Genomic DNA, 112477 nt, shown 5'->3' on the forward strand with positions numbered 1-112477 from the left:
CGCGCCGTTATCCCGGATGATCTTTTCCACGTTCAGCGCCGTTTCCACGTTTTTCGGGTACGGCATTCCATGGGAAATGATGGTGGACTCCAGCGCCACGACCGGTCTGTTGTTTTCAAGCGCGTCTTTGACCTCCGGGGACACGGTTAAATATTGTTCAAGCGATTTCATTTGAATGAACTCCTTTTCTTATGATCTGGAATCAATGTGCGTTTTTTGTTCTTCCTGACTCCCCATCCGGTCCAAAAGGGCAGTCTCGTTCAAATCCGGGCTGACGGTCTGCGGGCTTTCGATACAGATGGCCGCGGCCGCCTGGCCCGCCCTGCCGCATTCGCGCAGCGAAAGCCCCCGCATCCAGCCCCAGGCCGCGGCGGCCATAAAGCTGTCGCCGACGCCCGTGCCGTTGACCGGTTTGGAAGGAGCGCATGGCAATTTGAAGCGTTCGCCGCGGTCCGCGCAGTAGACCCCGTCCTCTCCCAGCGAAAGAAACACCCGTTCCAGCCCCGTTTCGAGAAGGGCGGCGGCCGCCTGTTCCATCGACCGTTCATCCTCGATTTTTATTCCGCTGAGCAGCTCCGCTTCCAGCCGGTTCGGCTTGAGCGTGTGAATACGTCCGAGCAGGCCTGTGAGCTTGCCGGCCTTGGCAGCGGACACCGGGTCGCAGAAAATTGGGCAATGGACGTTTTCAGCGAGCCAGCGCACCGTCTCCGCAGTCAGGTTGGTATCCATGACGCACAGGGCGGCATTCTCGATCAGGTCCATCTTGGTCTTCAGGAATTCCGGCGTCAAGTGTTCATAAATCTGCATGTCGTTGACGGCCAACTCCATCTCTCCCTTCTCATCGGTCAAATAGAGATAGGTGGAGGTCGCCCCGCCCGGAACCGTCAGCGATCCCGAAAGATCGAGCCCCGCCCTGCGGCAGCCGTCCGCGATCTGCGCCGCATACGCGTCGTCGCCGAGCGCGGTGACGAGCTTCACCCCGGCTCCGAGCTGAGACAGACTGACCGCGATATTCCTGCCGACTCCGCCCGAGGACAGGATGACGCGGCCGGGATTGGAGTCCCGCCTGACCAGCGGCCGGAACGGCGTTCCGCCGATGTCGATGTTCGCCCCGCCGACCACAACGGCGTAAGGCTCCTGCTGAAGAATATAGCCCTTGCCGCGGATCAGCCCTTTTTTCATCAGGTTGGAAATGTGGACCGCAACGGAAGATCTTGTGATCCCGGCTTTTTGAGCCAGTTCCTGCTGTGAGATCAGCGGATTGCCTTCGATCCAGCGAAAGATCTGGCGCTCCCGTTCCGTCATTCTTTGCCCGCCTCCTTAACATATGCTTATGTCCATAATCTTATGTTTATATTACCAGGCGGCTGGCCTTCTGTCAAGTGCGGCACAAATGAATCAGACGCCGGGAACATTTAAAAAAACAGGACATATGTCCTTTTATTATGCCTTGAATCCGTTATAATAAGGATAGGCCACAAATTCATCCGGAATTCGGGGTGAAGCTCTATGGATCTTGCCGAATATCTAGCTTCGGAAAGCGACTCCTTACGGGCAAAACTTTCGCCGATCATGGATTCCTTTCCCGGCGGAGCGCCCGTATCTCCCGTTTCCCTCGATTCGGGAGACGCCCTGATCCGCGAGGGGGACCTCTGCGAAAGGGTTTCCCTTCTGCTGTGCGGCCGTGTTTCGGTGATCATCAGCCGCCCCCGCTTTTCCAGCTATACGGTGACGGATTTCAGGCCGTTCGAATTTTTTGGGGAATACGAGCTGCTCGCCGGAAGAAACCGCTACCTTGCGGAAGTGCGGGCCGTCTCCCCCTGCCGGTTTCTCACCTTTTCTTCTCAGGCTTATCTGCAGTGGGTGAAAAACGACCCGGAATTCTTTTTCGGCAGGGTCCGCAGCATTCTGGGAACTCTGCTGGACCAAACGGTCAACGAAAGGGCCCGGCATTTTCTGGATGCTTCCGGCCGGGTGATTCAGGTTCTGCTGCGCGCCTACGACACGAGAAGAGAGCCGCTGGAAGACGTCAGGCTGGACCTGACGCGCGCGGAAATCGCGGAGCGGACCGGCTGCAGCGTCCGCACCGTCAACCGGGTCGTCCGCGGCCTCGCGCAAAAGGGCTTTCTCTCTGTGACCCACGGCAAAATCAGGCTGAACGCCGCCCGGCGTCAGGCGCTTTTCAAAGAGTTTGACTCCCATTTGTGAAATTCATAAACGATAAGAAGACCGATTGTAATCCGGCAATACTGAATGGAGGAATCGCAATGTTCGACTCGGAGAATACCTACAAAACACTGACATCCCGCGAACTGACCCACGAGCAAAAGCTGATGGGGCTGGCAAAATGCGCGGAAAACGCGCTGGATGCGCTGAACATCCCTCCGCGGACAAAGCATTACTTTGAAACCGGCGCGATCAACGATTTGTTTGAAGGTGGCGCCCCCTACCGTCCGCGCTATATCCTGCCCGACTACGGGCGCTTCGTGCGTCAGGGCAGCGAATTTTTAAAGCTGGACCCGCCGAAGACGCTGGATGAGCTGCTCTTTTCGCTGATGATTCTTTACCGCCACGTCCCGTCCATCACCAACTTTCCGGTTTATCTCGGCAGCCTCGACAGGCTGATCGGCCCGTTCCTCGAGGGACATCCCGACGAGGAGGTCTGTGAGAAGCTCCGCCTGTTCCTCACCTATCTGGACCGGACGATCACGGATTCGTTTTGTCACGCGAACCTGGGACCGGAGGAGTCGCGCGCCGGACACCTGATTCTGAAAGTGGAGCGGGAACTCCAGAACACCGTCCCAAACCTGACGATCAAATATGATCCTTCCGTCACCCCCGATCCTTTTATGGAAGAGGCAATCCAATGCTCGCTCCGGTGTTCCAACCCCGCCGTTTGCAACGACCCGGCGAACCGCGCCCCGTTTGGGGAACGCTACGGCGTAGCGAGCTGCTACAACATCCTGCCGGTCTGCGGCGGCGCCTACACGCTGACCCGCGTCACGCTGACCGAGCTGGTGAAGGAGGCCGAAAGCGAGGAGCATTTTCTGAACACGCTGCTGCCGGAGTGCCTCCGCCTGATCGCGGATTACATGAACGAGCGCATCCGTTTCATCGTGGAGCAGTCCGGATTCTTCGAATCCAACTTTCTGGTGCGCGAGGGTCTGATCTCGAAGGACCGTTTTCTGCCGATGTTCGGCGTGACGGGAATGGCGGAATGCGTCAACACGCTGATGAAGGAAAAAGGCAAGATCTATGGGCGGGACAAGGAAGCCGACGACCTCGCGAAAAGGATCATGGACCGAATCCGGGAGCTTGTGGACGGCTATGAAGCGGCTTATTCCCCGCTGACCGGCGGAAAATTCCTGCTGCACGCGCAGGTCGGGCTCGACAGCGACCTCGGCATCACCTCCGGCGTGCGCATCGCGATCGGCGACGAGCCGGATTCTTTCGCGGATCACCTGCGCCACTGCGCGCGGTTCCACCGCTACTTCCCCGCCGGCGTCGGCGACATCTTCCCGATCGCGGACAATGTGAAACAGAACCCCGCCGCGCTTCTCGACGTCGTCAAGGGCGCGTTTTCGCTCGGCGTCCAGTATATGAGCTTTTACTCCGCCAGCACGGACCTGGTCCGCATCACCGGATACCTGGTCAAACGCAGCGAGATGGAAAAATACCGCAGCCATCAGGCCGTGCTTCAGAACACCACGCAGCTTGGTTCCGCGAGCTACGCGACCAACCATCTGGAAAAGCGAAAGGTGCGCATGGCATGACAAAGGCGCCCGTCAACAGGATCATCCCGTTCAGCACGGTGGACGGTCCCGGCAGCCGGACCTCCGTTTTCCTGCAGGGCTGCAATATCGCCTGCGGCTACTGCCACAACCCGGAAACGCAGCGCCTCTGCAATTCCTGCGGGGCATGCGTTCCGAAATGTCCCGCCGGGGCGCTCTCCCTGCGGGACAGCCGCATTATCTGGGACCCATCAAAATGCGTTTCCTGCGACACCTGCATCGCGGTCTGCCCAAACCGCGCGTCCCCGAAAGTCCGTGAAATGGATGCGGGGCAGGTCATGGCGGAGGTGGAAAAAAATATTCCGTTCATCCGCGGCGTCACGGTTTCCGGCGGGGAGTGCATGCTGTACCCGCAGTTCCTGACCGAATTCTGCACGCTGGCCAAAGGGCGCGGCCTTTCCTGCCTGCTGGACAGCAACGGCACGGCCGCCTTTTCCGATTTTCCGGAACTGATGAAAGTCTGCGACGGCGTCATGCTGGACGTCAAGTCCTGGTCGCCGGAGATTTTCCACAGTCTGACGGGCGGGGACAATGCCGCCGTCAAAGAAAATCTGCGGTTTCTTTCAAGCCTCGGAAAGCTGGAAGAGGTCCGCATCGTCTGCCTCGACGGGCATGTGGACACCGAAGCCGCGATCCGCGGCATTGCCGAAATGTTCGGGCCGGAAACTATCCACACCCGCCTCGTCCTGATTCCGTTTCGGCCGTTCGGCGTGAAGGGAAAATACGCTTCCCTCTCCTCCCCCTCCCCGCAGCGGATGCAAAATCTGCGCGAGCTGGCAGTCGGCGCCGGATTTAAATCAATCACAGTAAAATAGGGATTAAAACCTTCTGCAAAATAAATAAAAACATTGACATGCGCATTCCGATGATGTACAATATGTTCAGTTGAAACCGTTTTCAAATTTTATTTTCGGTTTCAGGCAGCTGAAAGAAGAAAGCTTTGGTGGTTTTTTTGGTCCATATCGGTGATGTCGCAAAATTGGCCGGTGTTTCTTCCGCCACCGTGTCGCGCGTGATCAACGGCACGGCAAAGGTTTCCGAAGAAAAAGCGCGCCGCGTGCGGAAGGCGATTGCTGAAACGGGTTTCAATCCCAATGAGATCGCGCGTTCCCTCTACAAAAAATCCTCCCGCATGATCGGGTATATCGTGCCGAGCATTCTCAATCTCTTCCTCAGTGAGATCGGCCGCGCGATCGAGGATGAAGCGTTCCGAAACGGCTATAAGCTCATCCTTTGCAACACGGACCAGAATCCGGAAAAGGAAGCCGCTTACATTAAAATGCTTTCCTCCATGAACGCGGACGGCATCATCATCACCGCGAACAACGAACATCTGGAAGAAGAACTGGAAAACTGCCGGCTGCCCGTTGTTGTGCTGGACAAAAGCGCGGGGGCGGGCTACACCGCCTCCGTTCAGTCCGATAACTACGGGGGCGGCAGGATTTCCACCGAGCACCTGGTCCGGTGCGGATGCCGGAAAATCGTGCTGATGCGCGGTCCCCAGCAATATTCCAGCAGTCAGCAGCGTTTTCTTGGCTATGTGGACGCATGCAACGAGCATGGAATTCAGCCGCTTTTCGTCGACAGCGGCTTCGATTACGCAGAAGGGCGGAGTTCGGCACGGGAGCTGTTCCGCCGCTTTCCCGACGCGGAGGGCGTCCTCGCCGTCAGCGACATGGCCGCGTTTTCCCTGTTCAAACTATTGCGCGAGCAGGGCCGCAGCGTTCCGGAAGACGTGATGATCGTCGGCTACGACGGTGTGGAACTGAGCGAACTGATGACGCCTGCCTTGACCACCGTGGCCCAGCCCATCGAGGCGATCGGGCGCAGGGCGGTGAGCCTGATTCTGGAACAGGTGGAAAACGGCCGTATCGAGCAGCGGGAGAACATTCTCCCCGTCGCGCTGAAGATACGCGAAACGACCAAACAACTTTGACAAAGGAAGCGGCTTATGGGTAAAAGAATTTTTTTGATCGTACTGGACAGTGTCGGCATCGGGGCGGAACCGGACGCCGCGGAATACGGGGACGAGGGCAGCAATACGCTCGCGGCCTGCGCGAAGAGCGCCGACTTTGCCATGCCGAACATGCAGCGGCTGGGACTCTTCAATATCGACGGGGTCGCCTGCCGTCCCGGCGCGGAGAAACCGCAGGGCGCGTTCGCCCGCCTCCGTGAAATTTCCAAGGGCAAGGACACGACCATCGGCCACTGGGAAATTGCCGGAATCGATTCTCCAAAGCCGCTGCCGACTTATCCGAACGGTTTTCCTCCGGAGGTGATCCGGGCATTCGAGCAGGGGACCGGCCGCCGTTCGCTTTGCAACAAGCCTTATTCGGGCACCGACGTCATCCGCGACTACGGGAAAGAGCACGTCGAAACCGGCGCGCTGATCGTCTATACGTCGGCGGACAGCGTGTTTCAGATCGCCGCGCACGAGTCGGTCGTCCCGCTGGAAGAATTGTACCGGGACTGTAAAATCGCGCGCGGAATTCTCACGGGGAAGCACGGCGTCGGCCGCGTGATCGCCCGTCCGTTCGTCGGGGAATATCCCAATTTTACGCGCACCTCGAACCGCCACGACTTCTCCATTGAGCCGCCGAACACGACCATGCTCGACCAGCTTTCGAAAAACGGCCGCGACGTGATCGCGGTCGGCAAAATCAACGATATTTTCGCCGGAAAAGGGATTGGCGAGGCAATTCGGACAAAAGATAACCCTGACGGCATTGAGAGGACGATCGAACTGACGGGCCGCGATTTTGAAGGCCTGTGCTTTGTCAATCTGGTGGATTTCGACATGCTTTACGGCCACCGCAACGACGTGGAAGGCTACGCGAAGGCCCTGTCCTGTTTTGACCGGAAACTGCCGGAAATTCTGGCGGGCCTTCGCCCTGACGATCTTCTGATGATTACCGCCGACCACGGCTGCGATCCGTCCACCCCCAGCACCGACCACTCGCGGGAGTACATCCCCTGGGTCGTCTGCGGAAAGCCGGTCCGCGCAGGGGCAAATCTCGGCACGCTGCCGACGTTCGCGGATATCGGCTCGACCGTCCTCGATTATTTCGGGATCAAATCCGAGATCACGGGGACATCAAGGCTTGACAGAATTCTTGGATAAATTGACCGGATCCCGGGGCCGTTACGCGTCCCGGCGGAAACAGGAGGAGAATCATGCAAAACACACCGACGCCGCATAACGGCGCGAAGGCCGGGGAGATTGCAAAGACGGTGCTGATGCCCGGCGACCCGCTCCGCGCGAAATATATCGCGGAGCATTATCTTGAAAATTCAAAATGCTTTAACACCGTGCGCAATATGCTGGGCTACACCGGCACCCGGAATGGAAAATCCATCTCCGTCATGGGCGGAGGAATGGGAATGCCGTCCGTCGGAATCTACACCTATGAACTTTTCCATTTCTATGACGTGGACAACATCATCCGGGTCGGCTCCGCCGGCGGGATCGCGGACGGCGTCCATGTGAAAGACATCGTCGCCGCGATGGGAGCTTGCACGGATTCCAATTACGCCGCCCAGTACCGGCTGCCGGGCACGTTCGCGCCGACCGCGGACTACGGCCTTCTGTCCCGCGCGGTTTCCGGAGCGGAGAAACTCGGCATCAGCGTGAAAGTCGGCAACGTTCTGTCAAGCGACGTCTTTTACGGGGACGACGAGAACGCGCTGAAATCCTGGAGAAAGATGGGCGTTCTCGCGGTCGAGATGGAAGCCGCCGCCCTTTATATGAATGCGGTCAGAGCCGGAAAGCACGCTTTATGCCTCCTTACCATCTCCGACTGTCCCTTCACCGGCGAGTCTCTTTCGGCGGCGGAGCGGGAAACGGGATTTACGCAGATGATGGAGCTTGCGCTGTCCCTCGCTTCATTTTAGTCATTTTTCGCGCCGATTTTCCTAAAAAAGTAAGTGATTTCTTATGCTACCGCCGCAAAATCTTGTGTTGTGCCGACAAAAAGAGTAATATCACTACTTGTGATATTCAAATATATCAAACACATTAGGAGGAATTTAAATGAAAAAGTTGGCAGCATTTCTGCTCGCGGCCCTGATGGCCGTTTCCGCGACGGCCTGCGGCTCGGGGGCGGCGTCCAGCAGCGAAGCGTCCAGCCAAGCGGCTTCCGGCGCGGGAAGCTCATCTGAGGCAGCCGCGAAAGAGTACAAAGTCCTGATGGTCACGGATACCGGCGGGGTCAACGACCAGTCCTTCAACCAGCTTTCCTGGGAAGGCCTGCAACAGCTCGCGAAAGATGTCCCCGGCGTAAAGCCCAATTACTCCGAGTCCAAGCAGGAATCCGATTACGGGACCAACCTTGACAAGGCCGCGGACGACGGCAACCAGCTGATCTGGGGCGTCGGCTTCGCGATGGCTGACGCGCTTGAAAACGCGGCCAAGCAGAATCCGGACATCAGCTACGCCATCATCGACAACGCCTACACCGAGGTCCCGTCCAATGTCACCTGCGTTGTGTTCCGCGCGCAGGAGCCCTCCTTCCTGGTCGGCTACATCGCGGGCAAGACCACAAAAGCCAACAAGGTCGGCTTTGTCGGCGGACAGAAGAGCGACGTCATCGACCAGTTTGAGTACGGCTACAAGGCCGGCGTGGAATATGCCGCGCACGAGCTGAACAAAAAGATTGAAGTCGTCTCGCAGTACGCGGAAAGCTTCGTCGACTCCGCAAAGGGCAAGGCCATCGCGAAATCCATGTACTCCGGCGGCTGCGACATCGTTTTCCATGCCGCGGGCAACGTCGGCGTGGGCGTGATCGAAGCGGCGAAGGAAGCGAACAAGTACGCCATCGGCGTGGATAAGGACCAGGCTTTCCTGGCCCCCAGCAATGTTCTGACTTCCGCCATGAAGCGCGTTGACAAAGCGGTCGAGCAGGTTTCCAAAGACGCGATCAACGGCACGGCAATCGGCGGCAAGACCTACAGCCTGGGCCTGACGGAAGACGGCGTCGGCATTCCGGAAGAGCACAAGCTGATGGGTGACGACACCTACAATGCGACCATCGCGCTGGAGCAGAAGATCAAGGACAAAACCATCGTGCCTCCGGCCAGCAAAGATGATTACGATGCATTCGTCAAAGCGCTGAAATAATCTCACAGACCCGGTTATCCTTTCCTTGCGGACGGGGCGTTCTTTTTGGGCGCCCCGTTCCTTGTGGGAATGAAGAATGGAAAGCAAGGGGGTTCCTGCCATGGAAGTCAGCACGGAATATGCGGTGCAGATGCACGGCATCACCAAACTGTTCGGCTCCTTTTGTGCCCTTGACCATGTGGATTTGGACGTAAAAAAAGGCTCCATCCACGCTGTTTTGGGAGAAAACGGCGCCGGAAAAAGCACGCTGATGAACATCCTGTACGGTCTGTATCAGGCCGATTCGGGTGAAATTTACTTAAACGGCGAAAAGGCGGCGATCAAAAATCCAAACGCCGCGATCGAGCATGGGATCGGCATGGTGCACCAGCACTTTATGCTGGTCGACAATTTTACCGTAACGCAGAATATTATCCTCGGCAACGAGGTCACCGGCAAATTTGGAATCTTAGATATGAAAAAGGCGCGCGGGGAAATTCTCAACATCGTGAAAAAATACGGGCTGGAAGTCGACCCGGACTCCAAAATCGAGGATATCTCCGTGGGGATGCAGCAGCGTGTTGAAATTTTAAAGGCTCTGTACCGCGGGGCGGACCTGCTCATCCTCGACGAGCCGACCGCGGTGCTGACTCCCCAGGAAATCGAAGAGCTGATCGGGATCATGCGCAGCCTGATCAGCGACGGGAAAACCATCATCATTATCACGCACAAGCTCAAGGAAATCAAAGCCTCCTCCAATGTCTGCACGATCATCCGGCGCGGGCACAAGATCGACACGGTTCCGGTCGCGGAAGTGGACGAGGAACAGTTGGCCACCATGATGGTCGGGCACGCCGTCAAGCTCGTCGTCGACAAAACGCCCGCCAAGCCGGGGGACACCATTTTTGAAATCGACCATCTGACGGTCAAAAACGAGCGCGGGCTGGAAGCGGTGCGCGATCTTTCCCTGAAAGTCCGGCGCGGCGAAATTCTGGGAATCGCCGGAATCGACGGCAACGGCCAGAAGGAGCTGGTGGAGGCGATCACCTGCCTGACCCGCGCGGAAAGCGGCACGATCACGATCGGCGGGGCCGAGATCCAGAATACGACGCCGCGGAACGTGATCGACCACAGGGTCTCCACGGTCCACGAGGACCGCCAGAGGCGCGGGCTCGTCCTCCCCTTTACAGTGGCGGAAAACACGGTGATCGAAAAATACCGCACCCCGGAGTTCAGCAGACACGGAAAAATCGACCGCTCCAGAATGGCCGCATACACCCGGCAGTTGATCGAGGATTACGACATCCGCCCGGCGGGCTGTGAAAACCAGCCGGTGCGCGGCTTGTCCGGCGGCAACCAGCAGAAGGTCATCATCGCGCGGGAAATTTCCAACGAGCCGGACCTGCTCATCGCGGTCCAGCCGACGCGCGGGCTGGACGTCGGCGCGGTCGAGTACGTGCATAAAATGCTGGTGCGGGAGCGCGACGCGGGCAGGGCGGTCCTTCTGATCTCCCTGGAGCTGGACGAGGTCATGAACGTCGCGGACACGATCGGCGTCATCTACGCGGGAAGCATCGTCGCTTCCTTCCCGCAGGGACAAGTGGACGAAAACACCATCGGACTTTTAATGGCGGGAGGCAGGATGAATGAAACTGGCAGCGAAAATACTTAAAAAACCGATCGCCTCGACGCTGATCGCCGTTCTGTTCGGATTTATCGTCGCCGCGGTCGTTCTGGCCGTCGCGGGCTACAATCCATGGCAGTCGTTCGGCGCTCTGTTTCAGGGAATCTTTGCAAGGCCGAAATACATTTCCAATGTCGTCATCAAGGCGACGCCGATCATTCTGACCGGCCTTTCCGTCGCGTTCGCCTTTCAGACCGGGCTGTTCAACATCGGCGCGGAGGGCCAGTACATCGCGGGAGCGTTGGCGGCCGTGCTGGTCGGCGTCAAGCTGGACCTTCCCGCTGTTCTTCAGGTCCCGGCGGTGGTGCTCGCCGGAGTGTTCGGCGGCACATTGTTCGGCTGGATCGTCGGATATTTAAAGGCAAAATTCGGCATTCATGAGGTCATCACCAGCATCATGCTGAACTGGATCGGCCTGTACCTTTCCAATTTTGTCGTTGCCTTAAAAGCATACCACATGCCGAACTCCACCAGCACCTACCCGGTCAATGAATCCAGCTACACCATGCTGCTGCCGAACTGGAAGACCTCCAAAGCCGGAATGGCGGCGCTGAAGCCGCACGAGTGGCTGTACGAGGTCATGCTGAAAACCGACGTGAATTTCGGGTTCCTGGCCGCAATTCTGATGGCCGCGCTGATCTGGTACCTGCTGTACCGTTCCACAAAGGGGTACGAGCTCCGCGCGGTCGGCTTCAACCGGGACGCCGCGGAATTCGCCGGGATCAACGTCAGCCGCAATATCACCGACGCGATGGTGATCGCCGGCGCCCTGGCGGGCCTGGCGGGCGCTCTGGCCATCACCGGAACGGCGCCGCACAAAATCTCCACGCTCGCGGCATTTGAGAACAACGGCTTCAACGGGCTTTCTGTGGCGCTGATCGCGGGGTCGTCCCCCGTCGGATGCGTCTTTGCCGGGCTGCTGTTCGGCGGTCTGCTGTACGGCGGGCAGAGCGTTCAGCAGGACGTGGGCGCGCCGACGGAAATCATCAACATCATGATCGGAACGATCGTATTTTTCGTCGCGCTGACCAAAGTGGTCCCCGTGCTTGCGGAAAAGCTGGAAAAGAGAGGTGCCGGACATGTTCAGTAAGCTGCTTCTGCTCATCGGCATTACCCTGATGTACTCCACCCCGCTGGTGTTCGGCGCGCTCGGCGGCGTGATTTCGGAACGCTCGGGCGTCGTCAACATCGGAATCGAAGGCATGATGACCATGGGCGCGTTCACCGGCGCCTCCGTCAGCTATTTCACCGGCAATCCCTGGCTCGGTTTTCTGGCGGCTGGCATCGCGGGCGCAATGGTCGCCCTGCTGCACGCGATCGCCTCGGTGACGTTCAACGCGGACCAGACGATCTCCGGCATCGCGATCAACCTGATCGGCCCGGGCTTTGCCCTGTTCTTCTGCCGCCTCCTGTTCAAGGACGCCACCATGACTCCTCCGGTGACGACGCTTCCGCGGCTGTTCGGGGAAGACGCCTTTGCGGGAACACCGGCCGCGAATCTGAATGTGGACGTCACGGTGGTATTCGGGCTGGCCGCCACCCTTTTTATCTGGTTTTTCCTCTATAAGACCAAGTGGGGCCTTCGCATCCGCTCCGTCGGCGAACATCCGGCGGCCTCCGACACTCTGGGCATCAGCGTCAGCCGGACACGCTATACCTGCGTTCTCACTTCCGGCGTCCTGTCCGGATTCGGCGGCGCATCGATGACCCTCGCGATCATTTCCCAGTTCAATCCGACCGCGATCAGCGGCCAGGGATTCATCGCCCTCGCGGCCGTCATTTTCGGGAAATGGACCCCGTACGGGGCCTACGGAGCCTGCCTGCTGTTCGGCCTCGCCCAGGCGCTCACCGTGGTTCTGGGCGGCAGCGACAGCGGGGTGGCGATTCCAAGCCAGATTCTTGCCATGCTGCCCTACATTCTCACCATCGTGGTGCTGATCCTGTTTGTCGGGCGCTCCGTCGCGCCGAAAGCGGACGGCCTGCCCTACGAAAAGGGTCAGAGATAAGCTCAGAGAAAGCGCACGGATATTGAGCGAACGCTTAATAGAATTGAAATGGGCGGGAGATCCCGTCCGCCCGAATTTTTCAGGCACGGAGAAAGGAGCCTTCATGGACGAAAAGGAACTGGTACGGGCCGCGATGGAAGCGCGGGAAAAAGCCTATGTCCCCTATTCGGGTTTTGCCGTCGGCGCGGCGCTGCTGACAAAAAGCGGGAAGGTCTACCGCGGCTGCAACATTGAGAACGCGGCGTACACCCCCTCCAACTGCGCGGAACGGACCGCGTTTTTCAAGGCGGTCAGCGAAGGGGAATCCGAATTCGCGGCAATTGCCGTTGTGGGCGGAAAGGCCGGGGAGCCCCTCGCCGACTACTGCCCTCCCTGCGGCGTCTGCCGTCAGGTCATGATGGAATTCTGCGGTCCGGACGAATTTCAGATTATTCTCGCCAAATCGCCGGAAGACCGGAAGGTTTTTTCCCTGCGGGAGCTGCTGCCGCTCGGCTTCGGCAAAAAGGACCTGGAAAAGGAGGATATCAGTCGTGAGAATGTATGACGTTATTTCCAAAAAGCGCGACGGCGGAGAACTGTCCCAGACGGAAATCCAGTTCTTCATCGACGGCTACGTGAAAGGGGAAATTCCGGATTACCAGGCTTCCGCGCTGATGATGGCGATCTATTTCAAGGGCATGACGGCGCGGGAGACCGCCGACCTGACCCTGTGCATGGCGCGCTCCGGAGAGATGGTGGACCTGTCCTCCATCGACGGGGTCAAGGTCGACAAGCACAGCACCGGAGGCGTCGGCGACAAGACAACGCTCATCATCGCGCCGATCGTCGCGTCCCTCGGCGTGCGCGTCGCCAAAATGAGCGGGCGCGGCCTCGGCCACACCGGCGGCACGGTGGACAAGATGGAATCCATCCCCGGCATGAAAACCTCCCTGGACCGCGAAACCTTCTTCGACATCGTGCGGAAGGTCGGCGTCAGCGTTATCGGGCAGTCCGGCAATCTGGTCCCGGCGGACAAAAAGCTGTACGCTTTACGCGACGTGACCGCCACCATTGAGAGCATTCCGCTGATCGCTTCGAGCATCATGAGCAAAAAGATCGCCGCCGGCTCCGACTGTATCCTGCTGGACGTCAAAACCGGCAGCGGCGCGTTCATGAAAACCGTGGACGATTCCATCCGTCTGGCCGAGGCGATGGTGTCCATCGGCGAGCACGTCGGCCGACGGACCGTCGCGCTGATCACGGACATGGACCGCCCGCTCGGCAGCGCGATCGGCAACAGCCTCGAAATCCGCGAGGTCTGTGAAACGCTGAAGGGCCGCGGCCCGCAGGACCTGACGGCCATCTGCGTGGAGCTGGCGGCAAACATGCTGTTTTTGGCGGGCCGCGGGGAGCTTCCTATCTGCCGGGAGCTGGCGAAGAAACAGATCTCAAACGGCGCGGCGTTCCAAAAGCTCCGCGAGATGGTCGCCGCGCAGGGCGGGGACGTCTCCGTCCTCGACGACAACTCCAAATTCGCGCAGGCCGCCGTCCGGCATGAAATCACGTCCGGCGAAGACGGTTTCATCCGGGCGATGAACACGGAGGAATGCGGCATCGCCTCGGTCGAGCTTGGCGCGGGGCGTGAAAAAAAGGAAGACCCGATCGACTTCAGCGCCGGAATCGTCCTGCGTAAAAAGGTCGGCGACCGGGTCGGCGCCGGAGAGCCGATCGCGGAATTCCATACCTCCTCCGAGCAAAAATGCCGGGAGGCGGAACGCCTGTTCCGGGACGCGGTGAAGATCGGCGCGGAGCCGCCGGAATCGATTCCGCTGGTGCACGCCCGCGTGACGAAGGACGGCGTGGAAAAATATTAAAAGAAGGGACCGCGAAGGCGGAGAGAGAGGATGGTGGTGACATCCGGCCCCGCCCGGGCGGCCCCGCAAGGCACAAAAAAACGCCGTATACGGATTTTTCATCCATATACAACGCCACAAACACACCCGGACAATCCCCATTTCCCCTCTGTACAAAACGACAAAGCGGAGTTATAATAGAGGACGCAGTGTGCTGATGATTCAGTTGCGTATGGAGGTCTTTTCTCCGTACGCAGGGGGCGGGTGCTCGTTACACCTTCCCCTGCGCTGCACTTTTTGTGCCTTACAACCAAATTATACCTCTTTGTGACGCAAAGTCAAGATAAATTCCCGATTTCTCTCTTGCTTTCACAGTAAATTTTCCGGCCGGCGCGGCGGGCAGAATTGTCATTTGATTTTGCGGCCGCGCGGCTTTTTTATTTTGTGTTCTTTTTTTGAAGTGTTTCTGCGCGCCGGATCGTTTGATAGACAGAGACGAAAGGGATGGTGATGCGTATTAACGAGCAGCAGTTTGAACGCGCCGTAACGCAGTATCAGGCCCTCGTCTTCAGCATCTGCCTGACCATGACAAAAAACTATTTTGACGCGGAGGATCTGGCGCAGGACACCTTTGTGTCCGCCTACCGCGGCTGGAACGGCTTCGACGGGAAAAACCCGAAGGGCTGGCTGACCGCCATCGCCGTCAACAAATGCCGGGACCACCTGAAAAGCCCGGCGAGGAAGAACCTGCCGCTGGCCGCCGAGGACGCCGCCCTGCTCCTCGACCCGGACGGCACGCCGGAGGAACAGGCGGAGGACCGGATGTCCCTGAGCCATGTGCGCCGATTGTGCCGCCGTCTGCGGGAGCCCTACCGGAGCGTGGCGGAAAGCTATTTCTGCGGGGAGAAAAAGCTCTCCGAACTGGCGCGGGAAACCGGGCAGAACATAAGGACTCTGGAAACGCGGCTCTACCGCGCGAAAAAATTACTGAAAGCCCTGTGGGAGGAGGAAGAAGGATGAACGGACTGTTTACGCCGGACGGACACATTTCAGAATCGACCCTGCGCGAGTTTGTCGAAGGATCGCTGGACGCGGCCGCGATGCTCGCGGTCGCGGAACACGCGGCGGACTGCGGGCCCTGCGCCGAACGCCTTGCGCGGGCGGTGGAAAAGAGCGGACCGGCGGTCCCGCCCGCCGGATTTACCGAGGAGGTCCGGCGGCGGCTTCCCCGCGGGCAGTCGCGCACGGAGCTTTTCCTTTATTCCGCCCGGGTCGCTCTCGCGGCCTGCGCCGCGCTGTTCCTCATCTTTTCCGGCACGCTCCGGACGCTCGCCGGCCAGAAGGACTCTAGCCTGCGCATCGGCGCTCCCGGCTTTTCCGCCGTGGAGCAGATCAGCACCCGCCTGAACGGCTTTTCACAACAACTACTTCACTGGGAGGTTTTTCATCATGCCGAAGAAAAGAAGTAAGGTCTGGACCGTCCTTTTTTCCCTGCTGCCCGGCGCGGGGCACATGTTCATGGGATTCATGAAGCGGGGCCTTTCCCTGATGTCCCTGTTTTTTTTCATCATCTTCCTGTCGTCGTGGCTCGGCATCGGACCGCTGCTCTATATTATCCCGGTGCTGTGGTTCTATTCCTTTTTCGAGTGCATCAACCTGACCTGCGCCGACGACCAGGAATTCGCCAGGATGGAGGACCGGTACCTGTTCCATCTGGACAGCCTGACCGGACTGAGCGAGCATTTTTCCACACGGACCGGCTTTTACGCCGGAATCCTCCTGCTCTTTTTCGGGCTTTACCTGATCGCCGCCAAGCTGCTTTCCCAGTTCCGGTTCGGGCTTCTTCCGCAGGCCGTCAGGTATTTCGAAGGCATCCTCTCCGTCTTCCCCCAGGTGCTTGTGGGAGTCGTCATCATCCTGATCGGCATCCGGCTGATCAAAGGGAAACGGGAGGAGTTGGAGCGGCATGATTAAGAACAGAAGAGTCGGCACGCTGTCCGCGGGCGTTTCCATGGTCGTCTTCGGCATCCTGTTCCTTCTGCGGCTGTTCGTCCCGGCCGTGACGCTCCGCCTGATCGTCTCGCTCTGGCCTTTGGTCCTTGTGTTCCTCGGGATCGAGACCCTGCTGGCCTACGCCATGAACCGGGAGGAAAAAATGCGGTACGACGCGGGTTCCGTCGTCCTCATCGTCGCGCTTGCTTTTTTCACCGTCTGCATGGCCGCGGCCCAGATTGCCGCGGAGCACTCCGGCTTTCTGAATTTTCCATAAGCCGGCGGGACCAAAGACCAAGGCTTGAGAAAAAAGCCTCGCTTTCGGGAAATTTTTCAGGAATAATTTCCCTTGAAAATGCCGCGGCGGTATTGTATGATAAATGACATGGTAAATAAATACTTGCGTCCGCCGCGCAGAGCACAGAACCCCGATGCCGTCAGACCGGGAAGTTTCGCAAATTCTTCACAGCCGAACGACACGCGGGTTCTTTGCGAAAGGGCGCTTTCATTCGTTTGAAAGCGCCCTTCTTTCAGGTTCCCCTGTATCTGCATGGTTTCCGGTCAAAAATCAAAGCTTTATGGGGGATAACCCGATGGAATACCGCATCGTTCTAAGAGTCAAAGTCCGGGAAAACAGCTGGATCAGGATTGGAGAGGAACATCGGATCCTGTGGGAAATCCGCGGTTTGATTGAAGCTTCCAGCGGATGCACCATGCTGAACCAGGTGGGAATCGGGTCGGCCGCTTCCCTGGTCCCGCTGTTCGAAAAGGGGATTTGGGAACTGACGCAATCGGCGAATTCCTACTTATCCTACGAAGCGCTCTGCGGTATGGGAACCATTCGGGACACGCTGGAATTTTACCGGAATCTGCTCAAAGACTGCAAGGGACATCCCTATGCCGAACTTTACGGTGAAGTTGTCGCCTGAGCCGCTTCCGGACCGTTTGAATTCCCGTCCCGCCGCCGACCGGGATCGACGGATCTTTCCACAGATGCAAAGGGCCGCGGGAACGCTGGATCTTCCAGCGTTCCCGCGGCTCCTTGTTTCACCGGTTTCCAAAGCCAGGGACCCCGAGGCCGGTTCCTCAGGCCTTGCCCGCGGAACCGGACAGTTCGATGATCTTTTTAATATCTTCGGTCAGGGCGTCGTTTGCGGCCTGAGAGATTTTCCACGAATGGCCCTGATGATCCATATGGTCCATCGCATTGCGAAAATGCTCAAGATATTTGTAACGGATTTCCGTGCCGAAATTGATCTTCCCCACTCCAAGCCGGATGGCGGCCTTGACGATATCCGTGCTCATCCCGGTGCAGCCGTGCAGCACAAGGGGAAGGTCCGTGAATTTGCGGACCTTTTCCAAAACGTCCAGCTTAATGTCGGGTTTACCCCGGTAGTAGCCGTGTGCGTTTCCGATTCCGATGGCCAGGGTATCCGGACTGCAAAGGCTCAGGAACTCTCTCACTTCTTCCGGATTCGCGATATTCTTATTCTCCAGAACGACGCCGTTGTCCAGCCTTTGCAGTTCGCCGATTTCGGCCTCCACAGGGATCCCTCTGGGATGGGCATAATCGATCACCTGTCTGGTCAGCGAAGCATTTTCCTGAATCGGTTTCTGCGAGCCGTCGATCATCACGCTTGTAAATTTCAGATCGACCGCCATTTTGCAGATCTCAAAACTGTTGCCGTGATCCAGATGGACGGAAACCGGAACGGAGACTTTATCCGCGCACCATTTGCAGACATTGACGAACCAGTCGTGGCCGGAGTAAGCGCCGGTTGAAACATAGTGCGCCAGGATCATCGGGGACTTCATCTCTTCGGCGGCACGGCAGCACGCCCAGATAATGTCGTAGTTTCCCCCCTGCGTATTAATGGCCGGAATCGCGTACCCGCTGCGGGACGCCTTTTTTATTTCCTCCAAATTTGTTGTAAGCATATGTTAAATTCCTTTCTGCGCTTCATTCAAAAGATCCCTTGGACCGAGAAACTTCTTATTGTCCGTTCTCTGCGGGCACGATGTTTTTCGGGGCAATATCTGCAAATCAGCCCTTGACCGCGCCCGCGACAAGGCCGCTGACCATATATTTCTGGAAGAAGAAGAACAAAATGATCATGGGAAGCATGGAAACGATGGAGATCGAATTGATCAGGGACCAGTCGAAAGACAGCTCGCCCAGGTAACGCAGCGCCACGCCGGCCGAAAGAGTCCGCAGGCTGTCCGTCTGGATCAGGGTAATGGCATGCAGATAATCGTCCCAGGTCATCAGGAACGCATAAAGGCCGGAAGCCAGCATCCCCGGCTTCACCAGCGGAGTGACGATCCTCGTCAGGATCTGGAACCTCCCCGCCCCGTCGATTCTCGCGGCTTCCTCAATGGCAATGGGGACGCTGTCGAAAAAGCTGCTCATCAGAATCACGGTGAACGGAATCTGAGCGGCAATCAGCGCAAGGGTCAGTCCAAAGAGCGTGTTGATCAGGTGGATTTTCCCCAGAAGATCGTACAGGGAGATCATCCGGCTGATCACGGGGAACATCTGGGAGGTCAGCAGAGCGGCGACCAGCCATTTGTTCCATTTAAAATGGAACCGGGAAAGGGCATACCCGGCGAGAATTGCAAAAACCGTCGTCACAAGCGCCGTAATGAAAGAAACGACAAAGTTGTTCTTGTAATAGACAAAAAACGCATTGTCCTTTGTAAAAAGATTGACATAGCTCGCAAGGCTCGCCTTTTCAGGCAGAAAAGTAGGCGGAAATCGATAGGACTCCATGTTTGTTTTCAGCGATGTGAGAAACACCCACAAGATCGGGAAGAGCAGAAATAATAAAATAATTACCAGAACCACATCGCGGAGCACTTTGCCTGTTACGGATAATTTCATCGTGCCGTCACCCCTTAATCCACATCGCTGGAACCCATAAATTTATTGTAGAAGAAAACAACGATCATCATCAGGAACATCCAAACCGTTGTGACCGCGGCACCGGAACCGAAATTGTTGGAGACAAACGCTTCCCGGTAACTGAGGATGGCAAGGGTCGTGGTTGCGTCCTGCGGGCCGCCGCCCGTCATGGTCCATACCAGCGGGAACTGCTTGAAATTTTCGATGATCGCCATCGTGAGCGTGATTTTGACGACGCTCTTCATGGAGGGAAAGACAACGGAGAAAAAACGCCGGGCGCCGCTGGCCCCGTCAACCGTCGCCGCTTCCAGCATGTCGCTCGGAACGTTCTGCAGTCCGGCAAGCAGCAGCAGGGTCGTCAGCGGGATCTGCTTCCAAAGGGCGGCGACCACCACGCCCCAAAGCGCCGTGGAGGGGTTGTTCAGAATGGCGAAATCGTTGATGCCCATCAGAGAAACAAAGTATTTGAGAAGCCCGTACTGAGGCTGATAAATCCACATCCAAACCAGGGCGGAAATCACGGTCGGCACCACCCAGGGAATCATCATAACGCTTCGCAGGAACCGGCTGCCGCGGATACTGGAGTTCAGGATCAGCGCAAGGCTCATTCCCAGAACAAACTGGAAAATGACAACAACGGCGACAAACGAAAATGTAGTGATAATGGAAGGGACCAGTTTATTGTTCTGAAAAAGGCGGATGTAGTTTTGAAAATTGTTCCAGGTTCCGGGTTTTCCGGAAATGATGTTGCTGACCTTGAACGTCAGCAGACTTTTATAAACGGAATCGACAACCGGAAAAAGGATGAAAACGATTGTCATCAACATGGCGGGCGCCGACAAAGTCAGCGAGAAAGCGATATCCGCCGTATTCGCCGGCAGCCTCCGGCTCGCGGATTTGTTTTTCATCATCACACACTCCGTTTCCACACTGTCAGCAGAAAAAACCGCCGCATCCACGCTCTGTATTTGGCGGATACGGCGGGATCTGCTTCTTAGGGTATATCAGGTTTCGTTATGCCCGCGGTTTCCTTATTGCTGAAGGATCTTCTGAGCGGCGGATTTGAAGCCGGGATAAGCAGAGTCAAAGGTCTTTTTTCCGACCGTAAGGCCCTGGGCAAAGGTGCAGAGCTCCAGATTCAAATCGTTCAGTGCCGGAACAAACGTGGTAGGCTGCACGCAGTCAAGGCTGCCGAGGGCACCCTTGAGAACGGGGCTGTCTTTGATCGCCTGCATATCCTTCATGGAAGTGTACGCGGGATAGGCGAGGTTCACTTTGGACATGAAGTCGCCCAGCGTATCGGCATTGATCAGCTCTTTGATCAGGATCGCGGACGCTTTCTTGCGCGCGTCTCCGTTATCCATCAGGAACAGGCAATGCGAACTGACGACGCTCTCACCCTTGCCGGAGCCTCCCGAAAGCGGGGCCGCGGTGGCCGTGAAGTCGGCCGCGTTGGAATTGATCGACTGAATCCCGCTGTAGCCCCACGACTGATCGTAGTACATGGCCAGCTGTCCAAGGGCAAACAGGTTGCGCAGGTCCTTCAGCTTGGCATTCTGAGGATTGTATTTTTTCTCATCCAGCGTTTTCAGCATGCTGAACGCGTCTTTAAAAGCCGCATTGTCGGTGGCCAGCGTTCCGTCGTCATTCAGGACGCGTCCGCCGAAATTGTACACCATCGAGGTCAGGGAAGCGCCGGAAATCGCCACGGATGCGGTCGTCTGGCCGAAAGCATAAACCGTATTGCCGTCCTTCGTTTTCAGCTTCGAGAGCTTTTCCGCCATTTTCAGCATCTCGTCATAGGTCTTCGGGGGAGTGTCCGGGTCCAGGCCGGCCTGCTTGAACAGGTCCTTGTTGTAGAACAGGACGAACGGAGTCATGTACAGCGGCAGCGCGTACAGATCGCCGTCGATCATATGCGCCTTTGCAACGCCCGGCAGGACATCGGCGACCATCTGATCCCCGACAATGTTCTTCACCGGCACCGCAAGTCCGGACTCTTCCACGGTCGGCGTCCAGGACGTCTCGCCAAGAAAAATATCCACCTTGTCCCCGCCGCCCGCCATATTGATGACGGTATTCAGAATCTGGTCATAGGGCGCAGTGACATATTCCAGTGTAATATTGGGGTGTTTCGTTTCAAAATCGGACTTGAATTTTTCCCAGAAATCCTTTGTGCCGTTTTCAAGCACCATATGATTCGCAAATTTGATCGTTACCTTTTCCGTGGGCTCTTCCATTGACGACGAACCGCCGCCCGCTGCAGACGAAGCCGGGGCCGAAGAAGAAGGAGCGCCACCGCATGCGGCCGTGCCGAGCAGGATCGCTGCAGACAGCAAAGATGCGATGAGTTTTTTCATTCGTATTCCTCCCATAAAAATAATTCAGGACCATTCGCGATATACACCCCGCAGTCTATCTAATACGGCCAAGCCGGATCATAAACACGTGTGTACATCCTGTGTTTTTTATTATATGCGAACGATAGGTCATTGTCAATAATATTTTTATAAATATTTAAAAAAATATGTTGCGATTGAGCTTTGGTTTTCCCGCTGTTATTCCGCCCTGTCTTCACCCTGAGCAAAAATATTTGACGAAGGACATTTTATAATTTATAATCGAGTAAAAGTACATACGTGATTACAAAAGAAAGCCGAGGTGCCTTTTTTGGTCACAATAGAAAACGAATTCTACCGGGTCGAAGTGAACCCTTTGGGGTCTGAACTGTGGTCCGTCGTCGAAAAATCTTCGGGGCACGAATTCCTATGGCAGGGAAAAGAGGAAAAAGAGAGCGTCTGGCCGCGCCGCGCCCCGATCCTGTTCCCTGTGTGCGGAAGGCTCAGGGGCGGCGCCGCAAGGATCGACGGCAAAAGGTATTCCATCCCGATGCACGGCTTTGCGCGCGATTACGAACATCAGGTTTCAGATCTGAAAAAGGACCGTGTTACATTCTGTTTCTCAGACAGCCCGGAAACGAAAATCATGTATCCGTTTTCCTTCACTTTGTACACCAGCTACATTCTGGAGGGAAAAATTCTTCGGTGCCGATATGAAGTAGAAAATCACGGCGGTGCCGGCATGCCTTTTTCCATCGGCTACCACACCGGATACCGTTTGCCTCTTTCGGATCACTCGAATGCCCGCGACTGCACGCTGGTTTTTGAAAAAGAAGAGACAATTCCCCGACTTCCGCAGGAGGATGGCTTCCTTACGGGAAAAACGGAGCCTTTTCTTCAGAACGAGCGCAATGTCGGTCTGTTTGCTTCCTGTTTTCCCGGCACGTGCATTCTGGAGAATTTCCGTTCGCGGTCCCTCGAGCTTCAGGACCGCAGGGCCGGAAAATCAATTCAGGTCGGAATTGCAGGTTTCCCCTATCTCGCGATCTGGATCAGCCATGAGGCAAGGCCCTTCGTCTGCATCGAGCCCTGGTACGGAATCCCGGATGAAAAGGAAGCGGAAGGGGATTTCCGCCGCAAGAAGGGGATCGTCGCACTCGACGGCGGTAAAACTTTTTCCTGTGAACAGACGATCGAGATAAAAGGATAGAAGGGGCCTCTTTGGTATGGAGAAAAAATTAGTCACCAGAAAAGACGTCGCGGAATATGCCGGCGTAACGGAAACGATCGTTTCCTATGTCATGAACAACAACCGTTACGTCGCGAAGGAGAAGCGGGAGCGCGTACTGGACGCGATGCGAAAGCTGCATTACGTGCCCAACACGATGGCCCGCGGGCTGAAAGGAAAGCGCAGCAACCACATCCTTTTTATCGCGGACAGCATCGCAAATGAGCATTTCGGAAGAATTGTAGAGGAAATGGATCAGTTTGCCTATGACAAAGGCTACCTGATTTCGCTGATGAGGGACCGCAACGACATGGATTTCGTTACTCATATCATCAGCCGGCAGATCGACGGAGTGGTCATCAGCTCCGTCAGTTTCGGCGAGGAATACATCGCGCGGTTTATGGATTACGGCGTCCATGTGGTCCTGCTGGGGAACCGGGATTACTCCGATGTGGACCCGCGCGCCGGAATCGTTCATATCGGAATGAAGAACGGCATGGAGAATGTCGTCAAGCTGATGGTGAAAAAGGGCCGCACGAAAATCGCCTATATCGACCGCACCAGCACCCGGAATCATTTCAGCACCATGCGCGACCTGCGTTACCGCGGTTTTCGCCTTCAAATGGAAAAAAGCGGTCTCCCCTTCGATGAAGCGGAGCAGTTTTTCACCGGTTTTGCGACAAGGGAAGCCCTGGCGGACGGAATCGAACAAAAACTGAAAAGCGGATTGAAACTTGACGCCATGGTCTGCAGAAACGACTATATGGCGGCGGTTGCGATGGAAGCGGTCAAACGCTGCGGCCTCAGGATTCCGGACGATATCGCCATTATGGGGTTTGACAATTCCGAATTCAGCCAGTTTCTTCAGCCCAAACTTTCAACCGTGCAAATCAACCGGAAAGAAATCGCCCGCTGCATCATTACAATGCTGGACGACATGATCGCGGGCAAGGATACCGCCGGCAAAATGGTGGAAACCACCTTGATCGAACGGGAGACCACATGATGATTGAAAATTTCTTTCAAGCCGCAGCCCTCAATTCACAAAAAAATACGGTTCTTTGTGCAAATGCTATTGACATTGACGGTAAAACGGGGGTAAAATGAGTCGAAAGAATCGCTCATGCAGTTTGGTATGGGCGAGTTTTTTCAGCGAATGTACATTCGTATGTATATCAGGAAAGGACAGCATGCACATGAAGACCACACTGAACGTTGGATTTATCACAACCGTTTCCGGCAGATGGCCCCGCGAAACACCGCAAAAGAGGATGGAACGTTACGGAGCGTTTTTAAACGAAAAGCTTTCACAGGTCAACCTGATTACTTTCGACACGCTGATTGACTCCACGGAGCGGATCGACACCGCGATCGACACGCTCAGAGCAAAGGGCGCGGACCTGGTGATTATGCTGTACGGAGCCTTCACCGGGGACGACGTGTGCACGGGAATCGCGGACAGCCTGAACGTGCCGCTGATCCTCTGGGCACCCCGGGAACCGGAGCTTGGCGGAGGGCGCCTGCTGTCCAACGCGCTGGTCGCGCTGACCATGAACAGCGCCTCCATGCATCGGCTGGGACATACCTGCTATCCGGTTTACGGCAATCTGGAGGAACCGGAGGCAGTCTCCAGGGTGCTCTCCGTTGTCAACGCCTATGCCGTGGTCAAAAAGATGCGCCACACGGTTCTGGGATTGTTCGGTTACCGCCCTACCGCTTTTTACAATTCCGCTTTTGATGAAGGGCTGATCCGCCGGACTTTCGGCATCCGGATGGAAGAAACCGATTTGAAAACCGTCTTCGATGAAATGGAAAAAACGGACCCGAAAGAGCTGGAGAAAGACCAGCAGCTGGTTCGCGATACTTTCTCCATGGTCGATACTCTCCCGCAGGAATATAAGGAAAATCATTCCAAGCTTTACCTGGCTCTGAAAAATCTGGTTCAGCGGGAGGGTTACGACTACTGCGCGATTAAATGCTGGCCGGAAATGGGGAATCTGAAAACGACCCCCTGCGCGGTCCTCGGGCGTCTTGCCGACGCAAATATCAACATTGCCTGCGAAGGCGACGTCGACGCCGCCCTTTCCATGATCGCGCAGAACGGCATTACGGGACACGCGAATTTTATCACCGACATGATCGATCTGCACGAGAAGGAAAACACTTTGACTTTCTGGCATTGCGGCAACGCCGCGCCGTCGCTTCACCATCCCGGCTACCCGACAAAAATGGGCGACCATCCTTTGGCGGGACAGGGAACCGCATTCTATACGGCTCTGAAAGAAGGCCCTGTCACCATCTCAAGATTCTGCAACATCGACGGTGCCTACAAGCTGTTCCTGATTCGCGGAACCGCGTCAAAGACGGACCTTTACACGCCGGGCTGCATGATCAACGTTGTCCCCGACGCACCGGTCAGCCGGATCATGGAAGCGATCCTGAAAAACGGAGTTCCGCACCATTACAGCATTGTGTGGGACGACGTCGCGGATATTATGACACAGGTTGCGGAAATTCTTGGAATCGAAGTTATAAAATATTAAATACCGTAAGGAAGACAGGGGCGGCCCCCCTGTCTTCCTTACGGTTAACCCGGTTTCCTTTTCAGTTCATGCTCGCATGGAAGAACCTGATTGTTATATCGTTCAATCTTGCCGTTCAGACGTTCCAGCGTTTCCTGCATTTCCGTGATTCTTTGAATCAACCGGTCCCGTTGATCCACCAGCAATGCCTTTCGGGCCGCCATTGTTTTGTCTCCCTGTTGAAACAGCCTGACGTATTCAATCAGAACCTCAATCGGCAGTCCCGCATTGCGCATGCATTTTATAAACTCGATCCACCTGCAATCCTCTTCCAGGTAATCGCGGATTCCGCCCGCCGTGCGGTTCACGCTGGGAATGAGTCCGACCCGTTCGTAGTAACGAAGAGTATCGGGAGTTAAACTGCATCTTTTGCTAACTTCAGCGATTGTCATCGGACGCCTCCAATCAGTCAATCCATTGAAAAAACGCTAGCGGACAAAATTGGTAGCTATGTGCTCCTCCTGTTTAGGAAATGGGATCCCGGCTTTGATCCCCGCTTCCTTGCATTTCAAAAACCAGGCTATATTTCTGCCCAGAATACGCATGACTTGAAGCCCTTCCAAATCCTTCTTTACGTCGTCCGGTGAAATCCCATGCACCATATTCCAATAGCGCGACGAAATGACCGGCATTTCAGATATGGTAAGATACTTATTGAGCTGTTCAAACGCGGCGGTCGTTCCCGCGCGCCTGGCGGAAACGACGCAGGCGGCCGGTTTCAGATAGAAAACATTCTGGCCGGAACTTGCATTGGAATAGAAGACCCGATCCAAAAACGACGTGATTGCCCCGCTGGCCGCCGCGTAATGTACAGGGGATCCGAACACGAAGCCGTCAGCGTCTTTCGCAAGCGCCACAAATTCGTTGACACAATCGTCAAATACGCACGTTCCGTATTTCTGACAGTGCCCGCACGCGATACAGCCCGATACGGGCTTCGTGCCGATCTGAAAAATTTCGGTTGTTATGTGTTCTTCGTTCAGGGTTTTCGCGACTTCCGCAAGAGCGGTATAGGTGCAGCCCTTCGCGTGAGGGCTGCCGTTTACCAATAGAACTTTCATCGCATTGCCATCCCTTTCTTTCAGTTTATGTCTCTTTTCTCATCCGAAGCGGATCCCGGCATGAGAGGGGACCGCGTTCCGCCCGGCCCGCGGGCAAAATCCGGCGCGGCGGCGGGAAGCATCCCGAAAGGACCGAATCATTGCCGATGCTCAAAGGTTTCCGCCACAAGCTCAAGCAGGGTGGGAATCGGCAGATGCTGCGGACACTGCTTTTCGCATTGCCCGCATTTGACGCATTCGGACGCTTTCCCATAGGTCTGCGCGTAATTGCCGTAATAAACGCTCTGAACGGAAAAACCTCGGATTTTCGATCTTTTCTCCGCGTTATACAGGTCAAAATATTTTGGGATCGCGATCTTTTGGGGACACCCGGCCACGCAATACCCGCAGGCGGTGCACGGAATGGCGATGGAAGCGCAAATAATATCGACGGCCCGGCCCACAATGCCGAATTCTTCCTCCGTCATCGGCACAAAATTCTGCATGTAGCCGGTGTTGTCAAGAAGCTGCTCCATATTGCTCATCCCGCTGAGAACGACTATAACGCCGTCGTGGCTCGCGGCAAACCGGATCGCCCAGGAAGGGACGGAACGGTCCGGCGCGCAATCCCTGAAAAGCTTTACAGCCTCTTCCGGAATATTGGCCAGCGTGCCGCCCTTGACCGGCTCCATGACGATCAGATCCTTCTTATGCTTTCTCACTACTTCATAGCATTTGCGCGACTGGACGCTCTCGCTGTTCCAGTCCAGGTAGTTGAGCTGGATCTGCACCACGTCGACTTCGGGGTGGGCGGTCAATATCTCGTCGAGCAGACCGGCATTGTCATGGTAGGAAAAACCTATTTTCCGTACTTTCCCCTCCTGTTTCTTTTTCTGGATAAACGCGAAACTGTCAAGTTTCTGCGCGATGGCGTAATGGTTTACATTGAGATTGTGAAGCAGGTAATAATCGAAATACTCCACGCCGCACTTTTCAAGCTGCTCATTGAAAATGCGCTCCATATCCTCTTTCGTTTTCAGGAACATCGTTGGCATCTTCGAGGTCAGCGTGAAACTGCCGCGGGGATGCCTTTTCACAAGCGCTTCCCGGGCGGCAATTTCGCTTTGAAAATTGTGGTACATGTAAGCAGTGTCAAAATAGGTAAAGCCTCTTTCAAGAAACGCGTCCACCATCCGCTTCATCTCATCCAGGTCGACGCTTGCCTGATCGTTCTTGTTTTTCAGCGGCAGACGCATCAGACCGAATCCCAATTTTTTCATTCCAAGCCCTCTTTCCCGTTTTAACTTCCAAGCTCATTTTGAATGATTCCGGCCGCTTGCAAAAGCCGTTTAAGGACAGTGTAGCATCTGGAGTTCACTCCAAGTCAAGAGCTTTTCTGCATTTTATTTCCGGAAGCCCGTAAAAGAGAAGCCTTCCCCACGGAAAGGAACCGACGCACGTTATTCTGCTCAACTTCTATTCTTTCATTACATTACAAATATCATTCAAGCGAGAAAAAGGATCTGCTGACCAGCCTTCGTCTAACAGCGGTCCCTGATACGGCAAAGAAAAAGAATCAGTTTATCCGCAATTGAAAGCGCGAACGATTTTGGCCGTAAGGCACGGGCCGCCGGTCAGCGCTTCCATGCCGGCGCGGTTTTTCACTTTGAAAGACTGCCGCTGATTTCGTCCAGATTGGCCTTCATGCGGTCGAGGTAGGTCATGCCGTCCTCGCTGCTCTCGATCGTGTAGATCTGCTCGACTTCGGCGCCGACCTGGTCGGCCAGCGTCTGTGACACGGCGGGGCTGACCATATCTTCCACAAAGATCGTTTTCACATGGTTGTCTTTGCAGTAATCCACCAGCTCCGCCAGTTTCTTCGCGCTGGGCTCGCCTTCCGCGAAAACGTCTTCCACGCTGTTCTGGCTCAGGCCGAAATCCCGGCACAAATAAGCGAAAGCGGCGTGGCCGGTGACAAAGCTCTTGGTCTGGTCCGACCGAAATTTCTGATTGTACTCCGAGTAAAGGCTTTCAAGCTGCGAGATAAAATCGTTGCAGTTCTGATCGAAATAAGCCTTGTCGGTGGGGTCCGCCTTCGCCAGCGCGTCCCGGATGTTTTTCGCCTCGACTTCCGCGCCTTTCAGGCTGATCCACAGATGCGGATCGTATTGGCCGTGCTCCTTGATCTCATCCGGGTCCGTATTCTGGATCGGAGTTGCGCCTTTTGAAGCTTCGACCGCAATCAGATTTTTGTTGTCTGCGGCTTCGACCGCCTTTTCAGCCCACGATTCCATCCCAAAGCCGTTGTAGACAAAAACCTGCGCCGTGCTCAGCCCGGCGATATCCTGCGCTTTCGGCTCAAAGTCATGCGGCTCCGTGCCGTCCGGGATGATGGTTGAGATTTTCACTCTGTCTTTTCCGACGGCCTCCGTGAATTCCTTCATGGCGTCGAATGTCACGGACACCTGGATTTTCTCACTGCCGCTTGACGTTTCGCTGCCCCCCGAGCTCTCTTTCGGCTGCCCGCCGCCGCATGCGGAAAAAAGCAGGAGCGAAACCATGCAAAGCGCAAACGGAATCATTTTCTTTCTCATTTTTTCATCCTCCGTCTAAATTCTACTTGCAAATGATTTGCATTTGCGTTTATAATATAAGTCAGCACCATTTCATTTGTCAAGATTTTTTTGGAAGGGAAATTGAGATTCGCATGATTCAGGCAAATCATCTGTATTTTTCCTATACGGGCTCTCCCCCCTACGTTCTCGACGGAATCGATCTGACCATCCGGGACGGCGAATATATTTCCGTCATGGGGGAAAACGGATGCGGCAAAAGCACCTTCATCCGATTGATCCTGGGATTTCTCAAGCCGACGAAAGGATCCGTTTCTTCCAGCGCGAAAAGGATCGGCTATGTCCCGCAGAAAAGCGATTTTGTCAATTCCGGCTTTCCGATCACGGTGGGCGAGCTGTTGAATTCCTACCGCAGGCTTTTGAAAATCAAAAAGAAAGGCACGGTGGATCAGGCCCTCGGCCTTGTGGGAATGAGCCCGTACCGAAACGCGCTGATCGGAGCGCTTTCGGGCGGGCAGCAGCAGAAGGTCCTGCTTGCGCGGGCCCTCATGGGGAACCCGGATCTGCTGATCCTGGACGAACCCTCGACGGGGGTAGACCTTCAGGGCCAAAAGGAAATCTACGGCTTTCTGAGCCGCCTGAACCGGAACAGAGGCATCACCATCGTGTCCGTCGAACACAACCTGGACGCGGCCGTGGCCAATTCCACCCGGATCTATCATCTGGCCGGCGGAAAGGGGCACTCCTGCACGCCGGAAAAATACGCGTCCGAATTTTTGAGATCACGGGAAAGGAATTCATAAGATGCTGCAGTACGCCTTCATGAAAAATGCCTTGTTCGTTTCTTTCTTTATTTCCATTCTTTGCCCGAGCATCGGGATTTTCCTGGTGCTGCGGCGCTATTCCATGATCGGAGACACGCTCTCCCACTCCTCTCTGGCCGGCATCGCGCTCGGGCTGCTGCTGGGCCGCAGCCCATTGATCGGCGCATTCCTCTTTACTTCCTTCTGCGGCGCGCTCATTGAATTCCTCCGCAGGTATTTCAAAAAACACACCGACCTGATCCTCACCATCGTGCTTGCGCTCAGCGTCGGAACGGCGATCACCATTATCAGTTCCGGAAAAGCCCACGCCAATGTGGACTCTTTCCTGTTCGGGAGCGTTCTGACCGTGACGAAGTCGGACCTTGTCACTGTTTTCGCGCTCAGCATGATCTCCGTCGTCACGATTTTTCTCCTGTATGATCAGATGATCTATATCGCCTACGACGAGGAGGCGGCGAAAGTCGCCGGCGTCAGAGTCCAGCTGATCAATTACATCTTCTCGATCCTGGTCGCGGCCGCCATCGCCGTTTCCATCCGCATCGTGGGCGTCCTCGTTCTGAGTTCCATGATCGCCCTCCCGGTCGCGACGGCGCTGCAGCTTGGGAAAGGATTCCGGACCACGCTGTTCTGTTCGATCCTGTTCAGCATGACGGACGTCCTTCTGGGGCTGTTCCTGTCCTACTATCTCAATGTGGCGCCGGGCGGATTTTCCGCTCTCCTTTCCGTCGCCGTCCTCATGATCGTGATCTTGGTGAAAAAGCTGTCGGCCGCCGGAAAACAGACTGCGGTCCGGCCGCGCACCCGGACAGGGCGAGGTTGACAATCCGCCTGATTCCGACTAAGATAAGCTCAAAATCATTGCCCCGCGGAGGAACTTTTTTATGGATACGCAGATAGGCATCATCTCCGGCTTTCTCGGCGCCGGAAAGACGACGCTGATCCGGAAGCTGCTGAAAGAGGCGCTGTCGGACGAAAAGATCGTCCTGATCGAGAACGAATTCGGAGAAATCGGCATTGACGGAACCATTTTGAAGCAGTCGGGAATCCGTGTGCGGGAGATCAATTCCGGCTGCATCTGCTGCACGCTGGCCGGGGACTTTCACGCGGCGCTGAAGGACGTGGTCCGGAAGTACCGCCCGGAGCGGATCCTGATCGAGCCGTCCGGCGTCGGCAAGCTGTCCGACATTCTTCCGGTCTGCCGCAAAACCGCGCTGCGGGAACAGGGACGGATCGACCTGTGCGTCACGGTCGTGGACGCCCAGAAATACAGGATGTACGCAAAAAATTTTTCCGAATTTTTTCTCGACCAGATCGACCACGCGGAAACGATCCTTTTCAGCCGCACGCAGAACGCCGATCCGGAAGAGCTGAGCGATATCGCGAGGGAAATAAAAGGCCGCAACGAAAGAGCGGCGGTCATCACAACCCCCTGGGACCAGCTCAGCGGCGCGGAAATCCTCTCCGTCGCCGAAAAGGGAGCAAAGGCACTGATCAGCCGGGAGGATTTCGAGTCCGCCGAAGAGGAACACCATCACCACCATCACGACGCGGACGAAGCGTTTCAGGTGTGGAGCAGGGAAACGCCGAAGGTCTTCGACCGGGACAGGCTGCGCGAGGCGATGAAAAAGCTGCCTCAATGCGGCGAAGTGCTGCGGGCGAAAGGAATCCTGCCCGTCCGGGACGGCCGCTGGGTTCAGTTCGATTACGTCCCGGAGGAATCCGGATTTCAGGAAGCAAAGCCGGAATTCACCGGACGGCTCTGCGTCATCGGGAAAGGACTGGACCGGCGCGGGCTGGCCGCGCTGTTTCAGGTGGACCCATGACGAGGATCGAAGTGGTCTGCGGATTCCTGGGGAGCGGAAAGACAACGCTGCTCCAGCATGTCCTGGAACAGGACTATATGGGGAGCTACCGCCGCATCCTGATTCTCCAATGCGAGGACGGGGCGGCGGGATTCGACGCTTCCCGGATGAAAAACGGGGACGTGCTTCTGGACCAGTTGGAGAGCCCTTCCAAAATCTGCGCGGAACTGTTCTTCAAAATCCGGTCGGAGCTCCATCCGGACCTGATCCTGATCGAATACAACGGGACCTGGCCGATGGAGCGGCTGCTGAGCGTCCGGATGCCGAAGGGCTACCGCATCGACCGGATCCTGTTCTGCGCGGACGCCTCCACGTTCGGCTCCTATTGGAAAAACGCGGGGAGCCTGATGCTCAGCCAGCTCGGCAACGCGGACGCGGTGTGCGCGAACCGCGGCTCCGGGCCGGAATCGCCGCTGCGGTCGGCGGTCGGCGGCGTCAACCGGTCGGCGGCGATCTGTACCGACGGCCCGTCAACAGAAAAATACCTGTCTCAGGTTCTTGATCCGGAGCAGGTAAAAGAGGCAGGCAAATGGCAGAAAATCGGCGAGCTGGAGGTCGCCGTCCTGGCGGCCGTCATCCTTTTCTTCCTGACGCAGATTCCCAGGTACCCGGATCTGTATACGGCCGTTCAAAGCGTTCAGATGATCTTTATCGGGATCCTGATGCAGGCGGTCCCGTTTTTGCTGATCGGCGCGTTTGTCTCCGCCCTGCTGCAGGTGTATGTCCCGGACGAATCGCTGGTGCGGCTGTTTGCGAAGCATCCGCTGCTGGGATTTCCCCTCGCCGCCGTTCTCGGCGTCTTTTTCCCGATCTGCGACTGCGGCATCGTGCCGATCGCCTCCCGCTTGGCGCAGAAGGGCGTGCCCCTCCCCCAGGCGATGGTTTTCATGCTCGCCGCGCCTGCGGTGAACCCCGTCACCATTCTCTCGACGCTGTACGCTTTCCCGGGGCAGCCTCAATACGCTTTGTACCGGATCGGCCTGGGAGCGCTGATCGCGCTGGCTGCCGGCATTCTGCTGAGCCTCTTCCGCTTCAGGTCCGCGGACGTCCTCTCCTCCCGCGCGGCCGCGGCCTGCTCCTGCGGGGCCGACGGATGCGCTCCGCGCCACACGGGAAGGGCGGGCCGGATGGAATCCGTATTCATCACCGCGGGACAGGAATTCCTGAGCATGGGGCGTTATATTATCGGAGGCTCCCTTCTCTGCGCCGTCCTGCAGCAGACCGTGCCCGCGTCGCTCTTCCTCCATTCCGGCTCCGCCGCCGTTCTTCCGGTTTTCCTGATGCTTCTGGCCGCTTTTTTCCTGTCGGTCTGCTCCACAGCCAACGCGTTCATCGGCAGGAGCTTTCTGAATCTGTTTCCGGCCCCCGCCGTGATGGGCTTTATCGTGATGGGGCCCATGCTGGACTTGTCCAACCTTCTGATGCTGAGCGGCAGCTTTCAAAAGAAATTCGTCGCACGCCTGGCGGGGATTCTGCTGGGGATCGCGGTTCCCGTGTTCCTGCTGTTTTCCCTGCTGTTCAAGGGGGGATCGCTATGAGAAGAAAAATCAATCCGGAAGTGCTGCTGGAAGCGCTGATCTGTCTTTCCCTGTCGGTCCTGCTGCTTTACGCGCTGATTTCGGGCCGGGCGTCGGAGTATGTGCATCCCCGCATCAACGGCTATCTTTGGTTTTCCTCCTGCGCCCTGTTCGTCATTTCCCTGCTTTTGCTGTCCGGTTCCCTCCGGCCGAGGCACAACGCGAGGCCGGCGAGATTCCTGCTCTTCCTGATCCCGATCTTTTCCGTGCTGCTGATCCCCGCCGGGGCCGTACAGAGCAGGGCGGTTTCCTTCGGGAGTACGGCGGCCGCTCAAAGCGCCGCGCCGCCCTCCGGAAAAAGCGCCGCCGCTTCTTCCCAGGCCGTTTCCACCACCGGCCCGTCCTCCTCCGCCCTGCCGCAGGAGGACGCCAGCGGGGTCACAAGCATCAGCGACGAGCAGTTCGCCGCCTGGTATCAGGACATCAACAAGGACATGGAGAAATACGAGGGGAAAACCCTGAGATTCAAGGGGCAGGTCTTCCGGATGGACGGATTTGCAAAAAATGAAATCGTGCCGGTGCGGTACGCGATGGTCTGCTGCACCGCCGACCTTCAGCCCTGCGGAATCCTCTGCCGGAGCGGCGAGGCGTCCCAATACAAGGACAACGACTGGGTATGGGTGACCGGAAAAGTGAAAATCGAAACCTATATGGATCAGACCATGCCGGTCTGCTACGTCACGAAGATCGAGAAAGCGGAAAAAGCCAAGGCGGCTTACATCTATTTCACCTACTGAACGATACAAAAAATACACGTTCCGCTTCGTCCGGAACGTGTATTTTTTATGCCGTGATTTTATTCGCTTTCAGAAGACTCGTAACCGCTTCGCTGATTTTCGTTGCGACATAGGAGTTGTTCATGGTATAAAGGTGGATTCCGTCCACTCCCTGCGCGACAAGATCGACAATCTGGTCGATCGCGTAGGCGATCCCCGCATCCCGCATTGCGTTTGGATTATCCCCGTACCTTTCCATCACTTTGACAAACTTTTTGGGAAGCGTCGCCCCGCAGAGGGTAACCATCCGTTCAATCTGCTTTCTGTTCGTCACCGGCATGATCCCGGCCTGGATCGGCACATCGATTCCGGCAATTCTGGCGCGTTCCAGGAAGGAATAGAAACAGCTGTTGTCGAAAAAAAGCTGGGAAATCAACTGGTCCGCGCCCGCGTCAACTTTTTTCTTCAAATTAAGAATGTCCTTTACAATTCCGCCCGATTCCGGATGTCCCTCCGGGTAACACGCCCCGATGATATTGAAATCGCCGTTTTCCTTCAGGAACGAAATCAGGTCGCTCGCGTGCCTGAAATCGGCCTTGGGGGGAATATCCGGGCTGAGGTCCCCGCGCAGCGCAAGAATATTTTCAATGCCGTTCCGCTTCAGGCTTTCAAGCGTCTCAAGCACTTCCTCCTTCGTAAAGTTGATGCATGGGAGATGGGCGACGCTCTCAAGGCCGTATCTGTTCTTGATAGCGGAGGCAATCTGAACGGTGTGGTTGCTTCCCCCGCCCGCGGCTCCGTAAGTAACGCTGATGAAATCGGGGGAAAGCCCGTTCAGCTCCTGCAGAGTATGATAAACTACATCGATCGAAGAAGTTTTCTTGGGCGGAAAGACTTCAAAAGAAAACACCGTTTTTCTTTTGAACAGTTCGTTTGTGCGCATTGACCCATCTCCTCTCCGCATATTGGAACCATAGGAATCAGTTTCTATCAGGATAGCATAAAAGCGCCGGGACAGCCAATTTAAAAAGCTTATGGCCTGACATAGAGATGACCTATGCTGGCTCTTTCCGCCCATTCCGCGAAAAGAAGCATCCGCGGCAGCCGTCGCGCTTTTGACCAGGGTTTACAACCGCTGTAAATCCGCCGTTTCCTTTCGATCGCCGCGAGCGCTGCCGTCCGAGCAGATCGTGGCCCCGCCCACCACAATGTCCCCGCTGTAAAACACAATCGCCTGGCCGGGCGCAACAGCCCTCTGCGGTTTTTCAAAGTTTACCATGACCTTTCCCCCGTCAAGGGGAGTCACGACCGCCGCCTGCTCCTTCTGCCGGTAGCGGACCCGCGCCGTGACGCGGGCGGGGGCGCTCAATGTCTGATATGCAATCAGGTTGAATCCGTCCGCGACGAGCGACGAAGAGTACAGTTCCTCATTGCCGCCAAGCGTCACGGTATTTTCCCGGACGGATTTCCCGCGGACATACAGCGGCTTTTCAGCGGAAATCCCAAGCCCTTTCCGCTGTCCGATGGTGTAGCGGATCAGTCCCTGATGCTCCCCGAGGATTTTTCCGTCCGCACCGAGAAAGGCCCCCTTCGGATAAGCCTTTCCGGTGTACCTCTCAATGAACGCGCTGTAATCGCCGTCCGGGACAAAGCAGATATCCTGACTGTCGTGCTTGTGAGCGTTGACCAGCCCCTGCTCTTCCGCGATTTTGCGCACATCCGCTTTGTTCAGTTCTCCGAGCGGAAACAGAGTATGCGCAAGCTGCTCCTGCGTCATGGAATAGAGCACATAGCTTTGATCCTTGCCGCCGTCGAGTCCCTTTTTCAGGAGATACCGTCCCGACGCTTTCTGGAACTCAATGCGGGCGTAATGCCCGGTGGCCACGAAGTCGCAGTCCAGTTCCTGCGCCCGGCGGAAAAGCCTTTCAAATTTCAGGTAGCGGTTGCAGTCGATACAGGGATTCGGAGTCGCTCCCGCTTCGTAAGCGGCCACAAACCTCCGGATCACCTGCTCTTCAAAGTCGGCGGTGAAGTTGAACACATGGTAAGGGATTCCGATGCGGTGGGCGACGCTTCTCGCGTCTTCGATATCGTCCAGGCTGCAGCAGGTATTGGTCCGCTTCTGCCCGACGATTTCATTTTCATAGAGCTTCATCGTGGCGCCGACGCACTCGTATCCCTGTTTTTTCAGCAGATAGGCGGCGACGCTCGAATCGACCCCGCCGCTCATGGCGACAAGAACGCGCTTCATGGGTTCTCCTTTCGCAGTCTGGAAACAGCGGATGTCACGGATAAAATAATCCGGCTGATTTCTTCCGGTGTGTTGTATTCGCTCAGGGAAAGCCGCAGCGACCCTCGAGCGAGGCGGTCCGGCACCCCCATGCTGCGGAGAACATGGCTCGGTTCCAGCGCTCCCGCGGAACAGGCCGAGCCGGCCGAAGCGCTGATGCCGTCTGCGTCCAGCAGAAGGAGCAGCGGCTCGGATTCGACGTCCTCAAAGCAAAAGTTCACGATTCCCGGGACCCTTCGCGAACGGCCGCCGATCAGGTAGGCTCCCCTGATCCGCTCCAGCCCGGAGATGAGCTCCTCGCGCATCCGGGCAATATAATCCGCATTTTCTTCCAGTTTTCCGCAGCTCTCCCGAAGGGCCGCCGCCATGCCGGCGACGGCCGGAACATTTTCCGTTCCGGCCCGTCCGCCCCGTTCCTGCCCGCCTCCGCGGATCAGGGAAACCGGCCGGATGCCCCTTCGGAGATAAAGCGCGCCGATCCCTTTTGGACCGTGAAATTTGTGCGCCGACAAAGACAGCAGGTCCACGTTCATTTCTGAAAGGTCAATCGGGATATGCCCCGCCGCCTGCACGGCATCCGAATGAAAAAGGACATTGTTCCGGCGGCACAGGTCTCCGATCTCTTTGACCGGCTGGACCGTCCCCACCTCATTGTTCGCCGCCATGACGCTGACAAGGCAGGTGTCGGGCCGTATCGCTGAGGAGACCTGCTCCGGGCGGATGATCCCTTCGGCAGAAACAGGGAGCAGCGTCACCCCGAACCCGCGGGCTTCCAGATATTCCAGCGTGCGCAGGACCGCCGGATGCTCGAATTCCGTGGAAACAATATGCCGCCGCCCGTGCGCGGCCCCCCAGGAGGCGGCCGACAGAAGCGCCTGATTGTCCGCTTCGCTGCCGCCGGAGGTGAAGGAAAGCTCGCGCGCCGCGCAGTTCAGCAGGCCGGCCATGGTTTCCCGCGCCTCCAGCAGGGCCGCAGCGGCTGCCGCGCCGTCCTCGTGCAGGCTGGAAGGGTTGCCGTACCGATCCGTCAGATATGGCAGCATCGCGTCCAGCGCTGTTCCGCTCAATTTAGTTGTCGCCGCATTGTCGGCGTAAATTCTCATTGCCCCAAAAATTTCTTTCTTCCCTTCACCCGTTCGGGCATGTCTGAAGGTCACGCTTTGCTTTCCACTTGCTTCAGCGTCAGATTCATGCTTCCTGTCCGATAGCCGTCAAGATCCAACGTGACATAAGAAAAGCCGAGGCTGTGAAAATATTCTGAGATCCTCAGCCGATTTTCTTCCTCGATGAGCCGGCCCAGTTCGCCGGGCAACACTTCCACCCTTGCCATCGCCCCATGAATGCGGACTCTGACCTGATGAAAGCCCATGTCAAGCAGCAGCTGTTCCGCCCGGTCGACCATCCCGAGCTTTTCCCTGGTAATGGCTTCGCCGTAGACAAACCGGCTGGAAAGGCAGGCGAACGACTGCTTGTCCCATGTCCGAAGGCCAAGCTGTCTGGACAGATCCCGGATGTCCTTTTTGGTCATCCCGGCGTACCTCAGCGGGCTCTTTATTCCAAGTTCCGCCACCGCCGCAAGACCGGGCCGATAATCTCCGTTGTCGTCCAAATTCGAGCCTTCCGCCACTTCCGATATGCCCTGCTCATCCGCGATCTTTCTGATCTTTGTGAACAGTTCGTGCTTGCACAGATAACAGCGGTTTTTAGGGTTCCGGCCGAACCCCTCAATTTCCAGTTCCTCGCTGTCCACAATAAAATGCCGGATTCCCTCCTCCCGGCAAAAGGCTTCCGCCTCGCGGAGCTCTCTCTCGGGAAAAGAACAGGATCGCGCTGTGACGGCAATCGCGTTTGAGCCCAGAACGTCATGCGCCGTCTTCAGCAAAAACGTGGAATCCACTCCGGATGAGAACGCAACCGCCACGCTCCCGAGCTGAAAGAGGTAATCTGTCAGCCGCCCGTATTTTTCATTCGGTGTCATAAGTCCCATTCCTTTATAAAGGACAGGATCAAAACCATGTTTTGCCTGTCGGATTTCCGCAGCCCGCAAAAAGGTCCGGTACCAGCGCGGGCGGCGCCCCATTCCATATGATTCCTACTGAAATTATAGGTTATATCCTTTGTTTTGTCAATGAGTTGCGGAGTTCGTCCGGAGAAGATCCGGCCCCATGTTTTTTCAAAAAGCGGCTGTTGAAAAAGATGGCAAAAAATATCAGTTTTAAAAAATCGGTTCAGGGCAAAATAAGGATTCGGGAGGGTTAAGCTCCTATGTATATATTTTTCTTTATTTTATTGCTGATATCAGTCTTTCTCATTGCATCATTTACTGAGCCTGCCCGTGTCGTGCTGAATCTGGATACTGATGAAAACAAATTGCTGATCCGGGGATCATGGCTGATTCAAACCGTTTCGGTTCAATTTTTAAAAAAAGGACCGTGCCAAAACTTCTCCGTCTTTTTTTCCGACAACCGCGTTGCGTCATGGGATCTAAAATCAAAGCCAAAAGGGAAACGCAATTTTTTTCATATCCGCGGCCTCTCCGTGGAGCAGGCTTGCTGCAATGCCGCCTATGGATTCAGGACCCCTTTCCTTACCGGCATTTCCAGCGGATTTTCTCTTTTCATCCAATCTATTGTCCCCAATATTTCGATCGATATGGCACCGGATTTTTTTTCCGATCATGCCTATCTGGTTGTGAAAGCAGAGGCAAAACTGAACTTGGGTAAAACATTCGTAAACTTTATTCTGAAAAGGCCCGCTAAAAGGAGTGAAAAATATTATGGATCAATTGGAGATATCTGAAAACGTCGACACTTTATTCCACAGTCTGGAAAATTTTACGCAGAATGAGGGCGTTATCGGGAAACCCGTCACACAGGGAAACAAAACGCTGATGCCCGTCGTCTCCGTAACGATAGGCTACGGGGGCGGAAACGCCTCCATGAAGAGCCAGATGAACGCCGCCGCCTCAAACAATGGGAGTTCCAACACCGGCTCCGGAGCACTTGGGCTTGGGGCCAAGCTGAATACGGAAGCAGTGATCGTTTTCGACAGTCAGAGCCAGGACATTTCCATGCTTCCCATGAATCCTAACGGAGCAAGTCAGATCGTTGACAAGATTCCGCAGATCATCTCTAACATGAATCAGGGTAAACAGGGCAATACTCAAACACAGCAGCCCCAGGGCTAAAATGAATCAGGCTCCGAAAGATCGGAGCCTTCTCTTTTTTTGCCGAAAAGCGCTTTTGTATTATAAAATTTTGCGTTCCGGTAATTCTATTCGAAGAAAATTATGCAGATGTCAGGCAGAGGGATTCACTGAAAATGCACAAAATGGAATTAAGCGGACCACAGCTGCAAAAAATGACCAAATTGATTTTTAATCCCTACTCGGGAAACAGGAAACAATCTGCTGAACAATTGATGGAAGTTGAATCGGGCCTTCAGCAATCCGGCTCCCTTTTTGAAACATATTTCACGGAGCCGGACGGTAATCTCGGCGAAATGATCCATGACGCCTTCATAAGAGGCATTCGTCGTTTCACAGTGTGCGGCGGGGACGGGACCGTCTCCTCCGTGGCGAGAGAGTTGAACGGTTACGGGGCAATCCTGAACATTATTCCAAAGGGCACCCAAAATAACATTGCATACAGCTTGAAAATTCCCTTCGATCTCGATTCTGCGATGCGGTTATCAAATTCGGGACAAGCTGAGACGGTTGACATTGGTTTGCTGACCAGCGGAAAAAAATATTTTTCTTTTCTGGAAGTGTGTTCAATCGGATTGATTTCCAGCGTATTTTCGTCTGCCGACGCGATCCAGCACGGGAATTTTCTCAGAATCAGCGACTTTATCTCAAAATTGGCAAAAACAAAGCCTGCTCAGTTCCACATGCTGGTCGATGATAAATATCAGCTCAACGGCACCGCATACTGCATCGTTGTTTCAAGCATGCCTTATATATTTCGCCATTACGAAGTCGGGCCGGCTCACGCCTACCGCGACGGCCTTTTGGACGTCTCTGTGTTTACAGACATGACAAAACTGGATTTAGCAGGCTGCGCCATAAAAATCAACAGCCTGGAAGATGAACGGATTCAGAGATTCTGCTCAAAAAAAATCGAACTGGATACTTTTCCGGACCTGCCCGTGATGGCCGACGGCGTTGATCTTGACTTAGGGCATATCAAAATCGAAGCACAACGGTCCTCTTTTCAAGTCATAACCGGATATAAATGATGAGAATATTAAAAATGAGAAGAAAAACCAGTCTGTTGCCTGCGAACCCTCTTCAATGGCTTATTCTGATCTTATCGGCACTTTTCGTCACCGTTGCCGTTGTGCCCAGCCACCTTTGGGTATCGCTTTGGAAGGCGGTCCAAGCCAGATTATTCTGGGTTCTTATGCTTGCCTTTTTTTGCATTCTGGCGCTTTCGTTCGTCTGGACATCATGGGAATCGGCGGATATCCGGCTGTTTCAGCTATTCAACGGGAAAGGCGGCAGACCCGGCTGGCTCGATCTGTCAATGCTGGTTGTTACGCAGCTGGGCAACGGCCTTTTTGCTTATCTGGCAGCTTTCATTTTTTATATGCACTCCCAAAAACTTTTTTCATATGAATTGGCGGTTGGAAATATCTTCTTATGGCTGATCGTGGAAATACTGAAACTATTTTTTCACAGGAAGCGGCCGTACAATGCGTTGACGCAGATCCGCATTGTGGGCATAAGGGAAAGAGGCGCATCGTTTCCAAGCGGTCACACAAGCCAGGCCTTTTTCATGGCGTCCCTGGTTTCCAATTACTTCATTTTAGGCCAGGGGATTAAGATATCATTCTACTTGATCGCTTTATGCGTTGGCATAACCCGCATGTACGTGGGAATGCATTTCCCGCGAGACATTCTGGGAGGCGCGGTTCTGGGTACTTCCTGGGGCATGTTGTGCATGATCCTCATCGGCAATTGGCATTTGTAAAGCGAGGGTTTCCCAATCGGCGCGCCGCCCCGCGCGTCCGGACTGACGGACATGAGCCTCGCTTTGGCAAACGGTTTCGCTGTGCGCCTGCCGGATGGGACAAGCCGGATTATGCCCCGCAAAAAGGGCCGAAACCGAGTTCGATAATTTAATGACAACATACAATCGTCAAAAATCGACTATTTAAAAAGCAATAGAAAAACTGCTGTATCAAGATTATTTCCCATCGATAATAACAAATTCTGAAGTTGGTAATTATAGATAATAATCAAATCAATGTTAATTTCTTATAAATACTTGATAATTTTGACGGGATCGTGTATTATGAAACACAGATTATATGACATCATATTATAGGATGCCAATGAAGGAGGAATTTCAGTTGAAAAGCAGAAAGTTTACCGCAAAAATCGTTTCCATGTTGATGTGTGCTCTGGTGATCATGGCATTCCCTATTTCCACCTTCGCAGCGAGCGGAAGCAGCACGGCAAATCCAAGCAGCGCAGCGGGCACGGCCAAAGACAACTCGAAGGTTGTAAAACTTGCGTTTACGGATTCTCCCACATTAAAAGTTGGCGATATGACGATCTATCATCCGTCCTATGCCGCCATGCTGGCTTTTAAGGGGGCCTTTGAGAAATCCACCGGCGGCGAGTATACGGTCGATCTGTATCCGAACGGCGTTTTGGGAGACGCGTCGTCCACCATTGAACAGATGCTGGCCGGAACCCTTACCGGCAGCACTCCCGCGGACGGCACCCTGTCATCATTCGCGCCGGATATCCAGGTGTTTACGATCCCCTATCTGTTTTCCAACCCCACCGCCGCCTATGATGTTCTGGACGGCGATTTTGGCACTCAGCTGTTTGACAAGATTGCAAAAGACACCAGGATCCGCATTATTGCCGCCTACGATAACGGCGGTTATCGGAACTTTACCAACAGCAAGCGCCCGATCAAAACGGCCGCAGACATGAAGGGATTAAAGATTCGCGTCATGGAAAGCCCGGTGTACATAAAGATGATCGAAGCGCTGGGCGCCACCGCGACCCCGATCGCATTCCTGGAGCTGTACAGCGCATTGCAGACGGGCGTTGTGGACGGACAGGAAAACTCCGCCGTCACCACCCTTGGCTCCTCCTTAAACGAAGTTCAGAAATATTGCACCCTGGATGGGCACCTCCTTGGCCTTGCTTTCCTTACAATCAGCGAGGACTGGTACGAGAGTCTGGACGCCGCCACCCAGGCGAAGGTTGACGAAGCCGGCAAAGAGGCGACCCTGGCCTCGCGCGGCACCTGCCGTTACGCCGAGGCGCTGGCGATTGACACTCTGACGAAAAAAGGCGTTGAGGTCTACTCCCCGAACGAGAAGGAACTGGAAACCTTTAAGGTCTGCCAGGCTCCCGTCATCGAATACCTGAAGTCGAATCTGAAAGATCCCAGCCTGGTAGACGAACTCCAGACTGCAATTAAGAATGTGAATACAAACGGAACGGCTGCGAATACTTCCAGCTCCGGGAACTCGGCAGCCGCGTCTGCAGCGAATTCCTCCTCGCCATCGGGCGGAAGCAACACCGGCATCATCATCGCCGTCGTCGCGGTTCTGCTGATTATCGTCCTCTTCGCATTCTCCCGCAAAAAGGGCAAAAAACAGGAATAATAAGAAAAGCCGCTCAAGCCGCCGCCCCGAGAACTGTCCCCGGGGCGACGCGCCAGTGCGGACCGGGAAATCGGCCGGAACCCCGACCCATCGGATACGGCCGGCTCCCAACGCATGAGAACACAGGAAGAATTCTTTCATTTTAACAATTTCTCTATTTAGACAGTACAAGGAGGAAATATGAACAAAGTCCGGAAAATATGGGACGTAGTGGATGAATTTTTGGAATTTATCAATTCCATGGTCCGAATCTTCTGCGTGGCAGCACTGGCGGGCATGACACTTGTCGTGTTGGTGCAGGTATTTACCCGAATGATTCCAGGGATCAAGGCGCCGACCTGGACCGAGGAAATGTCCCGATACATCATGATCTACGTTGCGTTTATCGGCGCCAGCAACGGGATCCGGCAGTGGAACAACATCAGCGTTGATTTCATATTCACCCGTCTGCCCCGGATCCCCCGCCTGATCGTGGATGTCATCATCCATCTGACAATTTTGGTATTCTGGTGCCTGGTTGTTTACTGGGGATATATCTACTTCCCCAAGGTCGGCGGAAGGCAATTCAGCGCCTCCATGGGATTTCCGCTTCTTTACGCACAGATGTCTCTGATTATCGGCGGAGTGCTGTCGATTCTGCAGACAATCGGAAAAACGGTTCAGCTGCTGATGGGAGGGTTCAAGGATGTTTGAATTTGGCATAGCGACTTTAATCCTGATCGTGACGATCCTGGTTGGGCTTCCCATCGCTTTTTCCATCGGCGTGGCAACGATCGTATATATGCTGATGACCAACCCGGCAAACATTTTGGTCATTCCGATCCGGATGTTCTCCGGCATCAATTCCTTTACGCTGATGGCGCTGCCGCTGTTCATGTTCGCGGCGGAGATCATGGTGCGGACGGGCATCTCCTCAAAGCTGTTTGACTTTGTCCGGATGACGGCAATCGGCAAAAAACGGGGCGGGCTGGCCTACGTGAACATTCTCGCCAGCACGATCTTCGGCAGCATTTCAGGCGCGGCCCTGTCCGATATCGCCGGCCTCGGCAGGATTGAGATCGACGCGATGGAGGAAGACGGCTACGACAAAAACTTCTCGTGTGCTATTACCGCCGCGTCTTCCGTCGAAAGCCCTCTGATCCCCCCCAGCAACATCGCCATTCTGTACGCGGGAACCATGTCCCTCTCCGTGGGCGCCGTCCTGTACGCGGGCTTCATTCCCGGACTGATCCTGACGGCCACGCAGATGCTGTATGTCCTGCTGAACGCAAAGCGGCTCAACCTGCCCAAACATGAAAAAGCATACACCAGGGAAGAAAGGCGCGCGATCCGCATCAGCGGCTGGATCGCCATGGGCATGCCGCTCATCATCCTGATCGGCATCACGGGCGGCTTTTTCACCCCCACCGAGGCGGCCGCGATGGCGGTGCTGTACGCCCTGGTCGTCGGAATCTTTGTGTTCAAAAACCTCACGGTCAAAATGGTGATCGACTCCCTCTGGAACGCGGCGGTGACAACGGCAAACCTGTTCCTGATCACCTCGATCTCCGCGGTGTTCGCCTGGGCGATCGGCCTTCAGAATATCCCCCAGCAGCTCGCCGCGTTCATGACCGGCCTCTCAAGCAACCGCTACATCATTCTTCTGATCATCAATGTCATTCTTCTGATCGTCGGCATGTGGATGGAGACCTCGGCGGCGGTGCTGCTGTTTGCCCCGATCCTCGCACCCATCGCGGTCGCGATGGGCGTCAGCCCGATCCATTTCGCCGTCATCATGATCGTAAACCTCACGATCGGCTTGATTACGCCCCCCGTCGGCGTGGTGCTGTACGCGACGTCTTCGGTCGGCGGAATAAAATTTGAGGATCTCGTCAAATCCATCCTGCCATTTCTCGTGCTTTCCTTTATCGCCCTGTTCGTGATCACCATGTTCCCCCAGGTAAGCCTGTTCCTGCCTTCGCTTCTGGGACTTGGCCAGTGAGGCCCGGTTTCCCGGCGGGCGGGCCGGTTTTATAGAATATTCTGTGAAGAAGGAGAAGCTATGTCAAAAAAATTTGAAGGTATCATTCCTCCGATCGTCACACCCTTCGACTCCAAAGGGGAAATCGACGAGGAAAAGCTGCGCCGTGAAATGCGGCTCTGCATCGGCGCGGGAGCAGACGGCCTGAGCGTCGGCGGAAGCACGGGAGAAGGACCGACCCTGCGCGATGAAGAGCTGCAGCGCATGACCGGCATCGCCAGGGAGTATCTTTCCCCCGGCCAGTCCCTCGTCTGCGGGGTGATGCGCACCTGCACGCGGGACGCGGTGAAGGCGGGGCTTGCCGCCAAGGAAGCCGGCGCGGACGCCATTATGGTGACCCCGACCGCCTACAACGTTCTCGTTCCCAACGCGGAGGGAATGTTCGACTTTTACAGCACCATTTCCAAAGAGGTGCGGCTTCCCATCATTATCTACAACGTGATCCCGCAGAATACCATTCATCCGGATCTGTTCCACCGTCTGCTGAATGAAACCGAATACGTTATGGGAATCAAGCAGAGCGTCGGCGGCATCCAGGCGCTGTACGCGGACCTGATGGAGGTCGGCGGTCAGGGCCGCGTTTACGCCGCCACGGACGACATGATCTATTCCTGCTTTGATCTGGGAGCCGCCGGCGCCATTTCCGCGATTCTCTCCGTTTTTCCGAAAGAATCCGTGGAAATGTGGAACTGCGCCAAAAACGGCGACCACGCAAAGGGCCTTGCGATCCAAAAGTCCCTTTATCATAAGTGGCAGTGCCTGGGCGGAAACCAATTCCCGATCCGCATCAAATACGCTCTGAAATGTCTCGGCAGGGACTGCGGCTACTGCAGAAGCCCGATCACGTATTTGCCCGAAAACGAAAAAAAGATCATTGAAAACGCTTTTAGTAAATAATTCAAACTATTAAAAACAGAAAAGAGAGGAACCAACATGAACAAATTTGTAGAGAAATACGGCCGGATCCTGCTGCCCCTGCTCACCCCGTTCGATGAAAATGAAGCGGTGGCATATGACAAATATGCCGAGCTGATCGAATACCTGATCCGGAACGATTTGTGCGATTCGCTGATCGTCACGGGAACAACGGGAGAGGCTTCCCTTCTGACTTTCGGCGAGCGGGTAAAGCTGTTCGAAACCGCCGTCAAGACCTCCGCGGGACGCAAGCCCGTGATTGCCGGAACCGGCTGCGCCTCCACCAAAGAGACCGTCGCCCTGACCAACGAGGCCGTCAAGCTGGGTATCGAAACCTGCCTGGTCGTCTGCCCGTTCTACAACAAGCCCACTCAGGAGGGGCTGTACCGGCATTACAAGAAGCTGGCCGAATCCACGAAAGCAAACATCATGCTGTACAACATCCCCATCTTTGTCGGGGTGAATCTGGAGGCTGAGACGGTCCATCGCCTTGCGGCCATCCCCAATATCATCGGCGTCAAGGACGAAGCCGGAATCAATCCGACCCAGGTAACCGATTTCTTCCTGGCAGCCAAAGACGTGGATCCCGATTTCGCCATTTACAACGGCGATGACGTCATGCTGCTGCCCACCATCGTGCAGGGAGCCATGGGCCTGGTTTCCGGCGGCGCCCATATCTTCGGCCACGAGATCCGCGCGATCTTTGACGCCTTCGCCAAAGGCGACAACGAGAAGGCAAAGGAGCTGTTCGTGCCGATTTACCGCTTCTGCAAATCCACGGGCCAGAACGGCCGCATCCTTCCGAACTCCATCCTGCGCCCCGCCGTTGAAGCCGTGACCGGCGTCAGGATCGGTCCCGCCCGCGGCCCGCTGGCCCCCGCTACCGACGAAGAAATGGAAGTCACTCTCGGCATCCTCAAAGAAATCGGAAAACTGTAAAAGCATGGATTGAGATGCCTGAAGGGCAGGCCTGTTCGTCCCAAGTTTCCGAAACGGACAGAACAATATGTGCAGTACATACCAACAAGGAGAAAAACGCTCTGCGGAAATGCCGGAACCACTGGCGGCTCCGGCTTCCGCCGGCACTCCATTCGGGTATTTCATTACGATTCTTTGAAACAGGTGAGAAAATGGGTTTAAAAAAGCCGAAAATCCTTGTGGTGGGCAGTTTCATGATGGACCTGATCGCCTCCGCGCCGCGGGTTCCGGGCATGGGCGAAACCGTCATTGGAACATCGTTCCGCACCGCACCCGGCGGCAAGGGCGCAAACCAGGCCGTGCAGTGCGCGAGGCTCGGCGCTTCCGTCACAATGGCGGGCTGCGTCGGCGGCGACGCCTTTGGCCGCGAGATGACGGACGCCGCAAAGAAATCCGGCGTGGATGTCTCCCATGTTAAGATCAGCGGAGAGCATTCCTCCGGCGTGGGCAACATCCAGCTGGAAACCAGCGAACACGGCGCCAGGAACCGCATTCTTGTGGTGCCCGGCGCCAACTTTGACCTGACTCCCGACGACCTGAAATGGATGAAGGATGAAATCGGCCAATTCGATTTGCTTATGCTTCAGTTGGAACTGACGATGCCCGTTGTAAAATATGCGGCCGCCTGCGCGCATGCCGCCGGCGTGCCGGTCATGCTGAATCCGGCCCCCGCGGCGCCCCTGGACGCGGAGCTGCTGGAGTGCGTCACCTACCTTTCCCCCAACGAGCACGAGGCCGCGCTGCTGACCGGCCTGCCTCTGCGGGCGGACGGCGGCGCCGTCAACCGGGAAGACCTGAAAAAAGTCACCGATGCGCTGCGTGCAAAGGGGGTGGACCGCGTGATCGTCACACTGGGCGGAAACGGGTCCGCGATCGCCGGTGCGGAAGGCATCCGGTATACTCCCTGCGTCAGCATGCCGGACGTAAAAGATCCAACCGCCGCCGGGGATTCCTTCGTGGCGGCCTTCTGCACCGGCATCACCGCCGGGCTGCCGGAGCGGGAAGCGCTGGCATTTGCCTCCCACGCTGCCGCGGTCACCGTATCCCGCATGGGGGCGATGCCCTCGCTGCCCACGGCGGCGGAGGTACAGGCCCTGCTGCGCGAACGCGGATACGCCGGGTTCGATCCTGCCGAGTGGAACGTTTTCCTGTAACCGCAGCGGAGCAAAGCGATGTTTTCCATAGAAAGGAAGGATGCAATGATGTTGCAAAGGGAAAGCAGGCAGGCCGTGGAGCTGTTCCTGACTTCTGCCAAAAAAGAATTTTCCGACTTTGCCGATAAACTTGGCGGCGACACCTATGAAAAAACCGCCGAAATCATCCTGAATGCTCAGAAAAACGGCGGCCGCCTCCATATCACCGGGATCGGCAAACCCGGCCATGTCTCCGCGTACATGGCGTCCCTGCTGTCCTCCACCGGCAATCCCTGCTATTTTCTCCACGGCACCGAAGCCGTCCACGGCTCCTGCGGCCAGCTGGTGGCGGGAGACGTGGTGATCTGCATTTCCAACAGCGGGGAAACGGCGGAGCTGAAAGCCACGGCCATCGCGATCCGCAGCAATGGCTGCAAGCTGATCGCCGTCACAGGCAACCCTCGAAGCTGGCTTGGAACTTACTGCGACGCCTGCCTGTACGCCGGTGTGGAGGAAGAGGGCGGTCCGCTGAACCGCGCGCCGCGAAATTCCATTCTCGCGGAGCTTCTGACGCTTCAGGCGCTTTCCGTCGCGCTTCAGGCGGAACGCGGCTGGAATCCTGAGCAGTATGTCCGCTGTCATCCCGGCGGGAAGCTGGGACAGCTGAGAGAAAACGAGAAATAAGGAGGTCCTGAATCATGTTGACCGGAGACTGCATCCATCCCGAACTGATGCGGGTGCTTTCGCTGCTGGGACACGGCGATCGGATTCTGATCGCCGACGGCAACTACCCGCTGGCTTCCAAAACAGGGGACGCGGAGAAGGTCTGGCTGGGCCTGCGGCCAGGGCAGCCCGCCGTCACCGACGTTCTGGAAACTCTGCTGCATGTCATCCGCGTGGAACAGGCGGAAGTCATGAGTCCGGGCGACGATTCCACGCCGGAAATTTTCGGCGAGTTCCAGAAACTGCTGGACGGCATGGAATTGACCAAGCTGGGGCGGTTCGAATTTTACGACGCATGCGGCGAAAAGACGCTGCGGCTGGCAATTTCCACCGGAGAGAAACGCACGTTCGCCAACATTCTCCTGACCGTCGGCGTGGCGTAGCGGAACCGCGCCGGGCGGGCAATCTTCCGTTTGCCCGCCCGGTGGCCGCGGAGGGAAGCGAATCGGGCCGTTCTCAGGGATGATCCCAGGAATATCTGGGATTTTGCACACAGAATTTGCCCCCCGTGATCTCAACGCTTACCCCGTTGATGTAGCTCGCCTTGTCCGAGGCCAGAAAAACGACCGCATTGGCGATATCCTCCGGCCTTCCAAGCCGGTTGACGGGAATGTTCCCCTGCTGCCCCGTCGCCACAGCCCAATTGTCTATTTTTGTCATGGGGGTCTCGATCACGCCGGGGATATAAGTTAAAACCCGGATGTTGTCTTTCGCGTATTCCGCGGCAAAAGAACGGGTCAGGCTGCAGACACCTGCTTTGGCCGCGCCGTAGGGTCCGGAGCCGGCCGCCGGAAAAATCGACTGAAAGGACCCGGCGTTAAAAATGACCCCGCCGCCCGTTTTGCGCATCTGCCTGGCCGCGTATTTGCTGCCGAGAAAGACCCCGGTGAGGTTCGTATCGATGACCTGGCGCCAGAATTCCAAACTCACCTCATCCATCCGGTCATGACAGGTCTGCCCCGCGTTGTTGACCCAGACATCGATCCGGCCAAAGGCGGCCGACACCGCCTCGGAGAATTCGGCGACATCCCGCTCACAGGCAACATTCATCTGTTTGGTGAAAACAGGGTATCCCAGCGATTCGAATTCGCGCTGCACTTCGTCCAGTTTTTCCTTCCGCCGCGCGCCGACCGCAATTTTGCAGCCTTCTTCCGCGAAAGCGCGTGCTATGGACTTCCCGATCCCGGTGGCTCCTCCTGTGACTACAACTACTTTTCCGTCCAACATGAGATTCATAGCGATCTTCTTCCTTTCAAACCAATATTTATGATATCGTACAATTAATCGTGTTTTCTCCCTATAGTTCTATGATATCAAGCGCTTTTAAAACGTATTGTATGAGATCATGTTGCGGCATACTATCAATTTACGAAGCGAGGGATAATCAATGACTGATCGATTCCATATTTCACCATTAAAGGTTGGATGCGGAAAATTTTTTCACGGAAAGGGGCTGATCGCTCTGCTCCCCAGTGAAATCAAACGGTTGGGGGGAAAAGCGCTTTTTATCGGAGGACCCTCCTCGATGGACCGCGTCATGCAGGCGGCCGAGGCGGATCTTATTTCCGCTAAAGTCACTTACCATGTCGTCCGGCACCAGGCTCAGTGTACAACGAAGTGGGCCGGGGAATACGCCAAAACGGCACTGGAGGGCGGATACACCGTCCTAGTGGGCTGCGGCGGCGGCAAAGTCATCGACGAAGCAAAAGGCGCCTCCTATTTCAGCGGCCTCCCCATCATCACTGTGCCGACTTCCCTGGCAACCTGCGTCGCCACTTCCATGGTCGCCATCATGTACAACGACAAAGGACAGCGCGCGCCCGCCATCACACTGAAGAAAGAGGTTGACGTCTGCATCGCCGACGAAGACCTCATCGGGTCCGCTCCGCGGCGTCTGCTGGCCGCAGGGATTTTGGACGATATCGCCAAAATGCCTGAGAGCTATCATCAAAAAATGAATATGCGAGATTACCGCGACTGCAGCCTGGAAGAATACATTCAGATTTTAAACAGCCGCGGCATTTATCATTTTCTCCTCGGGGAAGGCCGCGACCTTTATGACAACGGCAAAAACGCAAAACGTTTTCATGACGCCGTTCTGACGAACCTGCTGCATACCTCGATCGTCAGCGGATTCGCCGACGGTTCCGGCCAGTTGGCCATCGCACACGCGACATACGACTTTATGAGGAATTTCAACACGGAAAAGGCTTCCGCCTTCCTGCACGGGGAAATCGTCGCGGTCGGCCTGATGATCCAGATGGCTTTCAATGGCTACCCGGAGAGCGAGATTCAAAAAGTGCGCGATCTAATGGCCTACATGCACATGCCTCTGACCCTGCAGGACATTCGCTTTGATGCTACTCCCGACAGCCTGGACTTTTTTATCGGCAAAGTGGCCGAAGCCACCAGCCTGTCCAGCACCGAGGACATCGGGCTTCTCCGCAGATCCGTCAAAGCCGCGTTGTAAATTCACCGTTCTATTACAGACAGGACCCGCCGACGGGATGCGCCAGTGGGTCCTGCTTTATTGTTCCGCCTATGTTAAGTCTATTTTTCAGTCCTGCGCGTATGAATTGTTTCCATATCCTTCGCTGTTATTTCCAAATGCTTTCGCATCTCCTTCACGGCCAAAGATGCGTTTTTCGTTTGAAAGCAGAACAAAATCCGCGTGTGGGGTTCCACCGCGTTTGCGTAAACATCATTATTCATAAAGGAATCTCCGCGGTAAACCCGAAAACTCTCCAGCAACTGTTTATTGATGTTGATCAGCAATTGATTGCGGGTATAGCTGATGATCTTTGTGTGGAACAGTTCGTCCAGCATAATCAGGCGCACCAGGTCCTTCGATTCGTTGGCCTCCAAAAAGGATTTGTGGATCTGCTCCAATTCCTTCACCTGTTTTGGAGAAGCACGCTCAACGGAAAGGCGGACGGACAGCGTTTCAATGGCCATGCGGACTTCCATAAAGTCATTGAATTTCGCATTCTCTACATCGTACCAATTGTCGGAGTGGGTCACGGGGGTATAGCTCGCCACAAAAGCGCCCTTTCCGGGCAGCAGATTAATATAACCCAAAGCCTGAATCACGCGCATCGCTTCCCGTACGCTGGTGCGGCTGACCTTCAGCCTCTCACACAGACGGGATTCCGTCGGCAATTTTTCTCCAATGGAGTACTGACCGGATTCAATCAGTTCCTTCAGATTGTCAACAACAGCGTCGGTGATCGAAATCTTGTGGATTTCCTTCATTATGTCCTGGCCTCCTTGTCGGACGTCATTCAATATAATGCCTATAAACATTTAAGCAGCATTGTATATGACTCTTAAAGTTATAATAGCATAGTAGAAGAAATTTGTAAATATTTTTAGATCATATTCATTAATTTAGTGATATATTATAGTTTATTCTTCTACATCTTCAATTTGATAGGTCGTTATTTTTTTATAAACTGCCATTTGGCAAACCAAAGAATTCGGGTATGCCGTTATTTAATATGATATCGTACAATATTCGCATCTTATATCATGAGGGGGGGGAATCGGACCACGGTCCCGTCATCCTCAGGCGAGAACCGGCGGAACGAGCCGGTTCTCTTTTTCTCATGTAAAACGGAGCATCATTCTTTCAGCTGATACAGCACCCTGGGACGTCCGCCGGTCTCGTAATCAATGGAGCTGGACACCAGCCCCGTTTCGATGAGATAATTCAGGTAGCGGCGGACCGTCACCTTGGACAGGCCGGCACGTGCGGAAATGCTTTCGCACGTCTGCTTTTCATCCGCCTGTTCTTTCAAGCAGCTGTAAAGACCGGCCAGGGTGCTCTGGCTCAGCCCCTTGCGCAGTTCACTGTGGTCCGGGTCAAAGGAAACCGGCTTGTTGTTCAGCAGCCGGTCCACCATGGTCTGGTTCACCGTGGTGCTGCTTTTCAGGAGATTGACTTTTGAGAGATATTTTTGAATGGCTTCCTGAAACCGCTGAAAGGAAAAGGGCTTGACAAGATAATCCACGATGCCCATTCGCAGCGCTTCCTCCACGACGCTCATTTCCGTGGCCGCCGTGACCATGATCACGGCGCTTTTGATATTTTCTCCGCGCAGCCGGCTGAGCAGCTCAATCCCGCTGACAATCGGCATATAAACATCCAGGATGACGAGGTCGGGCTGGTTTTCATGGACGTATTCCCAGGCATCCCGCCCATTGCCGAACACTCCGTCGATTTTGAAATCGCCGAACTGCTGCAGATACTGCCGGTTGATCTGCGCGACCATTGGGTCGTCCTCAACGATTGCCGCATGAATCATCGCTGTCACTTCCTTTGGCGTTTTCTGTTGAAGATAAGGGTAAATGTGGTGCCGGCCATAGGCTCGGAGTCCACTTCGATGCTGCCTTCCCTGCGGCCGACGATTTCATTCACCAGACTCATGCCGACCCCCCGCCCCTGCGCGGCTTTCGTGCTGAATCCCGGTTCGTAGATCCTGCTCAGGTTTTCCGGCTCGATTCCCGTTCCGGTATCTGTCACCAGAATCAGCAGGCCGTCTTCGTCCTCCGTGATCTGAAGCACGATGCTCCGCGGACCGTCTCCGCGCTGGGCATTGACAGCCTCGATGGAATTTTCAAGGAGATTGCCGACCACAGTTACAAGGTCGGAGGTGGACAGGTACCGGCTGTGCTCCGGCAGATCGCTGTTGGCCAACAGCGTCAGGCTGATATCCAGTTCCCTCATGTTGTTCAGCTTTCCAAGAAGCAGCGCCGCGACGCTGGAGTTGCGGATGTACTGCAGCACCGGGCCGATCACCTTGGCCTGAAGCGCTGAAATGCTTCCAATATAAGACAACGCCTCTTTTTGCCGTCCCATCTGAAGCAGGCCCGCAATCACCTGCAGCTTGTTCATGAACTCATGGCTGTTGGCACGGAGCGCGGAAACGATGTGCCGGGTCCCGTTCAGCTGTTCCGCCGTCCGCATCGCTTCGGTCCGGTCCGACAGGATCAGGAGGGTGCCGGACCGCCTTTCGTTCTTCCGCAGGGGAATACAGCAGGAGAGAATGTTGGGACGGGAGGTTGAGATGTTCTTTTTCTTTTCTTCCTTTTCCCTGAGCAGGCTTTCCCCCGATTCCTCCTGGATGAGGGAATCCAGAACCGCGCCTTCCAGCAGTTCCGACCGCTGTCCCAGCATCCCTTCGGCGGCCCGGTTCACCAGCTGGATTTTTCCCGGCGCGTCCACGAAGACAACGCCCTCGTCCAGGTTGTTGAGCACTTCATTTTGTGTCAGATAGGTATGCACCAGTTCCTCCGGACTGTAGCCGAGGAGCAGGTGCCGGATGAGAAAGGTGGCAGACCCTGCCAATATCAGCGTCGCCAGCATCAGAAACGCGGCCAGTTTGAGATAGGTCATCGTGATCCGGTTGCGAAGGCTCTGAATCCGGTCCATTGTGGTGCTGGTCATCACAAAGCCGATCACCTTGCCGTCCCCATTCTTCACCGGACAGAAAAACCGGCGCTGCGGACCCATCGTGCCCACGCCGTTCACAACATAGGACTCTCCGGCCAGGGCCCGGTTTTCGTCCCCGCCGACAAACTGCTCGCCGACGCGCGCGTGGACCACATGGTAAAGCCGGGTGGAATGCGCATCGGCAATGGTGACAATATCCAGATCCTCCGTCTTGCTGATCAGATCATCCAGGTAATCCGTGAGGGATTTGGGGCAGGTGCCCTTTTGCAGCGCATCCTTTACGGCTTCGCTGTCCGCAAGCGAGGAGGCGGTGGAAACGAGGCCGCTCTCGATTTTTTCCTGCAGGGAGGACAGGGAAAAATGCAGAGTCACGGTGAGGGTGACGCTGAGCAGGACGATCCATACCAGCGTAGACAGACTGAAAAGCTGGGCAAACATGGAGGCAAGGCCTTTGTCCTTTCGTCCTCTTCGGTTCCAGTGCACCATACCTTCTTCCTCCCTGAACAGAAAACCGACTTTAATCTTTATAAAAATTTTATCATCCTGAGTCATAAATTTCAACCGCCATAAAATGCCGAAAGCCGTTTTTTCCGCTTTCGGCTCATTTTTTTTACTTTCAAAACTCGAAGAATAGTTTCAAAAGGATTTTCCTCTTCAAAAGCATGTCGTATAGTAAAACGTGCAAAGATCCTGCCAAAATGTTTTGGAAAATCATGCAAAGCAACTAAAAATTTGGGAAGGAAGAGGTTGTCTTATGGATTATGCGAAGGAATCGCTCCGGCTGCACAGGGAATGGAAAGGCAAGATTGAAGTGGTTGCCAGCGTCCCCGTAAAGACCAGGGAAGATCTGTCCCTGGCCTATACTCCCGGCGTGGCGCAGCCCTGCCTGGAGATCCAGAAAAATGTGGAGGAGAGCTATGAACTGACCCGCCGCCACAATCTGTGCGCAGTCATCACCGACGGCTCCGCGGTCCTCGGGCTGGGAGACATCGGGCCGGAGGCGGGAATGCCCGTCATGGAGGGCAAATGCGTGCTGTTCAAAGCCTTTGGCGGAGTGGATGCCTTTCCGCTCTGTGTCAAGACCAAGGACGTGGATGAATTCGTCAATACCGTGTATCTGATCTCCGGCTCCTTCGGCGGCATCAACCTGGAGGACATCTCCGCGCCGCGCTGTTTCGAGATCGAGCGCAAGCTGAAAGAGAAATGCGATATCCCGATTTTCCACGACGACCAGCACGGCACCGCGGTCATCACGCTGGCCGGGCTGACCAACGCGCTGAAAGTGGTGGGCAAGAAGAAGGAGAACGTGCGCATCGTCACCTCCGGCGCCGGCGCCGCGGCCGTTTCCATCGTCCGGCTGCTGCTCTCCGCCGGATTCCGGGACATCACGATGTGCGACCGGGCAGGAGCGATTTACAAGGGCCGGGAAAAGGGAATGAACTGGATCAAGGAAGAGATGGCCGGAATCACCAATGCGGACCGCAGGGCCGGCTCCCTGGCCGACATGCTGAAGGGGGCAGACGTATTCATCGGCGTGTCCGCCCCCGGCCTTGTCACCACGGATATGGTCAGGACCATGAACCGGGACGCCGTCATTTTCGCCTGCGCCAACCCCACGCCGGAAATTTTTCCCGATGAGGCGAAGGCGGGCGGCGCGCGGGTCATTTCCACCGGCCGCAGCGACTTCCCGAACCAGATCAACAACGTCCTGGCTTTCCCCGGCATCTTCCGGGGCGCTTTCGATGTACGCGCCAGGGATATCAACGAGGAGATGAAAATGGCGGCCGCAAATGCCCTGGCCGGCCTGATCTCGCCGGAAGAGCTGAACGAGGACTGCATCATTCCCCAGCCCTTCGACAAACGCGTGGGGCCCGCCGTGGCAAAGGCCGTGGCGGAAGCTGCCCGGAAGAGCGGGGCCGCCCGGATCTGACCGGTCTACAGACTGATATAGAGGAGGAGAGTTTATGTCAAATTCCGATACTGCTGCAGCGAAGCAGAAATCTACATACCTTTTGTTCAATCTTCCATGGTATTATTTCGCGGCCTTTGCCGTTGTCGTCCTGGCGGCGACTTACCTGGGCGTCCTGCCCTCAGGGATGGGCGGCTGCTTCGCCTTTATGATCGTGGTCGGCACAATCCTGAACGAAATCGGGGAACGGACCCCCATCATCCGCTCCTATCTGGGCGGCGGCGCCATCGTCGTCATCTTTGGCTCCGCGCTCCTGAACTACTTTAATCTGCTGCCGGCCCTGGTAAAAACCCTGGACGACGGCACCAAGATCTACAACATGCACCTGCTGAACGATTTGGACCTGATGGGAAACATCAACCAGTTTTTCAAGCCGGAGGGCGCTTTCCTGGACTTTTATATCGCCGCGCTGATCACCGGCTCCATTCTGGGCATGAACAGCAATCTTCTGAAGAAAGCCGCCGCGCGGTATTTTCCGGCCATTTTCGGCGGTATCTTCCTGGCTTTCGGCATCACGCTTGCGGTGAGCTCGATTATGGGCTACGGCGCGGTAAAGGCCCTGCTGCTCATCGCCCTTCCCATCATGGGCGGCGGCATGGGAGCGGGCGCCGTGCCCCTCTCCAAGATCTTTGAAAGCAGCAACACCATGACCGCGGCAAAAGCCATTTCCATCATGACGCCGGCCGTGGCCATCGGGAACGCGATCTCCATCGTTCTGGGCGGCCTTGTCGTCAAGATTTTCAAAAACAAGGAATGGAACGGCCAGGGGCAGCTGATGAAGCTGGATGCGGCGAGCGCCGCGGAAATGGAGATCAGCCCCGAAATGGAAGCCAAGCGCGCCCATATTGACGTAAAGAATCTGGGCATCGGCTTGTTTGTTTCCAACTCCTTCTTCGCGTGGGGTTACATCGTGGGCTGGGCCTGGAACTCCATCTGCCCCGCCGTCAGCATCCATCCCTACGCCTGGATGATCATCAGCGTCGCCGTCTGCAAGATCTTCAACCTGCTCCCGGAGAACGTCGAGGTCGCCTGTTACCAGTGGTTCCAGTTCATTATGAAAAACCTGACAACCACGCTGCTGATGGGAATCGGTCTGTGCTATTTGAGCATCGATACCGTGATCCAAAGCTTCAATGCGACCTATCTGGTTCTATGCCTGGGCACCTGCCTGGGCGTGTTCTTCGGCGCTGCGGTGGTCGGAAAATGGGTCGGGTTCTACCCCGTGGAAGCGGGCATTACCGCCGGCCTGTGCATGTCCAACATGGGCGGCACCGGCGACGTGGCCGTCCTCTCCGCCGCGGACCGCATGGAACTGATGCCCTTTTCGCAGATCTCCTCCCGCCTCGGCGGCGCCATTATCCTTCTCATCGGCAGCCTGCTGCTGTCCCTGCTGGGTGGGATGCTGTAGCGGCCTTTCATTCTTGTCAAAGCCCGGATTCCGGCGCCGCTCGGTCAGGGCGGCGCCTTTTTCAAGGAGGGATCGATCGCGATGGAATGTCTCAACTGCGGCAGACCGGCGGAGTACGTCTTTCACGTGCTGGAGGTGCGGACCCTGCATATCCGCGATATTTTTGGAGAAAAGAGGGTGCAGGCGCTGGGAAAGTCCTTGGACTATGCCGTTTGCAGAACCTGCGCCGCGGCGCGCCTGGAACAGATCCGCAGGCCGGGGAAGCGGATGGTGAAAAGCGGCGCTCCGTTCGCGGCCGCGCTGGCACTGGGAATCGTGCTGATTTCGCTGCTCCCGACAGGCGGCAATGCCGTTCTGCGCCTGATGGGCCCGGCCGCCGCGATCTGTGGTATTCTGGGACTCGCAGCCACCGTCCGTGACGGATTCCGCCGCAGAAAGGAGTTCGGCGCTCTGCAGGGGGAAGAGGCTATGGCCCGCGCGGCGTGGGAATGCCTGCTGGAGGCGGCCCCCAGAAAGGCCGGCGACTCCGACCTGACCTATATTCCCGTCGACCGGAAAACGCTGGCCCTGAAAAACGGCGATCTGATGATTCTCTACCACCTTTTGCCGCAGATCGCCGCACAGGCTTACGATCTGATCCACTGCGGATGACGGAGCTGCCCAGCCGTGCGGCGGGAACGGCCCCGGACGGACTGGGGCATCCGCCGCTAATCCGCCGAACGTTCTGAATATCCTGCCGAGAGCTTTTGGGCAGTTGGTAAAGGCATGAGAGCCCCTGCAAAGAGCAAAAAAAATAACGCCTTGAGGTTGGCGCTACTTTTTCACTGGTGTGATGCCCTCAGGGCCGCTATTCGGGCCATGGACAATCGCGACTTTCAGGAAGATTCGCTGAAGCTGTCCAGAATATTGTTCATGCTTCGCCGGATATGGCGGCTCATTTCCCTGCGGGCCTCTTCCGGCTCACAGAAACCGATACAGCCAAGAATTTTACCGTGCTCCAGAACGGATTTCTCGCGGTGCTCCGCATTCGAAGTTGTTTTTCCGACCGAAGGCCCGTCCCACAGCCCCATCAGGAACTGATACAGCTTTCCGTTGTTCGCCGCCGTCCAGATGGTTGTATGGAATTTCATGTTGTAATCGATATATTCTTCTTGCGTCATTACGGGAAGGGCCTTCAGCGCCTTCTCCTGGTATGGACGGAGAAGCGAGGGGTCCATGTGATTCGCCGCGGCGCGAGCGGCGGCTTCGCCCTCCAGCAGAATCCTCATCTCGTAATGATCCGTAATAAATTTCTCGTCGATCCGCCTGACAATGGCGCCCTTGTTCATGCGGAGCTCGATTAGCCCCTCGGAAGCCAGCGTCTGAAATGCCTCCCGTACGGGCGTGCGGGATACGCCGAGCTGATTTCCCATTTCCGTCAGGGATAGCTCCTGCCCTTCCTGAAATTCCCCCGCAAGGATCGCTTTCCGAAGGATGGATGCGATCCGGATCCGCGCCGGCATCAGCTCCAAGTGTTCCATGTCTTTCACCTCGTTTTTTCACTATAGCATGGAGGCGGGACGGTGTCAACCGGATTCTCGGGAAGCGGTTTCCCCGGCACGGCGCCTGATTCAGGCGGAAAGGCAAGAGGCCTTTTTCCGATCCGGTTGACGGGTCTTTGGATTTGTACTAAAATGGAGGTAATATTGCATACGATATATCGTATGCAATCTATTTGACGACAGGAGGAACGTCCATGCACGCAATTGAAAAAATCCTTGCGAACGCATCCGGCAGGGACCGGGGGCTGACGGGCGAGATTGTCAATGCGAAAATCGATTTCGCAGAGATCAATGACCTCTATCTCCAGACGGTATACTCGTTTCGGGAGATGGGAGGCAAAAAAGTCTGGGACAGGGACCGCGCGGCTTTTGTATTCGACCATTACGCGCCGGCCCCCACCATTCAGTCCGCCGCCAACCAGGCGGAAATGCGCGCCTTCGCGCGGGAAAACAATCTGACATACCACTTTGACACGAACGCCGGCGTCTGTCATCAGGTGATGCCGGAGCGAGGCCTGATCTATCCGGGAATGATCGTCGTCGCCACCGATTCGCACACCACGACGCACGGCGCGTTCGGGGCGTTCGGCACGGGCGTGGGCGCGACGGATCTGGCGACCGTGCTGATCTCCGGCGAACTCTGGTTCCGCGTGCCGGAGATCATTGAAATCCGCATCGACGGCACGCCGCGGAAAGGGGTCCTGCCGAAAGACGTGATCCTGCATATTCTGGGCAAGATCAAGGCGGACGGCGCCGTATACAAGGCGATCGATTTCACCGGCAGCTATGTGGATCAGCTCGGCGTGGCGGGCCGCATGGCCATCTGCAACATGGCGGTGGAAATGGGCGCGAAGACGGCATACATGCAGCCGAATCAAAGCGTCCTCGACTATGTATCCAAACGGGCGGTCCGCCCCTTCACGGTCCGGACGACGGACCCGGGTTACGTTTATTCCGAAAGCCATGTGTTCGACATCAGCGGTCTCGGTCCGCAGATTGCCGTTCCCCACAGCGTGGACAATGTCCGGCCGGTAGAGGAAGTCCCGGCCGTCAAAATCGACCAGGCTTTTATCGGCGCCTGCACCGGCGGACGCGTCGAAGACATCGAGGAGGCGGCCCGGATTCTCCGTGGAAAAAAGATTCCGGAAACCGTCCGGCTGATCGTCATCCCGGCGTCCCGTGAAGTGATGCGCACCTGCATGGACAAAGGATATTTGCAGGAACTGATCGACGCGGGTGCGACGATTTCCACGCCGGGCTGCGGACCGTGCCTTGGAGCGCACGAAGGCGTTATCGCCCCGGGAGAGGTCTGCATCACGGCGTCCAACCGCAATTTCCCGGGGAGGATGGGAAGCGTGCAGGCTGAAATTTATCTCGCGTCGCCGGCGACGGTAGCGGCTTCCGCATTGAAAGGCTGTATCACGGACCCGAGGACGGTCCTTTGAACAAAGGGAGGGAGAAAAACAGAATGCAAACGACGATAACGGGCAGGGCCGCGGTCGTGCTCGGCAACAATATCGATACGGATCAGATTTACCCCGGCAGATTTTTGGACCTGATCGACCCGAAAGCGATCGGCAGCCACTGCCTGTGCGGAGTGGACCCCGAAATCGCCGGCCGTTTCCATCGGGGGGACATCATTGTGGCGGGAACCAATTTCGGGTGCGGCTCCAGCCGCGAGCACGCGCCGATCGCGCTGCTCAGCATGGGCGCCAGCCTGGTCCTGGCCGATTCTTTCGCCCGGATTTTTTTCCGGAATTCCATCAACCTGGGCCTGCCGCTTTTAATCTGCAAGGGGATCAGCCAGAAGGTCCGGCCGGGCCAGGCGCTGAAAGTCGATCTTCTGGAGGGGACGGCCGAGATCGCGGAAACCGGAGAAGTGCTCTCCTGTGAAAGAATCGGCGGGCACGCGCTGGCGATTCTGGAGGCCGGCGGGATCAAGCCGATGTTCCGCGCGAAAATGGGCCTGAAATAGGAGCTTTATTCCGGCGGCGGAATCTCCCGCCTGTCCCGGAAAAAACCGGTCTTTCGATGAAGTGATCTAAAGATAGCAGACACAAAAACCGTGTCTGCTATCTTTTATTTGCTGAAACTGGTCTTTCGCATCGAGTTTTAAAAGTAAAAATTTACACATATGATTATGATACATTTAATCCGAATGTGACGGAAGGTATCGCAAGATATGAAACATTTTGAAATAAAAAAACTGACAGAGAGCGAGGCCGCCGAAAGCATTGCAATTTTAGCAGTTTCAATCGCACTGATCTATTCATTGATTTCTGTATACTTTTGCAATCATTTCTTTTTTCATACGGAAATCAATGGAGTAAATGTTTCATTAAAAGCATACGATACCGCGAATCAGACGATCAGCGACTTTATTAAGGGCTATGAATTGCAGTTGACGGAAAGAGATCGCGAAACAGAAGAGATAGCCGGGCAGGATATCGATTTGCAATATAATGAAAAAAAACGGATTTCTGAAATTTGCCAAAAGCAAATTTCGTTGGAGTGGATCGGATCTTTGTTCAAGGGTCAAAAATTTTATATCAATAATTTATTCATTTATAACCAAGACCTCTTGAAAAATAAAATCAGTCAATTGGATTGTCTGAATAAAACTATTACAAAACCTAAAAATGTAAATTTCGAGTATTCAAATGGTTCTTACAAGGTGATCAGAGAAGTATATGGAAACGAAATCATAAAAGATAAATTAGACGAAGCGATAAAAACGAGCATTGAAAACGGAGAGACAAAACTGAATTTAGAAGAAAAACAATGCTACGAAAACCCCACATATACTTCGAGCTCTGACAAAACCCTTATGACCAAAAGGCTGCTGGACAGGTATGTTTCATCGAACATCACCTATAAATTCGGCGATAAAAACGAAACATTAGATGGAAATACAATCAACAAGTGGCTTCATGTCGGCGAAAAATTGGATGTTAAAATAGACAGGGCGGGAATTGTAAAATATGTAAACGAATTGAGCAGAAAATACGATACCGTCGGAACGCCGAGAGATTTTGCAGCATCTGTAGGAAAAACAATCGCGGTGAAAGGAGGGCTTTACGGGTGGAAAATCGATCAAAGCGCCGAGGCAGAAGCATTATTCGAAAATATCACACGTGGTGAAACAGTAAAAAGAGAGCCGATCTATGCTCAAACGGCTTTATCCAGGGGGAAAAATGAAATAGGCAGCACCTATTTGGAAATCGACATAACAAAGCAGCACGTATGGTTTTATAGGGAGGGAAAGCTCATCGCCGAAGGTCCCGTGGTAACCGGAAATCCAAACAGGGGATGGTCGACCGTGACCGGAACTTATTCGCTCAACTACAAACAAAAAGGCGCAACCTTAAGCGGTCCCGGCTCTAAAACCAACGTGACTTATTGGATGCCCTTTTTCGGAAATATTGGATTACACGACGCATACTGGAGATCCTCTTTCGGAGGACAAATATATAAAAGGAACGGGACCCATGGATGCATTAACGCCCCCTTCTATCTGGCGAAGACAATTTTCGATCACATAGAAGCCGGGACCCCGGTCGTCTGCTATGAAGAAGGATAAATCCATGATCCAGTCTATAAGCTCCATTGACATGTTTCGATAGAAATGCCGCCCAATAATGGGCGGCATTTCTAAGGGAGGGAGTATTATGAAAAAGTTATATATAAAAGCCTCACTTGAGGCCGCTTGTAATTTGTCCGGAGCCGTGGGGGGCATTTCATCCTTACCGCCGGTCTGGCACTTCGATTGGAACAATTACAGAATACCGGGAGATTGTGACCGGGCGATGAAGCTCTTTTGAAGATTCTGAATACTTTCTGTGAATAAAGTATGGACACTTTTCAGGAAAAAAATTCAAAGAAAAATAATGAACGTCATTTTTTCATCTTAACGGGCAGCCAAGTTCATTCTGAGGTTTGCTGCTCCGCAGGGCATCGTCTCTTCTTAAGCCTTTTGCTCACGTCCTCCCGGAGAAGGGTGTACAAGACGGAACAGACGGGGATGGAAACGAGCATTCCTGCCACGCCGAACAGGTTCCCGCCGATGGTCACGGCAACCAGGACCCACAGCGCGGGAAGCCCAACCCTCGAGCCGACCACATGCGGAAAGATCAGGTTTCCCTCAAGCTGCTGCAGAATGACAAAGAACACAACAAACCATATGGCCTGAATCGGACTGACAATCAGGATCAGCAGGGCCCCGATCACGGTGCTTAAAAAGGCCCCGATGATCGGGATCAGCGCCATAAATGCGACTAAAACAGAAACCAGAAGTGCATAAGGGAACCGGAACAGGCTCATGCCGATCAGGCAAAGTGTTCCAAGAATACATGCCTCCGTGCACTGCCCGACAATAAAATTGGAAAACGCCGTGTAGACCAAACTGCAAAGCCGCAGGAACGGCACGTGGAATTTGTTCGGCAAATACGCCTGGAAAACACGGATCGCCTGCCGGCGCAGCTTTTCTTTCTGAATCAGGATATTCAGAGCAATAACGAAGCTCAGCACGAGCGTCAGAGCGGCATGGAACACATTGGCGGTCACCATGACGGTCGAACCGACCAGAGTGCCGGCCAGCTTTTGGCCGTTCGCCGCAATCATCTGGCTTGCGCTTGCCCAGTCAATTTTTATACTGCGCAGATACTCGCCAATCGCCGGATACTCCGATGCGATCTGCGCCAGGCTTTTCTGCAGGCCGTTAAAAAACGACGGGGTCTGATTTGTAAGGCTTGTAATAGTCCGGACGAGCTCAGGGACGACAATCAGGAGGATCAGCGCAATCAAGCCGATCACAATCAGCAGCGAGGTTAATATGCTGACCGGCCTTCGGATTTTCGGCCAAATTTTCAGAGGTTTCCGGTTCAGGCCGGAAAAAAGCTTTGTTTCAATCGGCAGCATTACAATATTTAAAATAAAAGCAAAGACGAGGCCAAGCAAAATCGGAGCAAAAACGCCGCCCAAAATTCCAAGCAAGTCCGGAATCCGGTATAAATTCTGCAATGCCATATAAAATACAATTCCAAATGCGATGAGAAGGGCCAGCATTTTCATATTCTTTCTGTTAAGTTCCATCTTTTTTCCCTTTTCTGCGTCCTGTCTTTTCAAGGCTTATAAAAACATTATGCCTAATCCCGGAATAAATAGCAATATCTTTACAATTTTATTCCCTTTTTATTTTGGATTTTTCAGATGCCTGTAATCACTTTCTCCCGCCGCCGTCCAAAATTTAGCCTTTGTGACGGGCGGATTTCACAAGACAGCCCAACCCAAGGCCGAGCACATCATAAGCAAGCCCTGTTAACCGATCTTATTAAAAGTTACCGTCCTATCCTTAAGGGATATTTTCCCGGCCTGATACCCATATTGAAAAAGTTCCTTTTTGTATTGCAAAAAAGAATGGTCCATCTCAATTCCTAAAATATCATGTATTTCAGCAAAAGATAATTTCACAGATGTGGCATTCGTCTTTTGAATATACTCCCATAAAGCGTTATACTTACTCATGCTATCCTGTTCCCTTCCATTTCTGTGCTTCCGAAATCAAATGATCAGGCCGTGTTTTTGATCCGCAAGTCAGTCATTTATCGACTCGACGCCAAGCTGCCTGAGCTTGCCAAGTTTGTTCCGCGGTAAAAAGGCCCTGAATCCGCGTTTGTGTTATCTTTCGGTATAATAGTCATTTTTTCTTGATTTACTCCATTCCGATTTACTCATATAATTTATATATACATAACTATTTGACAACGGAAGGGGGAGAGGATAAATCCTCTCCCCCTTCCGTTGTCTTCCGGTGAACCATCGGGGAGCCTCCGGCAGCTTCGCCGCCGTGCAGTTCCTCGCTGAAACGGTCCTGCAAGGGTCATCTCTTAACGCTCGGACCCTTTTGGGTTCGAATCCGTACAGCAACTAAAACAAAAACGGAACACATTTTCCAGTGCTCCGCTTGTCTCTTTTTGGTGAACCATCGGGGATTCGAACCCCGGACACCTTGATTAAAAGTCAAGTGCTCTACCAACTGAGCTAATGATTCATATTTGGGCCGCCCTCAGCGCATAGCCCGCCGCGGGCGGACCTGTGGCTGGGCTGGCAGGATTTGAACCTACGAAATGACGGAGTCAAAGTCCGTTGCCTTACCCCTTGGCTACAGCCCAATCTATCAGTACGGTCTGTCGTGTCTGCAACCGTATCATCTAAAAAATGGGGTGGAAGATGGGATTCGAACCCACGGTCTCCAGTGCCACAAACTGGCGCTTTAACCAGCTAAGCTACATCCACCATATCGGATTGTGGCGCGCCAAAAGGGATTCGAACCCCTGGCCTACTGCTTAGAAGGCAGTTGCTCTATCCAACTGAGCTATTGGCGCAAAAAAGTATGGAGCGAGTGATGGGAATCGAACCCACGCGACCAGCTTGGAAGGCTGGAGTTCTGCCACTGAACTACACTCGCGTTTCAGCGACGGCTATCATTATAGCATGGTTCAGCGGCAGTTGTCAATGATAAATTACATTTCTCCGGCCTTTTCTTTTATTTTCGTCCGTTTATTGCATGACCTGTAGTTGAATGCCCTTTTCGTCGTCGGCAGTCACCGCAATCCCGGCCAGGGAATCACTTCCGCTCTCCACCAGGATGGAGGCGATTCTGTCTTCCACCTTACGGCGGATCAGATTGCGAAGGTCCCTCGCGCCGCTCTTTCCGCCGATTGCATTCCGGGCAAGCCACCGGGTCGCTTTTTCATCGTAGACCAACCGGGTCCCACGCTCCTTCAGCGTAGCGACATACTCATCCAGCATTAAATGGGCAATTTTTTCAAAGTCATCTTCCTTCAGCTGCCGGAACACGATGATCTCATCCACCCGGCTGATGAACTCAGGCCTGAGAAAATCGGAAAGAGCCTTGAGGACCCTCTCACGGGTCACATCGGCGTCGCTGCGGGCAAAGCCGAGAGTCCCCTCCTTCTTTTCGCTTCCGGCATTCGAGGTCATCACAAGCACCGTATTTTCAAAATTCACATTCCGCCCGTGCGCGTCGGTAATATGGCCCTCATCCAGAATCTGCAAAAGAATATTCATCACGTCCGGATGAGCCTTTTCGATTTCGTCAAACAAAAGCACGGAATACGGGCGGCGGCGCACCTTCTCTGTCACCTGCCCTGCCTCGTCATATCCCACATAGCCCGGGGGCGACCCGATGATACGGGAAACCGAGTGCTTTTCCATGAACTCCGACATGTCCAACCGGATCAGCGTTTCGGGCGTGTCGAACAATTCCTTGGAAAGAACCTTGACCAGCTCGGTTTTTCCGACTCCCGTGGGGCCGACAAAAATAAAAGAAGCAGGCCGGCGGCGCGGGCTGATCTGCACCCGGCTGCGGCGGATCGCGGCCGAAACGGCCGCCACCGCCTCTTCCTGTCCGACGATTTTTCCGTTCAGCTTCTGTTCCAGCTCCGCAAGCTTTTTCAATTCGTTTTCCTGGATCCGGCTCGCCGGAATTCCCGTCCAAAGCTCAATGACCCTGGCGACGTCCCTCTCCTCGACCTGGGAACCGAGCGCCGCGGGGGCCAGCTCTTTTTCTTTTAGCTCCAGGCGGGAAATATTCGTGCGTATCTCGGCCAGCTTCTGATAATCCGGCTCCGTGCTGTCGGCTGTCAGCTCTTCTTCCTGCGCATGAAGATCCGCCAGCTGTTCCGCGTTTCTGTCGTACTGTTCCATGGAAACATTTCTCAGAGCGGCGCATGAACAGGACTCATCCAAAAGGTCGATGGCTTTGTCAGGCAGAAACCGGTCGTTGATATAACGCTCCGACAGCGTGACGATTTTCCGGATGACCGGTTCCGTCACACGCACCCGGTGAAAATTTTCATAGTAGGATTTAATGCCGTTCAATACCTCGACCGTCTCCTGAATGGACGGCTCCGCAATCGTCACGGGCTGAAAACGCCGTTCCAGCGCCGCGTCCTTTTCGATATATTTGCGGTATTCGTTGAAGGTCGTCGCGCCGATCACCTGAATTTCCCCGCGGGAAAGGGCAGGCTTTAATATGTTTGCGGCATTCATGGAACCTTCCGCGTCCCCTGTGCCAACCAGATTGTGTACTTCATCGATAAACAGAATGATGTTTCCTTCCGCCTTGACCTCTTCCAGAAGTCCCTTGATCCGGCTTTCAAACTGCCCGCGGAACTGCGTTCCCGCAACCAGGGCCGTCAGGTCAAGCAGATGGATTTCCTTTTTGCGCAGCGCCGCGGGGACATTGCCGCCGGCAATCCGCAGGGCGAGCCCTTCCGCCACGGCCGTTTTGCCGACGCCCGGCTCACCGATCAGGCAGGGATTGTTCTTGGTCCTGCGGCTGAGAATCTGAATGACGCGCGCGATTTCCTTCTCCCGGCCGACTACGGCGTCAATCTGCTGTGCCCTGGCCCGGGCGGTCAGGTTCGTGCAATAGGCATCCAGATGCTTCCGCTTGGTCTTATGCTTTTCTTTCGGAGCTTTTTTGCTGGATTCTCCGTTCTGGACCTGCTCCGGGCTGTTGGCCCCGCCGGGATAAATATTCTGAATGAACGGAAACGTCGCGGCTCCGCCGGGCACAAAGCCGCTCAGAGCGCTTTCAGAGCCGTTTTCCCCTTCGCCGGGATCGTCCTGGTTTTCCTCAATCATATCGGTCAGCTCGGATTCCATCGCCTCCATCTGTTCATCCGTGATTCCCATTTGGTCCAGCAAATCATTCACCGGCTTTATTCCAAGTTCCTTGGCACAAATCAAACAAAGCCCGCGGCTTTCCCCCATATCAGCCGATGGGGTCAGAAATACAACCGCAGGTCTCTTGTGACATTTGGAACACATGATCATTTCAGCTCACTTCTTTTCTTTTCATACTATGATACCATAAAAAAACGGATTTACAAGTTTTATCCGCGTCTCTTTTTATCCATAACTTCCTGAATGTCAATCTTGTACTTCGGATCATCCGAACGATAAATGTCGAAATAGATTTTTGCATAGCGGACAAAAGCATAAATCATAAACGCGGCGGTGATGGACAGAAGCGTTACGGACACGATCAGTTCCTTATCCTCCCCGATCCCGATCCCCTTCAGAAAAACGATAATTCCAAAGGAAATATAAAACAACACGGTCGCGGTTTTCCCGAACCACTGGGAACCGCCCGGGCGTTTTTTCTTTTTTCCGATCAAAAAAATCCCAGCGGAAACCATCAGGGCCTCCTTGATCACAAAGACCGCGAGAAACGGAATCAGGATCGGCTGCTTTACCGCAAGGCAGATCGCGACCGCGCCCTGCGTCAGCTTGTCGGAAAGCGGATCCAGCATCTGGCCGAGCTCCGTGGTCTGATGGTATCTGCGGGCAATCATTCCATCCAGCATATCGGTCAGCCCGGATAAAATCAAAACGGCAGCCGCCTTCAGGATCTGATCCCCCTCGTAATAAATCACAAAAGGAATGATCAGCAGCATCCTCAGAACCGTCAGCGTATTGGGTATATTAAAGTTTTTGTTTCTGTCCTGCATCCCCGTCTACCCCACTCCAAATATCTGCCTGTAATAATGTATCAACCGGATTTTTTTCCTCCATATACTGAAGGATCTTGGAATTCTCGATCCCCTTCCACGCAGACGCCGCGCCATGGCCGGAGGGGACCGTAAGCCGGGTCAAAGCGCAGATGACAAAAAGGATGGCCACACCTTTGACCAGCCCGAAAACGCCGCCTAGCAGCATGTTGACCTGACGCAGAACCGGAAGCCGGAAGACATGATCGGCAGAGGTGGCAATCACATGAACCAGAAGCTCCATCACGGCAAACAGAACGGCTGCGGCAAGAATCCGGCTCAGCGGCTGACCGGGCCGGAATGACGGCAGAAGGTTCGCAAGGTAAGGGCCGGCGGCCGCTGCAAAACGCCCCGACAGACGCACGGAAACAACGAGGGACACGACAAAACCGGCAAGTTCGATCAGCGACCGGACAATTCCGCGGCGAAGGCCTGAAATGACAAAGACCAGAAGGACGCAAAGCAATGCCAGGTCATAAAAAGTTCCCACTTTTTTCCTCCCCGAACGCAAAATAAATCCGCACACAAGAGCAATATATCACAAAACATTCATTTGCACAAGCCGTTTACCGGCTGGAAACCTTTCGGATTTCCGAAACACCGAGGATAAAAGCGGAGGTCTCGTCTCTCAGCGCAACCGCCTTTGCATCGTCGCCCGCATCGCAGGTGCCGGCAGGCCCCGCGGGCGACGAGGTGTAAAAATAGACTTTCGAGCCGCACAGGGCGGCCGCGGCAGAGCCGAAAACGGAAACGGACCTCACCGTTCCCTGCAGAGACGGGGAAAGGAGCTTTTCTCCCGACCGGTTGAGGATCAAAAGGCCGGAATCTTCGGAGCCCGCATAGGAGGACAGCCCCAGAACCGTCAGATCGGCGGAGGCGCAGTATGCCGTCAGTTGTTTGCCGCCGTAGCTGCATTCGATTTTCGAACGGCTGCCCGCATCGATCAGCACGGCGGCCTGGTCCCCGAACGCGGTAACGGCGTCGTCACCGTTCCAGCAAATGTCGAACAGCATATTCCCATCGTACACCGCGAGCGGCTGCTGAACTTTCGAATCGCTCAAGTTCAGCAGATACAGGGCCGACTGGATCACGCCGTTTTTCGTATTGACGCCGGTGACCGCCGCCATGCTCCCATCGGGGCTCAGGGCGGCCGCCGTCGGATAGTAGTCCGAAAACCAGTAATGGGATTGCTCGCGGCCGTCCGCCGTATAGGCGGTCAGTTCCCCCCGGTATCCTTCCGCCTCTGTGATCAGCGCATAGCCCCCCTGACGGGCAAGCGCGCCTGCGATCAGATTCTGGTTCAGGTTGATTTTCCGAATCGTGCGGTTGATACTTTCCAGTTGGCATGCCCTGCCGCCCAGGTTATAGAGCAGCATCCGGCCGCCGTTCAGCTTGAGAACCGGATCGCTGAAGCTGTGCTGGCGGGAAACAAGCTCCTTTGCGGTCGAATTCAGCACCGTAAGCGACGTGTCGCTCGCAAAGCAGACGTTCTTGTCCGCCGACAGAAAATTCTGCGGCTGAACGGAAGTACCGGCGATGGAATGGGGAAATCCATCGCCCAGTCCCATGCCGACAACGCGGGCCTGCGCCCATTCCAGAACGGTCGCGGGAGCCAGATTGTCCCGGTTCATCCAGCCGAGGGTCCCCGCGACGCAGAGAAGCAGAATCAAAACGATCCTGTAGAACCAGCGCGGAACCGTATGCTCCCCGAAAACCTTCGGCGCTTTTCTGTCCCTCCTGGGGTGATGTTTCGCCGTGTCGAACTCCGCCGTGTCAAACCGGCGCCCGTTTTCAGCCATTGAGTCTCACGTCCTTATAGAAAACCCTGTTCAGGTACAGTCCCTGGGGCGGCGCGGTCGGGCCCGCCGCCGCGCGGCTGCGCGCCTCCAGAATCCGTTCCACGTCTTCCGGCTCAAGCTTTCCTTCCGCGACCCGCAGCATGGTGCCGACCAGAATGCGGACCATATGGTAAAGGAACCCGTCCGCAGATACAAAAAAGCTCACCGCTCCGCCGTCTTTCTTCCAGTATGCCTCGGTCACCGTGCGCGTCATGTCGCCGCGCTCCCTCGCGTCGACGGCGCAGAAGGAAGTAAAATCATGGGGTCCAAGCAGCCGGGAGGCGGCGCGGTTCAGGCGTTCCGGATCCAGCGGAACCCAGTAGTGCAGCGCCCTCCCGTTTAAAAAAGGATTTCGGACCCGCTCGTTCCAGATCAGATACTCGTATTCCTTGCCGAAGCAGGAATACCTTGCGTGGAACTCCGCCGGGACTTCCCGGCAGGACAGAACGGCGATATCCTTCGGCAGAAAATGGTTCAGCGCCCCGACCAGCCTTTCACAGGGGATGTCGTGTTCCGTATGAAAGCTGATGCAGAACCTGCGGGCATGGACAAAGGAATCCGTCCGGCTGCAGCCCTTGACGTCCGTCTGCTCTCCCAGGATCCGACGGAGGGCCTGCTGGAAAACCTCCTGAACCGAAACGGCATTCTTCTGAACCTGCCAACCGTGATAGTTTGCTCCGTCAAAGCAGATTGTAACCAGAAGATTTCGCATGATTTCCCTTTCTCACCTCAGCGCGGCCGGAAAGTGAAAGGCGCAGAACAGAACCGCCGCGCAGAACAGGCCGGATGCTGCGGCCGCCGCCGCGTCCAGGCCGGACATGTGGAGCTGCTTCATTTTAGTGCGTCCTTCGCCGCCGTGATAGCAACGGCACTCCATCGCCATCGCAAGGTCGTAAGCTCTGCGGAACGACGACACGAACAGAGGGATCAGGATCGGGATCAGCGATTTGATCCGCTGCATGAACCCGCCGCTTTCCAGGTCGGCTCCCCTGGCCTTCTGCGCGTTCATGATCTTGTCAGTTTCCTCGAGCAGCGTCGGCACGAACCGCAGCGCGATCGTCATCATCATCGCGATCTCATGGACCCCGACATGCAGGACCTTGAGCGGTTTCATCAGGCGTTCCAGCGCATCGGTCAGCTGGGTCGGGGAAGTCGTGAACGTCAGCACCGAGCTGAACAGGATCAGGCTGAAGATCCGCACGGCAACGAAGACCGCATTGCTGATCCCGCCGTCCGTGATCCGCATGGTGAAGCCCGGAAAGCGCTGGCTCCAGACGGTGGTCCCGCCGCCGTAAAACAGGTTCAGGACGAAGGTGAACGCGACGATGAACAGGACGGCCTTCAGGCTTTTCAGATACTGATTCAGCGGCACGCCGGACAGGAGCAGGACGGCGGCCATCAGCAGGAGCATCAAAGCAAGGCCCTGAAAATTCGTCGCGACAAAAATAAAAACGATAAAAGCAAAGGTGATGATGATTTTCATGCGCGGGTCCAGACGGTGAATCAGCGAGTCCCCGGGAAAATACTGGCCCAGCGTGATGTCTCTAACCACGGGCGGCGCCCCCTTTCTTCAGCAGCGGCAGAAGCTGCTCCACCGCCTGGTCAACCGTCAGGGAAGGCTCGACCGGGCAGCCGTGTTCCCGCAGCGTCAGCAGGATCTTGGTGATTTCCGGGACGCGCAGCCCCATCTTCTCCAGCTCCCGCCCGCGCGCAAAGACTTTTTCGGTTTTGTCCAGCATCACGGCCTTTCCGCCGTTCATGACCAGCACCCGGTCCGCCACGCGCGCGATGTCCTCCATGCTGTGGGAAACCAGAATCACCGTGTTGTTTCTCTGCCGGTGGTATGCGCCGATCTGGCGGAGCAGCATGTCCCTCCCGCGCGGGTCGAGGCCCGCCGTCGGTTCGTCGAGGATCAGCACGTCCGGGTCCATCGCGATCACCCCGGCGATGGCCGCCCGGCGCTTTTCGCCGCCGGAAAGCTCAAACGGGCTTTTCCCGAGCAGCTCGTCCGGCAATCCGACAAAACGCGCCGCCTCCCCGGCCCGATCCTTCGCCTCGCTCTCCGAGAGGCCCATGTTCTGAGGCCCGAAGCAGATATCCTTCAGAACGGTTTCCTCAAACAGCTGATGCTCCGGGTACTGGAACACCATGCCGACCTGAAAGCGCACGCCGCGGATCTTTTTCGGCTCGGCCCAGATATCCTTTCCCTTGAGCAGCACCTGACCGGACGTCGGTTTCAGCAGCCCGTTGAACTGCTGAATCAGCGTGGATTTGCCGGAACCGGTGTGACCGATCAGGCCGAGAAACTCGCCCTGTTCGACAGAGATGTTGACGTGGTCCACGGCGGTCTTCCGGAACGGGGTTCCCTCGCCGTACAGAAAAGTGAGTTCTTTGGTTTCAATGACAGGCATTTGTCTCTCCTATATTTCCCGACCTTTTGAGCAAAGGCTCCAGAGCCGCGACGCATTCCTCAGCATTCAGGACTCCGTCCCGCAGGGGAATCCCTGCGGATTTCAGACGGTAAATCAGCTCCGTGGACTGCGGAACGTCGAGCTGATGTGTCTTGAGCAGTTCCACCTGGGAAAAAACCTCCCTCGGCGTTCCCTGTGTCAGAATTTTGCCGTCGTCCATCACGACGACGCGGTCCGCACCGACCGCTTCGTCCATATAATGCGTAATCAGGACGATGGTAATTCCTTTTTCACGGTTCAGACGGTGGATCGTTTCAAGGACCTCGTCGCGCCCGCGCGGGTCCAGCATGGCCGTCGGCTCGTCCAGCACGATGCAGTCCGGCTGCATGGCGATGATCCCCGCGATGGCGATCCGCTGCTTCTGCCCGCCGGAGAGCTTGTACGGCGCGTGCAGGCGGTAATCGTACATCTCCACCGCTTTCAGCGCGTCGTCCACCCGCTCGCGGATTTCCGGCGGCGGGACGCCGAGATTTTCCGGACCGAAAGCCACGTCTTCCTCCACGATGCTGGCAACCAGCTGGTTATCCGGGTTCTGAAGGACCAGGCCGACCCTCCGGCGGATCTCGATCTTCAAATCCTCGTCGAGCGTGTCGAGGCCGTCGACATAGACCTTGCCTCCGCTGGGGAGCAGCATGGCGTTGAATTCCTTCGCCATAGTGGATTTTCCCGATCCGTTACGCCCCAGCAACGCGACAAATTCACCCTTTTGAATGCCGAGTGAAACGCCGTGGAGAACTTCGGGCGCATTCTTATCCTCCTGCGATTCATAGGAAAACGTGACGTCTTCCGCCCTGATATAATCTTCCATCAATCCTGTTCCGTCCTTTGCTGCGCCGCAGCTCAGCCGCGCATTTTAGTCTGATTCAGTCTTTCCCTGTATTCTTCCCGGTCGATCAGCCCCGCCTCATAAAGGCTTCTCCATTGCTCTTTCCCGCTGGAAAGGAAATCCTCCCCGGGGGCGGCCTGATTGGATTCCGCACGCGCTTTGGACCTTTTTTTCGAATCCGGGAAAGCGGAGGGATTCCCCTGCAAACGCCGTTTCCCGCCCGGACGCAGGTCTCTGTTTTCCGAGCCGCTCCTCAGCCTGGTGAATACCCAGTACGCCCCGGACAGGAGCGCGGCCAGGGCGAGAAGATAAAGCACGCTGATCGAAATATGGGAGTCGACGGCCTTCGGAATCAGCTTGACCGCGGCGACCAGCAGCACAAAGGCCGCGCCTGCTCCATTCTTCTTTTTCTTCTCCACGCGAAAACCTCCCTTTCCCGATTCAATCCGCCCGCCATACCGCCGTGCCTCCGCACGGCAGAACCAGCCCGCTCCGCGTGACGGGCAGTCCGATCTCTCCGGAGGATAGTCTCCCTTTGAAGCGCCCATTGACCAAAACGCCCAGAATATATTCCATGACCGCAGGGGACAGCCCCGCGGTGTACGAATTTAAAAGGAAAAACAGCGGATCGCGCGAAAGCAGCGGCACGCATTCCCCGACCAGCGCGTAAATCTGTTCCTCCAGCTTCCAGACCTCCCCGCCCGGCCCCCGGCCGTAGGAGGGCGGGTCCATGATGATCCCGTCGTAGGTATTGCCCCGGCGCTGCTCGCGGCGGACGAATTTCTGGCAGTCGTCGACGAGCCAGCGCACAGGTCGGTCCGAAAGGCCGGATTCCTCCGCGTTTTCCCTCGCCCAGGAAACCATCCCCTTGGATGCGTCCACATGGCAGACCCCGGCCCCGGCTTTCAGGCAGGCAAGCGTCGCCGCGCCCGTGTAGCCGAACAGGTTCAGGACCCGGACCGGGCGGCCCGCCTTCCGGATCAGATCCATGACAAGATCCCAGTTGACGGCCTGTTCCGGAAAAATCCCGGTGTGTTTAAATCCCATCGTTTTCAGGCGGAACGTAAGGTCCCCGTAGCGGATGTTCCACACGGGCGGCACGCTCCGGAGCACCTGCCAGCTTCCGCCTCCGGCGGAGGAACGCCGGTAGCGGGCGTCCGCCTTATCCCACAGAGGGTCTTTCTTCGGCGTATCCCACAGGACCTGCGGGTCCGGGCGGATCAGGATCACTTTTCCCCACCGCTCCAGCCGTTCTCCTCCGGAGGCGTCGATCAGTTCATAGTCCTTCCAGTCTGCAACTCTCAATCCAATCTCCTCAGACTGCCGGGAAATCGCGCAACCGTAAATTGCTTTGCAATTCTGCTTGCTGCGTTGGCTACGCTTTCCTTGCACGATTTTCGACGGTCTACAAGTCATTGATATCTCTCTAGGCGAGCCGGTCGCGGAGAACACCCGCGATGGAATTCGCGACCTGAGCGATCTCCTCTTCGTCCTCCCCTTCGACCATCACCCGGAGCAGCGGCTCCGTGCCCGACGGGCGGACCACGACCCGGCCTCTGTTTCCAAACCTTTTTTTGGCGGACTCCACCGAATCCTTGACCTGCGGATCGGTGTAAAAGCGCAGCTTTCCGTCCGGCTTTACCTCGACGTTGACCAGCACCTGCGGGTAACGCGTCATCAGGGTCGCAAGGCTTGAAAGCTTTGCCTCCCTCCGTTTCAGGATGCTGAGAAGCTGGGCGGCCGTCAGCTGTCCGTCGCCGGTCGTGGCAAAATCGTGGAAAATAATATGGCCGCTCTGCTCGCCGCCGAAGTTGTAACCTTCCAGCAGCATTTCCTCCAGCACATACCGGTCGCCGACCTTCGTCGCCTCAAACTTGATGCCGTCGTCCGCGCAGAAACGGTTGAAGCCCATATTTGTCATGATGGTGCCCACCACGGTATCTTTCGCCAGCTTGCCGCGGGATTTCAGATCGGCCGCGCAGATCGCCATGAGAAAATCGCCGTCCACCAGGCGGCCGTTCTCATCCACGGCAAGGCAGCGGTCTGCGTCCCCGTCAAACGCGACCCCCGCGTCCAGATGGTTTTCACCGACAAAGCGCATCAGATTTTCCATGTGGGTGGACCCGCACGCGTCGTTGACGTTGATCCCGTCCGGATGGTCCGAAAGCATATGACACTCCGCGCCCAGTTCAGAAAACAGCAGTTCCGCCGTTCGGCTGGCGGAACCATTGGCACAGTCGACCGCAATCTTCATGCCGGTCAGCGCAAACGGCACGGTGCATTTAATGTGATCCACATAGTCACGCACGGTGTTCGGGGCATCCGACACGCTTCCGACCGCTCCGCCCACCGGGCAGGATGGCTGGATCGCGTGGTCCAGAACGATCGACTCGATCTGTTCCTCCAGCGCATCCGGCAGCTTGTATCCGTCGCCGCTGAATATTTTGATCCCGTTGAATTCACAGGGGTTGTGCGAGGCTGTCAGCATGACGCCGGCATCCGCCTTGTATTTCCCGACCAGAAACGCGACTGCCGGGGTTGGAACGACTCCGAGCCGGACGACGTTCGCGCCCACGCTGCAAAGCCCGGCGGTCATGGCCGCTTCCAGCATGTCGGAAGACAGGCGGGTGTCCTTGCCGATCAGTATTTTCGGATGGCGGTGGGCGCTGTCGGTCAGCACCATCGCGGCCGCCCTTCCGATGCTCATGGCGAGTTCGCAGGTCAGTTCGCTGTTCGCAATTCCGCGGACCCCGTCCGTTCCAAATAATCTGCCCATAAAATCTCTCCTGTATGAAACCTGTCCGAACCGGCAGGCTCGATTTCATTTTTGTCAGTGCGCTTTTGCGCGGGGCTCACTGTTTTCTGTTTATTATGTCGCGTACTGCATCACGCTGTCAAGCGTGTTCCCGCTGACCACCACAATATCCCCCGGCAGTATCTGGGTAAAGCCCTTCGGGACCAGCACGCGGCCGCCCCTCCGGATCATGACCACAAGGATCTCCTCCGGGAGATCCGCCTCCATGATCGACCGTCCCGCCCAAGGATGGTCTTCTTCCACCCTGATTTCGAGCAGCTTTGTTCCCGAATCATCCACATAGTCGTTAAAGGTTCTTGTGACACTCGCTTCATAGTCGACCAGCCCAAGTTTTTTTGAAACCGCAGGCAGCAGGGAGCCCTGAATCGCAACGGAAAGCAGGGAAACAATGAAGACCAGATGAAAAATATCGTTTTTCAGGCCGGCAATGTAGGAAACAGCGTAAATCGCAAACACGATGGAAGCCGCGCCGCGGAGGCCGACCCACGAAACCAGCAGCATCTGCCGGAACGAAAACCGGAACCAGCTCAGAATGGCGAAGACCGCCGCGGGCCGTGCCACCACCATCAGGAACAGCGCAAGCAGGATTCCCTTTCCAAGGACCGCCGGGAAGTGGGAGGGAAACGAAAGCAGCCCCAGCATGAAAAACAGCAGGATCTGCATCAGCCAGGACACCCCGTCGAAAAAATGGACCAGCGACTTTTTGTAGAGAATTTTGCTGTTTCCCAGAACAATCCCCACCAGATATACGCAAAGGAGGCCGTTTCCGCCGAGCCACTCGCAGAACGAATAGGAAAAAGCCGCGATGGCCAGGACGAAGATGGGGTACAGCCCCTCGATTTCAAAGCGGACCCTGCGCAGGAAAAGCGACGACGCGAAGGCCAGCGCAAACCCCAAAACCGCCGAAACGGCGATCTGTTTGACCAGCAGAATCCCGATCGGCCCGCCTCCCGACGTCATCGCCTGAATCGACGTCAGGGTCATCAGATAGGCAAACGGATCGTTGCTTCCGCTCTCAAGCTCCAGCAGCGACGCCAGACCTCCCTTGAGGTTCAGGCTCCTGGACCGCAGAATGGCGAACACCGCGGCCGCGTCCGTCGAGGCGACGACGGATCCGACCAGCATTCCCTCCTGAAACGGCATGCGTAAAGCGGTGGCGCAGAACAAAGCGGTCAGGACGGCCGTGACCGCCACGCCGGCCGTGGAAAGCATCAGCGCGGGGACGGCCACCGGCCGCGCCACTTTCCATTTCGTGCCAAAGCCGCCGTAAAACATGATCAGCATCAGGCCGATGGAACAAAGATTCTTCGCAAGGCCGTAATCATCGAATTCAAATCCCAATACGCCGTCGGACCCGCACAGCATGCCTAAAACAAGAAAGATCAGGAGCGTGGGGATCCCGAAGCGGTAAAGCAGTTTGCTGGATAAAATGCAGGCAATGACAACTGCCGAGAACGCAATCATCCATATTGTCATTCTTACACCTTCTTCTCTAGTTCATTTTCCGGCTTCGCTTCCTTTTTTTATATTATTTATATGAATCAAGTTTGTTTAAAACAGTTTTTGCTGGCCCGGATCTTCCCTGCCGGCAAATTCAAGCCCCAAGTGCTCATAAGCCGCCGCGGTCGCACAGCGTCCGCGCGGCGTGCGGTTCAAAAATCCAATCTGCATCAGATACGGTTCATAGATATCCTCGATCGTGACGGCCTCTTCGCCGATGGCGGCCGCAAGCGTTTCCAGCCCCACCGGGCCGCCGTTGTAAAATTTGATCAGCGCGCGGAGCATCCTCCGGTCGTTCGCATCCAGCCCGAGCGCATCGATTTCCAGCCGGTCCAGGCCGATCCGGGCCGATTCGCATGTGATGGTGCCGCCCGAAATGACCTGCGCAAAGTCGCGCACCCGCTTGAGCAGCCGGTTCGCGATGCGGGGCGTCCCGCGCGAGCGCGAGGCGATCTCCAGCGCGCCGTCCGCCTCGATCGGGATTCCAAGAATTTTCGCGCTGCGCGTGACGATCCGCGCCAGCTCCTGCGGCGTATACAGCTCCAGGCGCAGCACCACGCCGAAGCGGTCCCGCAGCGGCGCGCTGAGCTGACCGGCGCGGGTCGTCGCGCCGACCAGTGTGAAGCGCGGCAGCGGCAGATGGTAGGAAGCCGCCATCTGTCCCTTGCCCGTGATGATATCCAGCGCGAAGTCTTCCATCGCGGGGTACAGGATTTCTTCCACGCTGCGCGAAAGCCGGTGAACCTCGTCGATAAACAGCACGTCTCCGGGGCTCAGATTTGTCAGGATCGCCGCCAGGTCGCCCGGCTTTTCGACCGCGGGCCCCGAGGTGATGCGCAGATTTACGCCGAGCTCGTTCGCGATGATGCCGGCCAGCGTCGTTTTCCCGAGGCCGGGCGGACCGTAAAGCAGGACGTGGTCCAGGCTTTCCTTTCGCTGTTTGGCCGCCTCGATAAAAACGGAGAGATTTTCCTTGACTTTTTCCTGGCCGATGTACTCCGCGAGGGTTCTGGGGCGCAGGGGATTTTCAACCTCAGCGTCCTCCGGCTCATACTCCGGGGCGACGACGCGGTTCTCAAAATCGTATTCGTTTTCGTTATCTTTCTCGTGATCCGTGTATGCCATTCCTCAGCCTCCTCCCCGTCAGCCCCCCTGTTTTCCAGCGTCAATCGTGCGCAGCGAGAGGCGGATCAGCTCCTCGACCGGCAGGGCGCTGTCAAACTGCGCGACGATGGCGGACGCGTCCGAAGGCGAATAGCCCAGCACGGAAAGCGCCTCCACCGCCGCAGCCGCATGCGAAGACGCGGAAACGGCGCCCGCGGCAGACGTGATCGTCCCCTCCGTTCCGCCGAGGTCGCGCACCCGGTCGCGGAGCTCCAGGCAGATGCGCTGCGCAAGCTTCGGTCCGACCCCGCTCGCCCGGGTCAGCGTTTTGCTGTCGCCCGTGGCGACGGACGCCGCGACCTGTTCCGGCTTCAATTCCGATAAAATGGCGAGACCGGCTTTCGGCCCCACGCCGGAAACGCCGGTCAGCATTTTGAAACAGCTCAGCTCCGCCTGGGTGGAAAATCCGAACAGATCGAGCGCGTCCTCCCGGACGTTCAGCACGGTGAACAGCTTCGCCTGCGCGCCGATCTGCGGCAGGGCCCGCTGCGTATTCAGGGAAGTAAAGCATTTGAACCCCACGCCGCCGCACTCGACCACGGCGATCCCCGGTTCCATATGGGTCAGGGTCCCTTTGACACTGTAAATCATGATTCCTCCGTTACGACCGGTTCCGAAGCGAAATCCCGCCCGAAAGCATCGCCCGCCTTGTGGCCGACCCGGCCGCCTGACCGTGACAGACCGCCATCGCCAGCGCGTCGGCGGTGTCGTCCGGTTTCGGAACTTCCTTCAGGCAGAGCAGACGCCGGGTCATCTCCATCACCTGCGGTTTCTTCGCCTGACCGTATCCGGTCACCGCCAGCTTGACCTGCAGGGGGGTGTATTCAAAAATGTGCGCGCCCGACTGATGGGCGGCAAGCAGGATGACGCCGCGCGCCTCCGCCACGCCGATCGCGGTTTTCTGGTTGTTCTGAAAATAGAGCTTCTCGATCGACACCGCGTCCGGCTTCCATTTTCTCATGACGGCGCATAGCCCGTCGTAGATGCTCTCAAGCCGCACGCAGAAATCCTCTCCGGCGCGGGTTTCCACGGCGCCGTGTTCCAGCGGAACAAACCTTCCCCGTTCCGCCCTGATGAGGCCATAGCCTACGATCGCATATCCCGGGTCGATTCCGAGGATCACCATCGCGCCGCCTCCCTTCCGGAAAATATTCGTTTTATTATATCACAAATGCCATGCCGATGGAATACCGCGCCATGAATTTGAACGGATGTGCGGCGTCTTCCTTTTAAACGCCGATAAAAGGCGTATAATAAAGAAAAAAGGACGGTGCGTTCCATGCTTGAAAAAATAGATCTGAAAAAGAGCGTTTCCAGAGAGGAATACAAGGCCCGCTCCAAAAAGCTTCGGGAACGCCTTTCCATCCTGCAGCAGCAGGTGCGGAAAAAGAAGCTGCCCGTCATCGTCCTGTTCGAAGGCTGGGGCGCGGCGGGAAAGGGCGAGCTGATCTCCGACCTGATCCTGAATCTCGACCCGCGCTGGTGCAGGGTGCATTCCGTGACGCGGCCGACGGAACTGGAGCGGAGGAAGCCGGTTCTGTGGAGGTACTGGAACTTCATCCCAAAGGCCGGGGATTTTTCCGTGCTCGACCGCAGCTGGTATATGGACGTTTCCACCGCCCGGCTGGAAGAAGATATGAGCGCCGAAGAGCTGACTCGCCGGCTCAACAGCATCAACACCCTAGAGCGCGAGCTGACGGACGCAGGGTATCTCATCATCAAGTTCTTCGTGCACATCAGCAGGAAGGAACAGAAAGAGCGCTTCGAAAAGCTGGCGAAGGACCGAAACACCCAATGGCGCGTGACCGAACAGGACTGGAAACGGAACCGGCAGTATGAAAAATACTGCGAATCATTCAATGAGATGATCGGCTATACAAATACGGCGGCCGTCCCCTGGCACCTGCTCTCCGGCATGAACCGCCGGGCCGCGGCGCTGGATGTTTTTGAGACCGTCATCGCGCGGGTCACGGAAGCGCTGAACCCAGGCCCCGAAGCAAGGGCCGCCGAAGGGCCCATCCGGCCCGGCTCTTATCCCTTTCTGACGATGCCGAAGCTGTCCGAAGTTTCACTGGACCGCACGATGGATGAAGACGAATACCACCGGCGGGTCGAGGAGGACCAGAATCTGCTTCGCGAGCTGCACAGCGAACTGTACCTGAAAAAAATACCGGTCATCCTCGCGTTCGAGGGCTGGGACGCCGCCGGAAAGGGCGGAACCATCCGGCGCGTGGCAAAGGCGCTCGACCCGCGCGGATATCAGGTCGTCCCCATCGCCTCCCCGACCCCGGACGAGGCGGCCCGGCATTACCTTTGGCGGTTCTGGAAGAACCTTCCGCGCGACGGGCATATCGCCATCTTCGACCGGACGTGGTACGGCCGCGTTCTGGTGGAGCGCGTGGAGGGCTTCTGTACCGAGAGCGACTGGCGGCGCGCCTACCGCGAAATCAACGAATTCGAGCGCGAGCTCGCCGACTGGGGCGCGGTGATCCTGAAATTCTGGCTTCAGATCGACAAGGACGAGCAGCTCCGCCGCTTTCAGGCCCGCCAAAACAGCCCCGAGAAAAACTGGAAGATCACGGACGAGGACTGGCGCAACCGCAGCAAATGGGACCAGTACGAAATCTGCGTCAACGACATGCTGAAATACACATCGGTAAAATACGCGCCGTGGCATATCATCGAATCGCAGGATAAAAAATTCGGGCGGATCCAGACTCTGGACCTGATCACGGACGCCATCCGGGAACGGTGCGGTGAAAAGCGCCCGCACGGCAAAAAAGAGGATTGATTTTTCGCAGGAAACAACGTATCATCAAAACAGAAGCAGAAATCGGAGGTGTTTTTCAATGATCGGAATCATCGGGGCAATGGAGGTCGAAGTGCAGGACCTGCTCGATTTGATGCCGGAGCGCAAAACGGAAACCGTCAGCGGGATCGTTTATCACAGGGGACTCATCGAGGGAGTCGAATGCGCGGTCGCCCGATGCGGGATCGGAAAAGTGGCGGCCGCCGTCTGCGCCCAGACCATGATCCTGCGGTACCGCCCCTCCGCGCTGCTGAACGTCGGGGTCGCGGGCGGAACCGGCGCCGGGGTGAAGATCGGCGATGTGGTCGTCTCCAGCGCGCTGGTCCAGCACGACATGGACACGACCGCGCTCGGCGACGAAAAGGGATTTCTGAGCGGGCCGGACATCATCCGCATCCCGGCTTCCCCCAGACTGACGGAGCTGGCCGCGGCGGCGGCCAAATCCGTTTTCACGCCGGAAAAAATACATACGGGAGTGATCGCCACGGGCGACCAGTTCGTCTGCGACTCGGAACGGCTCGGCCGCATCGCGGACGAATTCGGTGCCGTCGCCTGCGAAATGGAAGGCGGAAGCATCGCACAGGTCTGCTATCTGAACGGATTGGATTTTGTCGTAATCCGCGCGATTTCCGACAATGCGAACGAACAGGCGGCGACGGATTTTACGACGTTTGCCGGCCGCTCGGCGCGGGAACTCACGCTGCTGATAAAGAATTTTCTCCCCAGGATTTAACAAAGGAGGAGCAGCGGATGGAACTGATCGACATCACCAGAGAGCTGTTCTCCTCTCCCCCGTATCCGGGCGACCCGGTTCCGTACCGGGACATCGTGCGCCGGATGGAGCTGGGGGACGACTGCAATCTTTCCGGCTTTTACGCCTGCTGCCACAGCGCCACCCATCTGGACGCGCCGCTCCATTTCATTCCGGGCGGAGACTCCATCGACAAGCTGGACCTTTCGCGCTGCGTCGGCCCCTGCACGGTCATTCCGGCTCAGGGCATCGTAACCGGGGCGGACATCGACCGGCTGGCGCCGAAGAGCGGGGACCGGCTCCTGCTGAAAGGGAACGGAGAGGCTTTTTTATCCAAAAGCGCAGCGTTCGCGCTCGTCGGGGCCGGTGTCCTGCTGGTCGGAACGGACGCGCAGAGCATCGGCGCTCCGGACGACGAGGAAGGCCCTCACGCGGAGCTGCTCGGCGCCGGGATTCCGATTCTGGAAGGACTGGACCTGACCGCCGTACAGCCGGGAGGCTATCGGCTGATCGCCCTGCCGCTGCTGCTGGCCGGCGCGGAGGCCGCCCCCGTCCGGGCCGTTCTGGCATGGGGCTGAACGCCTACCGATAAAAGCGGTATACCGCAACGACCTTCCCCAGGATCTGAACGTTTTTTGAATAGATCGGCTCAAACGCTGAATTTTCCGGCTGAAGGCGAACGCGGTCCCTCTCGCGGAACAGGCGCTTCACCGTCGCCTCATCTTCGATCAGGGCGACGACGATCTCCCCGTCGAGCGCCGTCTGCGTCTTGACGGCGACAACGAGATCGCCGTCAAGAATCCCCGCGTCCTTCATGCTTTCGCCCTTCACGTTCAGGGCGAAATACTCTTCATCCCCCGCCCGTTTGGCCGGGGAAAACGGCAGATATCCCTCGATTTCCTCCACGGCAAGGATTGGGTTTCCCGCAGCGACGCGCCCCAAAACCGGCACCTGTACGGTCGTCTGTTCCCCTGCGAGGTGAATGGCGCGGTTCAGCCCCCGGTCGCGGGTGATCAGCCCCATTTCCTCCAGTGATTTTAAATGCGCATGAACACTGGAAGTCGACTTTAAACCCGTCGCCCGGCAGATTTCCCTGACGGTCGGCGGCAGGCCGTTCTCCATTCTGCCTTTTAAGTAATCATAAACCTTCTGTTGACTCTTGGTCAGCACCGCAAACCCACCTTCCTTTTTGACGTTGTCACACCGTGAACCGAAAAGCCGCAAAACACGTGCTCAGCCCGCGTTCACGGGCAATGTTCCCTCAGGCGCCGGAAGCTCCTCTTCGGTCTACGCCGTGAGATTATTATACCATACTATCACGGAAAGTGGAAACAAATGTTTGCAAAGCGCCGGCTACAGCGGCGTTTTGCATGTATGACGGCAAAAAGCAAAATGGCGGACAGCCGGTCGGGGCCGTCCGCCACTCTCTTACTTTACCGTGATGACCGATACGGGGCAGCCCTCCTGTGCTTCGACCGCTTTGCCCTCCGAGCCCTCCGGCACATTTTCCTGATAGACTTCCGCAATCCCGTCGTCTCCCATGCGGAAAACCTCCGGGCATGTTTGTGGGCATAAGCCGCAGGAAATACAGCCGCTTCTGTCAAGACTTGCTTTCATGAACCAGTCTCCTTTCGAAAAGATATCTTTATGGTTTCCGTTTCCCTCCGATAAAATACAGCGGGGACCTGCGGAGGCAGACGCGGCACTTCTGTAAAAAAGAGCCAGTCCGTTCAAATGTTTTTTGGAAAAAATTCATAAGGTATTCACAGCCCATTCACAACTTTTTTGTGCATGGAAGATATAATATAGACGTAATCAAGGAGTTGGAGCCGCACCACTCTTTGGTTCATGTTCTACCCTCCTCAATATACCCCTCAAGCTAATGAAATCGGACCCGATCGGAAACGACCGGGTCCCTTTTCGGGTTTGATTCGCGCCTTTTATTAATCCATCTCTGAAAAAAATTCCTCCGACTTCTGCCTTTTCCGAATATCGGACCGTTTATGTGGTCAAAATAGGTTCGGAGGTGGCAGAATTGAATTTGCATATTCAAAAAAACGGCCGCAAAGGATCTTCAAAAGGTTTTTATATCGCTCTTGGGGTCTGCCTGATTGCCGTGGGCGTAGCGGCCTGGACGACCTATGACAGTGTGGTAAATTACGCGACGCCGGAGGATAAATCGCAGAGTGAACCGGTCCAGAGCACGGCGCCCGCCAACAATACGGTCAGCGGCGTATATGGAGAACCCGAAGCTTCCTCGCAGCCGGAGGTTTCATCCGTCGCCCCGGAGGCTGCTTCGTCAAAGCCGGCGGAATCGAAGCCTCAGAAAACGTCTTCGGTCCCCGACAAGCCCACGGCTGCCGAAGTAACATCCTACTCCTTCCCGGTTGGAAAAACGGTTGTCCAAAAGTTCAGCGCCGACCCGGTCTACTGTAAAACGACGCTCGACTGGCGCGCCCACACGGGAGTCGACCTGAGCGCAGAAAAGGGAGAAGATGTAAAAGCAATCGCAAACGGCACGGTAACCAAGACCTATAAAGACGACAAATACGGAAATATCGTCATTATTACACACGGCAGCGTGGAAGCCTGGTACTGCGGTTTGGATCAAATGAAAGTGAAGGCCGGGGACAAAATTGAATCCGGACAGGTCATCGGCACGGTCGGCACGGTCCCGATTGAGGCGGATGAAGAATCCCATCTGCACTTTGTCACAAAAGTGAATGGAGAATATGTTGATCCTTTGACCATACTGAAATAAAAATCCGGCGTCCGCCTGGGCGCCGGATTACTTATGATCCGAAGACGGCCGAATATCAAAAATGATTTGAAACTGCCGGCAAATTATGATATAATGAGTCTGTAAGTGAATACAGACAAATTTTAAGCTGCATTCTGTTCACAATATGTTCAACATTTATACAGAATCTGTTTTCATAATCGGAAACGATCCTGCTATAATGGTAAGGGAATTGGATTCAAACTGCTTGATAAGGAGGCAGAAATTTGAAAAAAGGCAAGGCAGCCGTCCTTGTTTGCGTAACCGGTCAGCGCGACTGTGACCGCTTGATTCGCGCGGGAAAAAAGATTTCCGACAGCCAGTCCGTCCCGCTTCAAGTACTGTGTGTTCAGCCTACTTCCGCAGGTTTCGACGCCGATTGCGAGGAATTGGAATATCTTCGTCAGACTGCAAAGGGCTCAGACGCCGAAATGTCCGTTTATTTTCACGATGACGCGCCGCTGATGGCGGCAGGATACGCAAAAAGTATTCAAGCGATGCACATCGTCACGGGTATGGCGGAGGCGCCGGTCAATGGATTCGTGGAGATCATACATAAGCTGTTGCCGCATATTCCGGTTTCGATGGTAGCCAAGGACGGGACGATTTACAACATCTGCCCTGTTAAAAACAGCGGCGGGCAGACAAAAAAATTAATTTACCAGAATTAATCAGATCGTGAAATAGATCACAGAATCGCTGCGGTACGCCGCGGCGATTCTGTTTTTTCCGTATTTTCAGAAAACAGTGATTCCCCCGCCCGCCATATCATATACATGAAAGAAAACAGAAATGTTCTATATTGAAGGTGAAATCGGCATGGTGATTTACAGAATCAGGCCCGGGGACAGCATTTACCAGTTATCCCGGCTGTACGGCATACCTGAACAGCAGATTCTTGAAGACAACCAGATCAGCGACCCGCGGCAGCTTGTGGTCGGCCAGGCTGTGGTGCTGATGACGGACCGCGTGGAACACACGGTCGGGTCCGGCCAGTCCCTTTATTCCATCTCCGCATTATACGGAATTTCGGCCGATCAGCTGATCGCAGCAAATCCTCAGATCACCGATCCGTCGCTGATCCAGCCGGGGCAGGTGCTGACCATACCGGTCACATCGGAGAAGCTTGGGTCGATCATCACCAACGGCTACGTTTACCCCGGGGTCGACCTCGACACGCTGAAGCGCACGCTGCCGCACCTGACCTTCGCCAGCATCTTCAGCTACATGGCAAAGGCGGACGGCTCGCTGACGCCGATCGAGGACGAAGCCGTGATCAGCGCCGCGCGCGCGCAGAATACGGCGCCGATCATGGTGGTCACCAACATGCGCCCGGAGGGCGGCTTCAGCAGCGAGGTCGCCGATGCGATCCTGTCCAGTCCTCAGGTTCAGGACACTCTTCTCGACAATATCGTGCAGACGATGCAGCAAAAGAATTATTACGGGCTGAATATCGATTTCGAATATATCTATCCCGCAGACAGGGAAAGCTACAACAGCTTTCTTCGGAAAACCGTTGAAAAGCTGCATCCGCTGGGCTACATCGTCCTCACGTCTCTCGCGCCGAAAACCAGCGCGGAGCAGACCGGCCTGTTGTATGAGGCACATGACTATCCCGTTCACGGGGACCTGGCGGATTACGTCATTCTGATGACCTACGAATGGGGATACACCTACGGCCCGGCGCGCCCGGTCGCACCGCTGAATCTGGTGGAACAAGTGATCAAGTACGCGGTCTCCGTGATTCCTCCGGAAAAAATCCTGATGGGAATTCCCAACTACGGCTACGACTGGACCCTCCCCTTCGTGCGCGGGACATCCGCCCGCTCCCTGACAAATCCCGGCGCCGTGGAACTTGCCGCCCAGGTCGGTTCCCATATTCTCTTCGATGAAGAAGCGCAGTCGCCCCATTTTGATTATTATTCCTCTGACGGCAAAAAGCACACCGTATGGTTTGAAGATGCCCGGAGCATCCGCGCCAAACTGGAGCTTGCCCACCGGTATGGCCTTGCCGGTGTCAGCTATTGGACGGCCAACAGTTACTTCTCTCAAAACTGGCTGGTGCTTTCTTCTCTTTTCGATGTCACCAAAGTGCTGTAATGAAACGGTCCGGCCGCAAAATCGCAGCCGGACCGTTTCGATTTGTGCAGGGCGTTTAAAGGCGGCCCTGCAGTGCCGTTAAAAATTTCCGGGACAGCACATCGTACTCGTTATTCCGGAGAATATACTCCCGCCCGCGGCAGCCCATTTCCTCCAGCTCTTCCTTCGTGCAGGACGACAGCTTTTCCGACGCCCGCGCGATGGCCGCGCTGTCCTCCGGCGGGATCGAAACGCCGCATCCCGCTTCGGCCACCATGTCGTTCGGCGCGTCGATCGCAAAGATGACGGGCTTTCCCGCCATCATGTAGTCCATCAGCTTGTTGGGGCTGACGCCGAACCGAAACAGCGGCTGGCGCTGCAGACCGATGTACAGCGCATCCATCTGGCTCAGGAGCTCCGGGATCTGCCCGCGCCCGACCGGAGGCAGGAACGTGACCACGTCCTCCAGCTTTTTATCCTTCGCCTTCTGAATCAGCCGCTCGCGCTCCGGCCCCGGCCCGATCAGCAGAAGGCGGATTTTTTTGCCGCAGAGCAGTTCCCCGGCCTCCACAAAGCTGTCAAGCGCATTGGCGATCCCGTGCGCGCCGGCGTATCCGATCAGGAATTCCCCCTGCTCGTGAAAGCGGAAGAGCTGTTCGCTGTAGACCGGAGGCTCCCCGAACGGCTTCTCCCAGTCGGCCTTTTCGATCCCGTTCGGCACATAGACAAATTTTTCCGCAGCCATGCCGTGCTCCACCATGTGCTCCTTCGCGTTCGGCAAAAGCGAAACCACGCGGTCGCTGTGGCGGTAGCAGTAGTTCTCCGCCGCCTGCATCACACGGATGTACGGGTGCTTCGGGCTCATTCCACCAAGCTCGATCGGGCTGAGCGGCCAAAGGTCATGCACCTCGTAGATTAATGACGCCCCATATTTTTTTGCAATATGATACGCCGGGTAAATATCCAGGGGATAGGTGGAAGAGGCAATGACCGCGTCCGGCGCGCCAGCCTTTGCGAGTTCTTTTTGATCGCGGTACAGCCCGCTGAGAAACGACAGCATATTCTTGACCCGGCCCATTCCGTTTCCATGATATTCCGGACCGGCAATCCAGAAATAGCGGATTCCATCGAGCATCTGCTCATCGAACTTCTTTCCCTGAAGATCCGGGTTCTTTGTGCGCAGGTGCGAATAGGAGCTGGCCGCGATGGTCACATTGTGCCCGTCCTGCGCCCAGCGCTTTGCCATGAACCAGGGGCGGAATTCCATTCCGTGAAGCCGGGAGCCCGCGTAGTGATTGATATAGAGAATGTTCACGCCGCGCCTTCCCCCATTCGCGCAACTGCGGCCGCGACTCTGCCCGAGGCGTTCCCGTCGCCGAACGGCAGCTTCGTCCGCGCTCCGGGATCCACTTTTGTATTGACCGCTTTCTCATAGATTTCTTCCGTTTCCAGCGCGGACAGCACGTTCCAGTTTCCGGCGAGAGTTTCCACCCACTCGGTTTCACTCCGCAGCGTAACGCAGGGCACCTCTAAAAACCAGGCCTCTTTCTGCAGGCCGCCGGAATCGGTCAGGACCTGGCAGGCATTGGAGGTCAGCAGCAGCATTTCCAGATAGCCGACCGGATCGATCAGCTGGATGTTATGGAAACCGCACTGCGAAACGGCCTGCTCCGCCAGCGCACGGGTGCGCGGATGAATCGGAAGGACGACTTTCTGCGGCAGGCGTTCAAACGCGCGGAAAATCCGCTCAATCGCCGTGAGCCCTCCGTCCGTCGTTTCGGCACGGTGCAGCGTCGCCAGACGGTACTGCTTCGGCTCGATGCCGAGCTGCTCAAAAATCGCCGTCTTCTCCGGATTCCCCTGTGCTAATTTGGAAAAATGGAGAACGGAATCCAGCATAACGTCGCCGCTGTTGTACACGCCCGCCGTCACGCCTTCTTTCGCCAGATTCCGGACAGCCGTTTCCGTCGGGCAGAACAATAGATCGGAGATATGGTCCGTCAGAACACGGTTCAGCTCTTCCGGCATCCGGCGGTTGAAAGAACGAAGCCCCGCTTCCACATGCAGAACGGGAATATGGAGCTTGGCGGCGGCCAGCGCGCCCGCCAGCGTGGAATTGGTGTCCCCGTAAACAAGCAGCGCGTCCGGTTTTTCCCGAAACAGCACTTCTTCAATCTTCATCAGCATTTCGCCGGTCTGCTTCCCGTGGGTGCCGCTTCCTACGCCGAGGTTGTATGCCGGTTTCGGAATATTCAGCTCCTGAAAGAAAACGTCCGACATGTTGCGGTCATAATGCTGCCCGGTGTGGATGATGACCTCATCGCAGACCTTCGCAAGGGCCATCGAAACCACGGAAGCCTTGATAAACTGCGGCCTCGCGCCGACTACGGTTACCAGTTTCATGATCGGCTCCCCTCAGTTGACCCGCACGTCTTTATGCGTCATATCGAGCGTTGAAAATTCAAGGCTGTCGAATTTTACCGGCAGGCCCGTCTTCTGGGACTTGTAGGCCGCCAGGATGATCTTCATCCCCTTGATTCCCTCTTCTCCGCTGACCAGCGGAGAAGTGTGGCTGTCGACCGCCTCGATATAGTTCCGATAGAGCGCGTTATGGCCGCTGCCGTACACGTCCTTCGGGTCTGTTCCGGCCAGCTTTTCCACCTCCGCGTCCTGCGCGGCGGGAGATGCGAAATTCCAGGTCTGGATGCGGTTGACCGCGAGTCCGCCGATCACAGCCGTGCCGGTCTCCCCAAACAGGGAGAGTGTCTCCTCCAGGTTCTTTGGGTAAACGCAGGCGGTCCCCTCCACAATGCCGATCGCGCCGTTTTTAAAGCGGATCAGAATCGATCCGAAATCCTCCGCCTCGATGTCCCGCAGATAATTCCCGGTCATCGCCATAATGGTATCCGGTTCTCCGCCCAGGCTCCACTGCAGCAGGTCGATTCCGTGGATGCACTGATTCATCAGCGTCCCGCCGTCCTGCGCCCATGTGCCGCGCCACGGCGCCTGTTCGTAATAGGGCATCGAGCGGTTCCACAGGACGCGGGCGGTGCCGCTGACCAGTTTGCCGAACCGGCCGTCCTCCAGCGCTTTGTGCAGTTCCCGCACCGGCGCGTTGAACCGGTTCTGGTGGCAGACGCCGATCGTCACGCCGTGCGCCTTCGCTTCGCTGAGCATCTGCTCGGCGTCTTTGGTGGAAAGAGCCATCGGTTTTTCCACCAGCACGTTTTTGCCCGCGCGGATGCACTCCAGCGCGATCTGCGCATGGTAGCCGCTCTCCGTCGCAATGGAACAGCAATCGATTTCCAGTTCCTCAAGGGCCTTGCGGTAATCGGCATACACCTTCGGCCGGTAGCCGGCGGCCTTTTGACAGTCGTCCGCCTTCTGTTCCGCCTTTTCCGCCATCGGATCACAGACGGCGGCAAGCTCCATGATATCTTGGTTGGCCGCAGCCGCGGCAATATGATTTTTGGAGATCCGGCCGCAGCCGATCAGGATAAAACGGTATTTTTTCATTACAATCACCTGTTTTTCATTTACTATCTTGCATCCCTAATACATTTCCTATTCAGAAATATCGGCATGGCGGTGAAAAAAGTCCGCCGCCGGGAATTTCCTCAGACCGTCCCGCCGGACAAGTCCATTTTCTTCCACAAACCGAACGACGGGCCGAAACAGGCGGGCAGTGCCTGCGGAAGTATCCCCGACCCGTCCCGCCAAACAAAGCGATTCCTTCCACAGTCTGAACGGCGGGCCGGTGAGTGCAGCGTCACGCTGCCTGAAAAATCCCCCGCTTTCGCCGGAAAGCCGGGGGATTTTAATTAAAGCAGCTCGATGTTGGAACGGTTCTCGACATCCTTCATCGCGTTGCGGGTGTCGAACACTTCCTGCGAAAGCGCCTGAATCTTTGGATAGTCAAAACACGAATGGGCCGTACAGAGAATGACGATGTCCGACGATTTCAGCATTTCGTCCGTCAGTTCCTTCGCGCCGGTGTGGACTTTGTCTTTATATTTATATTCCGGAATATATGGGTCAAAAAACGTTGTGTCCGCTCCCTTGGAGATGAGCAGGTCAACCACGTTGAGCGCCGGGCTTTCGCGGTAATCGTCGATATCGGCTTTATAAGCGACACCGAGGACCAGCACCTTCGCGCCGTTCATCGCCTTTTTGTCCCGGTTCAGGACCTCCATCGCGCGCTGCACCACATATTCCGGCATTCCCGTGTTGATCTCGCCGGAGGTTTCGATCAGCCGTGTGTGGTAGTCGTACTCGCGGGCTTTCCACGCCAGATAGAAAGGATCGAGCGGAATGCAGTGGCCGCCGAGACCCGGGCCCGGATAAAACGCCTGAAAGCCGTAGGGCTTTGTCTTCGCGGCCTCGATGACCTCCCAGACGTTGATCCCCATGCGGTGGCAGATGATCGCCATTTCGTTGACGAGGCCGATGTTGATGTTGCGGTAGGTGTTTTCCAGCAGCTTTTCCATTTCCGCCACAGCCGGGCAGGAAACCTCAAAAACCCCGCCGGCCAGCACGCTGCGGTAAAGCGCCGCGGCGACCGTCGTGGAATCGGAACCGACGCCGCCGACCACCTTCGGGGTGTTTTTCGTCTTGTACTGCTTGTTGCCCGGGTCGACGCGCTCCGGGGAGAACGCAAGGTAAAAATCCTCGCCGCAGGTCAGGCCGTTCGCCTCAAAAATCGGCTTGAGAAGTTCCTCGGTCGTGCCCGGATACGTGGTGGATTCCAGGATGACCAGCATGCCCCCGTGGGCATATTTGGCTACGGATTCCGCAGAGCCCTTGACGTAGCTGATATCCGGCTGCTGATATTTGTCGAGCGGGGTCGGCACGCAGATCGCCACGGCGTCCACCCCTTCGATGAACGAAAAGTCTGAGGTCGCGGAGAGCTTTCCGCTTTCCACCATATCCTTCAGCGTGTCGCCGACGATATCGCCGATATAATTGTGGCCCCCGTTTACGGATTCCACTTTTTTCGCCTGAACGTCGAACCCGATCGTCCGGTAGCCCGCTTTGGCAAACTCGACGGCGAGCGGAAGCCCGACATAGCCGAGCCCGACAATGCCGACCACGGCTGTTTTCTTTTCAATTTTATCCAACAGTTCCTTTTTTACATTCGACATTTTATTTTCCTCGCTCCGTCAAATTAAAGATTCTTGAGTGCCGTGCAGACCATGCCGATCTCCTCGTCCGTGATATACCCGTGCATCGGCAGGCTGAAAACAATGTCGCAGAGCCGTTCCGCATCCGGCAGGTCACCCGCGCGATACCCCAAAGGCTCGTACACCTTCTGGAGATGAAGCGGCTTCGGATAGTAGACCATCGCCGGGATGCCTTTCGCTTTCAGCCCGTCCAGTATTCTCGTCCGCTCCTGAGGGTTCTCCGCTTTCAGAGTGTAATACCCGAAACCAGACGAAAATCCGTCTTTGATCACCGGCGTGCGGAATCGGCCTCCCAGAAGCTTTTCATATTGGGCCGCCGCCCGCCTGCGATGCTCGTTCTCCTCGTCGAACGCGTGCAGCTTCGGCAGCAGGATCGCCGCCTGCAGGGTGTCGAGGCGGGCGTTAAGCCCGATGCGCACATTTTCATATTTAAAGCTTCCCTTGCCATGCACGCGCAGGGACAGGAGAAGCTGACAGGCTTCCTCATCGTCGGTAAAAACCGCGCCGCCGTCCCCATAGCAGCCAAGCGCCTTGGCCGGGAAAAAGCTGGTTCCCGCGTATTTGCCGAACGAACAGGCCTTTTTCTCCCCGATCGCGCCGCCGAATCCCTGCGCGGCGTCTTCAATCAGGAGCAGACCGTGCCGCTCGCAGACCGCCTCGATCGCGGGGAAATCCGCCGGCTGACCAAACAGATCAACCGCGATGACCGCTTTGGGTTTCAGTTTTCCGTTTTTCAGGGTCTTTGCAATCTGCATTTCCAGGGACTTCGGGCTCAGATTAAACGTCTCCGGATCGGAATCGCAGAACACGGGAGTCGCCCCGCACAGGCTGACGACCTCAGCGGAAGCGAAGAAAGTGAACGCGGGAACGAACACCGCGTCGCCCGGTCCTATTTTTTCCGCCATCAGAGGCATCAGGAGCGCGTCCGTGCCGCTGCCGACAGAAACGCAGTATTTTCTCCCAACATAGGAGGCAAGCTCCTGTTCCAGCTGCTCCACCTGCGGACCGGAAATGAAATGGGAACTCTCGATCACACCGGCGATGCCGGCGTCGATTTCTTTCTTTAAACGGCGGTATTGAGCGCCGAGATCGTTAAACGCAAGCTGCATTATTTTCGTTCCTCCTTCAGGCCGTTTTCGCCTTCCACATATTTTCTGCCGCACTTCGGGCAGACGAGGCCCTCGCTCAGCTTTTCCCCGCATTCGCAGGCCCAGCCATGCTGACGGGCCGGGCTTCCCATCATGATCGCGTGGTCGGGCACGTCTTTCGTCACAACGCTGCCCGCCGCAATAAACGAATTCCTGCCGATGCGGTGCCCGCAGACGATCGTTGCGTTTGCGCCGATGCTCGCGCCGTCCCCCACAGGGGTGCGGGCGTAAAACTGCGTTCCCCGCTGCGGGTAACGGCAGCGCGGCCGCTGCACGTTGGTAAACACCATGGACGGCCCGCAGAAAACATAATCGCCGAGCTCAACACCCTCGTAAACGGATACATTGTTCTGGATTTTGCAGTAATCCCCGATTTTGACATTGGGCGCGATAAACACATTCTGGCCGATGGTGCAGCCGCCGCCCACGCTGCAGCCGCCGCTGATATGGCAAAAATGCCAGATTTTCGTCCCTGCCCCGATTTCGGCGCCCTCGTCCACACAGGCGCTTGGATGGGCGAAATATTTTTCAGATTCCTTCACAGACAAGCCACCGTTTCTATAGAAATATGGTCCACGGTCCCTTCCGCTTCCGCAGCGGGGCATGTCGGCGGCAACATGCCGCTTAACCTGTATATTATAGCCCCAAGCGTCCTCATAGTCAATCATCGCCGGCCCGGAATCAGCCATTGATTGACATTATCAGGGAATCGTACTATATTATTGGTATCTTTTGAGTTTTCCGGCATGATAATCAGATTATTTAGAAAAAATATAAAGAAAGCAGGATAAAGGATACAGTATGAATGATTTTCAGAAAAGGGATGCTTTTATCCCATATAATCTTCCGGACCTGACACAGGCTGAGATCGATGAAGTGGAAAAAACTCTGAAGTCCCTTTGGGTTGCGAAAGGCCCGCGCACCGTCAAATTCGAGCAGGAATTTGCGGAACATCTGGGCGCCAGGCATGCGGTCGCCATGAATTCCTGCACGGCCGCCCTTCACGTGGCGCTTTTATCCGCCGGAATCGGCCCGGGGGACGAGGTCATCACAACGCCGATGACGTTCGCTTCCACCGCAAACACCATCCTCCACTGCGGCGCGACGCCGGTGTTCGCCGACATCGACTATCAGACCGGCTGCATCGACCCGCAGGAAATCGAAAAGAAAATCACCAAAAAGACGAAAGCGGTCGTCCCGGTCCATTACAGCGGACAGGTCTGCGACCTGGACCGCATCTATCAGCTCGCCGACCGGCACGGCCTGTTTGTTTCGGAGGACGCCGCGCATGCTTTGGAGAGCCGCTACAAAGGCCGCCTGATCGGAAACGGCCTAAAAGGAGCCGCCTCCTACAGCTTTTATGCGACAAAGAACCTGACGACCGGAGAAGGGGGCATGCTCGTCACCGACAGCGACGACATCGACGCGAAAGCGCGCATCTGGGCCGGACAGGGAATGAGCCACAACGCCTGGAACCGCTATGCGAAGGGCGGCACATGGCGGTACGATATCTGTGAGCCCGGTTTCAAATACAACATGTTCGACATCCAGGCCGCGCTTGGTCTCGTACAGCTCTCCCGCATCGGAGAAATGCAGGCGAGGCGTCTCGCAATCGCAGAGAAATACCAGCGCGAATTCGGCAAAATCGACGCGGTGGAACCGCCGTTTGTTCCGGATTACGCAGAGCATTCCTGGCACCTGTACGTCCTGCGGATCGTCCCCGAGCTCCTCACCATTGACCGCGACCGCTTCATCGTGGAGCTGAACGCGCGAAACGTCGGCACCAGCGTGCATTTCATCCCGGTGACGGAGATGAGCGCCTATACCAAGCGGTACGGATTCAAAAAGGGAGATTTCCCAAGCACGGAAAAGCACTTTGAGCGCATCGTTTCGCTGCCGCTTTATCCGAGTTTATCGGAAGAACAATCGGATTACGTCGTGGCCGCCGTGCGCGACATCGTCGAGACCTATCATAAATAGTGCCGCTGTATTTCGGCACCCTGGCAAAACGAAAGGGTTCTCCCGCCGGGAAAACCCTTTTTTATTTGCCGGCCGCTGTCCGCCCCGGCCCGCACAGCCGAAGCGTTTCCACAACGGAACAGAATTTATCTGAAAAGCTGACAATGAAGCTCTCCCTGTATTTCGGGGGGATCGGCGTCAGCGGCCACATGTGCCGCAGGATGATATTCTTTTCCAGATCATTTAAAATAAATTGCCGCTGCGCGTTTTCCAGCGCCGTTCGGGGATGTGTAAACCCGTGCAATCCCTTCCTGCCGTTTTTTTCATGCCAGTCGTACAGAAAAAAATCGTGCAGCAAGGCACCCCGGATCATGCTCCGGCGGTCCACGGAGATCCCCAGGCGGCTGCTCAGCCACAAGCTGGTGTAAGCAACGGAAATACAGTGGTCAAGGCAGGACACATCGGCATGCTGAACAAAGGCGTCCATCTGCCGAACCAGGTCCGAACGAAGCAGCTCGGCAACACACTCACTAAAATACGCCTTTTCTCCTTCGGAAAGAACCATACCGTTTTCGCCTCTCGGTAGCCAGCGGCCAAAAAAATCACCGGCAGAAAAAGGATTCAGAGATCGGCTTTCTTCGACTCTTCCCCCGCTTTTTTTGCCAGTTTCTCAAGACAGTCACGGCAAATATTATGCCCTCCAAAACTGATAATCCCATTCATTCCGCTGCAGAAGATACATGCAGGTTCATATTTTTGAAGAATGATCCGATTATCATCGTCAACGAATATCTGGAGAGGATCCTTTTCATTTATATTCAAAGTCACCCTCAGCTCTTTCGGCAGCACAATGCGGCCCAATTCATCAACTTTCCTCACGATTCCTGTTGATTTCAATAAAAGTACTTCCTTTCACCAAATACGGTCGTTTTTTCGCCTGAACGGAAAAATTATAGTATAATTTTCCATATTTGTCAATTGGTTACACTGAAAAACTTTTCATTGAATCAATAATATTGAAATTCAGTCACGAATAGTAATTATACAGTTGATTTTCAGCGAGGGGATGAACAAACTGTTAAATTACATCTGGGCCGGCATGATTCTTTTCAGTGTAATCTGCGCCGTCATCACCGGAAGAATGGAACAGCTTTCCGGCGCCGTTTTAAGCGGCGCCTCCGACGCGGTGACCCTGGTGCTCACCATGACCGGCATGATGTGCGCCTGGACCGGCCTGATGAAAATCGCCGACGAAGGCGGGCTGACAGCGCTTTTGTCGAAGGCGCTGAATCCGATCATGCGCCTGCTGTTTCCCGACTGCAAGCCGGGCGGACCCGCTGTCAAAGCGATGTGCATGAACATCACGGCAAATCTGCTCGGCTTGGGCAACGCCGCCACGCCTCTGGGGATCGCCGCCATGAAAGAGCTGAAAAAGAACAATCCGACGCAGACCGCGGACAATTCCATGGCGACGTTTGTCGTTCTGAACACGGCTTCCATCCAGCTGATCCCCACATTTCTTGGAACCATGAGAGCCCAGTACGGCTCCGCCGCGCCGTTTGACATCCTGCCGGCAGTCTGGATCACCTCCGTCTGTTCCGTGATCGTCGGACTGACGGCGGCAAAGCTGATGGAGGGTTTTTCCGGTGGATAAGTTTGGGATTTTCGTGATGCCTGCCGTCGTTTTTTGTATCATCCTGTTCGGATTCATTCGGAAAGTTCCGGTCTTCGACACTTTTGTCTCGGGCGCCAAAGAAGGCCTGCGCTCCACCGTTTCGATCCTCCCGTCGCTGATCGGCCTGATCATGGCCGTTTCCATGCTCAGCGCGTCCGGCGCGCTGGATCTTCTCTCCTCGCTTCTGGCTCCCGTTGCAAACTGGATCGGCCTGCCGAAACAGGCGATGCCTCTCGCGCTGATCCGGCCGATCTCCGGCAGCGGTTCCACAGCCGTTCTCTTCCGTATTTTTCAGGATTACGGGCCGGACAGCTTCATCGGGCGCGTCTCGTCGGTGATGTCCGGATCGACGGAGACAACCTTCTATGCCATTGCCGTTTATTTCGGAGCTGTCGGCATCAGGAAGACCCGCCACACCATCCCCGCCGCGCTGACGGCCGACCTGACCGTCTGCATCGTTTCGGCCCTGACGGTGCGGCTGCTCTTTTCGTGATATGGAACGGACGCTGAGGTCCGCACCGGTCTGGGCCCTGGCCGGGAACCCGAACTGCGGGAAAACGACGCTGTTCAACCGCCTGACCGGCTCCAGCGCCACGGTCGGCAACTGGCCGGGCGTCACGGTGGAAAAGAAGAGCGGCACCGCCAAATGGGACAGTGGGAGCGCTCATATCGTCGACCTGCCCGGGATCTATTCCCTTGTGCCCTACACGCCGGAGGAAGCGCTCGCGGGAAACTTTCTGCGCGAGGAAAAGCCGGATCTGATTCTGAATGTGATCGACGCCACCTGTCTGGAGCGGAGCCTGTACCTCACCACACAGCTGCTGGAGCTTGGAATTCCCGTCGTCGCGGCGCTCAGCATGACGGACGCGCTCGCCCGGCGCGGCGGCAAAGTGAACTGCCGCCTGCTTTCGGTCCTTCTCGGAGTCCCGGTCGTGCCGATCTGCGCGACCCGCGGGACCGGCACCGCCGCGCTGCTGAAAACAGCCGCCCGGACGCCGGACGGACCCGTGCGGGCGGCGCGGCCCATCCGGCCCGCCCCCGGAGTCCGGGACCCCGACCTCGAGTCGGCCCAGGCCCGTTACCGCCGGATTCATGACATTGTTTCAAAAACCGTCTCGGGCGCCGAAGTCGTCCACAGGGTTACCGAACGGATCGACCGGATCGCCACAGACCGGTACTTGTCCATTCCCCTTTTCCTGCTGATCGTCCTGGCGGTTTTCGCGCTGACCTTTGGCACCGTGGGAAATGCCCTAGTACAAGTTATGGGGCTTCTGGTCGACTCGGCGTCCCGGACATTGGGCACTTTTCTGGAAGCCGCCGGAGTCTCCTTCTGGGTGAAAGACCTGATTCTGAACGGAATTCTCGCCGGCGTGGGGGCGGTTCTGAAATTTCTGCCGCAGATCGCCCTCCTTTTCCTGCTGCTCTCTTTTCTGGAGGACAGCGGATACATGGCCCGCGCCGCCTTCATTATGGATGCGCCGATGAGAAAAATCGGGCTTTCCGGGCGCTCGTTCGTTCCCCTGCTAATGGGATTCGGATGCACGGTCCCGGCGGTCATGGGCACGCGGATTCTGGAAAGCGAAAAAGACAGGCGCCTGACCGTGCTGATTACCCCGTTTATGTCCTGCAGCGCGAAAATGCCGGTCTACTCCCTGTTCCTCGGCGTCTTTTTCGCGGGCCGCCAGCCGGCCGCCATGTTCCTGATCTACCTGCTCGGGGTCCTGATGGGGCTTCTCTCCGCCGTCTTCCTCAAAAGCACCGTGCTGCGCGGCGAACCCGCCCCGTTTCTGATGGAGCTGCCGGATTACCGTCTTCCGACGCCCGGCAATATCCGGAAGCACGTCGGCCGGCGGGTGCGGGATTTCCTCCGCCGCGCCGGAACGACCGTTTTTCTCGCGACCGTGGCGATCTGGCTTCTGCAGTCCATTTCGGTTGATTTTCACATGACTTTGGACAGTTCGCGCAGTCTTCTCGCGTTGGCGGGGCACGCCGTCGCGCCGGTTTTCACCCTGTGCGGCTTCGGGGGCTGGAAACAGGCCGTCGCGCTTCTGACCGGCCTTGTCGCGAAGGAATCGATCGTCGGGGCATACGGCGTTCTCTGTGCCGGCGACCCCGCCGCCGGGCTGAAAGTGCTGTTCAGCCCGGCGAGCGCCTGCTCCTACCTGATCTTCATCCTTCTCTACACCCCGTGCTCCGCGGCGCTCGCGGCGATCCGCCGGGAATCGGGCCTGCGCCTCGCCGTGTTCAGCGCGTTCTATCAATTCGCGACCGCCTGGTATGCCTCCGCGCTGTTTTATCAGCTCGCGCTGCTGTTCCAGAGACTGCACCCTTAGCGCTCCTCCTACAGCCAGGGGTCCGGCACCGCCGCGGACGGGGAAGTGAGCAGAACGTCGGGGTGTCTCAGGATCCGGCGAAAATGGCGCATCGCCTGGGCATAATAATATCCATCGCAGATCCGTTCGTCCACAACGAACCGGAAGTTGATCGTCCTGACCGGCTTCACGGCCCCATAGCGCCCCATCCGGAGCGAAGTTTCCTTTCTTCCGATGGAAAGAAAGATGGAGCACGATCCGAAATCATAAAGATGGTGGTAGACGGAACCGATTCCCGTGGAGCCGATGTCGACCACAAAAGCGCTCGCGTGAAACGGAGAAACGCGGTGAATTGCCCGGGGCATAAGCCCCGCCTCGTCCATGCGCCACAGAAGGAACACGACCAAACGCAGAAAACGAACGGGCAGACGCCTCAAAAGCTCCGCCGTGCGGTATGTTCCGTTGTTCTGCGCGGAGCTTTTGACCTCTTCAATCCCGGTGTGAATTTTTCTCCAGATGTCCTCCAGGGAATCCGCAGGGGAAAAGAGCGTTTTCACGGCTGTATCCTGCCCCGCCTCGCTCATGGTGTTTTTCACGTCGATCGAGAGGGCGATCTGGTTTCTGGCGTAGAGCTTTCTTCCGGATACGTACCGGTTCAGCCCGGGGTGCAGGGCGATCAGGCGCACCGCCGCGGCCATGACGACATGCAGGGTGCTCAGATCTTTCATCCCGGTTTCCCTGCGCATCCGCCGGATAAACTGTTCCAGATGAGTGATCTCAACTTTTTCCTCGAAAAAGACCATACTGCCCGTCCTGTTCTTCATCACGTGCGGAATCACCGCGAAAAACGGATCCTCTTTGCGGATGCGGAACGAATCATAGCGGTCGCCGAACCTGCGCTTCCGGCCGGGATAAACCGTATTCTCCATCATAAACCCTCCTCATCGGAAGTTTTCATCTTGATTATAAATCAAAAACGGCAAAAATCCAATCGCTTTCTTCCCATTTCGCGCATTGCATTTCCATAAAGTGTTTGTTATAATGTTTGTGATTTCATGGCGGAAACCGGAAAAATTTTTCGGTTCCGCGGTAGGAGCGGATTTTCATGATTTTGGTTCTGGATATCGGCAACACCAACATCACTTTGGGCGTTTACGAAGGAGACAAGCTGCTTTTTGTCTCCCGCATGGCGACGGACCGTATGAGAATGGAAGATCAGTACGCCATCGAACTGAGGGAAATCCTGGACATCCATGGCGTTTCCTTCCGGCAGATCGAAGGAACCGCCATCAGTTCGGTCGTTCCTTCCGTAGACCTGTCCCTGAAACGGGCAATCCTCCGCCTGACCGGAGCGGAACCGGTCAGCGTCGGGCCGGAAATGAAAACCGGAATCCGGATCGGCATCAGCTCGGAAGTGGTCGGCGCCGACCTGATCGTCGGCTGCGTCGCTGCGGCGGAGCTGTTTCACGGGCCGTGCATCATCATCGACATGGGGACTGCGACGACGTTCGTCGTCCTGGACGAGAACCGGGTCATGCTGGGCGGCGCGATCGCGCCGGGGGTCGGCATTTCGCTGGACGCCCTGACGAACCGCACGGCGCAGCTTCCCTCCATCAGCCTGGAAGCGCCCGCTCATTTTATTGGAAGCAGCACCACCGAATGCATGCGCTCCGGCCTGATCAACGGAACCGCATGCATGATAGACGGCATGTGCGCCCACATGGAAAAGGAACTGGGTAAAAAATGCCAGGCCGTGGCAACGGGAGGTCTCTCAAAGGAGATCATCGAGCAATGCGAACGGGAGATCGTATACAGCGATACGCTTTTATTGGAGGGCCTGCGGATCATCTACGAAAAGAACAAGCCCTAAGTTTCCCGCCCGAGCCGGATGTACGACAAAAGCCGCCGTTCCCGAAATGCCGGGACGGCGGCTGATTTAAGGTTAAAATGGTCCTAAGCGTTGTGATGAGTGGGCTCCTCCTCATCGCGGAACAGAAACCTCAGACACCAGAGAGCGGAAACGGCCACCACAATGAAAACAACGCGGCTGCCGGCCGTCAGCTGTCCGCCGAAGATCCAGGAGACAATGTCGAACCCGAAAAGTCCGATGGAACCCCAGTTCAATCCTCCGATAATAACCAGTATCAAAGCGATTTTATCAAGCATTGATATTACCCCTTTCATCATGTAGCTTTACCGCGAAAATATAATTTATTCAGAAAATTTAATTTAAATTTCTGAAATTCCGCCTCTCGCGGCCTTTTAAAGAGGCGGACAAAATATTTTGCCCTTTTCTTCACAAAATAAAACACGCTTTACAAATCCGATCCTCTATGATAACATGCAAATGAGAATTGTTTGCATTTAGCGAACAGAAATGGCCGCACGGCGGAAAGAGCCGCGCGCCGTCAAGTTGAATCCGGGAGCTGATCGTATGGAAAACAGCAGAGGCCGCCTGAAAAACTGCGGACTGAAAATCACGCGCCAGCGCCGCGAAATCATGGACATTTTGGAACAAAGCGCGAGGCCCGTTTCCGCAGAGGGAATTTTTTTCAAACTGCGGGAACAGGGAAACGCCATCAGTCTCTCCACCGTTTACCGGGTTCTGGAGCTCCTGGTGACAAAAAAGGCCGTGCGCCGGATCAGCACCGTGGACGAATGCGGCGCCCTGTTTGAACTGGGCGATATGCACCGTCACTATCTGGTCTGCCTGAGCTGCCACAAGATGTTCCCGATCGACGACTGCCCCCTGGAGGCCTATGAAAAAGAGCTGACTGCCAGGACCGGCTTTGACGTAACCGGCCACAGCCTCGAAATTTACGGCTATTGCCGTGACTGCCGCAAGAAAAACGACTGATTTTTTCCAGCCTCTTCCTCGGCTCTTGACAATGCGCAGCGGAAAGATTAACATATATGGTATTCGCAGTGAAATAGAAAGCTATATATTGCCCTGCGTGAGAAGCAACGGGGAGGAATATTCATGCTGACACACATTATTAAAAGGAACCGTTCCAGAGTGCCTTTTAAAGAGGAAAAAATCGTCTGGGCGATTTTCAAAGCCGCGACCGCGGTCGGCGGCGACGATTTTGCGACCTCGGAGCGCCTTGCGAGCGAGGTTGTAAAACTGGCGGAGCAGAAATATCCGGACGGCGTTGCCGAGGTCGAGGGAATCCAGGATATTGTTGAAAAGGTTCTGATTGAAGAGGGCCACGCCAAAACGGCGAAGGCCTTTATCCTATATCGGGAAAAGAGGCGTTCCGCGCGCGAATCCAACGCGCTGATCGGCGCGACGATCAACATGTTCAGCGAATATCTGGACGACAGGGACTGGAAAATCAACGAAAACGCCAACACGCAGAAATCCATCAACGGGCTGAACAATTATGTCCGCGAAGCGTTTACAAAGAATTACTGGCTGCACGAAATCTATCCTCAGGAGATACGCGACGCGCATCTTTCCGGCGATCTCCACATCCACGATCTTGGTTTCTTCGGGCCCTACTGCGCGGGCTGGGACCTGCGGCAAATCCTGCAGGGCGGGTTCGGCGGCGTGCCGGGCAAGGTGGAATCGCGGCCTCCGAAGCATCTTCGCACGTTTTTAGGACAGATCGTCAATTCCACCTTCACGACTCAGGGGGAAACCGCAGGCGCGCAAGCCTGGTCTTCGTTCGATACATACTGCGCGCCGTTCGTCCGTTACGATCATCTCGATTATAAATCGGTCAAGCAGGCCCTTCAGGAGTTTATCTTCAATCTGAATGTTCCGACCCGCGTCGGCTTTCAGTGCCCGTTTTCGAATTTAACGTTCGACATCGCCGTGCCCCGCACGCTGCGCGACCAGAACGTAATGGCCGGCGGAGCGGTCATGCCGGAGAAATACGGCGATTTTCAGAAGGAGATGGACATTGTCAATCTCGCGTTCTGCGACGTGATGATGGAGGGCGACAGCAAGGGCCGCGTGTTCACCTTCCCGATTCCGACCATCAACGTGACAAAGGACTTTCAGTGGGACAGCCCGGTCGTCAACCGCTTCATGGAGATCACCTGCAAATACGGAATCCCTTACTTTTCCAACTACATCAACTCCGACCTCTCGCCGGAGGACGCGCTCTCCATGTGCTGCCGCCTGCGCATCGACAAAAGCGAACTGCGCAAACGCGGCGGCGGCCTGTTCGGTTCCAACCCGCTGACCGGTTCCATCGGCGTCGTCACCGTTAACCTGCCGCGCATCGCCTACGTTTCCAAAAGCGAGTCCGAATTCCGCATGCGCCTTTGGCGGGAAATGAACATCGCAAAGGAAAGTCTTGAAATCAAGCGGAAAGTCATTGAGGAGCAGACCGAGCGCGGGCTGTATCCCTATTCGCGCAATTACCTGAAAGACGTCAAGAACAAGACCGGAGCGTACTGGTACAACCATTTCAACACCATCGGGCTGATCGGCATGAACGAAGCCTGCATGAATCTCTTTGGGCCCGGCTGCGACCTGACGACCGAAAAGGGTCAGGAGTTTGCAATCGGCACGCTCAATTATATGCGTGATTTCATCCGGGACATTCAGGAGGAAACCGGGCATTACTACAATCTGGAGGCAACGCCCGCCGAAGGGGCAAGCTACAGCCTGGCACGCCTGGACAAGGCGCGCTACCCGGATATCATCACCGCCGGTGAAAACGAGCCGTATTATACGAATTCGACCCAGCTGCCGGTCGGATATACGGACGACATTTTTGAAACGCTCGACCTTCAGGATGAACTTCAATCATTGTATACGGGAGGCACCGTGCTGCATTTTTACCTTGGGGAAGAGATTCACGACACGGAGGCCGCAAAACGCCTGATCCGCAAAATTTTTACCAAATACAAGCTGCCCTATATCTCGCTGACACCGACCTTCTCGATCTGCAGCGACCACGGCTATCTTGCCGGCGAACATTTCACCTGCCCCTATTGCGGCAAACCCGCCGAGGTATGGAGCCGCGTCGTCGGCTATCTGCGGCCGGTTCAGAATTTCAACCGCGGCAAACAGGAAGAATACCGTGAGCGCAAGAAATACGTCATACGGGAGCAGGCGCTATGATTTTCGCCGGGATCCAGAAAAGCTCGCTTGTCGACTATCCGGGGCTGGTTTCCTGCGTGCTGTTCGTGCCGGGCTGTAATTACGACTGCTTTTACTGCCACAACCGCTCGCTGTTCAGCGGCCCGCACGAGATTCTGGACCCCGGCGCGGTCTGGACGTTTTTGAACAAGCGCGCGGGCCTGCTCGACGCGGTGGTTCTGACCGGCGGCGAACCGACCTGTCAGGCCGACCTGGTTGAAACGCTGTTGGAATTCAAATCATTGGGCTATCAGGTCAAACTGGATACGAACGGCTCGAATCCGGAAAGAGTCGCGGATGTGCTCAAAAGCGGCGCGTGCAGCTACTTTGCGGTCGATTACAAGGCCCCGGCGGCGCGGTACAAAGAGATCTGCGGACCTGGCGCGAATGCGGAAGCCGTGCGGAAAACGGTCCGTCTGCTTGCGGAAAGCGGCATTTCCTTCGAGATCCGCACCACCGTGATCCCCCAGCTGACAGAAAGGGATCTGCTTCAGATGGCTTCCGAATTGCCTCCCGTTCCCCGCTGGTCGCTGAACCGTTACCGAAAACCGGAGCAGTACAAGCCCTGCGACAGGGCGAGGATCAGCGCGCCTCCGTGGCTCCAGGAACAAATTGAAGGCTTTGCGCGGAGCATGTCTTCCGTACAGCCCTATATGAACATAAAATAAGCGGCCGCCCTTCCCTTTTTCAGGGAAAGCGGCCGCTTTTCAATCCTTCGATTCAAATTCCCGGTACAGCAGGCTGGGCTGGATCCCGTCGTTGTTCTGATATTTGCCGCTTTGATACGGATCGTAGTCCCCTTCGATGGTGTGGTAATAGATCTGGCAGATTTCCACTCCCGGATAAATAACGATCGGCTGTGTGCAGAACATTTCGAGCGTCCAGTATCCGGCGAAACCAACATCCCCGAATCCGGCGGTGATATGGATAAACAAGCCGAGCCGACCGACGGAAGAGCGTCCCTCCAGCATGGGAACCAGACCCTCGGTGCGGGTGTATTCCGCCGTTCTTCCCAAATACAGCCGTCCGGGCTCCAGCCGAAAACCGGAATCCGGAATCCGGATTTTTTTAACCGGATTCGGTTTCTTCATATCCAGCACGGTCTCCTCGTATACCAGAAGCTCATTGTGGAGCGACAGATTATAGCTGTTCGGGTTGATTTTTTTTCCGTCAAAAGGCTCAATTACAATATCTCCGCCCGCGCGGCGAAGAATCTCTCTTCCGGACAGAATCATATTCCGCTTCCTTTCCATTTGAAACCTGTCCCACGGCGAACCGGGGAAAGGATAAAAAATACGATAAATGCGGGCGGACCGCATTTATCGTACAAACATACTTTAATCAAATCGCGGAAAACCCGCGTTTTGCGTCTTTGTCAGGCTTCTTCCTTCATTTTCGCAAAGCACTCGCTGCAGTAAACCGGACGGCCTTCCGTCGGCTGGAACGGAACCTTGCAGGGAGCACCGCACGCAGCGCAAACAGCATCGAACATTTCCCTCTGGGGTTTCTGGCTCATTCTGCGGGCCTTGCGGCACTCAGGGCACCTTTTCGGTTCATTGGTAAACCCTTTCGCAGCGTAAAATTCCTGCTCGCCAGCAGTCCAGACAAACTCCTTCCCGCATTCTTGACAGACTAACGTTTTGTCCTCAAACATATTTTTTACCTCACTTGTGATAATTTTTTGCCCTGGGACGGAGTTGAACCGACAACCTTTGGAATTACCAATGCTCTTGCGTTAAGCTACTGGGGCATATGACGAAGGGTGGTTTCTCACTCCTACGCAACATAGATTATACCAGAACGAGGGGAATGTCAAGCATTATTTTTAATTTACTGAAAAATATTTAAAATAATCTATAATTAGCGAAGAAATATCAATATTTTTTCATGGATTATGCCGATTTTAAACGAAACGGCTTTTTCTTGAAAAACACGCTGCAAAAGGGGTCTCCAAGCTGTGCGCGGCAGAAAAAAGGCCAGCGCAAAATCCGCCGGCCTTTTTTGTTCAGTCCGTCCGATGCATTTTGTCCAGACATTCCGGGCAGATCCCCCGAAGCAGAATATCGGCTGAATCAATCTGCAGGCGGTATTTTCTCTCCGCCTGAATCACCCGCGCGGGACTGACAGATTCATCCGGTATATCCATCACGCAACCGCATTTCGAACAGACAAAGTGAGTGTGCGGTTTGACGTTTCCATCGAATCTTTCCTGCCCGTTCACCACGCCGACGCTGAGAATCGTTCCATCCTGCTTGAACTGCGCCAGGTTTCTGTAGACCGTTCCGAGGCTTAAATCGGGGTACTCCGGCTTCAGCTTTTCATAGACCCAATCGGCCGTCGGATGCGAAGTAGTTGAGCGCACGGCGCTCAAAATCGCTTCCCGTTTCCTGCTGTAATTCCGTCTTTTTTCCATAAGGTCACCTCGCGGCAATCATAATAATAATAACTTTTCTCGATTATTTTAACATTGTTTCCGCCTTTTGTAAAGAGCATTCCTTCTTAGTTTGCCGTCATGTATCAAATTGGCAGAAAAGATGATATAATAAGTCCCGGCAAAAAGCATCAACATACAAAAGGAGATATCATGAAAAAGGGCATTCTGAAGGAATACGCTGTCATTACCCTGAGCACGCTGGTGATTTCGGCCGGTATTTATTTTTTCAAATTTCCAAATGACTTTACCTTTGGCGGGGTGTCCGGCCTGGCGGTCGTATTGGGGCGCATTACAACTCTTTCTCCGGGGAGCGTCAATTTTGTTTTAAACGCTCTTCTGGTGATCTGCGGATTCCTTTTTTTAGGAAAAAATTTCGGCATAAAAACCGTTTATACGAGCTTTCTTCTCTCCGGCGCGGTCTGGATTCTGGAACGGCTGGTCCCGATGACAAAGCCGCTGACGGACGATCCGATGCTGGAGCTTGTGTTCGCGGTGCTGCTGCCCGCCTTCGGCTCCGCTCTGCTGTTTCACGCGGGAGCCTCCTCCGGCGGGACCGATATCATCGCGATGATCCTGAAACGATATACCAGCGTGGACATCGGAAGAGCCCTTTTCATCAGCGACTTTTTTATCACGATGTCTTCTTTTCTGGTTTTCAGCATTAAGACCGCCCTGTTTTCCTGCCTCGGCCTGCTGGCGAAATCGCTGATTGTCGACAGCGTAATTGAAAGCATCAACCTGAACAAATACTTCAACGTGATCTGCTCCGAGCCGGAGCCGATTCTGGACTACATCGTCAAAAAGCTGGATCGGAGCGCGACGGTATGCGACGCGGTCGGAGCTTATTCCCACCATCACAAATATATCATCTTTACCGTGATGAACCGCGCGCAGGCAGTGCAGCTGCGCCGTTTCATCCGCTCGGTCGAACCGGACGCGTTCCTGCTGGTCTGCAACACCAGTGAAATTATCGGAAGAGGGTTTCACAGCGAATAACCCGCAAAAGGACCGGGCGCCAAAATTCTGCGCCCGGTCCTTTCTATTTATGAAAAAGCTTTGTCACCATTCCGATCTCTTCCCCGCTCGGAACAAGCAGCCGGTAAAACGGCGTGTGGGAAAAGCGGCAGAAAATGGCAATACAGGTGACGGACTGCGCCGTCAGCGAGATCGACGTTGCGAGCGCGACGCCGTTAATGCCCATGCGCGGAATCAAAACCAGGCTGAAAACAGTATTGACCGCGATACCCAACACCGTCGGGATGATATTCAGCTCCGGCTTTCCGTATGCGGCAATGGAATTTCCGAGCACCTTCGCGTAGGAGATCAAAACATAACCGACAGCCAAAAAAGGGAGTGGTTTCACCGCATCCCGGTACATGGGAAACAGAACCGGGACGAAGATCTTCGCCGCCCAGTAAAGCAGAACTGCGGAAACAGTCGTGATATAGGTGACGATTTTGGATGAAAGCACGGAAAGGCGGACTTTGTCCTTTTGTTCCGTCATCCCGGCGATCCGGCTCAGGATGACCTGACTGACGGCGTCCGGCAAAACCCAGACCTGCTGCATAATGGTGACGGCCGTGCTGTAAATGCTGTAATCCGCCAGGGAATACAGCCCCTGGACAATATAGGTTCCTAAAAACGAATTGAGGTAGGTCAGAACATTGCTGACATGGGATTTCAGGCTGTACCGGACCATATCGCCCGTTCCAACCGGAAGATCGTTTTCCGGGGCCGGCTTCGGCTTCGGTCCGTTCCACCGCACAATGCCGTAAAGGGCAAACAGGAGCATCCCGGCTGTGATTGCGATGGTGCACCAGACCCAGACGGCGGCGTTCGGCCGCAGAAAAATCCAGACCGCCAGTGCCGTCACCAGAATCCGCTGCGTAAGGTTCACGAGATTGAAGGCTTTAAACTTATCCTCACCCCGCAGGACCGACGTGCAGATATTGAACAGAAACGACAGAGCGCCGTAAACGACAATCGCGACCAGAAACTGGGCGGGCGTTTCGGTGAAGAACGAACTTCCGCGAAGAAAGAAAAGCATCGCCGCCCCAATCCCTGCGATCACGACCGTGACGCCGAGGCTGAGCCTCTTTACTGCGCGCTCGGTATTGCCCACTGTAAAGCGGGCCACATAATATACGACTCCGGAAGCGGCGCTGAGACCGAGGACCGTATTCAGCCCCCCGCCCCATTGCTGCACCTGATTATACAGCGCCTTCACATCCGGGCTGACGTTCCGCAGAACGATAAACGACGAAATCAGCCCCAGCACGGCCCCAAACAAATTGGTCCCGAACGTGTTAACCGAATCGCGCACCACCGCGCTGTGAATTTTCTTTGTCTTCTCTTTTTTCATCCGGTTTCAGACTCCACCTTAATTTCATTTCGGATGGAGTCATTATAGCATCATCGGCGCCGAATCACAACTGATTTTCATCCGTTGCCGCGCGCCTCCGGCAAACTGCGCTCCAGCGCCTTTTTCACGGCAAAATAGAGAGGGACCGCGATCACGTCCGCAATCAGGGCGTTGGTGAGCGTCGCGCCGAGCTTTGTCAGCATGATGATCTGTACGGACTGCGCCGCGGACCCGAGCATGATCTCTTTCAATGCGGAGTAGGAAAGATACAGGACGCAGTATGAAAGCGACCCGATCACGGCGGCCGCGACGACACGGGAAAGCTTTTTGCCGGTCTTGTCTCCGCCCCAGGCGATCAGGCCGCAGATCCAGGCCATGGCAAACTTTGTGACGAGCGTCACCGGCGCGCTGGAAGCCCAGCCGCCGACCAGATCGAACAGCCCCGAACCGATGCCCGCGGCCAGCCCTCCGTAAACCGGCCCGAGCAGCAGGCCGGACAGAATGCAGAACACATTGGCAAAGCCGATCATCGTCTTATCTCCGCCCACCGGGATCTGCACTTTGAAAAACATGGTCGCCAAAAAGACGAGCGCAGCCATCAGGCCCGCCAATGCAAGACGGACCGTTCTATTTCCGCTTCTCAATGAAAAAATCCCCTTTCAGCTACCGCTGTTTCACCATCACAGACAAACGGTCTTTTAGCTTCAGCCGGTCGAACGCACGGCCCAGCAGAATGTAAATTGCGGCGCTCGCGGCCGCCTGGATCAGGTTGCCCGGGATTTCCGCCACGGGCGCCGCAAACCCGCCGAGCAGAACAACTTCCGTCAGATAATAGCCGCCGATGCAGATGCCGCCCGCAGCCGCGCTGGCCGCCAGGTTGCGTTTGGAGATCACTGTTTTCGCCGAAGACGTAAAACAGAGGACCATGGCGGACTTAATGACCAGCGTGGGCAGCGCGTAGACGGCGCTGCCCGTCAGGGCGTCGGAGAGCGCCTCCCCGATGCCTCCCGCCGCCACCGCGTAGGGGGCGGGCAGAATGCTCGCGGCAAGGTACAGAAAAGCGTCTCCCAGATGGATATAGCCGCCGGTCGCCGGGGTCGGGATGTGAAACAGGTATGCCGTCACGACAAAGATCAGCGCCGCAAACAGCGCCGTCAGAACGGGCAGCCCTGTAAATTCCGTTTTTTTCATTGCTTTCACCTTCCATGGGATTGATTTACAAAAAATACGTTGCTATAATAATAGCTAATCACTGTTGCTATTGAAATATACAGTTTAAAAAAATTCGTAAAGTACAGTTGAGGATATTTTATGACCTACGATTTTTTACAGCTGAACCGCGCTTCTCCTGTTTCGCTGTATCAGCAGCTTTATTCTTCCATCCGCGGGGCGGTGGAGTCGGGGCATCTGAAGACCGGGGAGCGGCTCCCGTCCATCCGTTCCCTGGCGGACGGGCTGAAGGTGAGCTGCACCACGGTCGAAAGCGCCTACCAGCAGCTCTGTGTGGAAGGATATCTCCGGGCCCGTCCCCAGCGGGGATATTTTGTGCTGGAAGCGCGCCGGCCCGATGCGGTCCGGCCTGCCGTGCGCGCGGACTTCTCCCGCCCGCCCGGCCTGCCCGTCCGATACAACTTCGGCAGCGACTGCGTGGACAGCGCCAACATGGATTTAAAGCTGTGGAGGCGGCAGATCAGGGACGTGCTGAACCGGCAGGAGATTATCGCCTCCTACGGCGAGCATCAGGGAGAATACGCTCTGCGGGAGGCGCTTTCTTCTTACAGCTACGGCGTCCGCGGCGTGCTGGCCTCTCCGGACCAGATCGTCATCGGAGCCGGGACGCAGCCTCTGCTTTCCATTTTGTGCGGCCTTCTGAACGGCGGGGAAACCGCCGTGGCCATGGAGGAGCCGGGGTTCCGGCAGGCGGAGCAGATTTTTTCCGACTGCGGCTTTCATGCCTTAAAGCTGCCTGGGGATGAGGACGGCCTGAACATGGAGGCGCTCAGGGCAAGCGGGGCGAAACTCGTGTTCCTCAGCCCGTCCAACCGGGTCCAGACCGGAATGAGCCTGCCGATCAGCCGGCGGATGGAGCTTCTGCGCTGGGCCGGGGAATGCGGAGGCATCATTATCGAAGACGACCACAATGGGGAACTGCGGTACCGCGCCCGGCCTATCCCCGCCCTGCAGGGAATGGGCGGAGGAGGGAACGTCGTCTACATCGGGTCGTTTTCCAAACTTCTGCTGCCGTCGGTCCGCATCGGCTACATGGCGCTGACGCCGGAGCTGCTGAACAGGTATCGGCTCAGCGCGGGAAACTACAATCAGACGGCCTCCAAAATCGAGCAGCTCGCGCTGGCGAACTACATCCGGAGCGGACAGATGGAGCGGCACCTGCGGCATCTTCGGAAACTGTACGGCATGAAATGCGACCGCCTGACCCGGGCGCTGAAGCGGGCGTTCGGCGGACGGGTGAAAATTCTCTTGCAGGAAACCCCATTGAGCATACTTCTGACCCCGCCTGAGGATGCGGGCATCCAATCGCTCTGCGCGCTGGCGCTTCATCAGGGTGTCCGCGTCGGGACAACCTCGGACGGCAAAAAAAT

At 55.9% G+C, this 112477-nt stretch carries 116 protein-coding genes and 5 tRNA genes (2 of these 121 only partly in view); 62 read left to right on the forward strand and 59 right to left on the reverse strand.

The window, feature by feature from the left end:
- Together VA597_RS13745 and VA597_RS13750 are read right to left on the reverse strand one after the other, a co-directional pair.
- Positions 1-171, reverse strand: partial view of a pseudouridine-5'-phosphate glycosidase gene (locus tag VA597_RS13745; protein ID WP_128743437.1) — the 5' portion only. The gene continues 759 nt to the left of window position 1, outside the view; 171 of the gene's 930 nt are visible here — the first part of the coding sequence; the start codon lies at positions 169-171; its stop codon lies off the left edge, out of view.
- Positions 172-189: 18 nt separating this feature from the next.
- Positions 190-1305 (reverse strand): PfkB family carbohydrate kinase, encoded by a 1116-nt coding sequence (locus VA597_RS13750; protein WP_128743439.1) that lies wholly within the window; start codon positions 1303-1305, stop codon positions 190-192.
- 204 nt (positions 1306-1509) lie between these two features.
- On the opposite strand from VA597_RS13750, the gene VA597_RS13755 reads away from it, so the two are divergent.
- From VA597_RS13755 to VA597_RS13830, 16 genes are all read left to right on the forward strand, one after another.
- A complete protein-coding gene (locus VA597_RS13755) occupies positions 1510-2208 on the forward strand; it encodes a Crp/Fnr family transcriptional regulator (RefSeq protein WP_128743440.1) in 699 nt (232 codons plus the stop codon).
- A 59-nt stretch (positions 2209-2267) separates the two neighbouring features.
- Positions 2268-3773 carry a YjjI family glycine radical enzyme gene (locus tag VA597_RS13760; protein ID WP_128743442.1) on the forward strand — a complete coding sequence of 502 codons (1506 nt, stop codon included), beginning with the start codon at positions 2268-2270 and terminating at the stop codon, positions 3771-3773.
- On the forward strand, positions 3770-4606 hold the full coding sequence (locus VA597_RS13765; RefSeq protein WP_128743444.1) for a YjjW family glycine radical enzyme activase: 837 nt from the start codon (positions 3770-3772) through the stop codon (positions 4604-4606). Before VA597_RS13760 ends, VA597_RS13765 begins: the two co-directional genes overlap by 4 nt.
- Before the next feature lie 128 nt (positions 4607-4734).
- The gene (locus VA597_RS13770) at positions 4735-5727 is read left to right on the forward strand and encodes a LacI family DNA-binding transcriptional regulator (RefSeq protein WP_128744331.1); all 993 of its coding nucleotides are present in this window, start codon (positions 4735-4737) and stop codon (positions 5725-5727) included.
- A 15-nt stretch (positions 5728-5742) separates the two neighbouring features.
- Positions 5743-6912 carry a phosphopentomutase gene (locus VA597_RS13775; RefSeq protein WP_128743446.1) on the forward strand — a complete coding sequence of 390 codons (1170 nt, stop codon included), beginning with the start codon at positions 5743-5745 and terminating at the stop codon, positions 6910-6912.
- 53 nt (positions 6913-6965) lie between these two features.
- Positions 6966-7682, forward strand: a complete 717-nt coding sequence (gene deoD, locus VA597_RS13780; RefSeq protein ID WP_128743448.1) for a purine-nucleoside phosphorylase — start codon at positions 6966-6968, stop codon at positions 7680-7682.
- A gap of 139 nt (positions 7683-7821) precedes the next feature.
- Positions 7822-8907, forward strand: a complete 1086-nt coding sequence (locus VA597_RS13785; RefSeq protein WP_128743450.1) for a BMP family ABC transporter substrate-binding protein — start codon at positions 7822-7824, stop codon at positions 8905-8907.
- 100 nt (positions 8908-9007) lie between these two features.
- A complete protein-coding gene (locus VA597_RS13790; protein WP_128743452.1) occupies positions 9008-10558 on the forward strand; it encodes an ABC transporter ATP-binding protein in 1551 nt (516 codons plus the stop codon).
- Complete coding sequence (locus tag VA597_RS13795; protein WP_128743454.1) at positions 10533-11660, forward strand: ABC transporter permease; 1128 nt, start codon at positions 10533-10535, stop codon at positions 11658-11660. The genes VA597_RS13790 and VA597_RS13795 overlap by 26 nt, the downstream gene beginning before the upstream one ends.
- Entirely contained in the window at positions 11650-12576 is a 927-nt protein-coding gene (locus tag VA597_RS13800; protein ID WP_128743456.1) for an ABC transporter permease, read from the forward strand. The genes VA597_RS13795 and VA597_RS13800 overlap by 11 nt, the downstream gene beginning before the upstream one ends.
- 103 nt (positions 12577-12679) lie before the next feature.
- On the forward strand, positions 12680-13120 hold the full coding sequence (locus VA597_RS13805; RefSeq protein WP_128743457.1) for a cytidine deaminase: 441 nt from the start codon (positions 12680-12682) through the stop codon (positions 13118-13120).
- Complete coding sequence (locus tag VA597_RS13810; RefSeq protein WP_205703169.1) at positions 13107-14429, forward strand: pyrimidine-nucleoside phosphorylase; 1323 nt, start codon at positions 13107-13109, stop codon at positions 14427-14429. The genes VA597_RS13805 and VA597_RS13810 overlap by 14 nt, the downstream gene beginning before the upstream one ends.
- Positions 14430-14915: 486 nt before the next feature.
- Positions 14916-15428, forward strand: coding sequence for an RNA polymerase sigma factor (locus tag VA597_RS13815; protein WP_205703256.1), 513 nt, complete (start codon positions 14916-14918; stop codon positions 15426-15428).
- Positions 15425-15877: an anti-sigma factor family protein gene (locus tag VA597_RS13820; RefSeq protein ID WP_128743461.1), complete on the forward strand. Its 453-nt coding sequence runs from the start codon at positions 15425-15427 to the stop codon at positions 15875-15877. Before VA597_RS13815 ends, VA597_RS13820 begins: the two co-directional genes overlap by 4 nt.
- Positions 15858-16382 carry a hypothetical protein gene (locus VA597_RS13825; RefSeq protein WP_128743463.1) on the forward strand — a complete coding sequence of 175 codons (525 nt, stop codon included), beginning with the start codon at positions 15858-15860 and terminating at the stop codon, positions 16380-16382. Before VA597_RS13820 ends, VA597_RS13825 begins: the two co-directional genes overlap by 20 nt.
- On the forward strand, positions 16375-16677 hold the full coding sequence (locus VA597_RS13830) for a LiaF transmembrane domain-containing protein (RefSeq protein WP_128743465.1): 303 nt from the start codon (positions 16375-16377) through the stop codon (positions 16675-16677). Before VA597_RS13825 ends, VA597_RS13830 begins: the two co-directional genes overlap by 8 nt.
- A gap of 56 nt (positions 16678-16733) precedes the next feature.
- On the opposite strand, the gene VA597_RS13835 is transcribed toward VA597_RS13830, so the two are convergent.
- Complete coding sequence (locus VA597_RS13835; protein WP_326974761.1) at positions 16734-16952, reverse strand: hypothetical protein; 219 nt, start codon at positions 16950-16952, stop codon at positions 16734-16736.
- A gap of 41 nt (positions 16953-16993) precedes the next feature.
- Between VA597_RS13835 and VA597_RS13840 the strand changes: the two genes are divergently transcribed.
- On the forward strand, positions 16994-17329 hold the full coding sequence (locus VA597_RS13840; protein ID WP_128743466.1) for a hypothetical protein: 336 nt from the start codon (positions 16994-16996) through the stop codon (positions 17327-17329).
- Positions 17330-17486: 157 nt separating this feature from the next.
- Here the strand turns inward: VA597_RS13840 and VA597_RS13845 are convergent, their stop codons facing one another.
- The 4 genes from VA597_RS13845 to VA597_RS13860 form a co-directional block, all read right to left on the reverse strand.
- Positions 17487-18338 (reverse strand): class II fructose-bisphosphate aldolase, encoded by an 852-nt coding sequence (locus VA597_RS13845; protein WP_128743468.1) that lies wholly within the window; start codon positions 18336-18338, stop codon positions 17487-17489.
- Positions 18339-18444: 106 nt separating this feature from the next.
- The gene (locus VA597_RS13850) at positions 18445-19281 is read right to left on the reverse strand and encodes a carbohydrate ABC transporter permease (protein WP_128743469.1); all 837 of its coding nucleotides are present in this window, start codon (positions 19279-19281) and stop codon (positions 18445-18447) included.
- A gap of 14 nt (positions 19282-19295) precedes the next feature.
- A complete protein-coding gene (locus VA597_RS13855) occupies positions 19296-20213 on the reverse strand; it encodes a carbohydrate ABC transporter permease (protein WP_326974763.1) in 918 nt (305 codons plus the stop codon).
- 120 nt (positions 20214-20333) lie between these two features.
- The gene (locus VA597_RS13860; RefSeq protein ID WP_128743471.1) at positions 20334-21662 is read right to left on the reverse strand and encodes an ABC transporter substrate-binding protein; all 1329 of its coding nucleotides are present in this window, start codon (positions 21660-21662) and stop codon (positions 20334-20336) included.
- A 310-nt stretch (positions 21663-21972) separates the two neighbouring features.
- Here VA597_RS13860 and VA597_RS13865 point away from each other — a divergent pair, with 310 nt between their 5' ends.
- From VA597_RS13865 to VA597_RS13875, 3 genes are all read left to right on the forward strand, one after another.
- Entirely contained in the window at positions 21973-22851 is an 879-nt protein-coding gene (locus VA597_RS13865; protein WP_326974764.1) for an aldose 1-epimerase family protein, read from the forward strand.
- A gap of 16 nt (positions 22852-22867) precedes the next feature.
- Positions 22868-23875, forward strand: coding sequence for a LacI family DNA-binding transcriptional regulator (locus VA597_RS13870; RefSeq protein ID WP_128743475.1), 1008 nt, complete (start codon positions 22868-22870; stop codon positions 23873-23875).
- Between the two features lie 190 nt (positions 23876-24065).
- Complete coding sequence (locus VA597_RS13875) at positions 24066-25412, forward strand: L-fucose/L-arabinose isomerase family protein (RefSeq protein WP_326974765.1); 1347 nt, start codon at positions 24066-24068, stop codon at positions 25410-25412.
- A gap of 44 nt (positions 25413-25456) precedes the next feature.
- On the opposite strand, the gene VA597_RS13880 is transcribed toward VA597_RS13875, so the two are convergent.
- The 4 genes from VA597_RS13880 to VA597_RS13895 form a co-directional block, all read right to left on the reverse strand.
- On the reverse strand, positions 25457-25843 hold the full coding sequence (locus VA597_RS13880; protein WP_128743478.1) for a MerR family transcriptional regulator: 387 nt from the start codon (positions 25841-25843) through the stop codon (positions 25457-25459).
- A 36-nt stretch (positions 25844-25879) separates the two neighbouring features.
- Entirely contained in the window at positions 25880-26512 is a 633-nt protein-coding gene (locus VA597_RS13885) for a flavodoxin family protein (protein WP_326974768.1), read from the reverse strand.
- Between the two features lie 137 nt (positions 26513-26649).
- Positions 26650-27771, reverse strand: a complete 1122-nt coding sequence (locus tag VA597_RS13890; protein WP_128743482.1) for an aldo/keto reductase — start codon at positions 27769-27771, stop codon at positions 26650-26652.
- Between the two features lie 381 nt (positions 27772-28152).
- Positions 28153-29085 (reverse strand): metal ABC transporter solute-binding protein, Zn/Mn family, encoded by a 933-nt coding sequence (locus VA597_RS13895; RefSeq protein WP_128743483.1) that lies wholly within the window; start codon positions 29083-29085, stop codon positions 28153-28155.
- A 113-nt stretch (positions 29086-29198) separates the two neighbouring features.
- Here VA597_RS13895 and VA597_RS13900 point away from each other — a divergent pair, with 113 nt between their 5' ends.
- The 5 genes from VA597_RS13900 (at position 29199) to VA597_RS13920 (ending at position 34064) form a co-directional block, all read left to right on the forward strand.
- The gene (locus VA597_RS13900; protein WP_128743485.1) at positions 29199-29867 is read left to right on the forward strand and encodes a metal ABC transporter ATP-binding protein; all 669 of its coding nucleotides are present in this window, start codon (positions 29199-29201) and stop codon (positions 29865-29867) included.
- 1 nt (position 29868) lies between these two features.
- A complete protein-coding gene (locus VA597_RS13905; protein WP_128743487.1) occupies positions 29869-30708 on the forward strand; it encodes a metal ABC transporter permease in 840 nt (279 codons plus the stop codon).
- Between the two features lie 61 nt (positions 30709-30769).
- Positions 30770-31711: a CobW family GTP-binding protein gene (locus tag VA597_RS13910; RefSeq protein WP_128743489.1), complete on the forward strand. Its 942-nt coding sequence runs from the start codon at positions 30770-30772 to the stop codon at positions 31709-31711.
- Positions 31708-33288 (forward strand): permease, encoded by a 1581-nt coding sequence (locus VA597_RS13915; RefSeq protein ID WP_326974769.1) that lies wholly within the window; start codon positions 31708-31710, stop codon positions 33286-33288. Before VA597_RS13910 ends, VA597_RS13915 begins: the two co-directional genes overlap by 4 nt.
- Positions 33285-34064 carry a TIGR03943 family putative permease subunit gene (locus VA597_RS13920; protein WP_128743492.1) on the forward strand — a complete coding sequence of 260 codons (780 nt, stop codon included), beginning with the start codon at positions 33285-33287 and terminating at the stop codon, positions 34062-34064. Before VA597_RS13915 ends, VA597_RS13920 begins: the two co-directional genes overlap by 4 nt.
- Positions 34065-34110: 46 nt before the next feature.
- On the opposite strand, the gene metF is transcribed toward VA597_RS13920, so the two are convergent.
- The 4 genes from metF to larE all read right to left on the reverse strand — a co-directional run bounded on the left by metF (position 34111) and on the right by larE (position 38311).
- Complete coding sequence (gene metF, locus VA597_RS13925; RefSeq protein ID WP_128743494.1) at positions 34111-34986, reverse strand: methylenetetrahydrofolate reductase [NAD(P)H]; 876 nt, start codon at positions 34984-34986, stop codon at positions 34111-34113.
- A gap of 183 nt (positions 34987-35169) precedes the next feature.
- A complete protein-coding gene (mnmA, locus tag VA597_RS13930) occupies positions 35170-36294 on the reverse strand; it encodes a tRNA 2-thiouridine(34) synthase MnmA (RefSeq protein WP_128743496.1) in 1125 nt (374 codons plus the stop codon).
- On the reverse strand, positions 36291-37436 hold the full coding sequence (locus tag VA597_RS13935) for a cysteine desulfurase family protein (protein WP_128743498.1): 1146 nt from the start codon (positions 37434-37436) through the stop codon (positions 36291-36293). The genes mnmA and VA597_RS13935 overlap by 4 nt, the downstream gene beginning before the upstream one ends.
- Positions 37437-37486: 50 nt before the next feature.
- Positions 37487-38311, reverse strand: a complete 825-nt coding sequence (gene larE / locus VA597_RS13940) for an ATP-dependent sacrificial sulfur transferase LarE (RefSeq protein ID WP_243112525.1) — start codon at positions 38309-38311, stop codon at positions 37487-37489.
- A 287-nt stretch (positions 38312-38598) separates the two neighbouring features.
- On the opposite strand from larE, the gene VA597_RS13945 reads away from it, so the two are divergent.
- The 12 genes from VA597_RS13945 to VA597_RS14000 all read left to right on the forward strand — a co-directional run bounded on the left by VA597_RS13945 (position 38599) and on the right by VA597_RS14000 (position 49115).
- On the forward strand, positions 38599-39132 hold the full coding sequence (locus tag VA597_RS13945) for a hypothetical protein (RefSeq protein ID WP_128743502.1): 534 nt from the start codon (positions 38599-38601) through the stop codon (positions 39130-39132).
- Positions 39110-39520, forward strand: coding sequence for a GerW family sporulation protein (locus tag VA597_RS13950; RefSeq protein ID WP_128743504.1), 411 nt, complete (start codon positions 39110-39112; stop codon positions 39518-39520). Before VA597_RS13945 ends, VA597_RS13950 begins: the two co-directional genes overlap by 23 nt.
- Before the next feature lie 173 nt (positions 39521-39693).
- Positions 39694-40569 (forward strand): diacylglycerol/lipid kinase family protein, encoded by an 876-nt coding sequence (locus VA597_RS13955; RefSeq protein WP_164919077.1) that lies wholly within the window; start codon positions 39694-39696, stop codon positions 40567-40569.
- Positions 40570-40733: 164 nt separating this feature from the next.
- Entirely contained in the window at positions 40734-41303 is a 570-nt protein-coding gene (locus tag VA597_RS13960; RefSeq protein WP_326974770.1) for a phosphatase PAP2 family protein, read from the forward strand.
- A 382-nt stretch (positions 41304-41685) separates the two neighbouring features.
- On the forward strand, positions 41686-42963 hold the full coding sequence (locus tag VA597_RS13965) for a TRAP transporter substrate-binding protein (RefSeq protein ID WP_164919079.1): 1278 nt from the start codon (positions 41686-41688) through the stop codon (positions 42961-42963).
- A gap of 180 nt (positions 42964-43143) precedes the next feature.
- Entirely contained in the window at positions 43144-43656 is a 513-nt protein-coding gene (locus VA597_RS13970; RefSeq protein ID WP_326974771.1) for a TRAP transporter small permease, read from the forward strand.
- Positions 43649-44944 carry a TRAP transporter large permease gene (locus VA597_RS13975; protein ID WP_326974772.1) on the forward strand — a complete coding sequence of 432 codons (1296 nt, stop codon included), beginning with the start codon at positions 43649-43651 and terminating at the stop codon, positions 44942-44944. The genes VA597_RS13970 and VA597_RS13975 overlap by 8 nt, the downstream gene beginning before the upstream one ends.
- Before the next feature lie 60 nt (positions 44945-45004).
- Positions 45005-45880: a dihydrodipicolinate synthase family protein gene (locus VA597_RS13980; protein WP_326974773.1), complete on the forward strand. Its 876-nt coding sequence runs from the start codon at positions 45005-45007 to the stop codon at positions 45878-45880.
- 36 nt (positions 45881-45916) lie between these two features.
- Positions 45917-46837, forward strand: a complete 921-nt coding sequence (dapA, locus tag VA597_RS13985; protein ID WP_326974774.1) for a 4-hydroxy-tetrahydrodipicolinate synthase — start codon at positions 45917-45919, stop codon at positions 46835-46837.
- Positions 46838-47028: 191 nt separating this feature from the next.
- Positions 47029-48030 (forward strand): ribokinase, encoded by a 1002-nt coding sequence (locus VA597_RS13990; protein ID WP_326974775.1) that lies wholly within the window; start codon positions 47029-47031, stop codon positions 48028-48030.
- Positions 48031-48078: 48 nt separating this feature from the next.
- Positions 48079-48693 carry a KpsF/GutQ family sugar-phosphate isomerase gene (locus tag VA597_RS13995; RefSeq protein ID WP_326975690.1) on the forward strand — a complete coding sequence of 205 codons (615 nt, stop codon included), beginning with the start codon at positions 48079-48081 and terminating at the stop codon, positions 48691-48693.
- Between the two features lie 14 nt (positions 48694-48707).
- Complete coding sequence (locus tag VA597_RS14000) at positions 48708-49115, forward strand: RbsD/FucU family protein (protein ID WP_326974777.1); 408 nt, start codon at positions 48708-48710, stop codon at positions 49113-49115.
- Positions 49116-49188: 73 nt separating this feature from the next.
- Here VA597_RS14000 and VA597_RS14005 read toward each other — a convergent pair whose 3' ends face one another.
- Positions 49189-49968: an SDR family NAD(P)-dependent oxidoreductase gene (locus VA597_RS14005; protein ID WP_128743523.1), complete on the reverse strand. Its 780-nt coding sequence runs from the start codon at positions 49966-49968 to the stop codon at positions 49189-49191.
- Positions 49969-50119: 151 nt separating this feature from the next.
- Between VA597_RS14005 and VA597_RS14010 the strand changes: the two genes are divergently transcribed.
- Complete coding sequence (locus tag VA597_RS14010; RefSeq protein ID WP_128743525.1) at positions 50120-51202, forward strand: iron-containing alcohol dehydrogenase; 1083 nt, start codon at positions 50120-50122, stop codon at positions 51200-51202.
- 80 nt (positions 51203-51282) lie between these two features.
- Here VA597_RS14010 and VA597_RS14015 read toward each other — a convergent pair whose 3' ends face one another.
- The 3 genes from VA597_RS14015 to VA597_RS14025 all read right to left on the reverse strand — a co-directional run bounded on the left by VA597_RS14015 (position 51283) and on the right by VA597_RS14025 (position 54736).
- On the reverse strand, positions 51283-51984 hold the full coding sequence (locus tag VA597_RS14015; RefSeq protein WP_164919080.1) for a FadR/GntR family transcriptional regulator: 702 nt from the start codon (positions 51982-51984) through the stop codon (positions 51283-51285).
- A gap of 368 nt (positions 51985-52352) precedes the next feature.
- A complete protein-coding gene (locus VA597_RS14020) occupies positions 52353-53036 on the reverse strand; it encodes a response regulator (RefSeq protein ID WP_128743529.1) in 684 nt (227 codons plus the stop codon).
- A gap of 5 nt (positions 53037-53041) precedes the next feature.
- Positions 53042-54736 carry a sensor histidine kinase gene (locus VA597_RS14025; protein ID WP_326974778.1) on the reverse strand — a complete coding sequence of 565 codons (1695 nt, stop codon included), beginning with the start codon at positions 54734-54736 and terminating at the stop codon, positions 53042-53044.
- A 202-nt stretch (positions 54737-54938) separates the two neighbouring features.
- On the opposite strand from VA597_RS14025, the gene VA597_RS14030 reads away from it, so the two are divergent.
- The 3 genes from VA597_RS14030 to VA597_RS14040 all read left to right on the forward strand — a co-directional run bounded on the left by VA597_RS14030 (position 54939) and on the right by VA597_RS14040 (position 58212).
- Positions 54939-56114 (forward strand): NAD(P)-dependent malic enzyme, encoded by a 1176-nt coding sequence (locus VA597_RS14030; RefSeq protein WP_128743533.1) that lies wholly within the window; start codon positions 54939-54941, stop codon positions 56112-56114.
- Between the two features lie 34 nt (positions 56115-56148).
- Positions 56149-57561 carry a 2-hydroxycarboxylate transporter family protein gene (locus tag VA597_RS14035; protein WP_326974779.1) on the forward strand — a complete coding sequence of 471 codons (1413 nt, stop codon included), beginning with the start codon at positions 56149-56151 and terminating at the stop codon, positions 57559-57561.
- Positions 57562-57642: 81 nt separating this feature from the next.
- The gene (locus VA597_RS14040) at positions 57643-58212 is read left to right on the forward strand and encodes a hypothetical protein (RefSeq protein WP_128743537.1); all 570 of its coding nucleotides are present in this window, start codon (positions 57643-57645) and stop codon (positions 58210-58212) included.
- A gap of 224 nt (positions 58213-58436) precedes the next feature.
- Here the strand turns inward: VA597_RS14040 and VA597_RS14045 are convergent, their stop codons facing one another.
- A complete protein-coding gene (locus tag VA597_RS14045; RefSeq protein WP_243112527.1) occupies positions 58437-59081 on the reverse strand; it encodes a GntR family transcriptional regulator in 645 nt (214 codons plus the stop codon).
- A gap of 215 nt (positions 59082-59296) precedes the next feature.
- Here VA597_RS14045 and VA597_RS14050 point away from each other — a divergent pair, with 215 nt between their 5' ends.
- From VA597_RS14050 to VA597_RS14065, 4 genes are all read left to right on the forward strand, one after another.
- Positions 59297-60547 (forward strand): 3-isopropylmalate dehydratase large subunit, encoded by a 1251-nt coding sequence (locus VA597_RS14050; RefSeq protein WP_128743540.1) that lies wholly within the window; start codon positions 59297-59299, stop codon positions 60545-60547.
- 23 nt (positions 60548-60570) lie between these two features.
- Positions 60571-61077, forward strand: coding sequence for a LeuD/DmdB family oxidoreductase small subunit (locus tag VA597_RS14055; RefSeq protein ID WP_128743542.1), 507 nt, complete (start codon positions 60571-60573; stop codon positions 61075-61077).
- Between the two features lie 207 nt (positions 61078-61284).
- The gene (locus VA597_RS14060; protein WP_128743544.1) at positions 61285-62682 is read left to right on the forward strand and encodes a L,D-transpeptidase family protein; all 1398 of its coding nucleotides are present in this window, start codon (positions 61285-61287) and stop codon (positions 62680-62682) included.
- 88 nt (positions 62683-62770) lie between these two features.
- Positions 62771-62923 (forward strand): hypothetical protein, encoded by a 153-nt coding sequence (locus VA597_RS14065; protein WP_164919081.1) that lies wholly within the window; start codon positions 62771-62773, stop codon positions 62921-62923.
- 103 nt (positions 62924-63026) lie between these two features.
- Here VA597_RS14065 and VA597_RS14070 read toward each other — a convergent pair whose 3' ends face one another.
- The 21 genes from VA597_RS14070 to ruvC all read right to left on the reverse strand — a co-directional run bounded on the left by VA597_RS14070 (position 63027) and on the right by ruvC (position 80420).
- Entirely contained in the window at positions 63027-64193 is a 1167-nt protein-coding gene (locus tag VA597_RS14070; protein ID WP_128743545.1) for an AI-2E family transporter, read from the reverse strand.
- An 882-nt stretch (positions 64194-65075) separates the two neighbouring features.
- A tRNA-Lys gene (locus tag VA597_RS14080) sits at positions 65076-65151 on the reverse strand.
- A 45-nt stretch (positions 65152-65196) separates the two neighbouring features.
- Positions 65197-65272: transfer RNA gene (locus VA597_RS14085), tRNA-Gln, on the reverse strand.
- 47 nt (positions 65273-65319) lie between these two features.
- Positions 65320-65396 (reverse strand) — tRNA-His (locus VA597_RS14090).
- A 12-nt stretch (positions 65397-65408) separates the two neighbouring features.
- Positions 65409-65485 (reverse strand) — tRNA-Arg (locus VA597_RS14095).
- 9 nt (positions 65486-65494) lie between these two features.
- Positions 65495-65568: transfer RNA gene (locus VA597_RS14100), tRNA-Gly, on the reverse strand.
- 92 nt (positions 65569-65660) lie between these two features.
- Positions 65661-67901: an ATP-dependent Clp protease ATP-binding subunit gene (locus tag VA597_RS14105; protein WP_326974781.1), complete on the reverse strand. Its 2241-nt coding sequence runs from the start codon at positions 67899-67901 to the stop codon at positions 65661-65663.
- A 122-nt stretch (positions 67902-68023) separates the two neighbouring features.
- Positions 68024-68641 carry a CDP-alcohol phosphatidyltransferase family protein gene (locus VA597_RS14110; protein ID WP_128743549.1) on the reverse strand — a complete coding sequence of 206 codons (618 nt, stop codon included), beginning with the start codon at positions 68639-68641 and terminating at the stop codon, positions 68024-68026.
- Positions 68616-69170 carry a CvpA family protein gene (locus VA597_RS14115; RefSeq protein ID WP_164919082.1) on the reverse strand — a complete coding sequence of 185 codons (555 nt, stop codon included), beginning with the start codon at positions 69168-69170 and terminating at the stop codon, positions 68616-68618. Before VA597_RS14115 ends, VA597_RS14110 begins: the two co-directional genes overlap by 26 nt.
- Before the next feature lie 76 nt (positions 69171-69246).
- Positions 69247-70479 (reverse strand): DUF5711 family protein, encoded by a 1233-nt coding sequence (locus tag VA597_RS14120; RefSeq protein ID WP_128743553.1) that lies wholly within the window; start codon positions 70477-70479, stop codon positions 69247-69249.
- Positions 70472-71230 (reverse strand): tRNA pseudouridine(38-40) synthase TruA, encoded by a 759-nt coding sequence (gene truA, locus VA597_RS14125; RefSeq protein ID WP_128743555.1) that lies wholly within the window; start codon positions 71228-71230, stop codon positions 70472-70474. The genes VA597_RS14120 and truA overlap by 8 nt, the downstream gene beginning before the upstream one ends.
- 12 nt (positions 71231-71242) lie before the next feature.
- A complete protein-coding gene (locus VA597_RS14130) occupies positions 71243-72070 on the reverse strand; it encodes an energy-coupling factor transporter transmembrane component T family protein (protein WP_128743557.1) in 828 nt (275 codons plus the stop codon).
- Positions 72063-72929: an energy-coupling factor transporter ATPase gene (locus VA597_RS14135; protein WP_128743559.1), complete on the reverse strand. Its 867-nt coding sequence runs from the start codon at positions 72927-72929 to the stop codon at positions 72063-72065. The genes VA597_RS14130 and VA597_RS14135 overlap by 8 nt, the downstream gene beginning before the upstream one ends.
- Positions 72916-73797, reverse strand: a complete 882-nt coding sequence (locus VA597_RS14140) for an energy-coupling factor transporter ATPase (protein ID WP_442861495.1) — start codon at positions 73795-73797, stop codon at positions 72916-72918. Before VA597_RS14140 ends, VA597_RS14135 begins: the two co-directional genes overlap by 14 nt.
- A gap of 32 nt (positions 73798-73829) precedes the next feature.
- Positions 73830-74234, reverse strand: coding sequence for a hypothetical protein (locus tag VA597_RS14145; protein ID WP_128743561.1), 405 nt, complete (start codon positions 74232-74234; stop codon positions 73830-73832).
- 22 nt (positions 74235-74256) lie between these two features.
- Complete coding sequence (locus VA597_RS14150) at positions 74257-75120, reverse strand: class I SAM-dependent methyltransferase (protein WP_128743563.1); 864 nt, start codon at positions 75118-75120, stop codon at positions 74257-74259.
- A 121-nt stretch (positions 75121-75241) separates the two neighbouring features.
- Positions 75242-76591 (reverse strand): phosphoglucosamine mutase, encoded by a 1350-nt coding sequence (gene glmM, locus VA597_RS14155; protein WP_128743565.1) that lies wholly within the window; start codon positions 76589-76591, stop codon positions 75242-75244.
- A gap of 93 nt (positions 76592-76684) precedes the next feature.
- The gene (locus VA597_RS14160; protein WP_128743567.1) at positions 76685-78106 is read right to left on the reverse strand and encodes a potassium/proton antiporter; all 1422 of its coding nucleotides are present in this window, start codon (positions 78104-78106) and stop codon (positions 76685-76687) included.
- Positions 78107-78181: 75 nt separating this feature from the next.
- Complete coding sequence (gene ruvB / locus VA597_RS14165; protein WP_128743569.1) at positions 78182-79255, reverse strand: Holliday junction branch migration DNA helicase RuvB; 1074 nt, start codon at positions 79253-79255, stop codon at positions 78182-78184.
- Positions 79256-79273: 18 nt separating this feature from the next.
- Positions 79274-79885, reverse strand: coding sequence for a Holliday junction branch migration protein RuvA (gene ruvA, locus VA597_RS14170; RefSeq protein ID WP_128743571.1), 612 nt, complete (start codon positions 79883-79885; stop codon positions 79274-79276).
- A 10-nt stretch (positions 79886-79895) separates the two neighbouring features.
- Positions 79896-80420 (reverse strand): crossover junction endodeoxyribonuclease RuvC, encoded by a 525-nt coding sequence (ruvC, locus tag VA597_RS14175; RefSeq protein WP_128743573.1) that lies wholly within the window; start codon positions 80418-80420, stop codon positions 79896-79898.
- 153 nt (positions 80421-80573) lie between these two features.
- On the opposite strand from ruvC, the gene pap reads away from it, so the two are divergent.
- Genes pap through VA597_RS14190 form a run of 3 tightly spaced genes read left to right on the forward strand, consistent with a single transcriptional unit; the run spans position 80574 to position 83432 of the window.
- Positions 80574-82085 (forward strand): polyphosphate:AMP phosphotransferase, encoded by a 1512-nt coding sequence (gene pap / locus VA597_RS14180; RefSeq protein ID WP_128743575.1) that lies wholly within the window; start codon positions 80574-80576, stop codon positions 82083-82085.
- A 58-nt stretch (positions 82086-82143) separates the two neighbouring features.
- Entirely contained in the window at positions 82144-82836 is a 693-nt protein-coding gene (locus VA597_RS14185; RefSeq protein ID WP_128743577.1) for a 5'-methylthioadenosine/adenosylhomocysteine nucleosidase, read from the forward strand.
- Positions 82837-82853: 17 nt separating this feature from the next.
- Complete coding sequence (locus VA597_RS14190; RefSeq protein ID WP_128743579.1) at positions 82854-83432, forward strand: cyclase family protein; 579 nt, start codon at positions 82854-82856, stop codon at positions 83430-83432.
- Positions 83433-83436: 4 nt separating this feature from the next.
- Here VA597_RS14190 and lexA read toward each other — a convergent pair whose 3' ends face one another.
- Together lexA and VA597_RS14200 are read right to left on the reverse strand one after the other, a co-directional pair.
- The gene (lexA, locus tag VA597_RS14195; RefSeq protein ID WP_326974785.1) at positions 83437-84024 is read right to left on the reverse strand and encodes a transcriptional repressor LexA; all 588 of its coding nucleotides are present in this window, start codon (positions 84022-84024) and stop codon (positions 83437-83439) included.
- A 258-nt stretch (positions 84025-84282) separates the two neighbouring features.
- Positions 84283-84471 (reverse strand): ferredoxin, encoded by a 189-nt coding sequence (locus tag VA597_RS14200; protein ID WP_128743580.1) that lies wholly within the window; start codon positions 84469-84471, stop codon positions 84283-84285.
- Between the two features lie 409 nt (positions 84472-84880).
- Between VA597_RS14200 and VA597_RS14205 the strand changes: the two genes are divergently transcribed.
- The 3 genes from VA597_RS14205 to VA597_RS14215 all read left to right on the forward strand — a co-directional run bounded on the left by VA597_RS14205 (position 84881) and on the right by VA597_RS14215 (position 87733).
- Positions 84881-85615: a M23 family metallopeptidase gene (locus tag VA597_RS14205; protein WP_128743582.1), complete on the forward strand. Its 735-nt coding sequence runs from the start codon at positions 84881-84883 to the stop codon at positions 85613-85615.
- A gap of 245 nt (positions 85616-85860) precedes the next feature.
- Positions 85861-86304: a hypothetical protein gene (locus VA597_RS14210; protein WP_128743584.1), complete on the forward strand. Its 444-nt coding sequence runs from the start codon at positions 85861-85863 to the stop codon at positions 86302-86304.
- Between the two features lie 148 nt (positions 86305-86452).
- Positions 86453-87733: a LysM peptidoglycan-binding domain-containing protein gene (locus VA597_RS14215; protein WP_128744337.1), complete on the forward strand. Its 1281-nt coding sequence runs from the start codon at positions 86453-86455 to the stop codon at positions 87731-87733.
- A 55-nt stretch (positions 87734-87788) separates the two neighbouring features.
- Here VA597_RS14215 and VA597_RS14220 read toward each other — a convergent pair whose 3' ends face one another.
- The 3 genes from VA597_RS14220 to VA597_RS14230 are packed head-to-tail and all read right to left on the reverse strand — an operon-like array spanning position 87789 to position 91228.
- The gene (locus VA597_RS14220) at positions 87789-89027 is read right to left on the reverse strand and encodes a glycosyltransferase family 4 protein (RefSeq protein ID WP_128743586.1); all 1239 of its coding nucleotides are present in this window, start codon (positions 89025-89027) and stop codon (positions 87789-87791) included.
- Entirely contained in the window at positions 89024-90115 is a 1092-nt protein-coding gene (gene wecB / locus VA597_RS14225) for a non-hydrolyzing UDP-N-acetylglucosamine 2-epimerase (RefSeq protein ID WP_128743588.1), read from the reverse strand. The genes VA597_RS14220 and wecB overlap by 4 nt, the downstream gene beginning before the upstream one ends.
- Before the next feature lie 12 nt (positions 90116-90127).
- The gene (locus tag VA597_RS14230; protein WP_128743589.1) at positions 90128-91228 is read right to left on the reverse strand and encodes a Gfo/Idh/MocA family protein; all 1101 of its coding nucleotides are present in this window, start codon (positions 91226-91228) and stop codon (positions 90128-90130) included.
- A 66-nt stretch (positions 91229-91294) separates the two neighbouring features.
- Here VA597_RS14230 and VA597_RS14235 point away from each other — a divergent pair, with 66 nt between their 5' ends.
- Positions 91295-91537, forward strand: coding sequence for a hypothetical protein (locus VA597_RS14235; RefSeq protein ID WP_128743590.1), 243 nt, complete (start codon positions 91295-91297; stop codon positions 91535-91537).
- Here VA597_RS14235 and VA597_RS14240 read toward each other — a convergent pair.
- From VA597_RS14240 to VA597_RS14250, 3 genes are read right to left on the reverse strand one after another with little or no spacing between them, the layout of a single operon-like run.
- Positions 91534-92853 (reverse strand): nucleotide sugar dehydrogenase, encoded by a 1320-nt coding sequence (locus tag VA597_RS14240; RefSeq protein WP_128743591.1) that lies wholly within the window; start codon positions 92851-92853, stop codon positions 91534-91536. The genes VA597_RS14235 and VA597_RS14240 overlap by 4 nt on opposite strands.
- Positions 92854-92876: 23 nt before the next feature.
- Positions 92877-94001: a DegT/DnrJ/EryC1/StrS family aminotransferase gene (locus VA597_RS14245; RefSeq protein WP_164919083.1), complete on the reverse strand. Its 1125-nt coding sequence runs from the start codon at positions 93999-94001 to the stop codon at positions 92877-92879.
- Positions 94001-94582 (reverse strand): acyltransferase, encoded by a 582-nt coding sequence (locus VA597_RS14250; protein WP_243112529.1) that lies wholly within the window; start codon positions 94580-94582, stop codon positions 94001-94003. The genes VA597_RS14245 and VA597_RS14250 overlap by 1 nt, the downstream gene beginning before the upstream one ends.
- A 259-nt stretch (positions 94583-94841) precedes the next feature.
- Between VA597_RS14250 and VA597_RS14255 the strand changes: the two genes are divergently transcribed.
- Positions 94842-96020, forward strand: coding sequence for a DegT/DnrJ/EryC1/StrS family aminotransferase (locus VA597_RS14255; RefSeq protein ID WP_128743592.1), 1179 nt, complete (start codon positions 94842-94844; stop codon positions 96018-96020).
- Between the two features lie 61 nt (positions 96021-96081).
- Here the strand turns inward: VA597_RS14255 and VA597_RS14260 are convergent, their stop codons facing one another.
- Together VA597_RS14260 and VA597_RS14265 are read right to left on the reverse strand one after the other, a co-directional pair.
- Positions 96082-96564 (reverse strand): HD domain-containing protein, encoded by a 483-nt coding sequence (locus VA597_RS14260; protein WP_128743594.1) that lies wholly within the window; start codon positions 96562-96564, stop codon positions 96082-96084.
- 56 nt (positions 96565-96620) lie between these two features.
- Positions 96621-96896: an AbrB/MazE/SpoVT family DNA-binding domain-containing protein gene (locus VA597_RS14265; RefSeq protein WP_128743595.1), complete on the reverse strand. Its 276-nt coding sequence runs from the start codon at positions 96894-96896 to the stop codon at positions 96621-96623.
- 169 nt (positions 96897-97065) lie between these two features.
- Here VA597_RS14265 and VA597_RS14270 point away from each other — a divergent pair, with 169 nt between their 5' ends.
- From VA597_RS14270 to feoB, 3 genes are read left to right on the forward strand one after another with little or no spacing between them, the layout of a single operon-like run.
- Entirely contained in the window at positions 97066-97653 is a 588-nt protein-coding gene (locus tag VA597_RS14270) for a nucleoside recognition domain-containing protein (RefSeq protein ID WP_243112530.1), read from the forward strand.
- Positions 97646-98167, forward strand: a complete 522-nt coding sequence (locus VA597_RS14275; RefSeq protein ID WP_243112531.1) for a spore maturation protein — start codon at positions 97646-97648, stop codon at positions 98165-98167. The genes VA597_RS14270 and VA597_RS14275 overlap by 8 nt, the downstream gene beginning before the upstream one ends.
- Position 98168: 1 nt before the next feature.
- The gene (gene feoB / locus VA597_RS14280) at positions 98169-100007 is read left to right on the forward strand and encodes a ferrous iron transport protein B (RefSeq protein ID WP_128743597.1); all 1839 of its coding nucleotides are present in this window, start codon (positions 98169-98171) and stop codon (positions 100005-100007) included.
- Positions 100008-100015: 8 nt separating this feature from the next.
- Here feoB and VA597_RS14285 read toward each other — a convergent pair whose 3' ends face one another.
- A complete protein-coding gene (locus tag VA597_RS14285; RefSeq protein WP_128743598.1) occupies positions 100016-100918 on the reverse strand; it encodes a hypothetical protein in 903 nt (300 codons plus the stop codon).
- Positions 100919-101091: 173 nt separating this feature from the next.
- On the opposite strand from VA597_RS14285, the gene VA597_RS14290 reads away from it, so the two are divergent.
- Positions 101092-101856 carry a type III pantothenate kinase gene (locus VA597_RS14290; protein WP_128743599.1) on the forward strand — a complete coding sequence of 255 codons (765 nt, stop codon included), beginning with the start codon at positions 101092-101094 and terminating at the stop codon, positions 101854-101856.
- 83 nt (positions 101857-101939) lie between these two features.
- On the opposite strand, the gene VA597_RS14295 is transcribed toward VA597_RS14290, so the two are convergent.
- Positions 101940-102152, reverse strand: coding sequence for a DUF378 domain-containing protein (locus VA597_RS14295; RefSeq protein WP_128743600.1), 213 nt, complete (start codon positions 102150-102152; stop codon positions 101940-101942).
- 268 nt (positions 102153-102420) lie between these two features.
- On the opposite strand from VA597_RS14295, the gene VA597_RS14300 reads away from it, so the two are divergent.
- The 3 genes from VA597_RS14300 to VA597_RS14310 all read left to right on the forward strand — a co-directional run bounded on the left by VA597_RS14300 (position 102421) and on the right by VA597_RS14310 (position 105749).
- Positions 102421-102843, forward strand: a complete 423-nt coding sequence (locus VA597_RS14300) for a Fur family transcriptional regulator (protein ID WP_128743601.1) — start codon at positions 102421-102423, stop codon at positions 102841-102843.
- A 123-nt stretch (positions 102844-102966) separates the two neighbouring features.
- Entirely contained in the window at positions 102967-105063 is a 2097-nt protein-coding gene (locus tag VA597_RS14305) for a ribonucleoside triphosphate reductase (protein WP_128743602.1), read from the forward strand.
- Complete coding sequence (locus VA597_RS14310) at positions 105060-105749, forward strand: anaerobic ribonucleoside-triphosphate reductase activating protein (RefSeq protein ID WP_128743603.1); 690 nt, start codon at positions 105060-105062, stop codon at positions 105747-105749. The genes VA597_RS14305 and VA597_RS14310 overlap by 4 nt, the downstream gene beginning before the upstream one ends.
- A gap of 39 nt (positions 105750-105788) precedes the next feature.
- On the opposite strand, the gene dcd is transcribed toward VA597_RS14310, so the two are convergent.
- The 3 genes from dcd to VA597_RS14325 all read right to left on the reverse strand — a co-directional run bounded on the left by dcd (position 105789) and on the right by VA597_RS14325 (position 107494).
- Positions 105789-106316: a dCTP deaminase gene (gene dcd / locus VA597_RS14315; protein WP_128743604.1), complete on the reverse strand. Its 528-nt coding sequence runs from the start codon at positions 106314-106316 to the stop codon at positions 105789-105791.
- Between the two features lie 140 nt (positions 106317-106456).
- Positions 106457-106735, reverse strand: a complete 279-nt coding sequence (locus VA597_RS14320; RefSeq protein ID WP_128743605.1) for a zinc-ribbon domain containing protein — start codon at positions 106733-106735, stop codon at positions 106457-106459.
- A 351-nt stretch (positions 106736-107086) separates the two neighbouring features.
- Positions 107087-107494 (reverse strand): Fur family transcriptional regulator, encoded by a 408-nt coding sequence (locus tag VA597_RS14325; protein WP_128743606.1) that lies wholly within the window; start codon positions 107492-107494, stop codon positions 107087-107089.
- Positions 107495-107665: 171 nt separating this feature from the next.
- Here VA597_RS14325 and VA597_RS14330 point away from each other — a divergent pair, with 171 nt between their 5' ends.
- Positions 107666-108511: a YitT family protein gene (locus tag VA597_RS14330; protein WP_128743607.1), complete on the forward strand. Its 846-nt coding sequence runs from the start codon at positions 107666-107668 to the stop codon at positions 108509-108511.
- Between the two features lie 43 nt (positions 108512-108554).
- Here the strand turns inward: VA597_RS14330 and VA597_RS14335 are convergent, their stop codons facing one another.
- The 3 genes from VA597_RS14335 to VA597_RS14345 form a co-directional block, all read right to left on the reverse strand.
- Positions 108555-109877, reverse strand: coding sequence for a lipopolysaccharide biosynthesis protein (locus tag VA597_RS14335; RefSeq protein WP_128743608.1), 1323 nt, complete (start codon positions 109875-109877; stop codon positions 108555-108557).
- Positions 109878-109954: 77 nt separating this feature from the next.
- The gene (locus tag VA597_RS14340; RefSeq protein ID WP_128743609.1) at positions 109955-110521 is read right to left on the reverse strand and encodes an ECF transporter S component; all 567 of its coding nucleotides are present in this window, start codon (positions 110519-110521) and stop codon (positions 109955-109957) included.
- Between the two features lie 19 nt (positions 110522-110540).
- Positions 110541-111068, reverse strand: a complete 528-nt coding sequence (locus VA597_RS14345) for a TIGR04002 family protein (RefSeq protein ID WP_128743610.1) — start codon at positions 111066-111068, stop codon at positions 110541-110543.
- 120 nt (positions 111069-111188) lie between these two features.
- Here VA597_RS14345 and pdxR point away from each other — a divergent pair, with 120 nt between their 5' ends.
- Positions 111189-112477, forward strand: partial view of a MocR-like pyridoxine biosynthesis transcription factor PdxR gene (pdxR, locus tag VA597_RS14350; RefSeq protein WP_128743611.1) — the 5' portion only. The gene runs 118 nt beyond the window's last position; only the first 1289 of its 1407 coding nucleotides appear in the window; it begins with the start codon at positions 111189-111191; the stop codon falls past the right edge of the window.

It is taken from the genome of Caproicibacter sp. BJN0012 (genome assembly GCF_035986805.1).
In the GTDB taxonomy this organism is placed as follows: Bacteria; Bacillota; Clostridia; order Oscillospirales; family Acutalibacteraceae; genus Caproicibacter.

Excerpts from the sequence above, each read along its gene's own strand:
- VA597_RS14240 (WP_128743591.1), bottom strand. The coding sequence starts at position 92,853 with ATGTCGAATGTAAAAAAGGAACTGTTGGATAAAATTGAAAAGAAAACA.
- VA597_RS14335 (WP_128743608.1), bottom strand. The coding sequence starts at position 109,877 with ATGAAAAAAGAGAAGACAAAGAAAATTCACAGCGCGGTGGTGCGCGAT.
- feoB (WP_128743597.1), top strand. The coding sequence starts at position 98,169 with ATGGAACGGACGCTGAGGTCCGCACCGGTCTGGGCCCTGGCCGGGAAC.
- pap (WP_128743575.1), top strand. The coding sequence starts at position 80,574 with ATGCTTGAAAAAATAGATCTGAAAAAGAGCGTTTCCAGAGAGGAATAC.
- VA597_RS13840 (WP_128743466.1), top strand. The coding sequence starts at position 16,994 with ATGGAATACCGCATCGTTCTAAGAGTCAAAGTCCGGGAAAACAGCTGG.
- VA597_RS14000 (WP_326974777.1), top strand. The coding sequence starts at position 48,708 with ATGTTGACCGGAGACTGCATCCATCCCGAACTGATGCGGGTGCTTTCG.
- ruvA (WP_128743571.1), bottom strand. The coding sequence starts at position 79,885 with ATGATTTACAGTGTCAAAGGGACCCTGACCCATATGGAACCGGGGATC.
- VA597_RS14120 (WP_128743553.1), bottom strand. The coding sequence starts at position 70,479 with ATGGCTGAAAACGGGCGCCGGTTTGACACGGCGGAGTTCGACACGGCG.
- VA597_RS13995 (WP_326975690.1), top strand. The coding sequence starts at position 48,079 with ATGTTGCAAAGGGAAAGCAGGCAGGCCGTGGAGCTGTTCCTGACTTCT.
- deoD (WP_128743448.1), top strand. The coding sequence starts at position 6,966 with ATGCAAAACACACCGACGCCGCATAACGGCGCGAAGGCCGGGGAGATT.
- larE (WP_243112525.1), bottom strand. The coding sequence starts at position 38,311 with ATGACACCGAATGAAAAATACGGGCGGCTGACAGATTACCTCTTTCAG.
- VA597_RS14070 (WP_128743545.1), bottom strand. The coding sequence starts at position 64,193 with ATGGAACTTAACAGAAAGAATATGAAAATGCTGGCCCTTCTCATCGCA.
- VA597_RS13975 (WP_326974772.1), top strand. The coding sequence starts at position 43,649 with ATGTTTGAATTTGGCATAGCGACTTTAATCCTGATCGTGACGATCCTG.
- VA597_RS14060 (WP_128743544.1), top strand. The coding sequence starts at position 61,285 with ATGAAACATTTTGAAATAAAAAAACTGACAGAGAGCGAGGCCGCCGAA.
- VA597_RS14025 (WP_326974778.1), bottom strand. The coding sequence starts at position 54,736 with ATGACTCAGGATGATAAAATTTTTATAAAGATTAAAGTCGGTTTTCTG.
- VA597_RS14245 (WP_164919083.1), bottom strand. The coding sequence starts at position 94,001 with ATGCAGCTTGCGTTTAACGATCTCGGCGCTCAATACCGCCGTTTAAAG.
- mnmA (WP_128743496.1), bottom strand. The coding sequence starts at position 36,294 with ATGAAGCGCGTTCTTGTCGCCATGAGCGGCGGGGTCGATTCGAGCGTC.
- truA (WP_128743555.1), bottom strand. The coding sequence starts at position 71,230 with ATGCGAAATCTTCTGGTTACAATCTGCTTTGACGGAGCAAACTATCAC.
- VA597_RS14200 (WP_128743580.1), bottom strand. The coding sequence starts at position 84,471 with ATGAAAGCAAGTCTTGACAGAAGCGGCTGTATTTCCTGCGGCTTATGC.
- VA597_RS13820 (WP_128743461.1), top strand. The coding sequence starts at position 15,425 with ATGAACGGACTGTTTACGCCGGACGGACACATTTCAGAATCGACCCTG.
- VA597_RS14135 (WP_128743559.1), bottom strand. The coding sequence starts at position 72,929 with ATGCCTGTCATTGAAACCAAAGAACTCACTTTTCTGTACGGCGAGGGA.
- VA597_RS13935 (WP_128743498.1), bottom strand. The coding sequence starts at position 37,436 with ATGAGAATTTACGCCGACAATGCGGCGACAACTAAATTGAGCGGAACA.
- VA597_RS14215 (WP_128744337.1), top strand. The coding sequence starts at position 86,453 with ATGGTGATTTACAGAATCAGGCCCGGGGACAGCATTTACCAGTTATCC.
- VA597_RS13955 (WP_164919077.1), top strand. The coding sequence starts at position 39,694 with ATGACCAAATTGATTTTTAATCCCTACTCGGGAAACAGGAAACAATCT.
- VA597_RS13915 (WP_326974769.1), top strand. The coding sequence starts at position 31,708 with ATGACGAGGATCGAAGTGGTCTGCGGATTCCTGGGGAGCGGAAAGACA.
- VA597_RS13760 (WP_128743442.1), top strand. The coding sequence starts at position 2,268 with ATGTTCGACTCGGAGAATACCTACAAAACACTGACATCCCGCGAACTG.
- dcd (WP_128743604.1), bottom strand. The coding sequence starts at position 106,316 with ATGATTCTGTCCGGAAGAGAGATTCTTCGCCGCGCGGGCGGAGATATT.
- VA597_RS13910 (WP_128743489.1), top strand. The coding sequence starts at position 30,770 with ATGGATACGCAGATAGGCATCATCTCCGGCTTTCTCGGCGCCGGAAAG.
- VA597_RS13765 (WP_128743444.1), top strand. The coding sequence starts at position 3,770 with ATGACAAAGGCGCCCGTCAACAGGATCATCCCGTTCAGCACGGTGGAC.
- VA597_RS14140 (WP_442861495.1), bottom strand. The coding sequence starts at position 73,797 with ATGGAAGATTATATCAGGGCGGAAGACGTCACGTTTTCCTATGAATCG.
- VA597_RS14185 (WP_128743577.1), top strand. The coding sequence starts at position 82,144 with ATGATCGGAATCATCGGGGCAATGGAGGTCGAAGTGCAGGACCTGCTC.
- VA597_RS13750 (WP_128743439.1), bottom strand. The coding sequence starts at position 1,305 with ATGACGGAACGGGAGCGCCAGATCTTTCGCTGGATCGAAGGCAATCCG.
- VA597_RS13905 (WP_128743487.1), top strand. The coding sequence starts at position 29,869 with ATGCTGCAGTACGCCTTCATGAAAAATGCCTTGTTCGTTTCTTTCTTT.
- VA597_RS13875 (WP_326974765.1), top strand. The coding sequence starts at position 24,066 with ATGAAGACCACACTGAACGTTGGATTTATCACAACCGTTTCCGGCAGA.
- VA597_RS13900 (WP_128743485.1), top strand. The coding sequence starts at position 29,199 with ATGATTCAGGCAAATCATCTGTATTTTTCCTATACGGGCTCTCCCCCC.
- ruvC (WP_128743573.1), bottom strand. The coding sequence starts at position 80,420 with ATGGTGATCCTCGGAATCGACCCGGGATATGCGATCGTAGGCTATGGC.
- VA597_RS14045 (WP_243112527.1), bottom strand. The coding sequence starts at position 59,081 with ATGGAACACTTGGAGCTGATGCCGGCGCGGATCCGGATCGCATCCATC.
- VA597_RS13895 (WP_128743483.1), bottom strand. The coding sequence starts at position 29,085 with ATGAGAAAGAAAATGATTCCGTTTGCGCTTTGCATGGTTTCGCTCCTG.
- VA597_RS14030 (WP_128743533.1), top strand. The coding sequence starts at position 54,939 with ATGGATTATGCGAAGGAATCGCTCCGGCTGCACAGGGAATGGAAAGGC.
- VA597_RS13795 (WP_128743454.1), top strand. The coding sequence starts at position 10,533 with ATGAAACTGGCAGCGAAAATACTTAAAAAACCGATCGCCTCGACGCTG.
- VA597_RS14270 (WP_243112530.1), top strand. The coding sequence starts at position 97,066 with ATGAACAAACTGTTAAATTACATCTGGGCCGGCATGATTCTTTTCAGT.
- VA597_RS14260 (WP_128743594.1), bottom strand. The coding sequence starts at position 96,564 with ATGGTTCTTTCCGAAGGAGAAAAGGCGTATTTTAGTGAGTGTGTTGCC.
- VA597_RS13755 (WP_128743440.1), top strand. The coding sequence starts at position 1,510 with ATGGATCTTGCCGAATATCTAGCTTCGGAAAGCGACTCCTTACGGGCA.
- VA597_RS13950 (WP_128743504.1), top strand. The coding sequence starts at position 39,110 with ATGGATCAATTGGAGATATCTGAAAACGTCGACACTTTATTCCACAGT.
- VA597_RS13845 (WP_128743468.1), bottom strand. The coding sequence starts at position 18,338 with ATGCTTACAACAAATTTGGAGGAAATAAAAAAGGCGTCCCGCAGCGGG.
- VA597_RS14160 (WP_128743567.1), bottom strand. The coding sequence starts at position 78,106 with ATGACAATATGGATGATTGCGTTCTCGGCAGTTGTCATTGCCTGCATT.
- VA597_RS14015 (WP_164919080.1), bottom strand. The coding sequence starts at position 51,984 with ATGAAGGAAATCCACAAGATTTCGATCACCGACGCTGTTGTTGACAAT.
- VA597_RS14065 (WP_164919081.1), top strand. The coding sequence starts at position 62,771 with ATGAAAAAGTTATATATAAAAGCCTCACTTGAGGCCGCTTGTAATTTG.
- VA597_RS14230 (WP_128743589.1), bottom strand. The coding sequence starts at position 91,228 with ATGAAAAAATACCGTTTTATCCTGATCGGCTGCGGCCGGATCTCCAAA.
- VA597_RS13885 (WP_326974768.1), bottom strand. The coding sequence starts at position 26,512 with ATGAAAGTTCTATTGGTAAACGGCAGCCCTCACGCGAAGGGCTGCACC.
- VA597_RS13970 (WP_326974771.1), top strand. The coding sequence starts at position 43,144 with ATGAACAAAGTCCGGAAAATATGGGACGTAGTGGATGAATTTTTGGAA.
- VA597_RS14330 (WP_128743607.1), top strand. The coding sequence starts at position 107,666 with ATGAAAAAGGGCATTCTGAAGGAATACGCTGTCATTACCCTGAGCACG.
- VA597_RS13855 (WP_326974763.1), bottom strand. The coding sequence starts at position 20,213 with ATGATGAAAAACAAATCCGCGAGCCGGAGGCTGCCGGCGAATACGGCG.
- VA597_RS14305 (WP_128743602.1), top strand. The coding sequence starts at position 102,967 with ATGCTGACACACATTATTAAAAGGAACCGTTCCAGAGTGCCTTTTAAA.
- VA597_RS13800 (WP_128743456.1), top strand. The coding sequence starts at position 11,650 with ATGTTCAGTAAGCTGCTTCTGCTCATCGGCATTACCCTGATGTACTCC.
- ruvB (WP_128743569.1), bottom strand. The coding sequence starts at position 79,255 with ATGGCATACACGGATCACGAGAAAGATAACGAAAACGAATACGATTTT.
- VA597_RS14235 (WP_128743590.1), top strand. The coding sequence starts at position 91,295 with ATGGCGGTGAAAAAAGTCCGCCGCCGGGAATTTCCTCAGACCGTCCCG.
- VA597_RS13880 (WP_128743478.1), bottom strand. The coding sequence starts at position 25,843 with ATGACAATCGCTGAAGTTAGCAAAAGATGCAGTTTAACTCCCGATACT.
- VA597_RS13775 (WP_128743446.1), top strand. The coding sequence starts at position 5,743 with ATGGGTAAAAGAATTTTTTTGATCGTACTGGACAGTGTCGGCATCGGG.
- VA597_RS13945 (WP_128743502.1), top strand. The coding sequence starts at position 38,599 with ATGTATATATTTTTCTTTATTTTATTGCTGATATCAGTCTTTCTCATT.
- VA597_RS14040 (WP_128743537.1), top strand. The coding sequence starts at position 57,643 with ATGGAATGTCTCAACTGCGGCAGACCGGCGGAGTACGTCTTTCACGTG.
- VA597_RS14010 (WP_128743525.1), top strand. The coding sequence starts at position 50,120 with ATGACTGATCGATTCCATATTTCACCATTAAAGGTTGGATGCGGAAAA.
- VA597_RS14295 (WP_128743600.1), bottom strand. The coding sequence starts at position 102,152 with ATGCTTGATAAAATCGCTTTGATACTGGTTATTATCGGAGGATTGAAC.
- VA597_RS14285 (WP_128743598.1), bottom strand. The coding sequence starts at position 100,918 with ATGATGGAGAATACGGTTTATCCCGGCCGGAAGCGCAGGTTCGGCGAC.
- VA597_RS13830 (WP_128743465.1), top strand. The coding sequence starts at position 16,375 with ATGATTAAGAACAGAAGAGTCGGCACGCTGTCCGCGGGCGTTTCCATG.
- VA597_RS14345 (WP_128743610.1), bottom strand. The coding sequence starts at position 111,068 with ATGAAAAAAACGGAATTTACAGGGCTGCCCGTTCTGACGGCGCTGTTT.
- VA597_RS14105 (WP_326974781.1), bottom strand. The coding sequence starts at position 67,901 with ATGGGGGAAAGCCGCGGGCTTTGTTTGATTTGTGCCAAGGAACTTGGA.
- VA597_RS13990 (WP_326974775.1), top strand. The coding sequence starts at position 47,029 with ATGGGTTTAAAAAAGCCGAAAATCCTTGTGGTGGGCAGTTTCATGATG.
- VA597_RS14110 (WP_128743549.1), bottom strand. The coding sequence starts at position 68,641 with ATGCAGGACAGAAACAAAAACTTTAATATACCCAATACGCTGACGGTT.
- VA597_RS14320 (WP_128743605.1), bottom strand. The coding sequence starts at position 106,735 with ATGTTTGAGGACAAAACGTTAGTCTGTCAAGAATGCGGGAAGGAGTTT.
- VA597_RS13835 (WP_326974761.1), bottom strand. The coding sequence starts at position 16,952 with ATGCAGATACAGGGGAACCTGAAAGAAGGGCGCTTTCAAACGAATGAA.
- VA597_RS14035 (WP_326974779.1), top strand. The coding sequence starts at position 56,149 with ATGTCAAATTCCGATACTGCTGCAGCGAAGCAGAAATCTACATACCTT.
- VA597_RS14255 (WP_128743592.1), top strand. The coding sequence starts at position 94,842 with ATGAATGATTTTCAGAAAAGGGATGCTTTTATCCCATATAATCTTCCG.
- VA597_RS13980 (WP_326974773.1), top strand. The coding sequence starts at position 45,005 with ATGTCAAAAAAATTTGAAGGTATCATTCCTCCGATCGTCACACCCTTC.
- VA597_RS14310 (WP_128743603.1), top strand. The coding sequence starts at position 105,060 with ATGATTTTCGCCGGGATCCAGAAAAGCTCGCTTGTCGACTATCCGGGG.
- VA597_RS14300 (WP_128743601.1), top strand. The coding sequence starts at position 102,421 with ATGGAAAACAGCAGAGGCCGCCTGAAAAACTGCGGACTGAAAATCACG.
- metF (WP_128743494.1), bottom strand. The coding sequence starts at position 34,986 with ATGCGCACAAACGAACTGTTCAAAAGAAAAACGGTGTTTTCTTTTGAA.
- VA597_RS14050 (WP_128743540.1), top strand. The coding sequence starts at position 59,297 with ATGCACGCAATTGAAAAAATCCTTGCGAACGCATCCGGCAGGGACCGG.
- VA597_RS13890 (WP_128743482.1), bottom strand. The coding sequence starts at position 27,771 with ATGAAAAAATTGGGATTCGGTCTGATGCGTCTGCCGCTGAAAAACAAG.
- VA597_RS13850 (WP_128743469.1), bottom strand. The coding sequence starts at position 19,281 with ATGAAATTATCCGTAACAGGCAAAGTGCTCCGCGATGTGGTTCTGGTA.
- VA597_RS14055 (WP_128743542.1), top strand. The coding sequence starts at position 60,571 with ATGCAAACGACGATAACGGGCAGGGCCGCGGTCGTGCTCGGCAACAAT.
- VA597_RS13825 (WP_128743463.1), top strand. The coding sequence starts at position 15,858 with ATGCCGAAGAAAAGAAGTAAGGTCTGGACCGTCCTTTTTTCCCTGCTG.
- VA597_RS13920 (WP_128743492.1), top strand. The coding sequence starts at position 33,285 with ATGAGAAGAAAAATCAATCCGGAAGTGCTGCTGGAAGCGCTGATCTGT.
- VA597_RS13960 (WP_326974770.1), top strand. The coding sequence starts at position 40,734 with ATGCTTGCCTTTTTTTGCATTCTGGCGCTTTCGTTCGTCTGGACATCA.
- dapA (WP_326974774.1), top strand. The coding sequence starts at position 45,917 with ATGAACAAATTTGTAGAGAAATACGGCCGGATCCTGCTGCCCCTGCTC.
- VA597_RS14290 (WP_128743599.1), top strand. The coding sequence starts at position 101,092 with ATGATTTTGGTTCTGGATATCGGCAACACCAACATCACTTTGGGCGTT.
- VA597_RS14325 (WP_128743606.1), bottom strand. The coding sequence starts at position 107,494 with ATGGAAAAAAGACGGAATTACAGCAGGAAACGGGAAGCGATTTTGAGC.
- VA597_RS13790 (WP_128743452.1), top strand. The coding sequence starts at position 9,008 with ATGGAAGTCAGCACGGAATATGCGGTGCAGATGCACGGCATCACCAAA.
- glmM (WP_128743565.1), bottom strand. The coding sequence starts at position 76,591 with ATGGGCAGATTATTTGGAACGGACGGGGTCCGCGGAATTGCGAACAGC.
- VA597_RS13805 (WP_128743457.1), top strand. The coding sequence starts at position 12,680 with ATGGACGAAAAGGAACTGGTACGGGCCGCGATGGAAGCGCGGGAAAAA.
- VA597_RS13870 (WP_128743475.1), top strand. The coding sequence starts at position 22,868 with ATGGAGAAAAAATTAGTCACCAGAAAAGACGTCGCGGAATATGCCGGC.
- VA597_RS14005 (WP_128743523.1), bottom strand. The coding sequence starts at position 49,968 with ATGAATCTCATGTTGGACGGAAAAGTAGTTGTAGTCACAGGAGGAGCC.
- VA597_RS14190 (WP_128743579.1), top strand. The coding sequence starts at position 82,854 with ATGGAACTGATCGACATCACCAGAGAGCTGTTCTCCTCTCCCCCGTAT.
- VA597_RS13860 (WP_128743471.1), bottom strand. The coding sequence starts at position 21,662 with ATGAAAAAACTCATCGCATCTTTGCTGTCTGCAGCGATCCTGCTCGGC.
- VA597_RS14020 (WP_128743529.1), bottom strand. The coding sequence starts at position 53,036 with ATGATTCATGCGGCAATCGTTGAGGACGACCCAATGGTCGCGCAGATC.
- VA597_RS13785 (WP_128743450.1), top strand. The coding sequence starts at position 7,822 with ATGAAAAAGTTGGCAGCATTTCTGCTCGCGGCCCTGATGGCCGTTTCC.
- wecB (WP_128743588.1), bottom strand. The coding sequence starts at position 90,115 with ATGAAACTGGTAACCGTAGTCGGCGCGAGGCCGCAGTTTATCAAGGCT.